102 protein-coding genes and 1 other RNA gene (2 of these 103 cut by a window edge) are annotated in these 113,971 nt (G+C 64.5%); 63 read left to right on the top strand and 40 right to left on the bottom strand.

Features of this window, described 5'->3' with window-relative positions:
- On the top strand, window positions 1-3,106 hold the 3' portion of the coding sequence (gene rpoC / locus A8950_RS19270; RefSeq protein WP_133615309.1) for a DNA-directed RNA polymerase subunit beta'. Its footprint begins 1,061 nt before the window's first position; 3,106 of the gene's 4,167 nt are visible here — the last part of the coding sequence; its start codon lies off the left edge, out of view; its stop codon occupies window positions 3,104-3,106.
- Window positions 3,107-3,229: 123 nt separating this feature from the next.
- Here rpoC and A8950_RS19265 read toward each other — a convergent pair whose 3' ends face one another.
- On the bottom strand, window positions 3,230-4,438 hold the full coding sequence (locus A8950_RS19265) for a PAS domain-containing sensor histidine kinase (protein WP_133615308.1): 1,209 nt from the start codon (window positions 4,436-4,438) through the stop codon (window positions 3,230-3,232).
- Between the two features lie 292 nt (window positions 4,439-4,730).
- Here A8950_RS19265 and A8950_RS19260 point away from each other — a divergent pair, with 292 nt between their 5' ends.
- The 5 genes from A8950_RS19260 to gabD all read left to right on the top strand — a co-directional run bounded on the left by A8950_RS19260 (window position 4,731) and on the right by gabD (window position 10,504).
- Entirely contained in the window at window positions 4,731-5,909 is a 1,179-nt protein-coding gene (locus tag A8950_RS19260) for a glycosyltransferase (protein ID WP_133615307.1), read from the top strand.
- Entirely contained in the window at window positions 5,906-6,757 is an 852-nt protein-coding gene (gene hpnC, locus A8950_RS19255) for a squalene synthase HpnC (protein ID WP_322090939.1), read from the top strand. Before A8950_RS19260 ends, hpnC begins: the two co-directional genes overlap by 4 nt.
- Window positions 6,754-7,590: a presqualene diphosphate synthase HpnD gene (hpnD, locus tag A8950_RS19250; protein ID WP_133615306.1), complete on the top strand. Its 837-nt coding sequence runs from the start codon at window positions 6,754-6,756 to the stop codon at window positions 7,588-7,590. The genes hpnC and hpnD overlap by 4 nt, the downstream gene beginning before the upstream one ends.
- 3 nt (window positions 7,591-7,593) lie before the next feature.
- Window positions 7,594-8,859 (top strand): hydroxysqualene dehydroxylase HpnE, encoded by a 1,266-nt coding sequence (gene hpnE, locus A8950_RS19245; RefSeq protein ID WP_133615305.1) that lies wholly within the window; start codon window positions 7,594-7,596, stop codon window positions 8,857-8,859.
- Between the two features lie 157 nt (window positions 8,860-9,016).
- A complete protein-coding gene (gabD, locus tag A8950_RS19240) occupies window positions 9,017-10,504 on the top strand; it encodes an NADP-dependent succinate-semialdehyde dehydrogenase (protein ID WP_279513073.1) in 1,488 nt (495 codons plus the stop codon).
- Between the two features lie 64 nt (window positions 10,505-10,568).
- Here the strand turns inward: gabD and A8950_RS19235 are convergent, their stop codons facing one another.
- The 3 genes from A8950_RS19235 to gltX form a co-directional block, all read right to left on the bottom strand.
- Window positions 10,569-11,264 carry a response regulator transcription factor gene (locus A8950_RS19235; RefSeq protein WP_133615304.1) on the bottom strand — a complete coding sequence of 232 codons (696 nt, stop codon included), beginning with the start codon at window positions 11,262-11,264 and terminating at the stop codon, window positions 10,569-10,571.
- On the bottom strand, window positions 11,261-12,835 hold the full coding sequence (locus A8950_RS19230; RefSeq protein ID WP_133615303.1) for an ATP-binding protein: 1,575 nt from the start codon (window positions 12,833-12,835) through the stop codon (window positions 11,261-11,263). The genes A8950_RS19235 and A8950_RS19230 overlap by 4 nt, the downstream gene beginning before the upstream one ends.
- Window positions 12,836-13,093: 258 nt before the next feature.
- Window positions 13,094-14,485, bottom strand: a complete 1,392-nt coding sequence (gltX, locus tag A8950_RS19225; RefSeq protein ID WP_133615302.1) for a glutamate--tRNA ligase — start codon at window positions 14,483-14,485, stop codon at window positions 13,094-13,096.
- A gap of 156 nt (window positions 14,486-14,641) precedes the next feature.
- Here gltX and A8950_RS19220 point away from each other — a divergent pair, with 156 nt between their 5' ends.
- Window positions 14,642-16,885 carry a ComEC/Rec2 family competence protein gene (locus A8950_RS19220; protein WP_133615301.1) on the top strand — a complete coding sequence of 748 codons (2,244 nt, stop codon included), beginning with the start codon at window positions 14,642-14,644 and terminating at the stop codon, window positions 16,883-16,885.
- Here A8950_RS19220 and lexA read toward each other — a convergent pair.
- From lexA to A8950_RS19190, 6 genes are all read right to left on the bottom strand, one after another.
- Window positions 16,860-17,597: a transcriptional repressor LexA gene (lexA, locus tag A8950_RS19215; protein WP_133615300.1), complete on the bottom strand. Its 738-nt coding sequence runs from the start codon at window positions 17,595-17,597 to the stop codon at window positions 16,860-16,862. The genes A8950_RS19220 and lexA overlap by 26 nt on opposite strands.
- A gap of 298 nt (window positions 17,598-17,895) precedes the next feature.
- A complete protein-coding gene (locus A8950_RS19210) occupies window positions 17,896-19,110 on the bottom strand; it encodes a molybdopterin molybdotransferase MoeA (RefSeq protein ID WP_133615299.1) in 1,215 nt (404 codons plus the stop codon).
- A complete protein-coding gene (gene moaC, locus A8950_RS19205; RefSeq protein WP_133615298.1) occupies window positions 19,110-19,586 on the bottom strand; it encodes a cyclic pyranopterin monophosphate synthase MoaC in 477 nt (158 codons plus the stop codon). Before moaC ends, A8950_RS19210 begins: the two co-directional genes overlap by 1 nt.
- 3 nt (window positions 19,587-19,589) lie before the next feature.
- On the bottom strand, window positions 19,590-20,414 hold the full coding sequence (trpC, locus tag A8950_RS19200) for an indole-3-glycerol phosphate synthase TrpC (protein WP_133615297.1): 825 nt from the start codon (window positions 20,412-20,414) through the stop codon (window positions 19,590-19,592).
- Window positions 20,411-21,469 carry an anthranilate phosphoribosyltransferase gene (gene trpD / locus A8950_RS19195; protein WP_133615296.1) on the bottom strand — a complete coding sequence of 353 codons (1,059 nt, stop codon included), beginning with the start codon at window positions 21,467-21,469 and terminating at the stop codon, window positions 20,411-20,413. Before trpD ends, trpC begins: the two co-directional genes overlap by 4 nt.
- Window positions 21,466-22,068 carry an anthranilate synthase component II gene (locus A8950_RS19190; RefSeq protein ID WP_133615295.1) on the bottom strand — a complete coding sequence of 201 codons (603 nt, stop codon included), beginning with the start codon at window positions 22,066-22,068 and terminating at the stop codon, window positions 21,466-21,468. Before A8950_RS19190 ends, trpD begins: the two co-directional genes overlap by 4 nt.
- A 74-nt stretch (window positions 22,069-22,142) precedes the next feature.
- On the opposite strand from A8950_RS19190, the gene A8950_RS19185 reads away from it, so the two are divergent.
- From A8950_RS19185 to A8950_RS19175, 3 genes are read left to right on the top strand one after another with little or no spacing between them, the layout of a single operon-like run.
- The gene (locus tag A8950_RS19185; RefSeq protein WP_133615294.1) at window positions 22,143-24,056 is read left to right on the top strand and encodes a cation-translocating P-type ATPase; all 1,914 of its coding nucleotides are present in this window, start codon (window positions 22,143-22,145) and stop codon (window positions 24,054-24,056) included.
- A 2-nt stretch (window positions 24,057-24,058) separates the two neighbouring features.
- Window positions 24,059-25,252, top strand: coding sequence for a divergent polysaccharide deacetylase family protein (locus tag A8950_RS19180; RefSeq protein WP_243735713.1), 1,194 nt, complete (start codon window positions 24,059-24,061; stop codon window positions 25,250-25,252).
- A 20-nt stretch (window positions 25,253-25,272) separates the two neighbouring features.
- Entirely contained in the window at window positions 25,273-25,779 is a 507-nt protein-coding gene (locus tag A8950_RS19175) for a GNAT family N-acetyltransferase (RefSeq protein ID WP_133615293.1), read from the top strand.
- Here A8950_RS19175 and trpE read toward each other — a convergent pair.
- The gene (trpE, locus tag A8950_RS19170; protein ID WP_133615292.1) at window positions 25,776-27,290 is read right to left on the bottom strand and encodes an anthranilate synthase component I; all 1,515 of its coding nucleotides are present in this window, start codon (window positions 27,288-27,290) and stop codon (window positions 25,776-25,778) included. The genes A8950_RS19175 and trpE overlap by 4 nt on opposite strands.
- A 56-nt stretch (window positions 27,291-27,346) precedes the next feature.
- A complete protein-coding gene (locus A8950_RS19165; RefSeq protein ID WP_166645285.1) occupies window positions 27,347-29,242 on the bottom strand; it encodes a peptidylprolyl isomerase in 1,896 nt (631 codons plus the stop codon).
- A gap of 238 nt (window positions 29,243-29,480) precedes the next feature.
- On the opposite strand from A8950_RS19165, the gene tpiA reads away from it, so the two are divergent.
- The 5 genes from tpiA to A8950_RS19140 all read left to right on the top strand — a co-directional run bounded on the left by tpiA (window position 29,481) and on the right by A8950_RS19140 (window position 34,232).
- A complete protein-coding gene (gene tpiA, locus A8950_RS19160; RefSeq protein ID WP_456073077.1) occupies window positions 29,481-30,221 on the top strand; it encodes a triose-phosphate isomerase in 741 nt (246 codons plus the stop codon).
- A 124-nt stretch (window positions 30,222-30,345) separates the two neighbouring features.
- On the top strand, window positions 30,346-30,723 hold the full coding sequence (secG, locus tag A8950_RS19155) for a preprotein translocase subunit SecG (protein ID WP_133615289.1): 378 nt from the start codon (window positions 30,346-30,348) through the stop codon (window positions 30,721-30,723).
- An 81-nt stretch (window positions 30,724-30,804) separates the two neighbouring features.
- Window positions 30,805-32,433: a CTP synthase gene (locus tag A8950_RS19150; RefSeq protein WP_133615288.1), complete on the top strand. Its 1,629-nt coding sequence runs from the start codon at window positions 30,805-30,807 to the stop codon at window positions 32,431-32,433.
- A 12-nt stretch (window positions 32,434-32,445) separates the two neighbouring features.
- Window positions 32,446-33,291 carry a 3-deoxy-8-phosphooctulonate synthase gene (kdsA, locus tag A8950_RS19145; RefSeq protein WP_133615287.1) on the top strand — a complete coding sequence of 282 codons (846 nt, stop codon included), beginning with the start codon at window positions 32,446-32,448 and terminating at the stop codon, window positions 33,289-33,291.
- Between the two features lie 245 nt (window positions 33,292-33,536).
- Window positions 33,537-34,232 (top strand): SEL1-like repeat protein, encoded by a 696-nt coding sequence (locus A8950_RS19140; RefSeq protein WP_133615286.1) that lies wholly within the window; start codon window positions 33,537-33,539, stop codon window positions 34,230-34,232.
- A 244-nt stretch (window positions 34,233-34,476) separates the two neighbouring features.
- Here A8950_RS19140 and A8950_RS19135 read toward each other — a convergent pair whose 3' ends face one another.
- From A8950_RS19135 to A8950_RS19125, 3 genes are all read right to left on the bottom strand, one after another.
- The gene (locus A8950_RS19135; RefSeq protein WP_133615285.1) at window positions 34,477-36,801 is read right to left on the bottom strand and encodes an aminotransferase class III-fold pyridoxal phosphate-dependent enzyme; all 2,325 of its coding nucleotides are present in this window, start codon (window positions 36,799-36,801) and stop codon (window positions 34,477-34,479) included.
- Between the two features lie 66 nt (window positions 36,802-36,867).
- Window positions 36,868-37,365 carry a hypothetical protein gene (locus tag A8950_RS19130; RefSeq protein ID WP_133615284.1) on the bottom strand — a complete coding sequence of 166 codons (498 nt, stop codon included), beginning with the start codon at window positions 37,363-37,365 and terminating at the stop codon, window positions 36,868-36,870.
- Entirely contained in the window at window positions 37,352-38,245 is an 894-nt protein-coding gene (locus tag A8950_RS19125; protein ID WP_133615283.1) for a LysR substrate-binding domain-containing protein, read from the bottom strand. The genes A8950_RS19130 and A8950_RS19125 overlap by 14 nt, the downstream gene beginning before the upstream one ends.
- 125 nt (window positions 38,246-38,370) lie before the next feature.
- Between A8950_RS19125 and A8950_RS19120 the strand changes: the two genes are divergently transcribed.
- The 3 genes from A8950_RS19120 to phnY are packed head-to-tail and all read left to right on the top strand — an operon-like array spanning window position 38,371 to window position 42,219.
- Window positions 38,371-39,516 carry a 2-aminoethylphosphonate--pyruvate transaminase gene (locus A8950_RS19120; RefSeq protein WP_133615282.1) on the top strand — a complete coding sequence of 382 codons (1,146 nt, stop codon included), beginning with the start codon at window positions 38,371-38,373 and terminating at the stop codon, window positions 39,514-39,516.
- A 10-nt stretch (window positions 39,517-39,526) separates the two neighbouring features.
- Window positions 39,527-40,780: a phosphonoacetate hydrolase gene (phnA, locus tag A8950_RS19115; protein WP_133615281.1), complete on the top strand. Its 1,254-nt coding sequence runs from the start codon at window positions 39,527-39,529 to the stop codon at window positions 40,778-40,780.
- 11 nt (window positions 40,781-40,791) lie between these two features.
- On the top strand, window positions 40,792-42,219 hold the full coding sequence (phnY, locus tag A8950_RS19110) for a phosphonoacetaldehyde dehydrogenase (protein ID WP_133615280.1): 1,428 nt from the start codon (window positions 40,792-40,794) through the stop codon (window positions 42,217-42,219).
- Here the strand turns inward: phnY and A8950_RS19105 are convergent.
- Window positions 42,185-43,105 (bottom strand): LysR substrate-binding domain-containing protein, encoded by a 921-nt coding sequence (locus A8950_RS19105; protein WP_133615279.1) that lies wholly within the window; start codon window positions 43,103-43,105, stop codon window positions 42,185-42,187. The two genes, phnY and A8950_RS19105, sit on opposite strands and share 35 nt — an antisense overlap.
- Window positions 43,106-43,226: 121 nt before the next feature.
- On the opposite strand from A8950_RS19105, the gene tmpA reads away from it, so the two are divergent.
- Both tmpA and A8950_RS19095 read left to right on the top strand, forming a co-directional pair.
- The gene (tmpA, locus tag A8950_RS19100) at window positions 43,227-44,384 is read left to right on the top strand and encodes a 2-trimethylaminoethylphosphonate dioxygenase (RefSeq protein ID WP_133615278.1); all 1,158 of its coding nucleotides are present in this window, start codon (window positions 43,227-43,229) and stop codon (window positions 44,382-44,384) included.
- A complete protein-coding gene (locus tag A8950_RS19095; RefSeq protein WP_133615277.1) occupies window positions 44,381-44,923 on the top strand; it encodes an HD domain-containing protein in 543 nt (180 codons plus the stop codon). Before tmpA ends, A8950_RS19095 begins: the two co-directional genes overlap by 4 nt.
- A 107-nt stretch (window positions 44,924-45,030) precedes the next feature.
- Here A8950_RS19095 and A8950_RS19090 read toward each other — a convergent pair whose 3' ends face one another.
- Entirely contained in the window at window positions 45,031-45,519 is a 489-nt protein-coding gene (locus tag A8950_RS19090) for a Fur family transcriptional regulator (protein WP_243735712.1), read from the bottom strand.
- 208 nt (window positions 45,520-45,727) lie between these two features.
- On the opposite strand from A8950_RS19090, the gene A8950_RS19085 reads away from it, so the two are divergent.
- Genes A8950_RS19085 through A8950_RS19070 form a run of 4 tightly spaced genes read left to right on the top strand, consistent with a single transcriptional unit; the run spans window position 45,728 to window position 49,125 of the window.
- Window positions 45,728-46,642: a siroheme synthase gene (locus tag A8950_RS19085; protein ID WP_133615276.1), complete on the top strand. Its 915-nt coding sequence runs from the start codon at window positions 45,728-45,730 to the stop codon at window positions 46,640-46,642.
- A 3-nt stretch (window positions 46,643-46,645) separates the two neighbouring features.
- Complete coding sequence (locus tag A8950_RS19080) at window positions 46,646-46,969, top strand: DUF2849 domain-containing protein (protein WP_133615275.1); 324 nt, start codon at window positions 46,646-46,648, stop codon at window positions 46,967-46,969.
- Between the two features lie 4 nt (window positions 46,970-46,973).
- Window positions 46,974-48,656, top strand: coding sequence for a nitrite/sulfite reductase (locus A8950_RS19075; RefSeq protein WP_133615274.1), 1,683 nt, complete (start codon window positions 46,974-46,976; stop codon window positions 48,654-48,656).
- Between the two features lie 10 nt (window positions 48,657-48,666).
- Window positions 48,667-49,125: a DUF934 domain-containing protein gene (locus A8950_RS19070; protein WP_243735711.1), complete on the top strand. Its 459-nt coding sequence runs from the start codon at window positions 48,667-48,669 to the stop codon at window positions 49,123-49,125.
- Window positions 49,126-49,196: 71 nt separating this feature from the next.
- Here the strand turns inward: A8950_RS19070 and A8950_RS19065 are convergent, their stop codons facing one another.
- Together A8950_RS19065 and A8950_RS19060 are read right to left on the bottom strand one after the other, a co-directional pair.
- The gene (locus A8950_RS19065; protein ID WP_133615272.1) at window positions 49,197-49,862 is read right to left on the bottom strand and encodes an OmpW/AlkL family protein; all 666 of its coding nucleotides are present in this window, start codon (window positions 49,860-49,862) and stop codon (window positions 49,197-49,199) included.
- A 171-nt stretch (window positions 49,863-50,033) separates the two neighbouring features.
- The gene (locus A8950_RS19060) at window positions 50,034-51,485 is read right to left on the bottom strand and encodes a cryptochrome/photolyase family protein (protein WP_133615271.1); all 1,452 of its coding nucleotides are present in this window, start codon (window positions 51,483-51,485) and stop codon (window positions 50,034-50,036) included.
- Between the two features lie 101 nt (window positions 51,486-51,586).
- Between A8950_RS19060 and A8950_RS19055 the strand changes: the two genes are divergently transcribed.
- The gene (locus A8950_RS19055) at window positions 51,587-52,378 is read left to right on the top strand and encodes a 5'-methylthioadenosine/adenosylhomocysteine nucleosidase (RefSeq protein ID WP_133615270.1); all 792 of its coding nucleotides are present in this window, start codon (window positions 51,587-51,589) and stop codon (window positions 52,376-52,378) included.
- A gap of 6 nt (window positions 52,379-52,384) precedes the next feature.
- Window positions 52,385-52,612, top strand: a complete 228-nt coding sequence (locus A8950_RS19050; RefSeq protein ID WP_133615269.1) for a hypothetical protein — start codon at window positions 52,385-52,387, stop codon at window positions 52,610-52,612.
- Here the strand turns inward: A8950_RS19050 and A8950_RS19045 are convergent.
- Window positions 52,606-53,025, bottom strand: a complete 420-nt coding sequence (locus A8950_RS19045) for an HIT domain-containing protein (protein WP_133615268.1) — start codon at window positions 53,023-53,025, stop codon at window positions 52,606-52,608. The two genes, A8950_RS19050 and A8950_RS19045, sit on opposite strands and share 7 nt — an antisense overlap.
- 84 nt (window positions 53,026-53,109) lie before the next feature.
- Here A8950_RS19045 and A8950_RS19040 point away from each other — a divergent pair, with 84 nt between their 5' ends.
- Complete coding sequence (locus A8950_RS19040; RefSeq protein WP_133615267.1) at window positions 53,110-53,985, top strand: EamA family transporter; 876 nt, start codon at window positions 53,110-53,112, stop codon at window positions 53,983-53,985.
- Complete coding sequence (locus A8950_RS19035; protein WP_133615266.1) at window positions 53,982-55,256, top strand: MFS transporter; 1,275 nt, start codon at window positions 53,982-53,984, stop codon at window positions 55,254-55,256. The genes A8950_RS19040 and A8950_RS19035 overlap by 4 nt, the downstream gene beginning before the upstream one ends.
- Before the next feature lie 64 nt (window positions 55,257-55,320).
- On the opposite strand, the gene betA is transcribed toward A8950_RS19035, so the two are convergent.
- Both betA and betI read right to left on the bottom strand, forming a co-directional pair.
- Window positions 55,321-56,988 carry a choline dehydrogenase gene (gene betA / locus A8950_RS19030; RefSeq protein WP_133615265.1) on the bottom strand — a complete coding sequence of 556 codons (1,668 nt, stop codon included), beginning with the start codon at window positions 56,986-56,988 and terminating at the stop codon, window positions 55,321-55,323.
- Between the two features lie 4 nt (window positions 56,989-56,992).
- The gene (gene betI, locus A8950_RS19025) at window positions 56,993-57,577 is read right to left on the bottom strand and encodes a choline-binding transcriptional repressor BetI (RefSeq protein WP_166645284.1); all 585 of its coding nucleotides are present in this window, start codon (window positions 57,575-57,577) and stop codon (window positions 56,993-56,995) included.
- 368 nt (window positions 57,578-57,945) lie between these two features.
- On the opposite strand from betI, the gene A8950_RS19020 reads away from it, so the two are divergent.
- From A8950_RS19020 to A8950_RS19005, 4 genes are all read left to right on the top strand, one after another.
- A complete protein-coding gene (locus A8950_RS19020; RefSeq protein WP_133615263.1) occupies window positions 57,946-58,890 on the top strand; it encodes a glycine betaine ABC transporter substrate-binding protein in 945 nt (314 codons plus the stop codon).
- Between the two features lie 122 nt (window positions 58,891-59,012).
- Window positions 59,013-59,891 carry a choline ABC transporter permease subunit gene (choW, locus tag A8950_RS19015; protein WP_133615262.1) on the top strand — a complete coding sequence of 293 codons (879 nt, stop codon included), beginning with the start codon at window positions 59,013-59,015 and terminating at the stop codon, window positions 59,889-59,891.
- Window positions 59,892-59,904: 13 nt separating this feature from the next.
- On the top strand, window positions 59,905-61,146 hold the full coding sequence (choV, locus tag A8950_RS19010) for a choline ABC transporter ATP-binding protein (protein ID WP_133615261.1): 1,242 nt from the start codon (window positions 59,905-59,907) through the stop codon (window positions 61,144-61,146).
- Between the two features lie 11 nt (window positions 61,147-61,157).
- The gene (locus A8950_RS19005) at window positions 61,158-61,865 is read left to right on the top strand and encodes an HAD family hydrolase (protein WP_133615260.1); all 708 of its coding nucleotides are present in this window, start codon (window positions 61,158-61,160) and stop codon (window positions 61,863-61,865) included.
- 10 nt (window positions 61,866-61,875) lie between these two features.
- On the opposite strand, the gene rnd is transcribed toward A8950_RS19005, so the two are convergent.
- Window positions 61,876-63,024 carry a ribonuclease D gene (rnd, locus tag A8950_RS19000; protein WP_133615331.1) on the bottom strand — a complete coding sequence of 383 codons (1,149 nt, stop codon included), beginning with the start codon at window positions 63,022-63,024 and terminating at the stop codon, window positions 61,876-61,878.
- A 202-nt stretch (window positions 63,025-63,226) separates the two neighbouring features.
- Between rnd and aspS the strand changes: the two genes are divergently transcribed.
- Both aspS and A8950_RS18990 read left to right on the top strand, forming a co-directional pair.
- Window positions 63,227-65,008, top strand: coding sequence for an aspartate--tRNA ligase (gene aspS / locus A8950_RS18995; protein ID WP_133615259.1), 1,782 nt, complete (start codon window positions 63,227-63,229; stop codon window positions 65,006-65,008).
- Between the two features lie 198 nt (window positions 65,009-65,206).
- Window positions 65,207-66,238 carry an agmatine deiminase family protein gene (locus A8950_RS18990; RefSeq protein ID WP_133615258.1) on the top strand — a complete coding sequence of 344 codons (1,032 nt, stop codon included), beginning with the start codon at window positions 65,207-65,209 and terminating at the stop codon, window positions 66,236-66,238.
- A 99-nt stretch (window positions 66,239-66,337) separates the two neighbouring features.
- On the opposite strand, the gene A8950_RS18985 is transcribed toward A8950_RS18990, so the two are convergent.
- The 6 genes from A8950_RS18985 to bmt form a co-directional block, all read right to left on the bottom strand.
- Window positions 66,338-67,474, bottom strand: coding sequence for an aminotransferase class I/II-fold pyridoxal phosphate-dependent enzyme (locus A8950_RS18985; RefSeq protein WP_133615257.1), 1,137 nt, complete (start codon window positions 67,472-67,474; stop codon window positions 66,338-66,340).
- A complete protein-coding gene (locus tag A8950_RS18980) occupies window positions 67,471-68,115 on the bottom strand; it encodes a helix-turn-helix transcriptional regulator (RefSeq protein WP_133615256.1) in 645 nt (214 codons plus the stop codon). The genes A8950_RS18985 and A8950_RS18980 overlap by 4 nt, the downstream gene beginning before the upstream one ends.
- 89 nt (window positions 68,116-68,204) lie before the next feature.
- Entirely contained in the window at window positions 68,205-69,323 is a 1,119-nt protein-coding gene (locus A8950_RS18975; protein ID WP_133615255.1) for a hypothetical protein, read from the bottom strand.
- A gap of 131 nt (window positions 69,324-69,454) precedes the next feature.
- On the bottom strand, window positions 69,455-69,997 hold the full coding sequence (locus A8950_RS18970) for a GNAT family N-acetyltransferase (RefSeq protein ID WP_133615254.1): 543 nt from the start codon (window positions 69,995-69,997) through the stop codon (window positions 69,455-69,457).
- 1 nt (window position 69,998) lies between these two features.
- On the bottom strand, window positions 69,999-71,762 hold the full coding sequence (argS, locus tag A8950_RS18965) for an arginine--tRNA ligase (RefSeq protein WP_133615253.1): 1,764 nt from the start codon (window positions 71,760-71,762) through the stop codon (window positions 69,999-70,001).
- A gap of 130 nt (window positions 71,763-71,892) precedes the next feature.
- Window positions 71,893-72,945, bottom strand: a complete 1,053-nt coding sequence (gene bmt / locus A8950_RS18960) for a betaine--homocysteine S-methyltransferase (RefSeq protein WP_133615252.1) — start codon at window positions 72,943-72,945, stop codon at window positions 71,893-71,895.
- Window positions 72,946-73,062: 117 nt separating this feature from the next.
- Here bmt and A8950_RS18955 point away from each other — a divergent pair, with 117 nt between their 5' ends.
- Entirely contained in the window at window positions 73,063-73,725 is a 663-nt protein-coding gene (locus A8950_RS18955; protein ID WP_133615251.1) for a gamma-glutamylcyclotransferase, read from the top strand.
- 49 nt (window positions 73,726-73,774) lie between these two features.
- Here A8950_RS18955 and A8950_RS18950 read toward each other — a convergent pair whose 3' ends face one another.
- Entirely contained in the window at window positions 73,775-76,093 is a 2,319-nt protein-coding gene (locus tag A8950_RS18950; protein WP_166645283.1) for an outer membrane protein assembly factor BamB family protein, read from the bottom strand.
- A gap of 98 nt (window positions 76,094-76,191) precedes the next feature.
- A complete protein-coding gene (locus tag A8950_RS18945) occupies window positions 76,192-77,142 on the bottom strand; it encodes an autotransporter outer membrane beta-barrel domain-containing protein (protein ID WP_166645282.1) in 951 nt (316 codons plus the stop codon).
- 285 nt (window positions 77,143-77,427) lie between these two features.
- Here A8950_RS18945 and A8950_RS18940 point away from each other — a divergent pair, with 285 nt between their 5' ends.
- From A8950_RS18940 to A8950_RS18930, 3 genes are read left to right on the top strand one after another with little or no spacing between them, the layout of a single operon-like run.
- Window positions 77,428-78,099, top strand: coding sequence for a hypothetical protein (locus A8950_RS18940; RefSeq protein WP_133615248.1), 672 nt, complete (start codon window positions 77,428-77,430; stop codon window positions 78,097-78,099).
- An 18-nt stretch (window positions 78,100-78,117) separates the two neighbouring features.
- Window positions 78,118-80,160: an adenylate/guanylate cyclase domain-containing protein gene (locus A8950_RS18935; RefSeq protein WP_133615247.1), complete on the top strand. Its 2,043-nt coding sequence runs from the start codon at window positions 78,118-78,120 to the stop codon at window positions 80,158-80,160.
- Window positions 80,161-80,922, top strand: a complete 762-nt coding sequence (locus tag A8950_RS18930) for an SDR family NAD(P)-dependent oxidoreductase (RefSeq protein ID WP_133615246.1) — start codon at window positions 80,161-80,163, stop codon at window positions 80,920-80,922.
- Here the strand turns inward: A8950_RS18930 and A8950_RS18925 are convergent.
- Genes A8950_RS18925 through A8950_RS18915 form a run of 3 tightly spaced genes read right to left on the bottom strand, consistent with a single transcriptional unit; the run spans window position 80,919 to window position 84,269 of the window.
- A complete protein-coding gene (locus A8950_RS18925) occupies window positions 80,919-82,100 on the bottom strand; it encodes a Gfo/Idh/MocA family protein (RefSeq protein ID WP_133615245.1) in 1,182 nt (393 codons plus the stop codon). The genes A8950_RS18930 and A8950_RS18925 overlap by 4 nt on opposite strands.
- Window positions 82,101-82,116: 16 nt before the next feature.
- On the bottom strand, window positions 82,117-83,175 hold the full coding sequence (locus tag A8950_RS18920; protein ID WP_133615244.1) for a sugar phosphate isomerase/epimerase family protein: 1,059 nt from the start codon (window positions 83,173-83,175) through the stop codon (window positions 82,117-82,119).
- Window positions 83,176-83,231: 56 nt separating this feature from the next.
- A complete protein-coding gene (locus A8950_RS18915; protein ID WP_133615243.1) occupies window positions 83,232-84,269 on the bottom strand; it encodes a LacI family DNA-binding transcriptional regulator in 1,038 nt (345 codons plus the stop codon).
- A 453-nt stretch (window positions 84,270-84,722) separates the two neighbouring features.
- Here A8950_RS18915 and A8950_RS18910 point away from each other — a divergent pair, with 453 nt between their 5' ends.
- From A8950_RS18910 to dhaK, 12 genes are all read left to right on the top strand, one after another.
- Entirely contained in the window at window positions 84,723-86,039 is a 1,317-nt protein-coding gene (locus A8950_RS18910) for an ABC transporter substrate-binding protein (protein WP_133615242.1), read from the top strand.
- 91 nt (window positions 86,040-86,130) lie between these two features.
- Window positions 86,131-87,084, top strand: coding sequence for a carbohydrate ABC transporter permease (locus A8950_RS18905; RefSeq protein WP_133615241.1), 954 nt, complete (start codon window positions 86,131-86,133; stop codon window positions 87,082-87,084).
- Entirely contained in the window at window positions 87,081-88,037 is a 957-nt protein-coding gene (locus A8950_RS18900; protein ID WP_133615240.1) for a carbohydrate ABC transporter permease, read from the top strand. Before A8950_RS18905 ends, A8950_RS18900 begins: the two co-directional genes overlap by 4 nt.
- Window positions 88,034-88,252: a hypothetical protein gene (locus A8950_RS18895; protein WP_133615239.1), complete on the top strand. Its 219-nt coding sequence runs from the start codon at window positions 88,034-88,036 to the stop codon at window positions 88,250-88,252. Before A8950_RS18900 ends, A8950_RS18895 begins: the two co-directional genes overlap by 4 nt.
- 3 nt (window positions 88,253-88,255) lie before the next feature.
- Window positions 88,256-89,353: an ABC transporter ATP-binding protein gene (locus tag A8950_RS18890; protein ID WP_133615238.1), complete on the top strand. Its 1,098-nt coding sequence runs from the start codon at window positions 88,256-88,258 to the stop codon at window positions 89,351-89,353.
- The gene (locus A8950_RS18885) at window positions 89,346-90,362 is read left to right on the top strand and encodes an ABC transporter ATP-binding protein (RefSeq protein WP_133615237.1); all 1,017 of its coding nucleotides are present in this window, start codon (window positions 89,346-89,348) and stop codon (window positions 90,360-90,362) included. The genes A8950_RS18890 and A8950_RS18885 overlap by 8 nt, the downstream gene beginning before the upstream one ends.
- A 33-nt stretch (window positions 90,363-90,395) precedes the next feature.
- A complete protein-coding gene (gene dhaL, locus A8950_RS18880) occupies window positions 90,396-91,007 on the top strand; it encodes a dihydroxyacetone kinase subunit DhaL (RefSeq protein WP_133615236.1) in 612 nt (203 codons plus the stop codon).
- Window positions 91,004-91,393, top strand: a complete 390-nt coding sequence (dhaM, locus tag A8950_RS18875) for a dihydroxyacetone kinase phosphoryl donor subunit DhaM (protein WP_166645281.1) — start codon at window positions 91,004-91,006, stop codon at window positions 91,391-91,393. Before dhaL ends, dhaM begins: the two co-directional genes overlap by 4 nt.
- A gap of 55 nt (window positions 91,394-91,448) precedes the next feature.
- The gene (locus A8950_RS18870; RefSeq protein ID WP_133615234.1) at window positions 91,449-91,775 is read left to right on the top strand and encodes an HPr family phosphocarrier protein; all 327 of its coding nucleotides are present in this window, start codon (window positions 91,449-91,451) and stop codon (window positions 91,773-91,775) included.
- On the top strand, window positions 91,765-93,381 hold the full coding sequence (gene ptsP / locus A8950_RS18865; RefSeq protein ID WP_133615233.1) for a phosphoenolpyruvate--protein phosphotransferase: 1,617 nt from the start codon (window positions 91,765-91,767) through the stop codon (window positions 93,379-93,381). Before A8950_RS18870 ends, ptsP begins: the two co-directional genes overlap by 11 nt.
- Window positions 93,378-93,803, top strand: a complete 426-nt coding sequence (locus A8950_RS18860) for a hypothetical protein (protein ID WP_133615232.1) — start codon at window positions 93,378-93,380, stop codon at window positions 93,801-93,803. The genes ptsP and A8950_RS18860 overlap by 4 nt, the downstream gene beginning before the upstream one ends.
- 36 nt (window positions 93,804-93,839) lie before the next feature.
- On the top strand, window positions 93,840-94,841 hold the full coding sequence (gene dhaK, locus A8950_RS18855) for a dihydroxyacetone kinase subunit DhaK (RefSeq protein WP_133615231.1): 1,002 nt from the start codon (window positions 93,840-93,842) through the stop codon (window positions 94,839-94,841).
- A 61-nt stretch (window positions 94,842-94,902) separates the two neighbouring features.
- Here dhaK and A8950_RS18850 read toward each other — a convergent pair whose 3' ends face one another.
- On the bottom strand, window positions 94,903-96,018 hold the full coding sequence (locus A8950_RS18850) for an ABC transporter substrate-binding protein (RefSeq protein ID WP_166645280.1): 1,116 nt from the start codon (window positions 96,016-96,018) through the stop codon (window positions 94,903-94,905).
- A gap of 444 nt (window positions 96,019-96,462) precedes the next feature.
- Between A8950_RS18850 and A8950_RS18845 the strand changes: the two genes are divergently transcribed.
- The 3 genes from A8950_RS18845 to A8950_RS18835 are packed head-to-tail and all read left to right on the top strand — an operon-like array spanning window position 96,463 to window position 99,253.
- Window positions 96,463-97,341, top strand: coding sequence for an ABC transporter permease (locus A8950_RS18845; RefSeq protein WP_243735710.1), 879 nt, complete (start codon window positions 96,463-96,465; stop codon window positions 97,339-97,341).
- A gap of 3 nt (window positions 97,342-97,344) precedes the next feature.
- Window positions 97,345-98,148, top strand: a complete 804-nt coding sequence (locus A8950_RS18840) for an ABC transporter permease (protein WP_133615229.1) — start codon at window positions 97,345-97,347, stop codon at window positions 98,146-98,148.
- 4 nt (window positions 98,149-98,152) lie between these two features.
- Complete coding sequence (locus tag A8950_RS18835) at window positions 98,153-99,253, top strand: ABC transporter ATP-binding protein (RefSeq protein WP_208109936.1); 1,101 nt, start codon at window positions 98,153-98,155, stop codon at window positions 99,251-99,253.
- A 4-nt stretch (window positions 99,254-99,257) separates the two neighbouring features.
- Here the strand turns inward: A8950_RS18835 and A8950_RS18830 are convergent, their stop codons facing one another.
- The 4 genes from A8950_RS18830 to tkt all read right to left on the bottom strand — a co-directional run bounded on the left by A8950_RS18830 (window position 99,258) and on the right by tkt (window position 106,133).
- Window positions 99,258-100,463: a serine hydrolase domain-containing protein gene (locus tag A8950_RS18830; protein ID WP_133615228.1), complete on the bottom strand. Its 1,206-nt coding sequence runs from the start codon at window positions 100,461-100,463 to the stop codon at window positions 99,258-99,260.
- Window positions 100,464-100,601: 138 nt separating this feature from the next.
- The gene (locus A8950_RS18825) at window positions 100,602-102,707 is read right to left on the bottom strand and encodes a TonB-dependent hemoglobin/transferrin/lactoferrin family receptor (protein WP_166645279.1); all 2,106 of its coding nucleotides are present in this window, start codon (window positions 102,705-102,707) and stop codon (window positions 100,602-100,604) included.
- A 395-nt stretch (window positions 102,708-103,102) separates the two neighbouring features.
- Window positions 103,103-104,110, bottom strand: a complete 1,008-nt coding sequence (gene gap, locus A8950_RS18820) for a type I glyceraldehyde-3-phosphate dehydrogenase (protein ID WP_133615226.1) — start codon at window positions 104,108-104,110, stop codon at window positions 103,103-103,105.
- A gap of 28 nt (window positions 104,111-104,138) precedes the next feature.
- Window positions 104,139-106,133 (bottom strand): transketolase, encoded by a 1,995-nt coding sequence (gene tkt / locus A8950_RS18815; RefSeq protein WP_133615328.1) that lies wholly within the window; start codon window positions 106,131-106,133, stop codon window positions 104,139-104,141.
- Window positions 106,134-106,522: 389 nt separating this feature from the next.
- Between tkt and A8950_RS18810 the strand changes: the two genes are divergently transcribed.
- The 6 genes from A8950_RS18810 to A8950_RS18785 all read left to right on the top strand — a co-directional run bounded on the left by A8950_RS18810 (window position 106,523) and on the right by A8950_RS18785 (window position 110,851).
- Window positions 106,523-106,750 (top strand): hypothetical protein, encoded by a 228-nt coding sequence (locus A8950_RS18810; RefSeq protein WP_133615225.1) that lies wholly within the window; start codon window positions 106,523-106,525, stop codon window positions 106,748-106,750.
- 2 nt (window positions 106,751-106,752) lie between these two features.
- Window positions 106,753-107,082, top strand: coding sequence for a cell division protein ZapA (locus tag A8950_RS18805; RefSeq protein ID WP_166645278.1), 330 nt, complete (start codon window positions 106,753-106,755; stop codon window positions 107,080-107,082).
- 14 nt (window positions 107,083-107,096) lie between these two features.
- Window positions 107,097-107,257, top strand: a non-coding RNA gene (ssrS, locus tag A8950_RS18800) — 6S RNA.
- 136 nt (window positions 107,258-107,393) lie between these two features.
- Window positions 107,394-107,984: a 5-formyltetrahydrofolate cyclo-ligase gene (locus tag A8950_RS18795; RefSeq protein WP_243735709.1), complete on the top strand. Its 591-nt coding sequence runs from the start codon at window positions 107,394-107,396 to the stop codon at window positions 107,982-107,984.
- Window positions 107,985-107,987: 3 nt separating this feature from the next.
- The gene (locus tag A8950_RS18790; RefSeq protein ID WP_133615222.1) at window positions 107,988-108,806 is read left to right on the top strand and encodes a TIGR00282 family metallophosphoesterase; all 819 of its coding nucleotides are present in this window, start codon (window positions 107,988-107,990) and stop codon (window positions 108,804-108,806) included.
- A gap of 80 nt (window positions 108,807-108,886) precedes the next feature.
- Window positions 108,887-110,851, top strand: coding sequence for a sensor histidine kinase (locus A8950_RS18785; protein WP_133615221.1), 1,965 nt, complete (start codon window positions 108,887-108,889; stop codon window positions 110,849-110,851).
- A 17-nt stretch (window positions 110,852-110,868) separates the two neighbouring features.
- On the opposite strand, the gene A8950_RS18780 is transcribed toward A8950_RS18785, so the two are convergent.
- Window positions 110,869-111,138: a hypothetical protein gene (locus A8950_RS18780; protein ID WP_133615220.1), complete on the bottom strand. Its 270-nt coding sequence runs from the start codon at window positions 111,136-111,138 to the stop codon at window positions 110,869-110,871.
- Between the two features lie 360 nt (window positions 111,139-111,498).
- Between A8950_RS18780 and A8950_RS18775 the strand changes: the two genes are divergently transcribed.
- The 4 genes in view from A8950_RS18775 to ruvB are tightly spaced (at most 44 nt apart) and all read left to right on the top strand, a layout consistent with a single transcriptional unit that may run on beyond the window.
- On the top strand, window positions 111,499-112,248 hold the full coding sequence (locus A8950_RS18775; RefSeq protein ID WP_133615219.1) for a YebC/PmpR family DNA-binding transcriptional regulator: 750 nt from the start codon (window positions 111,499-111,501) through the stop codon (window positions 112,246-112,248).
- Window positions 112,249-112,292: 44 nt separating this feature from the next.
- Complete coding sequence (ruvC, locus tag A8950_RS18770) at window positions 112,293-112,808, top strand: crossover junction endodeoxyribonuclease RuvC (RefSeq protein ID WP_133615218.1); 516 nt, start codon at window positions 112,293-112,295, stop codon at window positions 112,806-112,808.
- Window positions 112,805-113,413: a Holliday junction branch migration protein RuvA gene (gene ruvA / locus A8950_RS18765; protein ID WP_133615217.1), complete on the top strand. Its 609-nt coding sequence runs from the start codon at window positions 112,805-112,807 to the stop codon at window positions 113,411-113,413. The genes ruvC and ruvA overlap by 4 nt, the downstream gene beginning before the upstream one ends.
- Window positions 113,410-113,971 carry the 5' portion of a Holliday junction branch migration DNA helicase RuvB gene (ruvB, locus tag A8950_RS18760; RefSeq protein WP_208109935.1) on the top strand. The gene runs 503 nt beyond the window's last position, so only the first 562 of its 1,065 coding nucleotides appear in the window; it begins with the start codon at window positions 113,410-113,412; its stop codon lies beyond the right edge, outside the window. The genes ruvA and ruvB overlap by 4 nt, the downstream gene beginning before the upstream one ends.

Below are 113,971 nucleotides of genomic sequence, written 5' to 3'. Positions count from 1 at the left end.
CTCGGTCATCGTGGTCGGTCCCGAACTGAAGCTGCACCAGTGCGGCCTGCCGAAGAAGATGGCGCTCGAGCTGTTCAAGCCGTTCATCTATTCGAAGCTGGAACTCTATGGCATGGCGTCGACCATCAAGGCCGCCAAGCGCATGGTGGAGAAGGAGCGGCCCGAGGTCTGGGACATCCTGGAAGAGGTCATCCGCGAGCATCCGGTGATGCTAAATCGCGCGCCGACACTGCACCGCCTCGGCATCCAGGCCTTCGAACCGGTCCTCATCGAGGGCAAGGCGATCCAGCTGCATCCGCTCGTCTGCACCGCCTTCAACGCCGATTTCGACGGCGACCAGATGGCTGTCCACGTGCCGTTGTCGCTGGAAAGCCAGCTCGAAGCCCGCGTGCTGATGATGTCGACCAACAACATCCTCAGCCCGGCCAACGGCAAGCCAATCATCGTGCCCAGCCAGGACATCGTGCTCGGCCTCTACTACCTCACCATGGAAGGCAAGGGCGAGCCGGGCGAAGGCATGGCTTTCGCCAATATCGGCGAGATCCAGCACGCACTGGAAGCCAAGGTGATCACCCTGCACACGCCAATCAAGTCGCGCCTGAAGACGGTCGACGAGACCGGCCAGCCGGTGACCCGGATCGTGCAGACGACGCCCGGCCGCATGCTGCTGTCCGAGGTGCTGCCGCATCATCCGAACCTGCCCTTCGCCCTCATCAACCGCGTGTTGACCAAGAAGGAGATCACCAACGTCATCGACACCGTCTACCGCCATTGCGGCCAGAAGGAGACGGTGATCTTCGCCGACCGCATCATGGGCATGGGCTTCGCCCAGGCCTGCAAGGCGGGCATCTCGTTCGGCAAGGACGACATGATCATCCCGGAGGCGAAGAAGAACCTCGTCGCCGAGGCGCAGCAGAAGGTGAAGGAGTACGAGCAGCAGTATCTCGACGGCCTCATCACCCAGGGCGAAAAGTACAACAAGGTGGTCGACGTGTGGTCGAACTGCACCGAGCGGGTGGCCGAGGAGATGATGAAGGTCATGTCCAAGGAATCCACCGGCAAGGGCATCAACTCGGTCTTCATGATGGCCCATTCCGGCGCCCGTGGTTCCGCCGCCCAGATCAAGCAGCTGGCCGGCATGCGCGGCCTGATGGCCAAGCCGTCGGGTGAAATCATCGAGACGCCGATCATCTCGAACTTTAAGGAAGGTCTCTCGGTGCTCGAGTACTTCAACTCGACCCACGGCGCCCGCAAGGGTCTGGCCGACACCGCCTTGAAGACGGCGAATTCGGGCTATCTGACCCGCCGCCTGGTCGACGTGGCGCAGGATGCCATCATCACCGAGCTTGATTGCGGTACCGAGAACGGCCTCACCGTGAAGGCGGTGGTCGAGGGCGGCGAGGTGATTTCGGCCCTCTCCGAGCGTATCCTCGGCCGCACGGTTGCGGCCGACGTCAAGGATCCGCTCTCCGGCAAGATGATCGCCGCGCGCGGTGTCCTCATCGACGAGCCGCTGGCCGACGAGATCGAGCGCGCGGGCGTCGATACGGTGAAGATCCGCTCGGTCCTCACCTGCGAGACCAAGACCGGCGTCTGCGGTGCCTGCTATGGCCGCGACCTGGCGCGCGGTACGCCGGTGAATATCGGTGAGGCGATCGGCGTCATCGCGGCGCAGTCGATCGGCGAGCCGGGCACGCAGCTGACCATGCGTACCTTCCATATCGGCGGTGCGGCCCAGCGCGGTGCCGAGCAATCGGCCATCGAGGCGGCCTATGACGCCGAACTGCAGGTCAAGAACCGCAACGTGGTGCTCAACAGCGACGGCCTGCCGGTCGTCATGGGCCGCAATTGCGAGATCGTCCTGGTCGATGGCCAGGGCCGCGAGCGCGCCCGCCACCGCGTGCCCTACGGCGCCAAGCTGCTGCAGGACCACGGCGCCAAGGTGACCAAGGGCCAGAAGCTGGCCGAATGGGATCCCTATACCCTGCCGATCCTGACCGAGAAGGAAGGCATCGTGAACTACATCGACCTGGTCGAAGGCCTGTCGATGCGCGAGGTGGTCGACGAGACGACCGGCATCTCGAGCCGCGTCGTGGTCGACTGGAAACAGCAGCCGCGTGCTGCCGACCTGCGGCCCCGCATCACGCTGCGCGACGACAAGGGCAATGTCATCACGCTGCCGAACGGGGTCGAGGCGCGCTACTTCATGTCGGTCGACGCAATTCTCTCGGTCGAGAACGGTGCCCATGTCCGCGCCGGCGACGTGCTGGCGCGTATCCCGCGTGAAAGCTCGAAGACCCGCGACATTACCGGCGGTCTGCCGCGTGTCGCGGAACTGTTCGAGGCGCGCAAGCCGAAGGATTACGCGATCATCAGCGACATTGCCGGCCGGGTCGAGTTCGGCAAGGACTACAAGGCGAAGCGCCGCATCGTCGTGGTGCCGGAGGATGCCAGCGCCGAACCGATGGAGTACCTGATCCCGAAGGGCAAGCACATCTCGGTGCAGGAAGGCGATTACGTCCAGAAGGGCGATCTGCTGATGGACGGCAACCCGGTGCCGCACGACATCCTCAACGTGCTGGGCGTCGAGGCGCTGGCTTCCTATCTCATCAACGAGATCCAGGAGGTCTATCGCCTGCAGGGCGTGAAGATCAACGACAAGCACATCGAGGTGATCGTCCGCCAGATGCTGCAGAAGGTCGAGATCGCCGATCCGGGCGACACCACCTTCCTCAGCGGCGAACAGGTGGATCGTTCGGAACTGGAAACCGAGAACGAGAAGGTTCTGAAGGAAGGCGGTCGCCTGGCGTCGGCGCGTCCGGTGCTGCTCGGCATCACCAAGGCCAGCCTGCAGACCCGCTCGTTCATCTCGGCGGCGTCGTTCCAGGAGACCACCCGCGTGCTCACCGAGGCGGCCGTTTCCGGCCGTGTCGACAGCCTGATCGGTCTCAAGGAGAACGTGATCGTCGGCCGCCTGATTCCGGCCGGTACCGGCTCGGTCATGGCGCGCCTGAAGCAGCTTGCCGCCTCGCGCGATCGCGAATTGCAGGCTGGCGGCGAGAAGCCGGCGATTACCGACCAGTCGCCCTCGGCCGAAGTCGCCTGATCAGGCGATGGGCCGGGAAACCGGCCCGGGATGATTGGTGCTGTGACAGGAAACCCCGCTGCGTTGCGCAGCGGGGTTTTTTGTTGGCGGATATTGGCTCCTGCCGCTGCGTGGCTGCGGCTCTTAGGGCCGCCAGCGCCCGTCATGGCGGCGCGGAAACGTCATGGTCACCGTGGTGCCGAGATTCTGCGCGCTGCAGATATCGAGGCGGCCGCCGATCAGGTGCAGGAAGGCGGCGCAGATTTCCAGGCCGCCGCCGGCCTGGTTGGTCGTGCCGTCCAGCGTCCGCCGCAGGGTGTCGAGTGCATCCGGCGCCATGCCGGGACCGGTATCCGTGACCGTCAGTTGCACCGTGTGGCCGTCGCGGGCCGGTTCGGCGCCGGCCGAGATATCGACCCGGCCGCCGAAGCGATTGAACGCGATGGCGTTCTCGACCACATGGCAGATCATCTTCTGCAGTGTCTCGTCATCGATGACGACGGGCAGGCTGCCGCGTCGGATGTTGTTGCACAGCCGCACATTCTGCTTGCTGGCCTCGCTGGCAAGCCGCTCGACCACGCGTTCCACCATCTCGCCCAGATCCGCCGTGCGCGCATGTGCCGTGGCCATGCGCCCCTCAAGACGCGCCACGTCGATGATGCGCTCGACGACATCGGCCAGTTGCTGGCCGCTCTGGCAGATGTCGGCGGCATAGGTCTTGTAGAGCTTGACGCCGAGGGGCCCGAACATCTCGTCGCGCATCACCTCGCCGAAGCCGATAATGGCGGCGAGCGGCGTGCGCAATTCGTGCGAGAGTTGGCTGAGGAATTCGAGCTTGGCGACGTTGGCGCGCTCGGCGACCTCCTTTGCGGCAACGAGGGCGTCCTCGTTGTGCTTGCGATGGGATACATCGCGGAGCGCGCAGACGATCCTGGCCTGGTCGCCCTGGCCGTGACGGATGGCGGTGATCTCGACGGCGCGATTGTCGCCGGAAAGGGGATGGGCCACCGCATCGATCGGCGCTCCATTGCCGTCGGCAAGGCGGCCGAGCAAGTCATCGGCGCTGCCCGTCCGGCCTTCGCCGGCGACCTCACCGTCGAGCGTGACAAAGGCACCGATATGCGCACCGGTCATCAGCGAGGCGTGATAGCCGAACAGATCGACCGAGCGCTGGTTGACATCGCAGATGGCGCCGTCCGGCGTCAGGGTGATGAGGGGGTCCGGCGAGATCTCGAGCGCCAGATCCCTGGTCGCGGCGCCGGAATCGGCGACTGCCGCACCATCGGTGCGAATGGGCAACTCGGTCAGCCGCGCGATGCCGTCACCTGGCCGCAGCATGGGGTTGTTCGTCATCGATGACCTTCCCGATCACGACCCGTCAGGAAATCGGGCCATGGATTCCGTTGACCGTGCCGGCCGCGTCCCTCCTTGCGTGGCCTCATTCCCCCTCTCTCCATGATTGGCAGGTTGACCGATCGGCGCAAGTGTCCTTTGCGGATGGTCAGAAGATGGCCTAGGAATTTCAATGCAGGACGATAGGAAACAATGGGTTATGATGCGGCGGATTGGCGGCAGCCGGAACTGCCCGCCGCGCGCCGGATGGGGGGAGTGGCATCCCCCGCCCGTTCCGGCTATAGGAACCGTCATGTCCGAGATTCTCATCATCCTCAGCGGCGTTCCTGCCGGCATCTGGCTGTATCTGTTGATGTTTAGGGGGCGGTTCTGGCTGGAGCGGCCGGCGGTGCCGGTCGCCATCGGCGACGGCCGTCAGCCCGAAGTCGTTGCCGTCATTCCCGCCCGCAACGAAGCCGGTGTCGTCGGCGAGGTCGTGCGCGCCCTGATGGCGCAGGAATACAATGGCAGCTTCACCCTGGTCCTGGTGGACGACAACAGCGAGGACGGCACCGCGGACGAAGCGCGGGCGGCGGCGGATGCGGCCCGCACCGAAGGCTCGCCGCATCGCTTCCTCCTGGTTGCCGGGCGCAAGCTGGCGCCGGGCTGGACCGGCAAGCTCTGGGCGGTCAACCAGGGTCTCGGCGAGGCGCAACGCGCGGCACCCGGTGCCCGCTATGTGCTGCTGACCGATGCCGATATCCGCCATGGTTCCGGCAGCCTCCGGCAATTGGTGGCGCGGGCGGAAACCGGTGGCTTCAATCTGGTATCCATGATGGCGCAGCTCAAGACGGCGACCTTTGCCGAGAAGGCGCTGATCCCGGCCTATATCTTTTTCTTCCAGAAACTCTATCCCTTCGCCTGGGTGCGCGACCCGAAACACAATCTGGGCGCGGCCGCCGGCGGCTGCATGCTGGTGCGGTTGAAGGCGCTGAAGGCGGCGGGCGGCATCGCTGCCATTCGCGGCGCCCTGATCGACGATTGCGCGCTGGGCCGGGCGATCAAGCGGACCGGACCGACCTGGCTGGGCCTGGCCGGCGATGTGGAAAGCCTGCGCGGCTATCCGCGCTGGTCGGACATCTGGAACCTGATCGCGCGCTCGGCCTTCACGCAGCTCAAGCATTCCAGCCTGCTGCTGCTGGGCTCGGTGCTGGGCATGGCCTTCACCTATCTGCTGCCGCCCCTCATCACCATCAGCGCCGATCCCGGCATCCGGCCTCTGGGTATCATGGCCTGGGCGATGATGGCCTTCGCCTATCTGCCGATGCTGGCCAATTACCGGCGTTCGCCACTCTGGGCTCCCTTCCTGCCGCTGGTGGCACTTTTCTATACGGCGGCTACCATCGCCTCGGCCATCCGCTATTGGCGCGGCGCGGGCGGCCAGTGGAAGGGGCGCGCCCAGGCCGAGCATGTGCGAAGAGGCGCGTCGTGAGCGGGACGATGAGCATCGCGACACCCTCCGGAAAGTCGGCAAGTAATGAGAATTTTCCGGTCGGCTCCGTCCTGATCCGCGCCGATCTGCGGCCGCATGTCCACGCCTTCTATCGCTTCGCCCGCATGGGCGACGATATCGCCGACAACCCGAATCTGGCGCCGGCGGAAAAGGTGGCGCGCCTCGACCTGATGGAGGCGGTGCTGCGCGATCCCGCGCGGGAGGAGGTGGCAGAAGCGGCCGATCTGCGCCGGTCGCTTGCCGCCCGCGGCGTGCCGCCGGCCCATTCCTGCGAGCTCCTGATTGCCTTCCGTATGGACGCCACCAAGCAGCGTTACGCTGACTGGGACGAGCTCATGACCTATTGCCGCTATTCGGCCGCGCCGGTGGGGCGCCAGTTGCTCGACCTGCATGGCGAGCCGGAAGCGGCGCGGAGTGCCTCGGATGCGCTCTGCGTCGCCCTGCAGGTGATCAATCATCTGCAGGATTGCGGCGTCGACTATCGCGCGATGGACCGGGTCTATGTGCCCCTCGATCATCTGACGCGGCACGGGGTAGACGTTGCGCAGCTGCGCGGGGACAGGGCCGGCGCGGGCCTGCGCCATTGCCTCGACGACCTTCTCGACAAGACCGAGGAACTGATGGTCGAGGCACGCAAGCTGCCGGGCCGTCTCCATGACTTCCGGCTGCGCGCGGAATCGGCCACCATCGTGCGCCTCGCCGACAAGATGATCGCGCAGTTGCGGCGCCGCGATCCGCTGGCCGGCCGAGTCAAGCCGACCAAGCTGTTCTTCCTCGGCGCCACCCTGGAAGGCGTGGTCTGGGCCATGCTGGCGAGGCGGCGATGAGCGCCCAGACCGCAGCCATCGCCGAGAAGGTCAGGGCATCCGGCACGTCGTTCTACGCCGCCATGCGCCTGCTGCCGGAGGCGCGGCGCGCGGCCATGTTTGCGATCTATGCTTTCTGCCGTGAGGTCGACGACATCGCCGACGAGGAGGCGCCGCAGGCCGATAAGCAGGCCGGCCTCGCCGAATGGCGGCGCGAGATCGACCGCCTCTATGCGGGCAAGCCTGAGAATCCGATCGCCCAGGCCTTGCTGCAGCCGATGCGCGATTTCGCCCTGCGGCGCGAGGATTTCCTGGCCGTGATCGACGGCATGGAGATGGATGCGACGGCAGCGATCCAGGCACCGGACATGGCGACACTGGATCTCTATTGCGACCGCGTTGCCTCGGCCGTCGGGCGCCTGTCGGTCCGGGCCTTCGGCGCCACCGAGGCGGCGGCGGATGATGTCGCCTATCACCTCGGCCGGGCGCTGCAACTGACCAACATCCTGCGCGACGTGGCCGAGGATGCGAGCCGCGACCGTCTCTATCTGCCGCGCGATCTGCTGGTGAAGCACGGAATCGCCAGTACGGAACCTTCCGAGGTGCTGAAGCATGCGAATTTGGCGGCGGTGTGCCGCGATCTTTCCCTGGTGGCGCAGGACCATTTCGCCAAGGCGGATGCCGCCATGCGCCGCTGCGCCAAGGAACCAATGCGGCCGGCGCGCATCATGGGCGCCGTCTATGGTGCCATCCTGGAGAAACTGATCGCCTGGGACTGGCGCGATTTCACGACGCCGATCAAGGTGCCGAAATGGCGCAAGCTGTGGCTGGCTCTGCGCTACGGATTTTTCTGATCCATGACCGGGACGGCAGGAGCGAACGCCCGGACGGCGCATGTGGTGGGGGCGGGCCTCGCCGGCCTTGCAGCGGCAGTGCGTCTGGCACGCGGCGGTCGTCGTGTCCACCTCTATGAGGCGGCGCAGCAGGCGGGCGGCCGCTGCCGCTCCTATCTCGATGCCGAGCTTGGCTGCAGGGTCGACAACGGCAATCACCTGGTGGTGAGCGGCAACCTGGCTGCCATGGCCTATATCTCGGAGACTGGTGCGCAGGCGACCTTCGCCACCGCCGACAGGGCGGTTTATCCCTTTGTCGACCTCGCCACTGCCGAAAGGTGGTCGGTGCGCCCGACCGAGGGCCGCGTGCCGTGGTGGCTGTTCGTGCCGGCGCGGCGGGTGAAGGGCACCTCGCTGCTGGATTATCTCGATGCCGAGCGCCTGGCACGGGCGCCGGAGGAAGCGGTCGTTACCGACATCCTGGATACGCGCAAGATTGCCTATCGCCGGCTCTGGGCCCCGCTCTGTGCGGCGGCACTCAATACCGAGCCGGAGCGGGCCTCGGCCCGGCTGCTGGGGCGGCTGTTCCGCGACACCTTCGGCCAGGGCGGCGCCGCCTTGCATCCGCTGCTGCCGCTGGAAGGCTTGTCGGAAAGCCTGGTCGATCCGGCATTGCGTTGCCTCGATGCCAGTGGCGGCAGTATCCTTTTCGGCCATCGCCTGCGCGGACTGGAATTCGACGGGGCCCGCGTGACGGCGCTCGATTTCGGCAAGGCGCAGGTGGCGCTGGCGCCCGGTGACAGCGTCGTGCTGGCGGTGACGGCGCCGGTCGCATCCGATCTCGTCCCCGGGATCACCGTGCCGGATGCATTTCGCGGCATCGTCAACGCGCATTTCCGCTTCGACCCGCCGCCGGGTGCGGCACCCTTCACCGGCATCATCGGCGGCATGGCGGAATGGGTCTTCGCCAAGCCCGGCATTCTCTCCACCACCAGCAGTGCGGCAGAGGCGATCATCGACCGCCCGGCGGAGGAAATCGCCGCCGCCTTGTGGGGCGATGTCGTGCAGTCGCTCGACCTCGGCAGCGCGCCGCTGCCGCCCTGGCGCGTGGTGAAGGAAAAGCGCGCCACCTTTGCGGCGACACCGGCGCAATTGCGCCGCCGGCCCGGGGCACAGACGCGCTGGGAGAACCTGCTCCTCGCCGGGGACTGGACCGATACCGGCTGGCCATCGACCATCGAGGGTGCCATCCAGTCGGGCTTCACGGCCGCCGCCGCGTTGGCACGCTGACGCCCTTTTCCAACTGCGTCGACAGGCGTAACAATTTGAATTAATGAGGTAATTCGCCAGGCATCTACCGCCCTTGGGGTACTTTCATTGGCCTGAGGCGGGGTCTATACTCCGGCCACATTTTGCCCATCAACAGCGATCTTTTCGAGGAAACACCATGACTTCAGCTGCCATGAAGGCGCCCGGCGCCAGCCTGCCGATCAAGGACAAGGCCCTCCTGCGCCAGCAATGCTATATCGACGGCCAGTGGGTGAATGCGGATTCCGGCAAGACCATCGACGTCACCAATCCGGCGACGGGCGAGGTCCTGGCCACCATCCCGAACATGGGTGCCGCGGAAACCAAGCGCGCGATCGAGGCCGCCAATGCGGCCTGGCCAGCCTGGCGCAAGAAGACCGCCAAGGAGCGCGCCGTCCTGCTGCGCAAGTGGTACGAGTTGATGATGGCGGCGCAGGAAGATCTGGCGATCATCCTCACCGCCGAGCAGGGCAAGCCGCTGGCCGAGGCCAAGGGCGAGATCGCCTATGGCGCCAGCTATATCGAATGGTTTGCCGAGGAAGCGAAGCGCGTCTATGGCGATGTCATTCCGGGCCACCAGGCCGACAAGCGCATCGTCGTCACCAAGGAGCCGGTTGGAGTCGTCGCGGCGATCACGCCCTGGAACTTCCCCAATGCGATGATCACCCGCAAAATCGCCCCGGCGCTTGCCGCCGGCTGCACGGTCGTCGGCAAGCCGGCGACGCAGACACCGCTCTCGGCACTTGCCATCGTCGAACTGGCCGAACGCGCCGGCATCCCCAAGGGCGTCATCAACATGGTGACCGGTTCCGCCACCGCCATCGGCGGCGAGATGACCGGCAACCCGATCGTGCGCAAGCTGACCTTCACCGGCTCGACCGAGATCGGCAAGATCCTGATGGCGCAATGCGCCGCCACGGTGAAGAAGACCTCGATGGAGCTGGGCGGCAACGCGCCCTTCATCGTGTTCGACGACGCCGACCTCGACGCCGCGGTCGAGGGGGCGCTGATGTCGAAGTTCCGCAATACCGGCCAGACCTGCGTCTGCGCCAACCGCATCTATGTGCAGGACGGCGTCTATGATGCGTTCGCCGAGAAGCTGAAGGCAGCGGTCGCCAAGATGAAGATCGGCGACGGCCTGAAGGGCGAGACCCAGCAGGGCCCGCTCATCGACATGAAGGCGGTGGCCAAGGTCGAGGAGCATATCGCCGACGCAGTGTCGAAGGGCGCCAAGGTGGCCGCCGGCGGCAAGCGCCATGCGCTGGGCGGCAGCTTCTTCGAGCCCACCATCCTGACCGGCGTCACCCAGGACATGGCGGTGGCGAAGGAAGAAACTTTCGGTCCGCTGGCGCCGCTGTTCCGTTTCAAGACGGAAGAGGAGGTGATCAAGTTGGCGAACGACACCGAGTTTGGCCTCGCCTCCTATTTCTACGCCCGCGACATCGGCCGCGTCTGGCGCGTCGCCGAACAGGTGGAATACGGCATCGTCGGCATCAATACCGGCATCATCTCGAGCGAAGTGGCGCCCTTCGGCGGCGTCAAGGAATCCGGCAACGGTCGCGAGGGCTCGAAATACGGCATCGATGACTATGTCGAGATCAAGTACATGTGCATGGGCGGCATCTGAGCCCAGGCCTTGATTTCTGAACCCCGCCCCGGGTGACCGGGGCGGGGTTTTTTCTTTACCTGCCTCAGCCCTCGTCGTCGACCTTGAGGCGATAGCCGACGCCGGGTTCGGTCAGGATCAGCTTGGGGTTGCGGGGGCTGGCCTCGATCTTCTGCCGAAGCTGGGCCACCATGACGCGCAGCGTCTGGCTGTCGCGCAGATCGGCGCTGCCCCAGACGAAGGCCAGCAGCTGGTTGTGGGTCATCACCTGGCCGGCATGCTGGGCCAGCGCCCGCAGCAGGTCGTATTCCTTCGGTGTCAGCTTCACCTCCTGGCCGCGCACGGTGACGCTGCGGCTGGGGAAGTCGATGGCGAGGCCGGCGCCCTGGAAATTGGCGGCCGGCTTGTCGCGGCTCTGGCGCAGGCGGAGCGCCACGCGCAGCCGTGCCAGAAGCTCGCCGATGGCGAAGGGCTTGTTGATGTAGTCATTGGCGCCGAAATCGAGGGCGGCGATCTTTTCCTCCTCCATGTGCCGGGCGGAGAGCACGATGATCGGCACGTCAGACCATTCGCGCACGCGCTGGATCACCTCCTTGCCGTCGAGATCGGGGAGGCCGAGATCGAGGATCATGGCGTCCGGGTTGGTCGCCTGCAGCAGATCGAGCCCGCTTTCCGCATTCGCGGCGGAAACGACCTGGTAGCCTTCCGCTTCCAGCGAGGGCTGCAGGGCGCCGGTGATGTCGATCTCGTCATCGATGACGAGGACGCGAAGGGCAGTCATGCGCGCGGCGCCTCTCTCGCAATTTCCGGATCCTCGTCGTTCACCGCCGCGGACCGCAGTCCCGGGAAGACGAGGCGAAGGCGCGTGCCCATGCCATCGCTCACCGGGCTCTCGGCCCAGATGCGGCCCTGCATGGCCTCGGTGAGGCCGCGGCAGATGGAAAGGCCGAGGCCGGTCCCCCGCGGGTGCTGGCCGGCATTGTCGCCGCGATAGAACTTGCCGAAGACGGCGTCGAGATGCGCGGGCGGAATGCCGCGTCCGGCATCGGTGATGCTGATCTCGACCTGGTCGGCGCTACCGCCGATGGCCACGATGATGGCGCTGCCGTCGGGACTGTAGTTGATCGCGTTTTCGAGGAGGTTGACGAAGACCTGTTCGAGCAGCAGCGGGTCGGCCTGGATCAGCGTCACCTCGGGCGCGAAGTCGCAGTCAAGGCTGCGGTGGCCCAGCTGCGGCTTGACGCGCTCGATCGCCGCATTGGCGACATCGGCGGGGTCGGTCGGTTCCAGCCTGACGGCAAGTCCGCCGCTTTCGATGCGGATGATGTCGAGCAGGTTGCGGACATAGCGGTTGAGGCGGTCGGCCTGGTCCTTGATGCCGAGGATGAGGCGCTGCGAGGTCGCCTGGTCGAACTGCTCGCCATGGCGCAGCAGGCTGGTGGCCGAAGCGAGAATGGTGGCAAGCGGCGTGCGGAAGTCATGCGAGATGGAGGAGAGCAGGGCGGTCCGCAGTCGTTCCGTCTCGGCCAGGATCTTGGCCTCGGTCATCTCGCGCATGAGGTGCGCCCGCTCGAGCGCGATGCTGCCGAGGTCGGCGAGGACCGAGAGGGTCTGCTGGTCGGCGCCGGCACGGGGATCGAAGCGCGAGCGCTTGCGGCAGATGAGGAGGCCGAGCGGTCCGCGCACGGCATGCAGGACGAAGACGAAGAAGCGCTCGGAACTGGGTGGCTCCTCCTTTGCCGAGGAACTCGCCAGCAGGCGCGGCCAGAAGCCGTCGGCCAACTGGCTCGCATCCGCGGTTTGCGACTCGTCGTTGCGTGCGGCGGAATGCAGCGAGAGGCCCTGTTCGTCGCGCAGGTAGACGAAAGCGGCGCCGTTGGCTGCCTGGGCGGTCAGGGCGGCGAGCGATTCCGCCAGGATTTCCTGGTCGGAGGAGCGGGAGAGTTCCCGGCTGGCGTCGAACAGGTTCTGCGTGACGCGGGCCCGCCAGGCGACGGCCCGGGCCTGGTCGCGCACCCTTCCGGCGAGGCCGCCGGTCACCACCGCCACCGCCAGGAACACGCCGAGCGTCACCAGATTGTCGGCGGGCGCTATGGTGAAGCGCGGCTGCACCAGCAGGAAATTGTAAGCGAAGATCGCCATGAAGGCGGCGATGAGCGCCGCATTGCGACCGAAGAGGACGGCGGAGAGCAGGACCGAGGCCAGGAAGACCATCGGGAAACTCTCGCTCCCCAGGGTCCGTTCCAGGCCCCAGGCGAACAGGGCGGCCAGGGCCACCATGACGATGGCGGCGGCATAATCCAGGATCGGGCGCCGGACATTGCCGGTGATATGTCGGAGAATCTGCAGCATCGCCTGCCTTCATAGCACGGCAAGCGGGGCATGGGAGGCAGGTCGGGGATGGGGCGGCGCTGGCGACAGCCGGACAAGAAAAAAGCGCCTCGAGGGGTCTCGAAGCGCTTCGAAGGTTTGGGTTGCAACGCATCGCGTGAAGCAATGCGCTCGAAATCAACGACCCCTTTATAGCGCCCCTTATTGGGGCTGTCCATAAAAATCTTTTGTTTTCAACTACTTATAAGTTTCTTATATGGCTCACATTATTTTCCAGGATCACACCATCGTGTCACCGATCCTGCCCAGGGATTCAGCCTTTCCAAGGATTTCCATTACCTCAAATATCGGCGGCGATTGGGTCGAGCCGGTGAGAGCGGCGCGGAGCGGCTGGGCGACCGCCCCAAGCTTGAGCCCCTCGGTCTCGGCGAAGGCGCGGGCGCGCTCTTCCAGTTTCCCCGCCAGCCATTCGCCTTCCGCCTCATAGGCGGCCATGAGCCGCGGCAGCAAAGCCTTTGCCTCCGGCGCAGTCAGCATCGCCTGGGCCTTGTCGGTGAGGGCGAGGGGACGGGCCTGGATATAGAAGGCGGCATTCTCGGCCAGTTCCTTCAGGTTCTTGGCCCGGGTCTTCAGACCCGGCATGGCGCGGGCGAGGAGGGCAAGTGCCGCCGCATCGCCGGCCCGGCCAAGGCGCCGGGCCACCTCGCCGGCGAGATCGGCATCCGTTGCCTGGCGCAGATAATGGCCGTTCAGATTGTCGAGCTTGGCGAAATCGAAGCGCGAAGGCGAGCGGCCGATGCCGGGCAGGTCGAACCATTCGATGGCCTGGGCGGTCGAGATGATCTCGTCATCGCCATGGGCCCAGCCAAGGCGCAGGAGATAGTTGCGCAAGGCTTCCGGCAAGTAACCCATCTCGCGATAGGCCTCGACGCCGAGCGCCCCGTGGCGCTTGGAGAGCTTGGCGCCGTCGGGCCCGTGGATCAGCGGGATATGGCTGAAATGCGGCGCTTCCCAGCCCATGGCATCGTAGATCTGGCGCTGGCGGAAGGTGTTGGTCAGGTGGTCGTCACCGCGGATGACATGGGTGATGCCCATGTCGTGATCGTCGACCACCACGGACAGCATGTAGGTGGGCGTCCCGTCAGAGCGCAGCAGGACCATGTCGTCGAGTTGCTCGTTGGCGACGCGGACCTCGCCCTGGACGCCGTCCGCGACCACCGTTTCGCCGCTTTGCGGCGCCTTCAGGCGAATGACCGGCTTCACGCCCGCAGGGGCGTCGCCTGGATCGCGGTCGCGCCAGCGGCCGTCATATTTCATCGGCTTGCCGGCGGCCATGGCGGCCTTGCGCATCTCCTCCAGTTCCTCGACCGAGCAGTAGCAGGGATAGGCCTTGCCGGCGGCGAGCAGTTCCTGGACCACGGCGGCATGGCGCGGGGCGCGGGCGAACTGGAAGACGATCTCTCCGTCCCAACCGAGTTCGAGCCATTTCATGCCGTCGATGATCGCCTCGATTGCCGCCTCGGTCGAGCGGACGCGGTCGGTATCCTCGATCCGGAGATGGAAGATGCCGCCGTGATGGCGGGCGAACAGCCAGTTGAAGAGGGCGGTGCGGGCGCCGCCGATATGCAGGAAGCCGGTCGGCGAAGGCGCGAAACGGGTAACGACGGTCATGGGGCTGGGGTCCCGAATGTGTTCAATTGGCGGGCTTTCTAGCACGAATTGACGCCATTCGGGCAAGGGTGGCGTCATCTCGCGGCGGCGGCCACTTAACACAACCCGCGTGTCCTGCTATCAAAGTTGCTCAACCTTGTGTTGAAACGGGAATCCATGGCGGAAAGCTTGCTGGCCAGAGCCGAGGCGTTTATTGCCGCGCAGCGGCCGAACTGGCCTGGCTGGGCTGCCACCATGCTTGGCATCGGCGTCGCCCTCTATTTCGCCCTGCCGGTCGAGCCGCCGCTGTGGTGGGGGATTGCCGCCGCGGGTGTGTCGCTCATTCTGGCGGTTGCCTTGCGTCGCCGGGCGCTCGTCCTGCTGGTCCTTGCAGCCGTGACGGTGGCCGCGCTCGGCTTTGCAGCCGCAACCTTGCGGACGATCACGGTCGAGGCGCCGCAACTCTATCGAAGCCTCTATCGCGCCGAGGTGACCGGCCGGGTACTCGAAATCGAATTGCTGCCGCGCAGCCAGCGGGTGGTTTTCGACAGCCTTGCCATCAGCAGCGAAAAAACCGGGCTGCTGCCGCCGGGCGAGACGCCGGAACGGGTCCGCATCCGCCTCGCCAGGGTGGTGGAGCCCCTGCGCATCGGCGATTGGGTGAGGCTGACCGCCGATCTGCAGCCGCCGTCACCACCGGCAATTCCGGGCGGCTTCGATTTCCGCCGGCAGGCCTATTTCGAAGGGCTGGGCGGGGTCGGCTTTTCGCTGCAGCCGCCGCTGAAGATTCCGCCGCCGCCCGAAACCGGGTTCAGTCCGGTGGCGGCCGGCCTCGCCTGGTTCGACGCGCTGCGCCTTGCCATCGGCGAAAGGTTGCAGGCGCAGCTGCCGGGGCCGACGGCCGGCATGGCCATGGCGCTGATGGTGGGCAACCAGCGCGCCCTGACGGCGGCCGATGTCGCAGCGATGCGGGATTCGGGCCTCGCGCATCTCACCTCGATTTCCGGGCTGCATATCGGCCTTGCCGCCGGCATCTTCTTTTTCGGCCTGCGCGCCGCGCTGGCGCTGATCCCGCCGCTGGCTTTGCGCTACGACATCAAGAAGTGGGCGGCGGTCTTTGCATTGGCGGGCGCCGCCTTCTATGCCGGGCTTGCCGGCCTGCCGGTGCCGACGCAGCGCGCGCTGCTGATGAGCGCGGTTTTTTTCATCGCCATCCTGGTCGACCGTTCGCCGATCTCGCTGCGCGCCATCGCCGTCGCGGCCATCATCGTGCTGCTCTGGGCGCCGGAGGTTCTGGTCGGCGCAAGCTTCCAGATGTCCTTTGCCGCGGTGCTGGGCCTGATCTGCGCCTTCGAGGCGACGCGCGGATTGTTCACCCGCTGGCGCCAGGCGGGACAGGAGGCGCCGGATTTCCTCGGCCGCCTCGTCCGCGTGACGCAGCGCGGCAGCACCGGGCTGGCGGCGTTGATCCTCTCCAGCCTGGTGGCGACGGTGATGACGGCACCCTATGCCGCCTATCATTTCGACCGCCTCGCGGTCTATGGCATCGCCGCCAACATGCTGGCAGTGCCGCTGACCGGCTTCTGGGTGATGCCCTGGGCGGTGATCGTGCTGATCGCGATGCCGTTCGGCCTCGAAGCCTGGCCGCTCGTGGCGCTCGGCTGGGGCTGCGACGGAATCATCCGGATCGCGCATTTTTTCGCCGACCTGCCGGGGGCGACCCTGCTGGTCCCGGCGATGCCGGTCTGGGGGCTTCTTGCCATGAGCGCCGGCCTGATCTGGCTCTGCCTCGTGATCGGCCGGGGGCGCTGGCTGGGACTGGCGATATTGCTGGTTGGCGTCATGTCGCCGTTGACCCATGAGGCGCCAGATATCCTGGCCAGCGGCAACGGCAAGCTGGTGGCGGTGAAGGATGCGGAAGGGAACTATCGCTTTAATTCCGGGCGCGCCGCGCGCATTGCTGCCGAAACCTGGCTTCGGCGCAACGCGCAAACCGAGCGACTGCCCTTTCCGGTAACAGGCACAGGTTCGGCGGGGGGAGATTCCTGCGGTGGTGCGATGTGCCGCTTCGCTACGACGGTTGGCTATGTCACTGTAGCCCTCAACGAAACGGGGATCGCGCCGGCCTGCTGGTCGGGACGCCTTGTCATTGCCCTTGAGCCGGTCGATCGACCTTGTCCGTCGGCGGAACGGGTGATCGATTTCTTCGACCTCTGGCGCCACGGCACCCATGCCATCTGGATGAAGGCCGATGGCAGCTATCGTATCGAACGCGCCTTCGATACCGGCGAGCGCCCGTGGAAACTGCAGCGCTTTCCGAAGGGGCGATCGGAGCCGGAAACGGAAACGCCGGCGACCGCGGCCGCCGGCGCAATCGCGCAAGAAGACGGGCTGATCAGTACTGACGCATCAGGCCGATGAGGCGGCCCTGGATCTTGACCCGGTCGGGCCCGAAGATGCGCGTCTTGTGATTGGGGTTGGCGGGCTCGAGGGCGATGGAATCGCCCTTGCGGCGGAGGCGCTTCAGCGTCACCTCGTTGTTGTCGACGAGGGCCACGACGATGGTGCCGTTCTCGGCATTGTCGCAGCGCTCGATGAGCACGGTGTCGCCTTCATGGATGCCGGCATCGATCATGGAATCGCCCTCGACGCTGAGGGCGTAGTGTTCGCCGCGGCCAAGCATGCCGGCCGGCACGTCGACAGAGTTGCTGTGGTCGCGCAGCGCCTCGATCGGCGTGCCCGCGGCGATCTTGCCATAGAGGGGCAACTGCACCGTCTGACCGGTCTGTGCCACCATGGCGCCGGGGATGCTGGGCGTGAAATCGCCCTGGATGACGCTGGGCGTGAAGCCGCGGCGGCTGTCGGCGGCCGGCGACGGGGCCGGTGCGGCGGCGGGCGCCGCGCGGCCACCCACCTGGTCCTCGGCCAGGCGCATGACCTCGAGGGCGCGGGCGCGGTGCGGCAGGCGGCGGATGAAGCCGCGTTCCTCCAGCCCGGTGATCAGGCGATGGACGCCCGATTTCGACTTCAGCCCCAGCGCGTCCTTCATTTCGTCGAAGGAAGGCGACACGCCGGTCTCGGCTAGCCGGTCCTGGATGAATTGCAGCAATTCGCGCTGTTTTCTCGTCAGCATGCCCGTACCACCCCCGTGAAAATTGACCCAAAAAAGACCCGGTTCCGCCCGTTCCCCACCGGCAGCGGCCAGTCGGGCTGATCCGCAAGCCACCCGACGCGATCGGCCGGAACCGACATCTTGGGGTGGAACAAACGATCAACTCCTACATATGTTCTAGTTTGGTTCATGATAATGTCAAGGCTTATGTGGATAATTTTCACCGTATCCACACAAGCAAAAGCGGGTAATCGCGGCGCCCGGTATCAGAGCCAGGTATCAACCCACCGGTATCACTCCCCGGCGTCAGCCCCCGGTGTCAGAGGCTGTAGCAGCCGCCGGCAAGCGGCAGGATCTCGCTGAGATCGCCGGCACTGGCTGCCGGCGCGTGCGGCGGGCGGATGATGAGGCAATCGGCGCGGGCGATGAGGGAAAGCATGGCGCTGTCCTGCTGCGGGAAGGGCGTTGCGACCAGATGGCCGTCCGCGTTGTGGGCGAGGGCGGCACGCAGGTAGTCCTGGCGCTGGTCATTTGCCTTCATGGCGGCGCCCAGCCGGGCGAAGGCGGGCGTCGTTTCAGCGACAAGCCCCAGCATCCGTTCAATGGCGGGTTTCAGGAACAGGGTGGCCGTGACAAGGGCCGAGACCGGATTGCCGGGCAGGCCAAGCACCGGCATCGCGCCCAATTCGCCGAACATCACCGGCTTGCCGGGGCGCATGGCGATCTTCCAGAAATCCATGGCCGCGCCGCGGGCGATGAGGGCCTGCTGGATGAGGTCATGCTCGCCGACCGACGCGCCGCCGGTGGTGACCAGGAGATCGGTACCGGCGGCGGAAGCGAGGGCGCGGTCTAGGGCGCCGAGATCGTCGCGGGCGATGCCAAGGTAATGCGGCTCGCCACCGCAGGCTGTGACAATGGCGGCGAGGCCGAAACCATTGGAGGCGACGATCTGGGCCGGACCCAGGGCCTCGCCCGGATGCTGCAACTCGTCGCCGGTCGACAGGATGGCGACGCGCGGGCGCCTGGTCACGGCGAGGAAGGGCCAGTTCATCGCGGCGGCGAGCGCCACGTCGCGCGCGGTCAATCGCCGACCCGCTGCGACGCCGGTGCCGCCCAGGCGGAAATCATTGCCCTTCCTGCGCACATGCTGGCCCGGCACGTTGCTGCCCTCGCGCACGGTCACGACGTCGCCGTCGCGGTCGCAGTTTTCCTGGATGACGACTGTGTCGGCGCCCGCCGGCAGGAAGCCGCCGGTGAATATCCGCATCGCTTCGCCGGCATTGAGCGCCACTTGCGGAAAGGTGCCGGCGGCAATACTGCCGGCGACGCGCAATCGGGTCGGCAGCGTCGCGATATCTGCGGCGCGGACCGCATACCCGTCCATGGCGGTGACATCGGCCGGCGGCTGGTCAAGGCGGCCGGTGACCGGTTCCGCGAGGACGCGACCCAAAGCCCGGTCGAGCCCGACGATCTCGCTTGCCAGCGGACGGAAGGGGGCGAGGATGCGTTGCGTGGCCTCGGCGACGCTCAGCATCACGCGCTCTCGAAGGTGCCGGATTTGCCGCCGCTCTTGTGCACGAGGCGGATGTCGCCGATGCGCATCGTCTTGTCGGCCGCCTTCACCATGTCATAGACGGTAAGGGCCGCCACCGAGACGGCGGTCAGCGCCTCCATCTCGACGCCGGTCTGGCCCTTGAGCTTGCAGGTCGCCTCGATATCGACCGCATTGCGCGTGGCATCCAGAGAAAGCTGCACCTTGACCGAGGTGAGGGCGAGCGGGTGGCAGAGCGGGATCAGATCCGGCGTGCGCTTGGCACCCATGATGCCAGCCAATTGCGCGACGCTGAGAACGTCGCCCTTCTTGACGCCGCGTTCCTTGATAAGGGCAAGGGTCACGGGCGCCATATAGACCGAGCCCCTGGCGACCGCGATACGCTCTGTCTGCAGCTTGTCGGAGACGTCGACCATGCGGGCATTGCCGGCTTCGTCGAAATGCGTGAGGTCCGACATGATTCAAGCTGCCGAGGCGAGCGGCGAGCGACGGCCGAGCAATGCGCGTGTCGCCGCGGTCACATCGGCCTCGCGCATCAGGCTTTCGCCCACCAGGAAGATCGAGGCGCCGACCCGATGCATGCGCTCGAGGTCGGCCGTCGCATAGAGGCCGCTTTCGGCCACCAGCAGCCGGTCCTTCGGCACCATCGGCGCCAGTTGCTCGGTGGTGGCGAGATCGACGGCAAGCGTCTTCAGGTTGCGGTTGTTGACACCGATGAGGCGCGAACGGAGCCTGAGTGCGCGCTCCATCTCCGGCGCGTCATGCACTTCGACCAGCACATCCATGCCAAGCTCGAAGGCGATTGCCTCCAGTTCCGCCGCCTGTGCGTCCTCGAGGCAGGCCATGATGAGAAGGATGCAGTCGGCGCCGATCGCCCGTGCCTCGAACACCTGATAGGGTTCCAGCATGAAATCCTTGCGCAGGGCGGGCAGGTCGACAGCGCTTCGCGCCTCGCCGAGATAGGCGTCGCGACCCTGGAAATAGGGCGTGTCGGTCAGCACAGAGAGGCAGGTTGCGCCGCCGGTCTGATAGGCAGCGGCGAGGTCGGCCGGCGCGAAATCGGCGCGGATCAGGCCCTTCGACGGCGAAGCCTTCTTGATCTCGGCGATGAGGCCAAAATGGCCGGCCTTCACCACCGCCTCGAGGCGGGCGGCGAAACCGCGGGGTGGATCGCTGCGCCGGCTTTCCTCGGCCAGGCGGCGGATCTCGGACGGCGCCACCTCCGCCTGCCGCCGGGCGATGTGCTGGCGCTTGTCGGCGCAAATGCGGGCAAGGACGTCGCTCATTCCACGATGTCCCTTATGTCGGCCTGGTTGGTGACGCGGATGAGGGCATCGAGCTTTTCCCGCGCCTTGGCAAAATCAAGCGCCTCGGCGGCGAGCTTGATGCCGGCCGGAATGTCGGGCACGCGATCGGCCACCACCATTGCAGCCGCGGCATTCAGCAGCACGATGTCGCGATAGGGACCGAGGGCGCCGTCGAAAAGGGCGCGCAACGCCGCGGCGTTGTCCTCGGGCGAGCCACCCTTGAGCGCGGCCAGGGTGGCCCGCTTCAAGCCGAATTGCTCGGGCGTGATCTCGAACTCGCGGATCTGGCCACCGCGCAATTCGACCACATGGGTGGGGCCGGTGGTGGTGATCTCGTCCAGTCCGTCGCTGCCATGGACCAGCCAGGCATGTTCGGTGCCGAGCGAACGCAGCGCATCGGCCATGGGCTGCAGCCATTGCTTCGAGAACACGCCGATGAGCTGGCGCTTGACCCCGGCCGGGTTCGACATCGGACCCATCAGGTTGAAGATGGTGCGGGTGCCGAGTTCGACGCGGCTGGGACCGACATGGCGCATGGCGCTGTGATGCTTCTGCGCCCAGAGGAAGGAGGTGCCGACCTCGAAAAGCGCCTGTTCCAGCAGCTTGACATCGGCGTCGATATTGACGCCGAGGGCGGTCAGGATGTCGGCGGCGCCGCTCTTTGACGAGGCCGCCTTGTTGCCATGCTTTGCCACGGTGACGCCGCTCGCCGCACAGACGAAGGCGACGGCGGTGGAGATATTGAGCGTGCCGGCGCCGTCGCCGCCCGTGCCGCAGACATCGATGGCATCCGCCGGCGCGTTGATGCGGGTCATCCTGCTGCGCATGACGGAAACCGCGCCGGCGATCTCGTCCACGGTTTCGCCGCGTACACGCAGCGCCATCAGGAAGCCGCCGATCTGGGTCGGCGTCGCCTCGCCAGCCATAATGATGCCGAACGCGGATTCGGCCTGTTCGCGGGTCAGCGGTTTTCCCTGCGCGACGATGCCGATATGACCCTTGAGGTCGCTGGTGGAGAGGGTGGGGGCGTTCACTGCAGCACGCGCGTGTTGATCTTGTTGAGGCCGGCGGAGGTGAGGAAGTTCGCAAGCAGCTTGTGGCCGTGCTGCGAGGCGATGCTCTCGGGATGGAACTGGACGCCGGCGATGGGCAGGTTCCTGTGGCAGAGGCCCATGATGATGCCGTCATCGGTCTCGGCGGTCACTTCGAGAACCTGCGGGAAGGTCTCGCGCTCGACGATCAACGAATGATAGCGCGTGGCGTCGAAATTGTCGGGCAGGTCCAGGAACACGCTCTTGTTCCGGTGATGCACATGGGAGAGCTTGCCGTGCATCGGCTTGGGCGCCCGCACGACCTTGCCGCCGAAGGCCTGGCCGATCGCCTGGTGGCCGAGGCAGACGCCGAGCAGCGGAATCTTCTTCGCGGCTGCCGCCTTGATCAGGTCGAGGCAGATGCCGGCGCGGTCCGGGTCGCAGGGGCCCGGCGACAGGATGATGCCCTGCGGCGCCTTGGCAATGACCTCGTCAACCGTAATCTGGTCGTTGCGATAGACCTCGAGCTCTGCCCCCAGCTCACCCAGATAGTGGTAGAGGTTGTAGGTGAAGCTGTCGTAATTATCGATTAGTATGAACATCTTAGTTGTCCGCTGGCGGCGATTTGCGCGGAGTGTAGCAGGCACATCGCAGGAACGGAAGATTCGGGGCGCGCATGGCTTGGCAGGGTTTGCAATCGGGCATTAAACCGCGCGACGCGGCGCGCGTGGCGATCCTGCTGGTTCCGCTGGTCATCCTGGGGCTCAGCGGCGATTGGTGGGACCGCTCGCCGCTGCTGCCCGTTCTGCATGTCGGCTGGGCGCCGGTGCTGCTGGCGGCAATCATCCTGCTGGGCTTCGGCTGGCCGTTGCTGCGCCGCGCGATCAGCGCACTCCTGCAAGGGAAGGTGCGGGGCGAAACCCTGCTTGTCCTGGGTGCCGGTTGTGGCCTTGCCCTGGCCGTCTGGCAATTGTCGCGCCTCGGGCCCGAATCCAGCCATGCGGCGCAGCTTCTGCTCTGGCGCGATGCCGCCTTTGCCGCCAGTCTGGTGGCAGTCTCGCGCCTGGGCGATATTGCCGCGCGCGCCGACCCCATCGGCAGCCGGGCAGGCGCCAGGACGCGGCCACCATCGCTCACCATTGCCGCCGGCGATCTGATCCCCGTCGACGCGGTGGTGCGTGACGGCCGCAGCGAGATCCAGGATCCGCATGGCGCCGACGACATCTTCCCGACCGTGGTTGGGCCCGGTGACCGCGTGCATGCCGGATCGCGCAATGGTGATGCCGCGCTGGTCGTCGTGCCGTTGGCGGGCCACCGTGCCGATATGGCCGCTACCGCCCGTCCGCCGGCGGATGGGGGATTAGCGGCACTGATCGGCTGGGCATCGATCGGCGTAATGGTCCTCATCGTGCTGGCGCTGGTCTGGCGTCTCCTGGTCGGGCCGGCGTTGCGCGATCCGCCGGGCGACATCCTGCGCCTAGTGATGCTGTCGGCACCGCTCGGTCTCGGGCTCGCCATGACGGCGCCGGCTGCGGAATTGCTGCGGGTGATGCATCAGCTGGGCATCGAGGTTCACCGCATCGGCGTGTTCGAACACCTGCTGAAGGTCGGTGCCGTGGTCTTCGGCCATAGCGGCGTACTGATCCCGGACCGGCATCGCGTCGTCTCTGTGCAGACGCCCGATGGCGAGGGCGGCAGCGAACTTGTCGGGCGGGCCGCCTCGGTGGCACAGGCGGGGCATGATCCCTGGGGCCGCGCGCTGCTCGACCTTGCCGTCGGCTATCGCATGCGCCTCAAGAACGCCATCAATTACCGTGCCGAGATCGGCAAGGGGATCGCCGCCGAGGTGATGGAGCGGCGCACCCTGATCGGCAGCCGGGCCTATCTCGAGGAGCATGGCATAGATTGCCGCGCGCTTGATGGCCAGGCCGAGGCTGCCCTGGCGCAGGGCCGGCGCCTGCGCTGGGCGGGCGAAATCGGTCCGGGGCCAAAGAATGAGCCGCGCCTTCTCGGCTTCATCGCATTCGGTGCACCTTCCGTGGCCGGGGCTGCCATGGCGGTCAAGAACCTGGACCGCCTCGGGTTGAAAACCGGCTGGGTCGCGGACCAGGCCGATCCGGCGCACCAGGCTATGGCCAGGCATCTGAAACTGGGCGCCATGCTGCCGATGGCGCCGGCGGCTGCCGGCCCGGCACTGGCGGATCTGCGCCGCCATCATGGGCCGCTGCTCTATGTCACGTCGGAACCCGACGCCGATGATGTGATCGCCGCCCTGGCGCCCGGCGATATTGTCCTGCCATTCGGCCGGCGGGCAGCCACCCAGGCACCAATGGCGGATTTCGCCATCGCCCGCCAGGACCCGCGCCTGGTGGTCGATCTGCAGCGTTATGCGCAGCGCTATTGCCGCCTGGTAAAAATGAACATCGCTATTGTCTTTGCCGTCTCCCTGGTCGTCGCATTCTGGCCGTTCCTGCAGGGCAGCGCGCGCGACCTCGCCAGCTACGAGGCTGCCGTGATATTGCTGCTGGTCATGTCGTCGCTCAGCCTGCGGGCTCTGCCGAGCACCGCCAACGAGATCGACGAGGAATAGAGATGGGTGTCCGCAAGGCGATGAAACGGCCGCAGACGGAGAAACGCAAGCAGGCGCGGCGCAGCACATCGCGCGGTGGCGCCAGGGCGCGCGCTGTCAACTGGCGCAACTGGCTGCGATCGGGCCTGCTGGTGCCCGGTTTGCTGGCGACCGGCGTCCTCATCGGCATGACCATCGGTTTCGGCCTTGCCAGCCTGCCGCCGGCACCGGTGCTGCCACCCGCCGCCCTGGATCTGCCGGTGGAAACCGCGGCGCCGCTGAAGGTCGCGGAAGAGGCGGTGCCGCCGACAAGCAAGCTGTCATCCAACGCGGCGAAAACGACCAGCCAGCCGGCGCAACCGCCAGCGCTGCCGAGGACCACAGCGACACAGCCGGCATTCCCCCAGGGCCAGCCCGCGCTCCAACTTCAAGTCGAGCCCGAGGTACAGGCCGCGGCCCTGCCGAGTGCCGGCATTCCGGCGGAAGTCTTGCCATTGTGGCGGAGGAACGCCGCCGCGTATCGTGATCCGGGGGTGCGGCCCCTGCTGGCGATCGTGCTGGACGATGTCGGCGTCGCGCCGCAGCAGGCCCGGGCTGCCCTCGATTTGCCGGCGCCGCTGGTGCTGTCGATCATGACTTATGCCGACAAGGGCGGTGATCTTGCGCGCGAGGCGCGGCGCCGTGGCCACGAGGTCATGGTGCATATGCCGATGCAGCCGCTCAGCGGATCGGTCGATCCCGGCCCGGAGGCACTCAGCGTCGGGCTGCCGGCCGACGAGATTCGACGCCGCGTCGATTGGGGCCTGGCGCGATTTGACGGTTATGTCGGCTTCAACAATCACATGGGCAGCCGCTTCACCCAGAACACGGACGGCATGCGCATCGTGCTGGAGGAGGCGCGACAGCGCGGCCTGCTGTTCCTCGATTCGAAGACGATCTCGAACAGCGTCGGGGAGGAACTGGCGCGCGAAATGGGTGTTGCCCATATCGGCCGCGATGTCTTCCTGGACGATACCGTGAGCGAAGCGGCGGTAGAGCGGCAATTGGCGGCGGCCGAGTCAATCGCGCGCAAGCGCGGCTATGCTGTTGCGATCGGGCATCCGCATCCGGCCACGATCGCGGTTCTCAAGCGCAGCCTCCCGGAACTGGCAGCGCGCGGCATTGCCGTGGTGCCTCTGACGGCCATCGTCAAGCGGCGCGACGGTCTGGATGGCTGAGGTAAGGGCGAGGGGCGAAGATGCATTTCGAGGCAGCTTATTATCCCGGCGTACTGGGTGACATTGTCGGCGCCCATGCCAGATACTATGCCGGCGCCTGGTCGCTGGGCCGCGCCTTCGAGGCCAAGGTCGGGGCGGAACTGGCGGGCTTCCTCGTCAACATGCGGGAGGATCGCGACCTGCTGCTGACGGCGAGGCGGCCGGACGAACGCTTCCTGGGCGCGATCGTGATCGACGGGCGCGACGCGGCGGATCACGGGGCACATCTGCGCTGGTTCATCGTGGCGCCGGAGGCACAGCGCACCGGCCTCGGCAAGCAATTGCTCGACCGCGCCATCGGCTTCTGCCGCGAGCGCGACTACCGACACGTCTATCTCTATACCTTCGCCGGGCTGGACAGTGCCCGCCGCCTCTATGAACAAGCGGGTTTCAAGCTGACGCAGGAGCAGGAAGCGAACACCTGGGGCAGGGCGCTGCGCGAGCAGCGCTTCGATCTGGACTTGCCGCCGGAAGCGACCGCCGGCTAGCGGTTCCGTCCACCGCCCTGGGCGAAGAGGATCGCCTCCTGTGCCGCCCGGACGAGGGCGCGCGCCTTGTGCTGGCATTCCTGGAATTCGCTCTCCGGGACCGAATCCGCGACAATGCCGGCGCCGGCCTGCACATACATGGTGCCGTCCTTGATCACGGTCGTGCGCAAGGCGATGCAGGTATCCATCGAGCCGTCGGCGGCAAAATAGCCGACGGCGCCGCCATAGACGCCGCGCCGCTCGGGCTCCAGTTCCTCGATGATCTCCATCGCGCGCACCTTCGGCGCGCCGGAGACTGTCCCCGCCGGGAAGCCGGCCATCAGCGCGTCCATGGCATCATATCTGCCGTCGATCGTCCCCTCGACATTGGAGACGATATGCATGACGTGGCTGTAATTCTCGATGATGAATTTCTCGGTGACGCGGACCGAGCCAATTTTGGCCACGCGCCCGACATCATTGCGGCCGAGATCGAGCAGCATGAGGTGCTCGGACAATTCCTTCTGGTCGGCGAGCAGGTCGGCGGCGTTTGCCTTGTCCTCTTCCGGGGTCTTGCCGCGCGGCCTTGTCCCGGCGATCGGCCGGATGGTTACCTTGTCATCGCGCAGGCGGACGAGGATCTCGGGACTGGAGCCGATGATGCTGAAGCCGCCGAGTTCGAGGTAGAACAGGAAGGGCGAGGGGTTGAGCCGCCGGAGCGAGCGGTAGAGCGCCATCGGCGGCAGCTTGAAGGGCAGCGAGAAACGCTGCGACAGCACCACCTGGAAGATGTCGCCGGCGAGGATGTATTCCTTGGCCTTCGCGACCATGCCATGGAAATCCTCGCGGCTCATGTTCGAGGTGGGCTCGGGCAAGGTGGACTTGTCGATGCTGCCAACCTGTTGCGGCAGCGCCCGGTCGAGATCGGCGACCACGTCGTTGAGGCGTTCCAGCGCCTGGTTGTAGGCGGCGCGGGCGTTGAGTCCATCCTTGTTCCAGACCGGCGTCACGATGGTGAGCGAGTCCTCGACATTGTCGAAGATCACGATCAGTGTCGGGCGGATGAAGATGCTGTCATGGAGGCCAAGCTTGTCCGGCTTCAATTCGGGCAGCTTCTCGACCTGGCGCACCATGTCGTAGCCGAGATAACCGAACAGGCCGGAGGCCATCGGCGGCAGGCCGCGCGGCACCTCGATGCGGCTTTCCGTGATCAGCGACCGCAGGGATTGCAGGGCGGGCAGTTCCTCCGGCACGAATTTGTCGGGCTCGAAGCGGGCATTGCGGTTGATCTCGGCCTGCCGGCCCCGGCAGCGCCAGACAAGGTCGGGCTTCAGGCCGATGATCGAATAGCGGCCGCGCACGGCACCGCCCTCGACCGATTCCAGCAGGATCGAGTTGGCGCGGCCGTCGGCCAGTTTCAGCATCACCGAGATGGTGGTCTCGAGATCGGCGACCAGCCGCGTCCAGACCAGCTGGGCCGCGCCGCCGTCATGTTTTGCCGCGAATGCCTCGAAATCCGGTTCAACCTTCATGGGATGCGCGCCTTGTGCGAAGTCCTTTGGTGGTCACGGCCGCGGTTGCGACCATGTCAGTTTTCACTCTGGACGGCGCGTTGCCAGATTGCGTCATTGCGCTCGAGCGGCAGTTCCGTGCGCAGGGCGGCGATGAAGCTTTGCCTTATGTCGCTTGCCAGCGCCAGGGTCTCGCGGTCCGCGGCCTGCTTCAGGACATCGGCACCGGCATCGGCGCCAGCAGCGGCATCCGCGGTCTCGATCGCGGCAAGGCGGGCGACGACCGCGCCGTCGGAACTGTCGCCCACGGTCACCTCGCCCTGCTTCAACTGGAAGAGGGCACGCGCCAGGGCGCCGGTGACGCCGTTTGCCGCATCGCCTTCGTCACGCAGGAACAACTGGGTCGATTTTAGCTCGAAGCCGCGCGCGTCGGCCTCGGCCTTGAGCGCGCCGCCGTCCTTCACATTCTGGGCGATCTCGTCGGCGATCGCCCTGGCACGCTCGCGCTGTTGCGCCAGCGTCCAGTCGGCAATGGCCTGGTCGCGTACCTCGGCCAGCGGCCGCAGGGCCGGCGCGACGATCTCGTCGATCTGGGCCACGGCATAGGAGCCGTCATTGAGCGCCTTCACGTAACCAGGCTCGCCGGTCTGGGTCTCGAAGATGAGTGCCACGGCATCGGCGGACAGGCCCAGATTTGCCCCGTCGCGGTCCTGGCCGGCGGCATCGATGGCGGCGAATCCGGTTTGCGGCAGGCTGAGCTTCTCGGCCGCTTCAGCCAGCGGAATTCCTGCGGCCAGTTCGTCCTCCAGCTGCACACGGACGGATTCCATGGCATCGGCTGCGCGACCGATGGCCAGTGCATTGCGGATCTCGCCGCGGACGTCGGCCAGGGGCTTAGTGGCGGCGGGCGTTACCGCCGAGACAAAGACGACGTGGAGGCCGAAGGGGCTCTTTAGTGCCTCCGACACGCTGCCGGCAGGCAGGGCGAAGACGGCATCGGCAATGTCGGCGGGCAGCCGCTCGCGGGTCACCTGGCCCAGCGGCACGGGATCGGACTGGGCTGCATCGCGCACCGCCTGGGCGAAGGCGGTGCCGCCCTTGACTGCCGTGATGATTTTGTCGGCGATTGCCGGGTCCTGCACCACGACCTGCTCGACATTGCGCGTCTCCGGTGTCGAATACTCGGCAATCCGCGCTTGGTATTCCGCCTCGATCTCGGCATCCGAGACGGCGACATCCTGGATGAAATCCGAGGGCGCCATCTGCACGATAAGGCCGGCGCGATATTCCGGCGACTGGTAGCGCGCTGCCTGCTCTTCATGCCAGGCGGCGAGGGTGGCATCGTCCGGCGCCGCCACATCGGTGATCGAGCTAATCGGCACCAGCACGGTTTCGGCCTGGCGCTTCTCGGCATCGAAGGAGTGGACGTTGCGCACCAGGGGCGTCGGGGCAATGGCGGGCCCAGAAATCGCCGACATCAGATAGCTGGCGCGCAGCAGGCCCTGCTGCGCGGCGACATACTGTTCCTCGCTCTGGCCCAGCTGACGCAGGAAATACTCGAACCGGGCGCGGTCGAAGCGGTTGGTCGCGTTCAGGAACTGGGGGTCGCTTTCGACATACTGCACCGCCGCCTGCTGCGGCACCTCGAAGCCGAGGCGCTGGCCGTAGACCTGCAGCAGGCCCTTGCTCTCGGCCTGGTCGACCAGGCCCTGGGCGCCGCCGAACTGGGCGAAGAGTTCAGGGCTCACCGGCATGCCCTGGATCTGGGCAAGGCGCTGCAGGGCGAGCCGCATCTCGCGGTCGAAATCCGTCGCCGAGTAGGTGAAGTCGTCGCCGATGCGGACGATCGGCTCCGAGACCTGGGGCCGGTTGAAGATGTCACCGATGCCCCAGACCGCGAAGGCAACGATCAGAAGGCCGAACAGGAGCTTGGCGATCCAGGAACGGGCCTGGCTGCGAAGGGCGGTGAGCATCAAGGTCTTTCCAAAGCAAAGGCGGCGAACCCCGCCGCATGGGTAATCAATTTTAGGCGGCGCATCATAGGGATGGCCCCCAAGGCGGGCAAGGGGATGGGGCACCGGCGGGGCCAGGCCGGCCGTGCCCCCGGCCGGAAGCCAGGTGGCCGCGCGAATCCCTTGCCGCTGCGCCGCCGCCTGTGGTTCCTTGCCGGGAACAGCCAGTCCGGGAGGCAGGTAAGTGGGAACGCAGGGTATCCGGCCATTGGTCGCCGGCAATTGGAAGATGAATGGCAGTCGCGCCATGGCGGCATCGCTGGTGGCCGAGATCAGAACCCTCGCCGCCGCCGGGCCGGCCTCGGTCGATCTGCTGGTCTGCCCGCCCTTTCCCTATATCCCGGAGGTGGGCGGCGGGCTCGCCGGTTCGGCCATCGCGCTGGGCGGGCAGGATTGCCACATGGCCGCCGCGGGCGCCCATACTGGCGATGTCTCTGCCGCCATGCTGGCCGACCTTGGCTGCAGCCATGTCATCCTGGGGCATTCCGAGCGCCGGGCGGATCACGGCGAGAGCAGCTTGCTGGTCGCCGCCAAGGCCAAGGCCGCCATCGATGCCGGGCTTACCGCCATCGTCTGCGTTGGCGAAACCGAGGCGGAGCGGGATGCGGGAAAGGCCGAAAATATCGTTGAAAAACAGATCATTGAGTCGGTTCCGGCAGGGGCGAATTCAAGCAATCTGGTGATTGCCTACGAGCCTGTCTGGGCGATCGGGACCGGGCGGACGCCGAGTGTGGCGGATGTGGCGGCGATGCACCGGCATATCCGCAGCTTGGTCGCGGATCGCGGCCCCGTGCGCGTCCTCTATGGCGGCTCGGTCAAGCCGGCCAATGCGGCGGAATTGATGGCGGTAGCAGAGGTCAACGGCGCCCTGGTCGGCGGCGCCAGCCTGAAGGCGGCCGATTTCATGGCCATAGCTGCGGGTGCTGCCGTCTCGGCGTGAAGCCAGGGTTGAAGCCGGGGTTGAACGGGGGGCCGGCCGCGCCAATTTGGTACTGGTAATACCGGGCAAAAAAAGCTAGAACCCGCGCCGACTTACGACATTTCAAGAACTTGCGAGTGCGCTCATGTTGGGAGCCCTGGTCCCGGTCATCCTGGCCGTCCACGTCATCATTGCCGTCTTCCTGGTCGGCCTCATCCTGACCCAGAAGAACGAGGGCGGCCTCGGCGGGTTGGGCGGCGGTGCCTCGGGCGGCATGGCCGGCTTCCTCTCCGGCCGCGCCCAGGCCAATCTGCTGACCCGCGCCACCAAATGGCTGGCGGTCGCGTTCTTCTGCACCAGCCTCGCACTCGCCTATGCCGACAGCCACAGCGCCAAGCGCGAGCCGCTGGTCGGCGGCACCTCCACCAGTGCGCCGGCGGCCCCGGTCAGCACCGATTCGGTCCCGGTCGAGCAGCCGGCACCCGCCGCCCCGGCCGAACCGGTCGCCCCCTCCGGCCAGTAAATCTTGGTCCCTCAAGCCCTTCCCACCGGCAGCCACAGAGCGCTTGCCGGACTACCCCGACTCGTTCCATAAGGAACTCCCATGACGCGATTCATCTTTATCACCGGCGGCGTGGTCTCCTCTCTTGGCAAGGGTCTTTCGTCAGCGGCACTGGGTGCCCTGCTGCAGGCGCGCGGATTCAAGGTGCGCCTCAGGAAGCTCGACCCCTATATCAATGTCGATCCGGGCACGATGAGCCCCTATCAGCATGGCGAGGTCTATGTCACCGATGACGGGGCCGAGACCGATCTCGACCTCGGCCATTACGAGCGCTTCACCGGCATCTCCAGCCGCCGCTCGGACAGCGTCACCACCGGACGCATCTATTCCGACGTCATCGCCAAGGAACGGCGCGGCGACTATCTCGGCGCCACCATCCAGGTGATCCCGCATATCACCGATGCCATCAAGGACTGGATCAAGGCCGACATCCAGGATGAGGATTTCGTGCTGTGCGAGATCGGCGGCACGGTGGGCGACATCGAAAGCCTGCCCTTCCTGGAAGCCATCCGCCAGTTCGCCAACGAAGTCGGGCGCGAACGCGCCATGTTCGTGCACCTGACCCTGGTGCCCTGGATTCCGGCGGCGGGCGAGCTCAAGACCAAGCCGACGCAGCATTCGGTCAAGGAATTGCAATCGGTCGGTATCCAGCCCGACATCCTGCTCTGCCGCTGCGACCGCGAGGTGCCGGCGGATTCCAGGCGCAAGATCGCGCAATTCTGCAATGTCGCCCCCACCGCCGTCATCCAGGCCCTCGACGTCGATACCATCTACGCCGTACCGCAGGCCTATCACGCCGAAGGCTATGACGACGAGGTGCTGCGCCATTTCGGCCTGACCGCACCGGCCCCCGACCTCTCGAAATGGGACGAGGTGGTAAGCCGCATCCGCCAGCCGGAGGGCGAGGTGACCATTGCCATCGTCGGCAAGTACACCTCGCTGCTGGACGCCTACAAATCGTTGGCCGAGGCCCTGCGCCATGGCGGCATCGCCAACAACACCAAGGTCAATCTCGACTGGATCGACAGCGAGGTGTTCGAGCGCGAGGACGCGGTCCAGCACCTCGAAGGCGTGCACGGCATCCTGGTGCCCGGCGGCTTTGGCGAGCGCGGCGCCGAGGGCAAGATCCAGGCGGTGCGCTTTGCCCGCGAGCGCCAGATTCCCTATTTCGGCATCTGCTTCGGCATGCAGATGGCGGTGATCGAGGCGGCGCGGCATCTGGCCGGCATCGCCGGCGCCAGCTCGACCGAGTTCGGCCCGGCGGCCGAGCCCGTGGTCGGCCTGATGACCGAATGGGTGCGCGGCAACATGCTGGAGAAGCGCGGAAAGGACAGCGATCTCGGCGGCACCATGCGCCTTGGCGCCTATGAATGCGCGCTCACCCCGGGATCGCTGGTCAGCAGCATTTATGGCAACAAGGCGACGATCAGCGAGCGGCACCGCCACCGCTACGAGGTCAACCACAATTACAAGGAGCGGCTGGAGAAGGTCGGCCTCAAATTCTCCGGCATGTCGCCCGACGGCGTGCTGCCGGAGATCGTCGAGATCCCCGGCCATCCCTGGTTCGTCGGCGTGCAGTTCCATCCCGAACTGAAATCGCGCCTGTTCGAGCCGCACCCGCTGTTCACATCCTTCATCGGCGCGGCCGTCACCCAGTCGCGCCTCGTCTAGGGGGCGCCAGCAATGACAACGATCCGCGTCGGAAAGATCGACATCGCCAACGAAAAGCCGATGGTGATGATCGGCGGCATGAATGTGCTGGAGGACCGCGAGACGGCGCTCCGCGTCGCCGATGCCTTCGTGACGGCGACGGCGAAACTCGGCATCCCGTACATTTTCAAGGCCTCCTACGACAAGGCCAATCGCTCCTCGATCCATTCCTTCCGCGGACCCGGCATGGAGGAGGGGCTGAAGCTGCTCTCCGAGATCAAGGCCAAATTCGGCGTGCCGGTCCTGACCGACGTGCATGAGATCGAGCAGGCGGCACCGGTGGCCGGAGTCGCCGACATCATCCAGATCCCGGCCTTCCTCGCACGCCAGACCGACCTCGTCCATGCCATGGCGAAGACGGGGGCGGTCATCAACATCAAGAAGCCGCAATTCCTCTCGCCGCCGCAGATGAAGAACATCGTCGAGAAGATCCGGGAATGCGGCAACGAGAAGATCCTGCTTTGCGAGCGCGGCACCTGCTTCGGCTACGATAACCTGGTGGTCGACATGCTGGGCTTCCGCACCATGAAATCGGTCAGCGGCAATTTGCCTGTCATCTTCGACGCGACCCATGCCCTCCAGATGCGCGATCCGCTTGGGGCGGCGTCGGGCGGCCGCCGCGCCCAGGTCGCGGAGCTCGCCCGCGCCGGATTGGCTGTGGGCATCGCCGGCCTCTTCATCGAGGCACATCCCGACCCGGACAACGCCAAATGCGACGGCCCCTGTGCCCTGCCGCTCGACAAGCTGCCGGCGTTCCTTGGGCAGATGAAAGCCCTCGACGACCTCGTCAAAGGTTTCGAAGCCCTCGATATCCGGTGAGACGTTCCCTCACTGTGCCATCCCCCGCGCAGGCGGGGGATCCACGAGTTACTTTTTTCAGTCGCTGTTGAACTCGTGGATGCCCCGGCAAAGCCGGGGCATGACAATTCCGACCGACGTCTTTGCCAAGCTCGCTGCGGCTACCTCTTCCACAAGCAAAAATGGAGTGCTACGCTCTCGTTTGGATTGTGCTGGTTGAGTACCGCGGCGCTTGATGGTCTCTCCAGTCTGGGATGCCAGGCGTGATGGCCCGTGTCGTGATCAACTCCGGCACATACAAGAAAATCGAGTTCGGCCCCTCATCACTCACGCGCATGGGTGACGAGGCGGGTGAGGGAGAGATAGCTGCCATGTACGCATCTCAAAGTATGGACAGTCCAGTCCGTTGCTTTTTCAGCCTCGCCTGTTCGAACGTACTGAAAAGGGTGCGAGTATGCGTCCTGGGTGGACTTGGCCTTCTGTCACTGAGTTCTGATGCGACGGCGGAGTGCTTGCTGGAGTTCTCCCTGCCAATTCACGTAGCTGAGTGTATTGGAAACGAGACTTCGTGCGACCCTGAGCCGGAGCTTGTGGCGCTTAGCAAGGACGGCAATCTCGAAGCGAAATACTACCTTGCCGGTCTCATTGAGAGACAGATCAGGGAAGGCAAAGTCGAACAGACTTTATGGAACGATGTATTGGAATTGTACAAGGATGCGGCAGACGGAGGATTTGTATTGGCGCAACGGGACTTTGGTTTAATCCTGTATCGTGCCGAGCGATTCGATAGCGCCTTGGGCTATCTGCTTGAAGCAGCTTCGTGTGGCGTCCGCGGCGCAGCCCCGATGGCCTTGTCGGACATGTACAGGCTGGGTTTGGGCGTCCCGATAGACGAACGCAAATCTGCGTGCTGGGCCGAGTTCGCGGCCCGCATACCTTCGGATGCTGATTTGAGATGTTAGGTTGAGCATCAAGTCCCGACATCATCTAGATTCCGGCTTTCCTCGTGCAGATGAAGGCGCTCGATGATCTGGTGAAGAGTTTCGAAGCCCTCGATATTCGGTGAACGTGCGACCCTGAGCGGGTACCCACGCGCACCCCACCTGTCGTCATCCCCCGCGCAGGCGGGGGATCCACGAGTTACTATTGTCAATCTCCGGCAAACTCGTGGATGCCCCGGCCAAGCCGGGGCATGACAATCGAGGCTCAAACCTTCCCCAGGGCCCGGTCCAGTGCCGCCACCGCGGTATCCGCATTCTCCTTCGAGAACACGATCGGCGGACGGATCTTGATGACGTTGCCGAGGATGCCTTCGCTGCCGACCAGCACACCTTCGTCGCGCAGGAGGTTGAGGAGGCGCCTGGTTTCGTCCGGCGCGGGGGCCTGGGTCTTGCGGTCGGTGACCAGTTCGACGCCGAGGGCAAGGCCGGTGCCGCGCACGTCGCCGATGAGGTTGTGCTTCTTCATGAGGGCCTTGAGCCCGGCCTTCAGATGATCGCCGACCACGCGGGAGTTTTCGATGAGGCCCTCGCGCTCGATCACGTCGAGGACGGCGAGGCCGGCGGCACAGGAGACATTGTTGCCGCCGAAAGTGGAGAAGAAGGCGTATTCCGCCAGGAAAGCCTCCAGGATTTCCGGTCTGGTCACCACGACGCCGATGGGATGGCCGTTGCCGGCCGGCTTGCCGATGGTGACGATGTCGGGGATGATCCCGTGATGCTGGTGGCCCCACATGAAGGTGCCCATGCGGCCGAAGCCGGATTGCACTTCGTCGCCGATGACGAGGCCACCGGCGGCGCGCACCCTGGCCGCGACACCGGCGACATAGCCCGGCACCGGTTCCAGCACGCCATTGGTCATCAGCGCGGAGTCGATCATGAAGGCCGCAGTGCCATGGCCTGATTCCTGCAGCGAGGCGATGGCGCGGTCTGCATCGGCGGCATAGAGCGCGCCCATGTCGTTGGTGCCGTGGCGGTACTTGCCGCGATAGCCGTCGGGCGCCATGAGGGTCCGCATATAGGGCGGCACGCTGTTGGCATAATTGCCGCTGGGCGAGAAGGCGTCGGAGGCCTCGGTGATGCCGTGATAGGCGAAATCCATGGTGATGCCGCCGCTGGCCCGGGTAAAGACCTTGGCCATGCGGAAGGCGATGTCATTGGCCTCGGAGCCGGAATTGACGAAGGCGCAGACCTTGAGGCCGCCCGGCATGGTGGCGGTGAGGCGCTCGGCATATTCCAGCACCTGCTCGCCCAGATAGCGCGTATTGGTGTTGAGCGTCCGGATCTGGCGGGTGAGGGTCGCCACCACATGCGGATGGCAATGCCCGACATGGGGCACGTTGTTGTAGCAATCGAGATAGCGCCTGCCGTCGGCGGCGGTGAGCCAGACGCCTTCGCCCTTCACCATATGGAGGGGCGGGTCGTAGAAGACATAGAGCTTTGAGCCCATCAGGCGCTTGCGGCGCGCGATGAGGTTTTCCGTGCTGGGACGGGCGGCGGCGCGACGCGGCAATTCGCAGGCATCGCGCACGATGTCGCTGACCTTGTCCCGCCCCATTTGCTGGAAAGCCTCCAGCACGCGCAAGGGCGCGTCGCCATAGCCCGCCATGTAATTGGGCTCGTCCGGCGTCTGCGCGGCGCGGAAGGCATTGATGAGCGGGGTGAGGATCATGCGGGCGGAAGCAAGGTCGAAGACGAGATCGGCCTCGTCCTCCTCCAGCGGTGTCACCCTGTTATAGGCGCCGACCATGGCGCGCAGGGTGCCCTCGATGGTCCTGGCATCGGTCAGGAAGTCGCCCAGCGCATCGGCGATGTCGATCACCAGGGGTCCGTGGAACATGTCGCCGAAATCGATGATGCCGGAGATGTTGCCGTCGGGGCCGAGGACCAGATTGTGCTCGTGCACGTCGCCATGGATCAGCTGGGCGCGGAGTGCGCTCAGCTTTGGCCGCACTTCGGCGATGAAATGCGTGCCGATGCGGGTGACGAGGTCCTGCTGCCAGCCGGGGCCGAACAGTCTGGCATGGGGCAGCAGGCGGTCCAGCATGCGTACATCCCACAGCAATTCGCGGCTGCCGGCGGCGGGATGGAACAGCCCGCGCATGACGCGCCCCAGCCGTGCCAGCATGTCGCCGATGCGGCCATGCAGTGCGTGGTCGATATTGATGCGCTGTGCGATCTCGCCCTCGAGGAAGGAGAGCACGTAGAACACATGCTGCGTGCCGTCCGGTCCGGTGATGTGGCGCGTAGCGGCGCCGTCCCGGCCGAGGCGGACGCGCGGCACGGGGAGGGCGGGGTCGACCTGCTCGATATGCCGCATGGTCATCAGCTGGCAGTCGATGATGCCGGGATCCTCCTCGGCGCTCGCCACCTTCAGCACCCAGGCGGTGCCGTCCTTCTCGCGCAGGCGCAGATTCTGGTCGCGCTCGCTGTAGAGTTCGGTCAGTTCGCCGGTGAGGCCATAATGTTCGGATGCGAAGGCTTCGATCTCGGCGAGCGGCAGGCGCGGCGCGTTGGCACGCAGGAATTTCATGATGGGGCACTCCGGTAAACTGGCGCCGGAGCGTAGAGGGCTGCCCCCCGGATCGTCAATTGCGGGCTAGAGGCAATTGTCCATCAGTCCGGCGAGCACCGCGCCATTCTCGGCGTGGCGGTTTTCGCGCCAGCCAAGGCTCGAGATGGCGAAATCGATCCGCTGCGCATTCGGCAGGGTGTCGAAAAAGCGGGCAAGCGTGGTCTGCTGGTTGAGGTCCCTCGCCTCGAACCACAATTCGATATCGCGCGCTTCCATGTGGAAGTTCTCGCGTACGCCATCGACGACGATGATGAGCCCGTAATGCTGGCGGTTGATTACCAGGGTCTGGAACTGGGGGGCGAAGAGGGCGAGCCCGGCCACGGGCCCGGCCGAGGTCATGCGGCAGAAGGCGGTGAAGCGGCCCTTGCCGTCCAGCGGCAGGTCGGCGAACTCGACCTCGCCCGACTGGCTGCGTTCCCAGGCCGCGGTTTCCTGACCGCTCGACTCCTGCGCCGCGGCGCCAAACGGCAGAACGAGCAGCAGGGCGGCCAGTCCGGCTCGAATTGGTTCAAGACACGGCATTGCGTTCCCCCGGCGGTTCCTTGGCGATGTCGAGGAAAGCCTTCACCAGCGGATTGCTGCGGCGTTCCATCAGGCAGGCGACAAATTCGGTCGATTTGATGCGCGGGCCTTCGAATTCCAGGCCCTTCAGCTTGAGATGGTCGCCGAATTCGGAGCGCGCGACAATGCCGATGCCGAGCCCGGCTGCAACGGCCTCGCGGATCGCCTCGCGGCTGCCGATCTCGAGGATCTCGCCCACCTGGATGCCGGCCTTCGCCACGGCGGCGTCGAAGGCGCGCCTGGTGGTCGAGGCCGGTTCGCGCAGGACCAGGCGGTTTCCGGCAAGGTCTTCCAGGCGCAGTTTCCGCTTCCGCGCCCAGGGATGGGCCCGGTCGACGAAGGCGATCAGGTAATCCTCCTGGAAGGGGAAGGCATAGAGCTTGGGATCGCCGCCGATATCGGCGGCGATGATGACGTCGAAGCGCTGGTCGATGAGATCGGCCTTCAGGCCCAGCGAATTGCCGATCGACATGGAGAGGCGCACATTGGGATAACGCCGGTTGAAGGCGGCCAGGAACGGGATCGAGTGGTAGGGCGCGTCGGCCCCGATGCGCAGGTGGCCGCGCTTCAACCCCTTGGCGGCGGTCAGGACCTGTTCCGCCTCGGATTCGAGGCCGAACATGCGCCAGGTGATGTCGAGCAGGTTGCGGCCGATATCGGTCAGTTCGATCTTGCGCTTGCGGCGGTCGAACAGGCGCACACCGAACTGTTCCTCCAGCGCCTTGACCTGGCCGGAGAGGGTCGGCTGGGTGACATTGAGGGCGCGGGCGGCCTTGGTGAAGCTGCCCTCGGTGGCGACCGCGTGGAAGGCCCGGAGGGAGGAGTGATTTATCGAGACCATCTATATTTTGCATCGTATATAGCGATTGGACTTATGCTAAGCCGGGCTGGCATCATCCTGCAACAGAAATCGGGCTAGATTCCCGATCGGGCCATTCAACAGATTGTTCTGCAAAGGAAAATGCCATGGCTGATACGCGCGGGGCACAAGATCCCTGGCTGCTCACCCCCGGGCCGCTCACCACCTCCATGACCGTCAAGCAGGCCATGCTGCACGATTGGGGGTCGCGCGATGCCGGCTTCATCGCCATCAACGACCGCATGCGCCAGCGCCTGGTGACGATGATCGGCGGCGAGGGGGTGTTCACCACCGTGCCGATGCAGGGCAGCGGCACCTTCGCGGTCGAGGCCATGATCGGCACCTTTATCGGTGCCAACGAGAAGCTGCTGATCCTGATCAACGGCGCCTATGGCAAGCGCATGGCGCGGATCTGCGAGGTCTCGAAGCGCGCCTTTGCCACATTGGAATGGGCCGAAGACATGCCGGTCGATGCCAATCTGGTGAAGCTGGCGCTGGCCCGCGATCCCGCCATCACCCATGTCGCCGTGGTGCATTGCGAGACGACGTCGGGCGTCCTCAATCCCGTGGCCGAGGTGGCCAGGGTGGTGGCGGAAGCCGGCAAAAGGCTGCTGATCGACGCCATGTCGGCCTTCGGCGCCATCGAGCTCGACAGCCGCCAGGTGCCCTTCGATGCCGTGGCGGCCTCCTCCAACAAATGCATCGAGGGCGTGCCGGGCCTCGGCTTCGTGCTCTGCCGCATCGAAGCCCTGGAAAAGACCGCCGGCAACGCCCATGCCCTGGTCCTCGACCTCCACGACCAGTGGCAGGTGATCGAGAAGACCAAGCAGTACCGCTTTACCCCGCCCATCCATTGCATCGTCGCCTTCGATCAGGCGCTCAATGAGCACGAGGCGGAGGGCGGCGTCGCCGGTCGCGGCGGGCGCTATCGCAACAACTGCCGGATCCTGGTCGAAGGCATGCGGAGCCTCGGTTTCGAGACGCTGCTGCCGGACCATCTGCAGGCGCCGATCATCGTCACCTTCCGCATGCCGGTCGATGCCAATTTCAAGTTCCAGGAATTCTACGACAGGCTGAAGGACCGGAACTTCGTGATCTATCCGGGCAAGCTGACGGTTGCCGATTCCTTCCGCATCGGCTGCATCGGGCGCCTCGGCGAGACGGAGATGAAGGCCTTCCTGGCGGTGGTCGCCGAGGTCATGAAGGAAATGAAGGTCGCCAGCGGTGCCCCTGCGCGCAAGGCGGCCGAGTAAGGAGATCGAGATGCAATCCGTTACCGTCAACGGCATGAACTACGCCGCCCCCCAGGAGCCCATCGTCATCGTCTGCGTCGATGGCTGCGAGCCGGACTACCTGAAGGACGCGATCGCCGCCGGCGTCATGCCCTGGCTGAAGGCTGCCACCGGCAATGGTGCCGATCTGATCGGCGATTGCGTGGTGCCGAGCTTCACCAACCCCAACAACCTCTCCATCGTCACCGGCGCGCCGCCCTCGGTCCACGGCATCTGCGGCAACTACCTCTATGACCGCGAGAGCGGGCAGGAGGTGATGATGAACGACCCCAAATTCCTGCGCGCCGAAACCATCCTCGCCGCCTTCAGCAAGGTGGGCGCCAAGGTGGCGGTGGTGACGGCGAAGGACAAGCTCCGCAAGCTGCTCGGCAAGGGCATGGCGGGTGGCATCTGCTTCTCGGCCGAGAAGGCCAACGAGACCACCAAGGCGGAGAACGGCATCGACAACGCCCTTGGCTTTGTCGGCCTGCCTCTGCCCTCGGTCTACAGCGCCGATCTCTCCGAATTCGTCTTCGCCGCCGGCGTCAAGCTGATGCAGGCCGAGCGGCCGGACATCATGTATCTCTCTACCACAGACTATATCCAGCACAAGCACGCGCCGGGCACCGCCGTCGCCAACGATTTCTACAAGATGATGGACGGTTATCTCGGCCAGCTGGAAGCGATGGGCTGCACCATCGTGCTGACTGCGGATCACGGCATGAACGACAAGCACGGCGCCGACGGCAAGCCGCAGGTGATCTACCTGCAGGACGTGCTGGACCAGTGGATAGGGGCGGGGAAGGCGCGGGTCATCCTGCCGATCACCGACCCCTATGTCGTGCATCACGGGGCACTCGGTTCCTTCGCAACGATCTATCTGCCGGATGACACCGACCATGCCGAGCTCATTGCCCGCATGGGCAAGCTGCCTGGCATGGAGTTGGTGGTTGACCGTGTGGAGGGCTGCCGCCGCTTCGAGTTGCCGGAGGATCGCCTCGGCGACGTGATCGCCGTCTCGGCCAGGAACTTTGCCATCGGCACCTCGGTCGAGAAGCACGACCTTTCCGGCCTCACCGTGCCGCTGCGCAGCCATGGCGGCATGACCGAGCAGAAGGTGCCGGTGATCGTCAACCGTAAGCTCAAGGCCCTGCCTGCCGGCTATCGCCTGCGCAACTTCAGCGCCTTTGATCTGGCCTGCAACTACGCCATTCCCGCGGCCCAGCCGCAGAAGAAAGCAGTCTGAGGAAAAGCCCCATGGGTATCCTGCGCAAGGAAAAGATGCGGATCGTCAACAGTTCGACCGCCGGCGACCGCCATTTCGAGGTGTTCAACCCCTATTCCAACGAGGTGATCGGCACCTGCCCGAAGGCCAGCCTCGAGGATATCGCCAGCGCCTTCCGCACGGCGAAGAACTACAAGGCTAGCCTCTCCCGCGCCGAGCGCAGCCAGATCCTGCGCAAAACCGCGGAAATCCTGGTCAGCCGCAAACAGGAGATCGCGGAGCTGATCACGGCGGAGTCCGGTCTGTGCCTCAAGGATTCGACCTATGAAGTGGGGCGCGCCTATGACGTGTTCCATCTCGCCTCGACCATCGTCATCAAGGACGATGGCGAGATCTTCTCCTGCGATATCACGCCCCATGGCAAGAAGCGGCGCATCTATACGCAGCGCGATCCGCTGCTGAACGCCATCTCGGCGATCACGCCGTTCAACCACCCGCTCAATCAGGTGGCGCACAAGGTGGCGCCCTCGATCGCCACCAATAACCGCATGGTGCTGAAGCCCTCGGAAAAGACGCCGCTGACTGCCCTGATCCTGGCCGACATCCTCTATGAGGCCGGCTTGCCCAGGGAAATGTTCCAGGTCGTGACCGGCGATCCGCGCGAGATCGCCGATGCGCTCCTCACCGATCCCAATGTCGATCTCATCACCTTCACCGGTGGCGTCTCGGTCGGCAAGTATATCTCGACCCATATGGGTTATCGCCGCGCGGTCCTCGAACTCGGCGGCAACGACCCGCTGATCGTGATGGAGGATGCCGATCTCGAGGAGGCGGCGACGCTTGCGGTCGCGGGTTCCTACAAGAATTCCGGCCAGCGCTGCACGGCGGTGAAGCGCATGATCGTGGTCGAGAAGGTGGCCGACAAATTTGTCGAGTTGCTGCTCGAGAAAACAAAGAAGATCAAATACGGCGATCCGATGGATCCCGAGACCGATATGGGCACCGTGATCGATGAGGCCTCGGCCCGCTATTGCGAGGACAAGGTCAACGACGCCGTGGCGCATGGCGCCAAGCTGCTCTACGGCAATATCCGCAAGGGTGCGCTCTATTCGCCGACCGTGGTCGACCATGTGCCGTTCGATTGCGATCTGGTGCGTGTCGAGACCTTCGGTCCGGTCTCACCGGTCATTCGCGTCAAGGATATCGATGACGCGATCCGGGTGTCGAACTCGACCGCCTATGGACTGTCCTCGGGCATTTGCACCAACCGCCTCGACTACATCACCCGGTTCGTCAAGGAGCTGGAGGTCGGCACGGTGAATATCCGCGAGGTGCCGGGCTATCGCATCGAGATGTCGCCCTTCGGCGGCATCAAGGATTCCGGCCTCGGCTACAAGGAAGGTGTCATCGAGGCGATGAAGTGCTTCACGAATGTGAAGACCTACTCGCTGCCCTGGTAGTACCTGACATGTCGCGCGTCTGCGCCAGCAGCCAATCCTTGAAGGCCGCGATCTTGCGGGCTTCGGCGGGGCGCCTGCGGTGCAGGATCCAGTAGCCGCTGCCGGTTTCGAGCGTAAGCGGGAAGGGCGCCACGAGGCGGCCTTCCCGCAATTCCCGCTGGATGAGCGGCGAGCGGCCGAGGGCAATGCCCTTGCCGTCGAGCGCAAGCTGGATCGCCATCACGGACTGGTCGACGGCAAGGCGCCGCCGCATCCAGTCGATATCGACGCCGGCAGCGGCCAGCCAGTCGGACCAGCCCATCTCGTAGCCGGGAACGTCGATCAGGTCATGGCGGGCGAGGTCGCGCGGCTTCTTCAGCCTTGCCGCCAGTTGCGGCGTGCAGACCGGAAAGATCGCCTCGTCCAACAGCAGATCCGAGGCGAGGCCCGGCCAGTCGCCCTTGCCATAGCGGATTTCGATCTCGGCGCTGGCATTGTCGCGCTCAATCGGTTCTGCCGTCGCCGTTACCTGGACGCCGATCCGGGGATGGGCGGCGCGGAAGGAATCCAACCGGTGCATCAGCCACTGGCTGCCGAAAGAAGTGGTAACCCGGACCAGCAGGGCCTGACGTCGCTTCGCCGGCAGGGCGTCGTCGATCGCCTCGTGGATGAGGTCGAACCCGGCGCGGAGCTTGGGCGCGATGAGCGCGCCGCTTGCAGTGAGGGTCAGGCGCCGGTTGGCGCGGCGAAAAAGGGGTCGTCCGAGATACGCCTCCAGTGCCGTGATCTGCTGGCTGACGGCCGAGGCGCTGATGCGAAGTTCCGCAGCAGCGCGGGTCATGGAAAGATGCCGCGCCGTCGCCTCGAAGGCACGCAGCCAGGGGAAAGGGGGCGGGTTGGGGCGCAAGGGGTGGCTCGATCGATCCTTAAGTGCTACTTAACGATGAGCCAAGCTAGGCTCATTTGTGGGGCAGCGCAATCATGATCAGGATCAACCCATCAGTTCTCGGACAGCAGAGAGGCCAGCCATGATCCGCAGCATCGACGTCGCCGGTTCCAATCTGACCATCGCCTGGGAGAAGAGCGCTCCGGAGAATGGCGGGAGCGCCGTGTTTCCAGCGATCTGGCTGCGCGACAATTGCCGCTGCCCGGAATGCCGCCATGCCGGCAACGGCCAGCGTCTTTACGAGATCACCGACCTGCCCGAGGATTTGGCCATCGGGGCGGCTGTCCTGTCGGACGACAAGGCGGTGCGGATCACCTGGCAGCCGGGTGGCCATGTCTCGACCTTCACTCCCGCCTGGCTTGCCGATCACGATTTGTCGGCGGAGGCGCGACGCGGGCGCAAGCGACCGGTGAAATTGTGGTCCAAGGCGATCGGCACGGAAATGCCCATCGGTGACTGGCGCCAGATGGTCTCCGATCCGGCGGCCGAGCTTGCCTTCCTCGATACCTTTCACGCCCATGGCTTCGGCCTGATCCGCAATAGCCCGACGGTACCCGGCACGGTGCTGCAGATCGGCAACCACTTGGGCTTTGTGCGGGTCACCAATTACGGCGCCCTCTTCGACGTCAAATCCGTGGCGAACCCGACCAACCTGGCCTACACGCCGGTCGGCCTTGGCGTGCATTCCGATAATCCCTATCGCGATCCGACGCCGGGCGTTCAGTTACTGCATTGCCTGGAATCGACCGCCCCCGGCGGCGATACGCTGCTGGTCGATGGTTTCAATGCCGCCGAGATTCTGCGGCGCGAGGCGCCGGATGCCTTCGACCTGCTGACCCGGGTGCCGGTCAATTTCCGCTTCCGCTCGAATGACGCCGATCTGATGGCGCGGCAGACCCTGATTTCCGTGGATGAGGGCGGCAATGTGGTGGGGGTGCACTTCAACAACCGGTCGCTGGACTGGCTGGATGCTCCGGCGGCAATGGTGGTGCCCTGGTTTGCCGCCTATCGCAAATTTGCCGAGGTGCTGCACAGGCCGGAAGGCGAGTTGATCTTCCGCCTGGAGCCAGGCGATTGCGTGGTGATGCAGAACGACCGTGCCCTGCATGGCCGCACGGCCTTCGACCCGTCGAAGGGCAGCCGGCACCTGCAGGGTGCCTATGTCGACAAGGACGGATTGGAAAGCCGGGCGCGCGTGCTGCGCCGGCAGATTGCGGAAGACAAGGGAGTGGCGGCATGAAGGTGATGCGGGAAATCCGGCGCGCATTCGACAAGCGCGGTCTGGAGAGTTACGGCGAGGGGGTGAGCCAGTTGGAGCACGCCCTGCAATGCGCCTATTGCGCCGAGCGGGACGGGGCGACGCCGGCCCTCATCGTCGCCACCTTGCTGCACGATATCGGCCATATGCTGCACGACCTGCCGGAGGACATCGCAGATCACGGGGTCGATACCCAGCATGAAAGCCTCGGCTCGGCCTGGCTGTCGCAATATTTCGGACCGGAGGTGTCCGAGCCGGTGCGCCTGCATGTGCCGGCCAAGCGCTATCTCGCGACCCGGGAGAAGGGCTATTACGACCTGCTCTCCGAGGCATCCCTGCTGTCGCTCAAACTACAGGGCGGCCTGATGTCGGAAGACGAGATGAAGGCCTTCGAGCACGAGCCCTATCACCGCGACGGCATCCAGCTGCGCCGCTGGGACGACGAGGGCAAGATCCCCGGTTGGGAGGTCCCCGATCTCGGCCATTTCGAGAAATTCATTGAGGCCTGCGCGGCGCGATAAGGCTATACCATCGAAAATTCGTCATGGCCGGGCTTGACCCGGGAATCCGCTTTCTCGACCGCAACACTGGATCCCCGGGTCTTCGCCCGGGGATGACAAGTTTGGCTTTACGCCGCCCCGGCGCAATTGGGGCAGAGGCCCTGCAATTCGATGGTCAGGCGGCTCACCGTGAAGCCCGCCGAACTGGCGCTTTTCCTGACTGCGCTGGAGATGGCGGGGTCCTGAATCTCCACCGCCGAGCCGCATTTGGTGCAGATCAGGAACTGGCTGACATGGCGGTCTTCCGGGTGGTCGCAGCCGATGAAGGCGTTGAGGCTTTCCAGCTTGTGGATGAGCCCGTTCTCCAGCAGGAAATCGAGGGCGCGATAGACGGTGGGTGGTGCTGCCCCCCGATCCCCCTCGCGGAGGTGATCGAGGATGGCATAGGCGCCGACCGGCTTGTGGCTGTTCCAGATCAGTTCCAGAACCTTGCGCCGCAGCGGGGTCAGGCGGACGCCACGCTCGTCGCACAACGCCTCGGCCCGGGTCAGGGCCTCGCTCTGGCAGTGGCTATGATCGTGGGGTGCCGTCGCCCGGCTGGTGGATTTATCCATCATTTCAATGCTTCCGACCGAATTCTGTCAGCATTATAGCCAGTCCGGCCGGCCCGGTCCTGCTGTTAAATAATCTCATGCTGGTGTGAATAAACAAACAGTGGTGTAAATAAGCGTTGACTGTCTGGAGCAGGGGTATATATCAGCCCTTATCGGGCACTTATGTTGCTGGAATAAAACCCATTTCTTTGGTGTGAATAGGTCGCCAGGCATGCGAGCGTTTCCGCTTTTTGTTCGGCTGGAGAACCGGCCCGTCCTGCTCGTCGGTGGCGGTGCGATGGCGGCGGCGAAGCTGCGCCTGCTGCTGGCGGCCGATGCGCGGGTCGCGGTGGTGGCGCCGGTGCTCAGCCCCGATCTCCACGCGCTGTTGGATCACCGGGTAACCTGGCATGGCCGCGATTTTGCGGCCGAGGATGTCCGCGGCAAGGCATTGGTCTTCAGCGCCATCGGGGACGAGGCGCGCGATGCCGCCGTTTCGGCGGCGGCGCGCGAGGCCGGCATCCTGGTCAATGTCGTCGACCGGCCGGATCATTCCGACCTGGTCATGCCGGCCGTGGTCGATCGCGGCGATATCGTCGTCGCCATCTCGACAAATGGCGCCTCGCCGGTCCTGGCGCAGCGGGTGCGCGCTGCCGTCGAAGCCGCCATTCCGCACGGCATCGAGAAATTGGTCGCCTTCGCACGCCGCTTCCGCTCCGCCGTGCATCACCGCATCGTCGACCATGATGGCCGCCGTCGCTTCTGGTCGGGCTTCTTCGACGGCCCCATCGCCGCCGCCGTGCTGGCGGGCCGTGAGCGCGAGGGGGCGCGCGAGATCATCCGCGCCATCAACGGAACGGGCGCGTTAGGCCGTGAAGCCGCTCTGCTCACCGAGATCGAGGTCGATCCGATGCAGGCCGATTTGCTGACCCTGCGCGACCTGCGCGCGCTGCAGCGGGCAGACCTGGTTCTGTTCGATGCCGCCATTGCCGGCGAGATCGTCGATCTGGCCCGGCGCGATGCCCGACGCATCGGCTGGGACGCGCAGGGGCCGGCCATTCAGAAGGCGGCTCTGGCCGCCGGCGATCATGTGGTGCGCGTGAAGGCGCGCCGGCAAATGCCGCAAGCTGCGGCTGGAGCGAGATAGAAAATGGCGAATGTCGTGCCGCAGATGGTGACGGCCCAATGGCTACTGGGTGGTGAATCGATCTACTGGACCGGTGACGGCTGGTCCGAGAATTTCGCCGCGGGCGCCGTCTATGTCGAAAAGGAAGCGGCCGATGCGGCGCTGGAACAGGTCCAGTCCTTTGTCCGGGACCGGGTCGTCGTCGGCCCCTATCTGATCGAGGTCGAACTGGACGGGGCGTTGCCGCAGCCCACATCCGCACGCGAGCGGATCCGCGCCGCCCACAATGCCACCTTCGCGATCGACCACGGCTCCTGGACGAGCCGGGTCGCGGATCAGGGAAGCTGACCTCATGTACCGCTACGACCAGTTCGATGCCACCTTCGTGCGCGAGCGCACCGCCCAGTTCAAGGGCCAGGTGGCACGGCGCCTTGCCGGTGAGCTGACCGAGGAGGAGTTCCGGCCGCTGCGTCTGAAGAACGGCCTCTATCTGCAGCTTCATGCCTATATGCTGCGCGTCGCCATCCCCTATGGCGAGTTGTCGTCGAAGCAGATGCGCAAGCTGGCCTTTATCGCGCGGCGCTACGACAAGGGCTATGGCCATTTCACCACGCGCCAGAACATCCAGTACAACTGGCCGCGGCTTGATGACGTGCCGGCTATTCTCGAGCACCTCGCCGAGGTCGAGATGCATGCCATCCAGACCAGCGGCAATTGCATCCGCAACGTGACATCGGATCACTTTGCGGGGGTTGCGGCGGACGAGATCGAGGATCCGCGGGTTTGGGCGGAAGTGATCCGCCAGTGGTCGACCCTGCATCCCGAATTCAGCTATCTGCCGCGCAAGTTCAAGATCGCGATCATCGCGGCCGACAAGGATCGCGCGGCGATGCGCACCCATGATATCGGCCTCAAGATCGTCCGCAATGCGAAAGGCGAGCTTGGCTTCGCCTTCTATACCGGCGGCGGCCAGGGTCGCACGCCGATCATCGGGCCGCTGGTGAAGAGCTTTGTCGCGGCGGAGGACTTGCTGTCCTATCTCGATGCCACCTTGCGCGTCTACAACATGCATGGCCGGCGCGACAACATCTACAAGGCGCGCATCAAGATCCTGGTACAGGCCCTGGGTGCCGAGGAATTCGGCCGCCAGGTGGAAGAGGAATGGCTGCGCATCAAGGACAGCGTGCTGAAGCTGCCGGCAGAGGAAGTGGCGCGCATTCGCCAATACTTCGCGCCGCCGGCGCTGGAGAAGCTGCCGGCGCGGAATGAGGGCTTCGAGGCGAAGAAGGCCGCCGACCCGGATTTCGCGCGCTGGGTCCAGGCCAATACCGATGATCACAAGGTCGACGGCTATCGCATCGTTACCATCTCGTTGAAGCCGGTGGGTGGTGCACCGGGCGATGCCAGTGCCGACCAGATGGATCTGCTGGCCGATCTGGCCGATGCCTACAGCCTCGGCCAGATTCGTGTCACGCATCGCCAGAACCTGGTCCTGCCCTATGTGCGCCAGCAGGATCTCTTCGATCTGTGGGCGAAGCTGGGATCGGCCAAGCTGGCGGAAGCCAATGTCGAATTGGTGACCGACATCATCGCCTGCCCAGGCCTCGACTATTGCAACCTCGCCAATGCCCGCTCGATCCCGGTGGCGCAGCGCATCTCGCGGCGCTTTTCCGATCCGAAGCGCCTCGCCGAGATCGGCGAGTTGCGCCTCAACATCTCGGGCTGCATCAATGCCTGCGGCCACCATCATGTCGGCCATATCGGCATCCTCGGCGTCGACAAGAAGGGCGAGGAATTCTACCAGGTAACGCTGGGTGGCTCCTCTGCCGAGGACATTTCGCTCGGCAAGATCCTGGGCCCGGCCTTCTCGTTGGACCAGATCACAGATGCAATCGAAACGGTGGTCGACACCTATCTCGATCTGCGCGAGGGACCGCAGGAGCGCTTCATCGATACCTATCGCCGGCTCGGCATCGAGCCCTTCAAGGAGAAGGTCTATGACAGTCTTAAGGAACGGCGTTCCGCAGCCGAATGAGTGGGTTCGCGTGGCGGACGATGCGCCGCTGCCGGAAACCGATAAGGTGATCGTCTCGCTGGAACGCTGGCAGGCCGAGCGCGTCAACTTGCGCCAGCGCAACGCCGCCATTGGCGTCGCGCTGAAAAGCGAGCAGAGCCCGCTGCTGATCCAGGACGATCTCGACCGCCTGTCGCTGGTGGCGCTGGAATTCCCGAAATTCACCGATGGCCGGGCGTTCTCCCATGCCCGCGTGCTGCGCGATCGCCTGGGCTTCACCGGCGAGATCCGCGGCTTCGGTCAGGTGCTGCGCGACCAGTATCTCTTCATGCTGCGCTGCGGCTTCGACACGGTGGAACCGGCCGCCGGCAAGCGCGTCGAAGGATATGCCGAGGCGCTGAAGGAGTTCTCGGTATTCTACCAGCCGACCAATGACGACCGTGCGACGGCGCTGCAACTGCGCCACCGGAAGGAAGCCGTCGCGGCCTGACCGGAAGCGGCAAGATGAAAAGGCCCGCAATCTCCCGATTGCGGGCCTTTTGCCATTCCGGAACGGGGGCGTCAGAACTTGTAGCCGATGCCCATGCCGAAGATCCACGGGTCGACGTCGACATCGGCCTTCACGCCACCGTTGTTGACGCTGACATCGGTGTCCAGGAACAGCCGCTTCACATCGGCATTGATGTACCAGTTCTCGTCGAGACGATAGTCGACGCCGACCTGCAGGGCCCAGCCGATGCTGTTGTCGTAGTCGACATCCGTGGCAATGCTGTTCTTCGCCTCGTCCACGCCATAGAAGATGGTGTAGTTGATGCCGGCGCCGATATAGGGGCTGAAGCGCTCCTTGGTGAGGAAATGGTACTGCAGCAGCAGGGTGGGCGGCAGCAGCCAGACGTCGCCGAGGTCGATATCGCCGGCTGAGGTGTTGCGCGCGGACACCTCGTGATGCGTGGTGGCGGCGATCAGTTCCAGCGCGATGTTGTCGGTGATGAAATAGGTGAAATCGATTTCCGGCATGCCGGTGTTGGACAATTCGGTATCGCCGCCGATGGGGTCGATATCGGCATTGTCCGCCGGAATAACGCCGATGCCGCGCAGGCGGATCATGAAGTCGCCGGCATATTTGCCCGGCGGCGCTTCGGCATCCTGCGCCGATGCCGCGCCGGTCGCGGCAATCAGAAGCGCCGCCGCCAGTGCAGCGCTGCCCAAAGTCTTGATCTTGGTCATGGCCCATCCCCACGGTGAATGCAGAACCCACGCTTATTTGGGGGATTCGCCAGCGCCCTGTCAGTCCGGCACGTTGCCGCGTGGCATGAGCGCACAGGCGGCCCATCTTTGATTCAAGTCAATGCGGTTCCGCAAGTAAATGCCGGGATGAACAGCTGCCGGCAGGGGTACTCAGAAGAGGTCGCCCTGCCGCTGTGGCTTGCCGTTCTGATAGAGCGACAGGGCGCGAGTCCGAGCCATGGCATGATCCACCATGGGGCGGGGATAGTCCCGGCCCAACGTGACGCCCGCGCTTGACAGCATGGATGCCGGTGCCAAATCGGGAGCATGGATATGATGGCCGGGCAGTTTCGCCAGTTCCGGTACGAAGTGCCGGATGTAGTCACCGTCGGGGTCGAATTTTGCGCTCTGCGTGGTCGGATTGAAGATGCGGAAATAGGGGGCAGCATCGGCACCCGAACCAGCGACCCACTGCCAGTTGCCGGAGTTCTGGGCGAGGTCGGCATCGACCAGCGTGTCCCAGAACCAGCGTTCGCCCTCGCGCCAGTCGATCAGCAGATCCTTGATCAGGAACGAGGCCGTGATCATCCTGACCCGGTTGTGCATCCAGCCCGTCTGCCAGAGCTGGCGCATGCCGGCATCGACGATGGGATAGCCGGTCAGGCCCCGTTGCCATGAACGGAGGGCTTCCCCCGGCTGCGCCCAGGGGAAGCTATCGAAGCGGGAGTTCCAGTTGCGCTTCGGGAGATCCGGAAAGTGATAGAGGAGGTGGCTGTTGAAATCACGCCAGCCCAGCTCGCGCAGGAAGCCGTGTTCGGCCGGATTGCCAGCGGCGAACCGGCGCCAGATGGCATGGACGCTTATCTCTCCCCAGGCAAGATGGGGACTTAGGCGCGAGGTGCCGTCCCTGGCCGGCCGGTCGCGCGCGTCGCCATACTCGCCGATCTTGCCGTCGAGGCTCGCCAGCAGGCCAGCGGCGCCGGACTCGCCGGGCTGCCACTGCGCCGCCATGCCGGCGCTCCAATGGGCATGTTCAGCCGCCGCCTCCAGGGGAAGACTGGTCGGCCAGGCGGCCGGCGCTGCCAGTTGCTGCGGTTTCGGCCACGCCTGCGGCGACCGGTATTGTTCAGCCAGGCGGCGCCAGAAAGGGGTAAAGACCCGGAACGAATCGCCCTTCAGGGTCTTGAGCGCCCAGGGTTCGTGCAGGCGGTTGCCGGGATATTCATGAACCTCCAGGCCGATGCGGCGCGCCTCCGTGACGATCTCGGCATCGATCCTCAATCCCGCCGGCTCATAGCGGCGATTGAAGTGCAGATGGCTGGCGCCGGTCTCGGCGACAGCGCGCAAAATCTGGTCCAAGGAGCGGCCGGCGCGCAGGATCAGCCGCGATCCAATAGCGCGCAGCGAGGTGTCGAGGGCTGCGAGCGACTGCCCGCGCCACCAGCGGGATGCGCCGCCGATCTCCTCTGTCGGGTCGAGCACGAAAACCGGTATCACGGGCGCCCCGGAGGCCGCGGCGGCGTCGAGGGCCGGATTGTCGTCGAGGCGCAGGTCGCGCCGCAGCCAGACGATACGCGGCGCGGGGGTGTGGGCCGGCGAACCGGGATGCGGGGCAGGTGACATAGGGCGCTCTACGGTGGCGGTTGCGTTACGTCTGTCCGGCGAACGTGGATCACGCGGTACCTCGCTGGACAGGTGCCGGGAGCTTGACTAGGCTCCGCGCCATGATCGCCAAACCGGATTCCGCCGCGCCGCTCGCCGTCATCTGCGCCATGCAGGAGGAAAAGGCGGCGCTGCGTGCGCTCATGTCGGATCTCGAGACGCGGGACCTGCTCGGGCGGCGGGTGACCCTGGGCCGCCTCGACGGGCGCGACATTGTCGTTGCCGAAAGTGGAATCGGCAAGGTCGCATCTGCCGTCACCGCCGCTTTGCTGGCGCGCGAGTTCGGCTGCCGCGGCCTGGTGGTCAGCGGCGTTGCCGGCGGGCTCGACCCGGGCCTGCATATCGGCGACACCGTGATTGCCCATTCCCTGGTGCAGCACGATTACGGCCAGCTCCTCGATGGGGGTTTGACCTCTTTCCGGCCCGGCGTGCCGCCACTCGGTCCGGACCGCGGCGAGTACCATTTCACGCTGACAGCCGACCTCACGGAAAGGCTGGCGCAGCTCGCCGGTGCCATCGACCTGCCGGAATTGCCAGCAGATTTGCTGCCGGCAAGCGCCCCCCGGGCGTGGCGCAAGCGGCGCGTCGTGCTGGGCCGGATCGTGAGCGGCGACCAGTTCATCAATAGCGAGCGCGAGCGTGCGCGGCTACACCGCGATTTCGACGCGCAGGCGGTCGAGATGGAAGGGGCGGCGGTGGCGCAGGTGGGCGCGCTCCTCGGTCTGCCGGTCGTGGTGGTGCGCTGTCTCAGCGACCTTGCCGGCAGCGACAGCCATCTCGACTTCCCGCGCTTCGTCGCTGCCGTATCGCCGGGTGCCGCCTTGGTCCTGCGGCAGATCATCGGCATCCTGTAACCCGCCATGGCTGGCACGCCCTCGCTTACGACCACCGTCGGCATTCTGATTGCGGCCGCACTGGTCGCGGCCATCGCCAACTGGCAGCTGCGGCGCGATTTCCTCGACCGGATCAAATACGTGCCCTGGTTCGCCGTCCAGTTCTGTGCCGTTGCCATTTGCCTCGTCATGGCGGCGCATCTGGTCTCTTTGCTGACCGGCCAGCCACTGCATTCCAGTCGCGCCGGCTATTGATCCGGCTGCAGCGCCGCCCGCCATCTGGCTCGCTCGCTGTCGGCCGCGGCGCCGAGCGGGACCGGCGGTTGGACGCCCCAGATTGGCCGCGGCCAGGCGGGATCGTTGGTGAAGCGCGCGATCACATGGACATGCAATTGCGGGACGGCGTTGCCGAGGGCGGCGACGTTCAGCTTGTGGGCGCCGGTTTCGCGGCGGAGTGCCGCGCTCGCCAGGGCGATTTCTTCCATCAGGCGTATCTGGTCGGGCCTTGCGAGGTCGATGATCTCGCGGATGCCAGCCCGGCGCGGCACCAGGATCAGCCAGGGATAGGTGCGGTCGTTCATGCGCAGCAGCCGGCAGAGCGGCCAGTCGCCGATCTCAAGGCAATCCGCCGCCAATTGCGGGTGCAGGGTGAATTCCGTCTCGCTCATGAGGTGCTCCCGGCTTTGCGCCTTGTCCCCGAATCCAAATCCGGGGCATGGTAACGTATTCCTTGCCTGCCGGGTCCATTTCTCATGAAGCCAATCCATATCGCCCTCGCGCTGCTGGTCGCAGCTCTCTGGGGTGCGAATTTTGTCGCCATCAAGATCGGCCTCGGGGCGTTCCCGCCATTCCTGTTGTCGGCCCTTCGTTTCCTCGCCGTGATGCTGCCGATGATCTTCTTCGTCGGGCGGCCCTGCGTCGGCTGGGGCTGGATCCTGTCGATCGGGATCGTCTTCGGAATCGTCAAGTTCGGCCTGCTCTTCCTCGGCATGGATTGGGGCATGCCGGCGGGATTGTCGTCGCTGGTCTTGCAGGCGCAGGCCCCGTTCACGGTCCTGTTCGCCGTACTGCTGCTGAAGGAAAGGCTGAGCCGGGTCCAGGTCGCCGGCATGGTCCTGGCTGCCCTCGGGCTGGTCCTGATCGGCATCGAGCGGGCGCAGGCGACCAGCCTTGCCGGCCTGCTGCTGGTGATCGCCGCCGCAGCCGCCTGGGGTTACGCCAATATTCTCATGAAGCAGGCGCGCGCCCCCAACATGCTGAACCTGGTCGTATGGGTCGCGGTGGTGGTGCCGGTGCCGATGATCCTGCTTTCGCTCGTTTTCGAGGGTGGCGAGCGCATCCTTGCAACTCTGGCCGGAATGGACGGCCGTGGCGTGCTTGCGGTTCTCTATATCGCCTGGGCCTCGACCATCGTCGGCTTCTCGCTCTGGGTCTATCTGCTGCGCCATTATTCGGCCAGCATGGTGGCGCCATTTTCGCTGATGGTGCCGGTCTTCGGCATCGCCACCGCCGCCCTGGTACTGGGTGAGGCGCTTTCGGGACTTGAGATTGCGGCGGGAATACTTACCCTGATCGGGCTCCTGCTGGTGGTCCGCGGAGCCAAACAGAAAGTCGAGGTTGCTGCGTGACACTCGCCCTGCGCGCCGTCTTTTCGCTCCTCTTCGGTGCCGGCCTGCTGATCCTCGGCAACGGCCTCATCGGTATCCTGCTGCCCATCCGCATGGGTGTCGAGAACGTCTCGGCGGATCTGTCCGGCATCGTCATGTCGGCGTTCTATTTCGGCTTCATGGTGGGCAGTGTCGCCGGCCAGCCGATCATCCGGCGCGTCGGCCATATCCGGGCCTTCGCCGCCTTTGCTGCCCTGGCGACCGCGGTTTCCATGGCGCACGCCCTGGTCTTCGATGTCACCGTCTGGGCGATCCTGCGTGCCATATCCGGCTTCTGCATGGCCGCCCTCTACGCGACCATCGAGAGCTGGCTGAACGTCAAGAGCAGCAATGATCATCGCGGCCAGGTCCTCTCGATCTATCTGGTGACCTCCTACCTCGCCAGCCTGCTGGGCCAGCTCCTGGTCAATACCTATGAGATCGAGGGGCTGGGCCTTTTCTGCCTGGGCGGCCTCATGATGTCGCTCTCCCTGGTACCGGTGGTGCTGACGCGGGTCGCGGGGCCCGAAATCGGCGCGGTCAAGCGACTTGGCCTGCGCGTGCTGTACAAGGCCTCGCCACTGGGCGTGGTGGCGACCTGGGGTGCCGGCATGCTGTCCGGCGCCTTCTATGCGCTGGCAGCCATCTATGCCGACAGCCTCGATCTCAGCGTGTTCGAGATTTCCCTCTTCATCAGCGTGCCGATCTTCGGCGGCCTCGTCCTGCAATGGCCGATCGGCCGGCTGTCGGACCGCTATGACCGCAGGACCGTATTGCTGGGCGTTCTCGTCGTCTGTGTCGTGTCGAGTGTTGTGTTGAGTTTCTTCGGCTATACCGGCGCGGAACTGACCACGCTGCTGGTGGCGGCGGTATTCCTGGGCGGTGCGCTGGCGACCATCTATCCGATTGCCGTCGCCCAGGCCTACGACTATGTCGACCGCGCCGACATGGTGGGCGCTTCGGGCGGACTGCTGCTGGTCTGGGCAATCGGCGGGACGGTGGGACCGCTGATCGCCTCGTTCCTGATGGGGCATTTCGAAGCGCCGGCGCTGTTCGTCTATCTCGCCGTGGTGGCGTCGGCGTTGGTGATCTTCACGCTCTATCGCATGCTGCGACGCCAGGCGCTGCCGGCAGCCGAACAGACAAACTTCGTCGCCGTGCAGACGACCTCGGCGATCGCCAATGCCCTCGACCCGCGCACCGATCCGCTGCCCGAATTCTATTACAACGACGAGGATCCGGGGGATCGCTAGCTTCGATCTCGTTCACGCGTCACGCCCGGTCTTGACCCGGGCATGACGGTGATAAAGAGGTCTTCTACCTTTGTTTCGTCTGCCACTCCGGATGCACCCAGACCGGCGCATTGGCCGGCGGCAGCGGCTCACGCCCCAGGATCATGTCGCTGCATTTCTCGGCCATCATGATGGTGGGCGCGTTGAGATTGCCGCTGACGATCGAGGGCATGATCGAGGCATCGACCACGCGAAGATTGTCGATGCCGTGGACGCGGGCCTGCGGGTCGACCACCGCCATCTCGTCCGTCCCCATCTTGCAAGAGCAGGAGGGATGATAGGCGCTGTCGCCACGGCGGCGGATGAAGGCGTCGATCTCGGCATCCGTCTTCACATTGTCGCCCGGATTGATCTCGGGTCCGCGATAGGGATCGAAGGCCTTCTGGGCGAAGATCTCGCGCGTCAGCTTGACCGCGTCGCGGAACTCGCGCCGGTCGTTCTCGGTCTGCAGGTAGAAGGGCTGGATGCGCGGATGATCCTTCGGGTTGGCGGATTTCAGCTTGATCCAGCCGCGGGCCTCCTGCCGCATGTTGCCGATATGCACCTGGTAGGCGTGGCTGGTGCCATTGACGCGGCCATGATCGTTGACGGTCGAGGGCAGGAAATGGAACTGCAGGTTGGGATGCTCGATCCCGGCCGATGAGCGGATAAAGCCGCCGGCCTCGAGCTGGGCCGAGGCGCAGACGCCCTTCTTGTCCAGGAACCAGCGCATGCCGGCCAGGGCCATCGGGATGGGCTTGGTGTAGGTATAGAGTGTGATCGGCTGCCTGCATTGCTGCTGGATGTACATTTCGAGATGTTCCTGCAGGTTCTGGCCGACGCCGGGCAGATCGTGCTTCACCTCGATGCCGATCTCGCGCAGGTGATCGGCCGGGCCGATGCCGGAAAGCAGCAGGAGCTGCGGCGAATTGATGGCGCCGCCGGCCGAGATGACTTCTTTCTCGGCGCGGTAGCGCCGCAGTTGTCCGTTCTGCTCGAACTCGACACCGACGGCGCGCTTGCCTTCCAGCAGGATGCGGGTGGTCAGGGCGCGGGTTTCGACGGTCACATTGGGGCGTTTCTCCGCCGGGCGCAGGAAGGCCTGCGCCGCCGACCAGCGCCGGCCGTTCTTGATGGTCATGTCCATCCGCCCGAAGCCTTCCTGGCGATAGCCGTTCATGTCCTCGGTATAGGCATAGCCGGCCTGCTGGGCCGCTTCGATGAAGGCCTCGAAGAGCGGGTTCTGCTGATCGCCGGTATGGACGTTCAAGGGGCCGCTGTCGCCGTGATAGGCGTCGCCGCCCTTCTCGCGGTTCTCGGCACGTTTGAAATAGGGCAGGATCTCCTGGTACGACCAGCCCGGGCAATTCTCCTTGAAGGCCCAGCGATCATAGTCGAGCGCATGGCCGCGGATATAGACCATGGCATTCAGAGACGACGACCCGCCCAGCACGCGGCCGCGCGGCCAGTACATGACGCGGTTGTCCATATAGGGCTGCGGCTCGGTGTGATAGTACCAGTTGTAGCGATCGTGGCAGAGGTTGTACATCAGCGCCGCCGGCATATGGATCTGCCAGTTCCACCAGTGATCCTTCGGCCCCGCTTCCAGCACGCAGACCTTGCTGCTGCCATCCTCGCTGAGGCGGTTGGTGAGCACGCAGCCGGCCGATCCGGCGCCGACGATGATGTAGTCGAAGGTGGCATCGAACTTCATGGCGTCATCCCAGTTTCTGGTCGAGTTTGGCGTTGAGGTAGTCGAGCACGAGGCGGCGTGCCGCCTCGGAATTGGGACCGCTGCGCGACAGGGCGGCACGCAGCCACAACCCGTCGATCAGGGCAGAGATGGCGCGGGCCATCTCGCGGCCGTCCTTCCTTCCCATCAGCTTCAGCGCATGGACAAGATTGGCATCCAGGCGCGAGATGATGATGTGCTGCACCCGGGCGAGGCGATCATTGGTCGGCACCATGGCCCAGAAGGCAAGCCAGGCAGAGACGCCCTTCGGGGTGAACTGGTCGGTACCGATATTGCCGTCGATGACCGCAAGCAGGCGTTCACTTGGCGATCGCGCCTTCTCCAGGCGGCGGATCACGCTAAGCCGCAGACTGACGCCAAGCTGGCGCAGGGTCGCCTCCATGAGGTCGGCCTTGTTCCTGAAATAGTGATGGACGATGCCGGTGGAAACACCGGCCTTGCCCGCGATGCGCGAGAGGGATGACTCGGCAAAGCCGACCTCGTGGATCGAGGCGATCGTGGCCTCGATCAACTGGCGGCGCCTGATTTCCTCCATCCCGAGCTTTGGCAAAGGATTCCTCCCGACCCGCCTGCTGCAGCGCAGCATCGCGGAACTTTGATGCAACAGGCACTTGAGTGCCGGCTGGGATCGCCGCAGAGTGGAAATGCCCCGCCGGCGTCGGCCCATTCTTGGCGTGGGCAGGGAGAGCATCCTGAAGTTTTTATATTGGACGATCAATCAAAAAAAAGACTCGGTTTTGCCGCACGCCGGTCATATCATGGCGCTCTGGCGAAATTTTTTTGCCAATTTGCCCCTAGCTTTGAAGTCGCCCTCAAGCGCGGCACAAGATCGACCGAAAAGGTCAACCGGGCCAAGAAGAAGACGGTAAGAGTCCGGGGCAGGCGTACGGGATGGCAAACTTTACGGGAGATAACCAGATGTCTATGCGTAAACTTATCGCTGCTTCGGCTGTGTCCGTGGCGGCGCTGGTCGCGGCCAATTCTTCGGCCCAGGCGACCGATGGCGAGGCCTGCCACAACATCCGCGTGCCGAGCGTCGGCTGGACCGACAATGACGCGATCAATGGTCTGTTCGCAACCGTGGTGAAGCCGCTTGGCTACTCGGTCCAGATGGACGTGCTCGGATTCCCGATCATCCTTGAGGGCATGAAGAACAAGGACGTCGACGTCTTCCTCGACAACTGGATGCCAAGCCAGTCGGCCGAAATCACGCCGTTCCTGGAGGATGGTTCGGTGGTTACCGTTCGTGCCAATCTTCAGGGTGCCGGTTATGGCCCCGTGGTGCCGACCTATGTCGCCGATGCCGGCGTCAAGGATCTGAAGGATCTCGGCGGCGAGAACACCGACAAGTTCGAGGGCAAGTTCTACGGCATCGAACCCGGCAATGACGGCAACCGCATCGTCCAGTCGAAGATCGATGATCCTGCCAACGGCCTGGATGGCTGGGAACTGGTGGAATCCTCGGAGCAGGGCATGCTGGTTCAGGCCGAAAAGGCCATCAAGAACAATGAATGGGTGGCCTTCCTCGCCTGGACCCCGCACCCGATCATGGGCAAGATGCCGCTGCATTACCTGACCGGCTTCGAAGCCGATGGTTTCGGCCCGGCCACGATCTACACCGTGACCCGCACCGGCTATTCGGACGAGTGCCCGAATGTGGGCGCGCTGCTGAAGAACCTGGAGTTCACGCTGGAGCAGGAAGGCGCCATCATGCAGGCAATCCTCGACGGCCAGGACGGCGAGACGGCTGCCACCGAGTGGCTGAAGGCCAATCCGGGTGTCCTCGATGGCTGGCTCGCCGGCGTCAAGACGCTCGATGGCCAGGATGGACTGCCGGCGGTGAAGGCGGCGCTCGGCCTCTAAGCTTCGCGTCCGACGATCGAATGGGGCGGCCTTGGCACTGGGGAACTTGCTAAGGCCGCCCTTTTTATAGAAGCTTGCCGATGCAGGCTTCCCTTACGCCAAACATAGCCGGGGGATTGGGCATGGAGTGGCTGAACGCGCTCGCCGACTGGATTTCCGCGAAAGCTAACCGCATTCCGATCGGTGAACTGAGCAAGACCTTTGTCGATTGGCTCACGAATAACTTCGAAGGTTTTTTTCGCGGCGTCACAGTCGGCCTGAACTTTGTGCTGGAAGGCACGGTCAATGCGTTGCTTGCCATTCCCGATGTCATTCTTCTGCTGCTGATTACCGCTCTCTCGTATCTTTTGCAGCGGTCCTGGAAGCTGGCGCTTTTCACGGCTGTAGGCCTGCTGTTGGTGATGAATTTCGACCTCTGGAAAGCGATGGTCGAGACACTGGTGCTGGTCATTTACATCACCATCGCGTCGCTCATCATCGGTGTCACCATCGGCATTATCTGCGCGCGTCGCCCGGTACTCTATCAGATGCTGAGCCCCGTGCTCGATCTGATGCAGACCTTGCCGACCTTCGTTTACCTCGTTCCCGTGCTGGTGTTTTTCGGGCTCGGGCTGGCGCCGGCCTTGATCGCCAGTATCATCTTTGTGGTGCCAGCGCCAATCAGGCTGACCTATCTCGGCATCAGCCAGGTGCAGAAGCCGCTGGTGGAAGCAGGCGAAAGCTTCGGCTGCACGCGATGGCAGCTTCTCGTGAAGGTCAAGCTTCCGGCTGCCATGCCGACGATCATGGCAGGTGTAAACCAGACCATCATGCTTGCTCTCTCGATGGCGGTCATTGCGGCACTGGTCGGTGCCCGAGGATTGGGCGCGCCGGTTGTCCGCGCCCTGAACCAGCGCAATGTGCCGCTCAGCGTCGAGGCAGGCCTCGCCATCGTCGTGCTGGCGATCGTGCTCGACCGCATGCTGAAGCAGCGGCGCGCGGCCAGATCGTCGAAGCAATAGGACGGTGATCGACATGACAAACGTAAACGCTGTCCGCTTTGAAAGCGTCGATGTGGTCTTTGGTCAACGGGCGGGCGAAGCCATTGCGCTCATGGATCAGGGCGAGGGACGCGATTCCATTCTGGAAAAGACTGGCTCGCTGGTCGCCGTCCACGACGCCTCGCTTTTCGTGAATGAGGGCGAGATCCTGGTGCTGATGGGGCTTTCCGGCTCCGGCAAGTCCTCGTTGCTTCGCTGCGTCAACGGCCTCAACAAGGTGAGCCGCGGCCGTGTCATGGTGAAGGCCGGGGAGAAGGAGGTCGATGTCGCCTCCTGCGCCGAGGATGTGTTGCGCGAGGTGCGTCGCAACCGCATCTCCATGGTCTTCCAGCAATTTGCCCTGATGCCCTGGCTGACCGTGCGCGACAATGTCGGCTTCGGCCTTGATATTCGCGGTACGCCCAAGGCCGAGCGCGATCGCCTGGTGCAGGAGAAGATCGACCTGGTCCGCCTCGGCCAGTTCGCCGAGAAATTTCCACATGAACTCTCCGGCGGCATGCAGCAGCGCGTCGGCCTCGCGCGCTCCTTCGCTACCGAGGCCGAGATCCTGCTGATGGACGAGCCGTTCTCGGCCCTCGACCCGCTCATCCGCGAGCATTTGCAGGATGAACTCATCGAGCTCCAGCGCAATCTCAAGAAGACCATCATCTTCGTCAGCCACGACCTCGACGAGGCGCTGAAGATCGGCACCCGCATCGCCATCATGGAGGCGGGAAGGGTGGTGCAGTTCGCCGTGCCGGAGGAGATCATTCTCAACCCGGTCAACGATTACGTGCGCCAGTTCGTGGCCTCGATGAACCCGCTTACCGTGCTCAAGGGCGGCACGCTGATGCGACCCGCCGATGATCTGGTGCGCGAACCCGGCTCCAGCTTCATTCAGCTGGATCGGGCGGGCCGCTGCCGATGCCAGCTGGATTCCGCCGGCCGCCCGAACAATCTGATGGTGAACGGCCGACCGGGACAGTTCGTCCAGTATTCGACCGAGCTCGACCTTGCTGCAGCCGCGGATGATGCCGTGATGATCACCGGTTCCGACCGCACGCCGATGCGCGCCGCCGTGACCGTGCGTCAGTTGACCAAGCGACCACTGGTGCTGCTGGGCGACGACGGCGCCTTGTTGGGTGTCGTCGGCGAGCACGAGCTTTATCGCGGCATGCTGCGCCAGACCGAAGCAGCCAAGGTCAATGTCTCCGGGCCCAATAAGGCGGTGGTCTGACAATCGTGACAATGCCGGCTGACGATGTGCGCGCGATCCTGTTCGACAAGGACGGGACGCTGTTCGATTTCTACGAAACCTGGGGCCCGGTCACCGAAGCAGCGGCGCTGGCCGTCGCCGGCGGCGACGCCGAAAAGGCTGCTCATCTGATGCGCGAGAGCGGCAAGGACCCGGAGACCGGCCGCTATATACCGGGCTCGCCGATCGCCTCGGGCAGCAATCGCGAGATCGCGGAATTGTGGGCGCGGCTGGCCGGCAGGTCGGATCTCGACGTTGTCTATGGCGAGGTGCATGCGCTGTTCCTCGCGCATCAGGCCAATGCCGCCATTCCCGTGACCGATCTCGACGCGTTCTTCGCTGTCCTCAGGGGCCGCGGCTTTGCCCTCGGCATCGCAACCATGGACAGCGAAGAATCGGCCCGCGCCGCCATGGCGCGTCTGGGCGTGCACGGCTCGCTGGATTTCATTTGCGGCTTCGACACCGGCCACGGCGTCAAGCCGGGCGGCGGCATGGTCGAAGCCTTCTGCCGACATGTGAACCTGCGCCCGCACACGATTGCGGTCGTCGGCGATTCACCGCATGACATGGAAATGGCGCGGGCCGGCGGCGCCGGACGTATTATCGGCGTGCTGACAGGCGTGAGTTCGCGCGAGATCCTGATCGATCACGGTGCCGATACGGTGATCGACAGCATCGTCGACCTCAACGACGTGATATGAGGGGCGTGATCTAGAGCTCGATCAGCTTCACGCGCTTGCCGGCGGCGGTGAGGGCCAGCCTGCCGTGCTTCAGCTTCAGCGCGTCGTCACCGAAGATTTCCCGGCGCCAGCCGCGCAGGGCAGGGATATCCGCATTGTCGTCGGCGGCGATGGTTTCCAGGTCGCCGGCATTGGCGATCAGCTTCTGGGCCACCTCGTTCTCGTCGCAGCGCAGCTTGAGGAGGACGCGCAGCAACTCGATGATCGGGCCGAGACCCTGGGGGATATCGGCCTTGGCGGCCAGTCGTGGAATGTCGGCCTCAGGCATGTCAAGCCCGCGCTTGACCGCGGCCAGGATGCCATCGCCCATCTTGCCGTCGGCAAAGCCGCGCGAGAGGCCGCGGCAGCGCGACAGCGCCTCGGCGTCCCGGGGCGGGTGGGCGGCAATCTCCAGGATGGTCTCGTCCTTGATGACGCGGTTCCGCGGCAGGTCGCGCGACTGCGCCTCGCGCTCGCGCCAGGCGGCCACTTCCTTGAGCACCGCCAGGAAGCGCGGCTTGTCGCTGCGCGCCTTGAGGCGGATCCAGGCATTCTCCGGATCGACCCGGTATGTCCGGGGATCGGTCAGGATCGCGATCTCGTCCTCGACCCAATGCGACCGGCCGGACTTTTCCACCCTTTGCTGCAGCTTCTCATAGACCGTCCGCAGGTGGGTCACGTCAGAGAGGGCATAGGCGAGTTGCTTGTCGGTCAGCGGCCGGTGGGACCAGTCGGTAAAGCGGGAGGATTTGTCGATCCGGGCCCCCGCCAGCTTGCTGGCCAGCGTCTCGTAGGATGCCGAATCGCCAAAGCCGCAGACCATGGCAACTACTTGGGTGTCGACGATGGGGCTCGGCACCTTGCCGGTCAGGCGCACGAAGATTTCCACATCCTGGCGCGCCGCATGGAACACCTTGACCACCTGGGGGTTTTCCAGGAGCTCAAAAAGCGGTGTCAGATCAAGGCCTTCGGCCAGGGCGTCGATGGCGGCGGCCTCGTTCGGACCGGCCAGCTGGACCAGGCAGAGGATCGGCCAGTAGGTCTTGTCGCGCAGGAATTCTGTATCGATGGTGACAAAAGGCGCATCGGCCAGCCGGCTGCAGAAATCGGCCAGGGTGGCGCTGTCGGCGATCAGATGCACCGGGTGCTTCGGGGTAACCATGTTCATCAGTATGACGTATAGCGATCGGGCCCGAGTCAGGGGAAGGGCCAGCTTTGCATGGCGGCTACCCGCCGACACCCCGCCGCCGGGCGGATTAACACCTTGACATTCCGCTCCTTTCCGCGTCATTTGCCGGGCAAATTTCGCGACAAAATTCGGTTCTTTTCAAGGGCTTCCCAACATGCACGCCTATCGCACGCATACCTGCGGCCAGCTGCGCGCCGCCAGCGCCGGTGAGACCGTCCGCCTGTCCGGCTGGATCCACCGCAAGCGCGACCACGGCAACCTGGTCTTCATCGACCTCCGGGACCATTACGGCCTGACCCAATGCGTGCTCGACATTTCCAGCCCGATCTTCGCCCAGGTCGAACAGACCCGTCTGGAAAGCGTCGTCACCGTGACCGGCAAGGTGGTGGCCCGCACGGCCGAGACCGTCAATCCGCGCCTGCCCACCGGCGAGATCGAGGTCGCGATCCAGGAATTCGCCGTCCAGGGGACGGCCGACACGCTGCCGCTGCAGGTCAACAGCGAGGAGGATTACGGCGAGGAAATCCGCCTCAAGCATCGCTTCCTGGACCTTCGCCGCGACAAGGTCCACCGCAACATCATGCTGCGCGCCAATGTCATCGCCAGCCTGCGCCGGCGCATGATCGCCCAGGGCTTCACCGAATTCCAGACGCCGATCCTGACCTCGTCCTCGCCGGAAGGGGCACGCGATTTCCTGGTGCCGTCCCGCCTCCATCCCGGCAAGTTCTATGCGCTGCCCCAGGCGCCGCAGCAGTTCAAGCAGCTCCTCATGGTGGCCGGTTTCGACCGCTATTTCCAGATCGCGCCCTGCTTCCGCGACGAGGATAGCCGCGCCGACCGCTCGCCCGGCGAGTTCTACCAGCTCGATTTCGAGATGTCCTTCGTGACCCAGGAGGACGTGTTCCAGGCGATCGAGCCGGTGCTGCACGGGGTGTTCGAGGAATTCGCGGGCGAGCGCGTCGTCTCGGGGATGCCGTTCCCGCGCATCCCGTTCGAAGAGGCGATGCTGCGCTATGGCTCGGACAAGCCGGATCTCAGGAACCCGATCCGCATTGCCGACGTGACCGAGACCTTCCGCGGCTCCGGCTTCGGCATCTTCGCAAAGGCCGTCGAGATGGGGTCGGTTGTGCGGGCCATCCCGGCGCCGGGTGCCGCGTCTCGCCCGCGCTCCTTCTTCGACAAGCTCAACGAATGGGCGCGCGCCAACGGTGCCGCGGGTCTCGGCTACATCGTCTACGAGGCGGCCGGCGCCAAGGGGCCGATCGCCAAGAACCTCGACGAGGAGCGCCTCGCGAAACTTAAGGCGGAAGCCGGCCTGAAGGACGGCGATGCGGTGTTCTTCGCCTGCGACAAGAAGCTGGCGGCGGCCAAGTTCGCCGGCACCGTGCGCACGCGCCTTGGCGAGGAACTGGAACTGATCGACCAGAAGAGGTTCGAGTTCTGCTGGATCGTCGACTTCCCGATGTACGAGCTCAACGAAGACACGGGCCAGGTCGAGTTCAGCCACAACCCGTTCTCGATGCCGCAGGGTGGGCTGGAGGCGCTGCTCAACCAGGATCCGCTTACCATCAAGGCATTCCAGTACGATATTGTCTGCAATGGCATCGAACTGTCATCGGGTGCCATCCGGAACCATCGCCCGGAGATCATGTACAAGGCCTTCGAGATTGCGGGTTATCCCAACTCGGTGGTCGAGGAGAAATTCGGTGGCATGCTCAACGCGTTCAAGTTCGGCGCCCCGCCCCATGGCGGCTCGGCCCCCGGCATCGACCGTATCGTGATGCTCTTGGCCGAAGAGAAGAACATCCGCGAAGTGATTGCTTTTCCGCTCAACCAGCGCGCCGAGGACCTGCTGATGCAGGCACCGACCGAGGTGCCGCCAGCGCGGTTGAAGGAACTCAGCATCCGCCTCGATTTGCCTTTGACTAAAAAGTAGGCCAGTATCCCGCCCGAATGACGACCCAGCCACGGCGCTGCCGGATCCCGCGACCGGTGCGTCGGCTGCCAGAGCGATTGCCAGGCGCAATCGTCGGGAGCAGTCGCCGGGGCGGTTGCCGCATCGGGTGGCCGTATCGTTCGGCATCAACCGGCCGCCAGGGATCGTCTCACAAGGATCAACCGCCCAGGGGAACGGATGTCCTCACCCTTCGATGACGGCTTTGCGGTGACCGCCGAGTGGGCGCTTCATGCGCGCTGCTGGATGGCTTGGCCGACCCGCGCCGAGAGCTGGGGCGAGCATCTAGACGCGGCGCGCGAGGCGGTGGCGGAGTTTGCCAACACGGTCGCGCAGTTCGAACCTGTCTCGATGATCACCAAGCCGAAGAACGTGGCCGAGGTGTCGCTGATGACCGGCAGCGGTGTCAGCCAGATCTCGCTGGCCCATGACGATTGCTGGGTGCGCGACATGGGGCCGAGCTTCCTCGCCAACAATGCCGGGGAGATCGCCGGTGTCGCCTGGGGCTGGAATGCCTGGGGCCACAGGTTCGAGGATTTCGACCGTGATGCGGCGGTTGCCGAGACATTGCTCGAGCGCCTCGAGATGCGACGCTATCAATGCTCACTGGTTCTCGAGGGCGGGGCCATCCATGTCGACGGGGAAGGAACGCTGATCACCAGTGAAAGCGTTCTTCTCAACCAGAATCGCAATCCCGACCTCACCAAAGAACAGGTCGAAGAGCAGCTGATCCAGATGCTGGGGGTCCGACACGTCATCTGGCTGGGCGACGGATTGCAGGACGACCCGCGCGGGGGCCATGTCGAGAACCTGGCGCGCTTCGTGCGGCCGGGCGTCGTGCTGGCTTTGACCTGCACCGATCCGGCCGACCCGCATTTCAAGATCTGCGCCGACAATCTGGAGCGCCTCCGCGCGACCCGCGACGCCGCCGGCCGCGAACTGGAAATTGTCGAAATCGAGCAGCCGCGACCCCAGTTCGATGCCGATGGCCGGCGCCTCGCCATGTCCTATGTGAACTACTATCTGCCGAACGGCGCCGTCATCCTGCCGGCCTTCGAGGACGGCGCTGCCGACAAGCGTGCCTTCGATACCATGACGCGCCTTTATCCGAAGCGCGAGATAGTCCAACTGCCTGCGATCGAACTCGCCTATGGCGGTGGCGGCTTCCATTCGATCTGCCTGCCACAGCCGGGTGGCAATCCGGCGAAGTAGCAAGCCGCTCGTGGCGCCCCGCCAGAGGGGTGCGGGGCTGGCAATCAAGCCCTAACGAAATTCGCTGACCGCGTTTGCAGGTAGAGGGGCAGGGGGCGTTTACGCCGCATTCTTCCGAAGATGCGCCCGCATCGCGGCAAGGCCCTCCGGCACATAGCTGCGGCCAAAGCCGATGCGGAACCGATCCGCCGGAGTCTCGGTGAGTGACGAGGCATAGAGGCTCGCCGGGAGGAGTACGATGCCTGATTTTTCGACCAGGCTGCGGCAGAAACTCTCGACGCCATCCCGACCCTTGTAGCGCGGAAAGGCGATGCAGCCGCCGTCGCTGGGCTGCCAGTCGAAAAGATCCGGGAACTCGGCGAAGAACGCGTCGGTCACCTTCAGATTGGCGGCGATCAGGGCGCGATTGCGCGCCATGATCTGTTCGCCGGCCTTGAGCGCTATCACCGCCAGGTGCTCGCTGGGCCCCGCATTGCAGATCGAGAGGTAATGCTTGATCCGCTCCATGCGGTAGAGAAGGTCGCGATCGCGCGCGGCGATCCAGCCGACGCGCAGGCCCGGCAGGCCATAGGCTTTTGACATGACCCCCAGCGACAGGCCGCGCTCATAGGACTCGACGGCCGCCGGCAGGCGGAGCTCCGGCTGGCGCTCAAGGCCGCGATAGACCTCGTCGGAAAACAGCCAGATGCCATGTTCACGGCAAATTGCCACGAGACCGTCAAAGGTGGCGCGGTCCAGCACCTTGCCGGTCGGGTTGTGCGGAAAGTTGATGCTGACGAGCTTCGTGTTCGGCCGGATCGCGGCGCGCAGCTTGTCGAGATCCAAAGCCCAGCCATTGTCGGGATCCAGGGCGACGCCGCTGACGGCGCAAATGGCACGTGGCAATTCCTCGGCTGATTGATAGTTCGGCGTCAAAACGACGGCATGGTCATCCTTCTCCAGGATGGCATGCATTGCACAGAAAATGCCCTCCTCTGCGCCGGCAAAGGCGAGGACATCCTCGGGCGCAAGGCCCGGATAGCTTGCGGCAATGGCCTGGCGCAGGGCTGGCGTTCCGGTGGGCTCGATATAGTGCAGCGGCAGTTCCTCCCAGGCGGCACGATCGGCATCTTCGGCGAGGGAAAGCAGTTCCTTCAGCGAAAGCGTCTGCATGTCGGATGCCGTCATATGATAGCGACAAGCGAATTCCCATTTGCCGAGATAGGTCTCGAGGCGGAAGTCGGGCAACATGGTCATAGGCGTCTTTCCTGCCTTTCGCGGGCGTCGTTCAGCAAATTGTAGATGGTGGCACGCGACAGGCCGAGGGCGTCGGCCACGTGCTGTACCGCATTGCGAGTCGCGAACAGACCTTGCCTGTCGAGTGTGGCGATCATTGCCACGCGATCGGCGCGGTCGAGCGCCTTCAGCGCCAGCCCCCGCTCCTGCAGGAATGCCCGGATGCCGAGATTGATCTGCTCGCGCCAATCCTGGGCAAAGATGGGCTCGGGCCTTGGCCGGTCCGCGACGGCGAAGGCACGCAGCAGATCGACGGCCTGGTCGAAGATGACGACATCGAAATTGATGCAGAGCAGGCCGACACGCCGCCCGCTTTCGTCCCGCAGCGCGGCGCTCACCGATTTGAGGCGGCCGCCATCGCTGCCGGCCTTTTCATAGGGGCCATAGATGTCGCTGTCGCCGATCAGTTCCGGATCGTCCCCCAGCAGCGATGGATCGCCCGGGCGGCGCCTCGAGAAAGCGTTCCAGATGCCGGCAATGCGGTCACGCTTCAGATCGTGAATCACCACTTCCGCCCACGGTGCCAGCAGGGCGGCAATGGCGGCGGCAGTCGGAAAGTGGAGCGCAAGGGCGCCCGGTGGCTTCGGCAGCTTGCGGGTCATGGGTATGAGAAATATCCAAAATAGACAAATTGTCAATACCCGGGCCGCGCTCAACCGAGGCGAAGATTGCACTGGCCACCGAGAATTTCTCAGCGCGTGTTGATCGTAACGACGGGGGTGTTGGACCGGGTGCCCTGGTCTGAGATCGAGAACAGCAGCATGACCGAAGCGAAGGTGGTCTTGGAGCGCAGATCGGTATCCGGGATCCAGAACCAGTGGCCGCGATAGGGTACCGCGACATAGGCATCGACGGGCGGCTGCGGACCGCTCATGATGTGAAGCATCGGCGCGGCGGCATCGACCGCCCCCTGCAGATCGCCTGAAGGCAGGGCGCGTCCCTCGGCGACATCCTGTGATGGCACCTCGGCCTGGATTCCCAGCTCCATCATGATCTGCAGCATCGAGCGCGTGGTCATGGCGATCTCGTCGTCGCGTCCGGAATAGCCGCCATAGAGGACCTTGATCTCCTGTGGCGTCGGCTGAATTCCGAGGATGCGGGCGATCTCCTCTCGCTTTTCCTCCAGTTCGGCGCCCTTCCGGCTGGGCTGGAATATGATGGCGGTGGCCTCCTTGCCGTCCGGCGAGCGCAGGATGCGGACCTCGAGTCCGCTGGCATTCTGCACGTCGCTGATGAGTTCCCCGAGGCGGATGAAATCGGCATCCGGCTGCCGGCCGCCGTCACCCCGGCGCATCGACGCATTGTTGAGGCCGTTGACGGAATCCAGGGTCAGCGGCAGGACCCGATCCGCGCGATATCCGGCCTGCAACAGGAAGAGAACCGCACTGGGCGGAATTGGCGTCATCAGTCGCGTGATGAATTCGGACCCCGTCGCGGGGGCGTAGATGACAGTCGGCTGGTCCTTGTAGCCGCCCTGCAGCAGCACGCTGCCGCCCAGCGTCAGGAAGGAAGGCGCCGGGTTTTCCTGGTTGGTGGCAGAGGCGTTGACGCCCGCCGTCACCGAGGAGTTGAACTCGTATCCGGCGACAACCTGGTTGATGTCGAGGAATACGGGAAAGTCCGCGTAACGCAGCTTCACGATGTTGAGCAGGGTCTGCTGCTTCCAGGAATCGCCGATGGCACCGGCATAGTCGATGCGGTCGCGCGGCAGGGCCTCTGGCCCGATATTGCTGCAGGCGCTGCAGGCGGCGAGGATGAGCGTCGCAGCCAGCTTGCGGATGCGCCGGTTCCTTCTAGCTTTGATCGACATGACTTTCCCCGCTTCAGATTTTTTCAATCCTGTCGCCGTTCTCGCAGGCGATCATTGATCAAGATCAATTTAATTGCCTGGGAGAAAAATCATTGCGACGCGATGAGGTGGCCGATTGTACCTGACATGCCTCAAGGCAGGCGGCGTCGCGTCCGGTAAAGCACATGCGGGCGAAGGGGATGATCGGTGCCGAGGCGTGGATGGTCGAAATCGTCAGCGGGGTCGCGGGCGAGGCCGATCCGCTCTATCACCGCGCGCGAGCGAAGGTTTCCGGTCGTCGTGAAGGAGACGATTTCGGCCAGTCGCAGCGTGTCGAAGGCAAAAGCCTTGACCGCCAGCGCTGCCTCGGTCGCGTAGCCATGGCTCCAATGCGGAAAGGCGAGGCGCCAGCCGATCTCGACACAAGGCGTGAAGGGCGCTTCGAAGCTTGGTCGCGAGAGGCCGGCATAACCGATGAAAGGTGACTTGTCCCTTACCTCGATCGCCCATAGGCCCCAGCCATGTTCATCGATATGGGCCGCGATGCGGTCGGCAAAGGCGTCGCTTTCTTCCCGCGTCAGGCTGCCGGCCAGGGTTGCCGTCACCCGGGGGTCGGCGTTGAGTTCGGCGAAGGGCGCCTTGTCGCTCTCGCGCCACGGCCGCAACAACAAGCGTGCCGTGGCGAGCGAGGTCATCTCACATCCGTTCCGGCGTCGCGATGCCAAGGAGGTCGAGGCAAAGCTCCAACTCCTTCAGCACCAGTTCGGCAAGCGCCAGGCGCGAGGCGCGAATGGCGGCATCCTTTTCAGAGAGGATGTGGAAGGCGTTGTAATAGGTGCTGAACACCTGGGCGAGGTTGAAGGCGAAATCGGCGATGCGATTGGGCGCCAGTTCGCCATAGGCATCGTTGATGGCGTTGGGCATCTGTCCCAGCATCAGCATCAAATCGCGCTCGCCTTCTTCCGGCGCCAGTATGCTGCCCGGCTTGTCGCCCTGCGCCGCGGCCTTCCGCAACAGCGATTTCACGCGCACGGCGGCATAGAGCAGATAGGGGCCGGTCTTGCCCTCGAAGCGCGAGAAGCGGTCGAGGTCGAAGACATAATTGGCAATCGGGTTGTTGGAGAGGTCGGCGAATTTGAGCGCGGCGACGCCAACCTTCCTGGCGATGTCGGCGCGTTCGGCTTCGCTGTAGTCGCCACCGAGGCCGTGTTCGGTGAGTTTCTTCAGGGCCTCGCCCGAAATCATCTGGATGAGATCGTCGAGCCGCATGACGCCGCCGGCCCGGGTCTTGAACGGCTTGCCGTCGGTGCCGTTCATGGTGCCGTAGCCAAGATGGAACAGGGTTCCCTTGCCGTTGATGCCGGCCTTGATCGCGGCCCGGAATACCTGCACGAAATGCAAGCCCTGGCGATGATCGACCACATAGATCGAGCGGTCCGGGTTCTGGCAGTTGACCCGGTCGACGATGGTGGCAAGGTCGGTGGTGCCGTACATCGCCGCGCCATCCGACTTGATGAGGATGAGGGGCGGGATGTCCATCTTGTCGCTCTCCTCCTTCACCGGAATGATGAGAGCGCCCTTGTCCTCGATGGCGATGCCGCGCTTCTTCATGTCCTCGACCATGGGCGGGATCAGGTCGTTGACGCAGGCCTCGCCCTTCCACAGGTCGAAATGCACACCGAGATTGCCGTAATCGCGCTTCATCGCCTCGACCGAGATGTCGAAGAAGTGCTGCCACACGGCGCGGTAGCCGGGCCGGCCCTCCTGCAACTCCGCCGTTGCCAGGCGGGCGCGCTCAAGACGGGCCGGGTCCGCCTTGCAATCTCCGGAAGCCTTCGGATACATCTCCTCGAGCTCGGCCAGGGTCACCGGGCTTTCGGCAGGATAGGGGCCGGCGAAGCCGGCGTCGAAATACGGGAGGTCGGGTCGCCGGATCTCCAGTTCCGAGATCAGCATGCCCATCTGAAGGCCCCAATCGCCCATATGGACATCGCCCACGGTCTCGTCGCCGACGAACTTGAAAATGCGCCGCAGCGCATCGCCGATGATGGCGGCGCGCAGATGGCCGACATGCATCGGCTTGGCGATGTTGGGGCCGCCGTAATCCAGCACCACCATTTCCGGCTTCGCCTTGACCGGCTGGCCCAGGCGGGGATCGCCGGCAATGCGGTTCATCGCGCCGGCAAGAAACGCGTCGGTTACCGAGAGGTTGATGAAGCCGGGGCCGGCCAGCGAGATGTCGCGGAAGACCGGATTGCCGCGCAAGGCCTCGGCCACCTTTTCGGCTATGGCGCGCGGATTCTGCTTCGCCGCCTTGGCAGCGGCGAGCGCGCCGTTGCACTGGAACTGGGCGAGGTCCGGGCGGCCGGAGATGATCACCTGACCGAAAGCGGGATCGAGGCCCTGGGCCTGGAACGCCTCGGCGGCGATGGCGGTGAGTTGCTGGGTGAGCGAGGTCATGACGGAACTGGTTTCTATTGCTGCAGGGGCCCCGGGAACCGGCCCCGTAGATTCAGTGCCTAAAGGCAGGAACTGGCTGGCCGGGTCAAGCCCGGGCTTGTGGAAATTGAGCCGAAAGCGGTTAACGCCCTCAGAATGCCACGTCGCCGGTTCGCTCCCGGCGTCGTTCACGCCGGCCCCCGGAACTGGGTTTCTCCCCGGACAGTGCCCCGGCGGCACCGGCCGTGAGCGGCCCGAGCCGGGCGGTGATGCTCTCGACGCTGGGCGGCGAGCCGGGTTGGTGCGCATCCAGCGCGGCGCGCATGGCGACCAGGTGCTGGGGCGAGGTGCCGCAACAGCCGCCGATGATGGCGGCACCCGCATCGCGGGCGAGGCGCACATAATCCGCCATCAATTCCGGCGTGCCGTTGTACTTGATCTTGTCGTCCTCGAAATAGGGGATGCCGGCATTGCCCTTGGCGACGATCCTGTCATCGCCCCAGCCGCCGGCAATCGCGGCTGCATGCAGCTGCACGATGGTCGCAGTGAGGTCCGAGGCGCCGACGCCGCAATTGGCGCCATAGGCCACGGGCTGCGGGTCGAGCGTATGGACAAAGGCGACGAAATCGGCCGGGGTCAGCCCCATCATGGTGCGGCCGTTGGTGTCGAAACTCATCGTGGTGACGATCGGCAGATTCGCGGCGGCGGCGCCCTTGACCGCGGCGGCGACTTCCTCCTTCGCCGACATCGTCTCGATCCAGATCACGTCGACGCCGCCGGCCTTGAGGGCCAGCGCCTGTTCGCGGAAGGCCGCAATACCATCGTCCACCGAGAGGGCGCCGAGGGGCTGGAACAACTCGCCGGTGGGGCCCATGGAGCCCGCAACCACGACCTCGCGGCCGCTGCGGTCGGCGACACGGCGCGCAATCTCGGCCGCGCGCTGGTTGATCTCGGCGACGCGGCCTTCGGCATGATGCAGTTTCAGGCGATAGCGCGTGCCGCCGAAGGAATTGGTCAGGATAATGTCGGAACCGGCATCCACAAAGCTCTGGTGCAGGGCCTCGATCCGGTCGACATGGTCGAAATTCCAAAGTTCCGGCGCATCGCCAGCCTGCAGCCCGACCTGGAACAGATTGGTGCCGGTGGCACCATCCGCCATCAGGAACGGCTTTTCCGCCAGAAGCTTCAGGAATCTGTTAACCATTTGAATTTCCTCAATTATCTTTACGGACCTTCATATAAAGGTTCCTATATATGATGCGCCAATCTACGGCTTTATCGCCGCTGCTTCAAGCTGCCAGATTGGCTAATATCCGGCCTTATGTCCGACCGCCACAACCTCCCGCAGACCGAACCTGACCCGGCCGCATACTGGCCGGATACGCCGGCGCCCGGCTGGCTCAGCGATGCCGAGCGCGAGGCCTCGCTGCGGGCCATCCTGGCCGAACGGGAGCCAGGCCAGCCGATCTGGGTGTTCGGCTATGGCTCGCTGCTCTGGCGGCCGGCCTTCGTCGCGGCGGAGCAGAAGCTCGCCACGCTGGTCGGCTATCACCGCCGCTTCTGCCTGGTGATGAAGCGCTTTCGCGGTACCGAGGAATGCCCCGGCCTGATGCTGGCCCTTGACCGCGGCGGGCTCTGCCGCGGCATGGTCTATCGCCTTCATGACACGACGATGGGGGATGACCTCAGAGGGCTGTGGCGGCGCGAGATGGTGACGGGCGGCTATCGTCCGCGCTGGTCGCGGGTGAAGACACCGGACGGCAGCCTGCGCGCCATCGCCTTCGTCGCCAACCGCGCCAACGAGCGCTATCTGAGGCCGCATTCCATGGAATTCGCCGCCGAGATGATCGCCCGTGCCTGCGGTCCGGTGGGCAGCAACGCGGAATACCTGCATGCGACCCACGAACATCTGCTGGGCCTCGGCATCAGCGACAAGGGGCTGGCCCAACTCGACCGGCTGGTGCGGGCCAAGGTCGGGCTGTGACCGTCGCGGCCAGGTCGATCGAACCCGGCCAATGAGATGACCAAGGTCGCTATTGTCCTGTCTGGGCGATGAGGAGGTCGGCGCCGATCGTATAGACGTCCGGCTCCTGAACGTCGGCGCCATAGACGTCACGGAAGGCCTTCGGGTTCTTCTCGCGCTGTGTCAGGAACAACTCGGGCAATGCCTGATAGGCGAACTTGGCCACTTCCTGCGACGAGATCCAGCCATCGCGGGGGTCGGCATCGGCCCTGCCGGCGATGGCCTGGTCGACCAGATAGGTGAGGAAGCCGGCGCCCAGTTCGGCGCTCTCCGGTGCCAGCTGGTCGCGGCGGGTCGCCGTCAACACCTGGATGCCGGAACTGCGCAGGCCGTTGGTGAGGAAGCGCTTCTGGAACGAGGTGACGGCATAGAAATTCTCGACCGTACCGCCGGAATAGCAGGCATCGATGATGACGAAGACGCGCTGGGCGCCGGATTTTTCCAGTGCGGCACGGATATCGGTGGCCGAAAGCCATGTGCCGGGATCATCCGCCGTCGCGTCATGGGGCAGGAAATACCATTCCTCGCCATCGGTGACGCCGTGGCCTGACAGGAAAAGGATGACGGAATCCTCCGGCTTGGCAGTTTTCAGGCTGTCCAAGGCGCCGATGATCTGCTGACGCGTCGCCCGGGCATCGGTGAGTTCGCTGCCGGCGATCTCGGTGAACAGGCTGCGCGCATGCTGTGATACCGCCGTGGCGACACGCTGTGCGTCATTGGCGGCGACCTGCAGCTGGTATTGCTGTGGCAGCCTGCCATATTTCGAAACGCCCACGGCGATGAGGTTGAGGCGTCCGCGCCGCGGCTCGCCGGAGAAGGTCTCGTGCAACTCGGCGGCGTCGCCCGTATTGTCATAGGCGCCGGTCGCGACCGCCTGGAAGACGTTGGGCCCGGGTACCGGCCAGACATTGTAACCGACGACGCGGATGCGCTTGCCGCCGGCCTCGGCGTCCTTCTGTTCCAGGATGGCGCCAACATCGACGATCTTGCCGTTGTGATAGAGGCGCACATCCTTGATCCCGCCGCCCTGGTCTTCGGCGATGACCAGCAGCTGGTAGGGCTTGTCGCCGGTCTTCTCGGCGGTCAGCGATTCGATCTCGACCTTCGGCGGCAGCGGGAATTGCTCCACCGGACTGCCCGGCACGGCGCGCAGATCGCGCTGGTCATTCTGGAGGACGGCCGACAGCATGCCGGGATCGGCAAATGCCTCAGTTAACGAGGTGATCGGAAAATTGGATTTCTTCACCGCCCATTCGATGCCGCGCAAGCCGCTGCTGGAGCCGTCAAAGCGGCCCTGTCGGTCGATGAGCGCCCAGCCCTGGGTGGAGATGAAGATCGAGAGGACCAGTTCCCGCGTGACGGTATCGAAGACCTCCAGCGTGCCGTCGGCGGCGACCACGATCGCCTTGGCGGCGGCTTCATCGTAGATGAGGCCGATCTTGCTGCCCTTCGTGCCGGCGATCTTGTGGATCTTTTTGCCGGTCCGGGCGTCCACCAGCTCGACCGTGCCGTCCTGCCGCAACACGACGGCATTGGCGCCGCTGAAACCGATATCGGCCCGGGCCACGGGGCCGATATCGAGGCTGCCTTCGTTGCGGGCCAGGCGGCCGCTTGAGGCGAGGGCGATGACGCCGCCCTTGTCATTGACATGCAGCGCGCTGGCGGGACTGCCAAGTGTGCCGGCAGTCGCCGCGGTGCCGCCCACCGCATCCAGGCGTGCCAGATTGCCGGCGGCATCGGCAATAGCGAGATGGCGATTGTCGGGCGAGACCGCGATGTGCTGCACGGCACCGGAGAGCGCCGTTGACTGCCAGGCGATCCTGCCGTCGTCGACGTTCCAGGCAATTACGCCGCCCTTGGCGGTGCCGGCATAGACCAAAGCATCGTCGCTGCTGCCGGCGAGTGCCGTGACGGCGCCATCTGCACCTGCCAGCGTGGCGAAGGCCTTGCCGCTCGGCGGGTCGATCAGGCGCACACCGCCGTCGCTGCCGCCGACCAGCAGGGTCGTGCCGCTGGCGCTGGGCGCAAATGCCGTTCCGGCGCCGGGTTTCAGCGTGGCGCGCTGGCTGCCGGCCTGCAGGTTCCACAGGCGATAGGCGCCGTCACTGCCAAGCAGAACGAAGCTGTCGCCGCCGGTTCCCACCGAAAGGCCGGTCAGTTGCATCAACGGTGCGGTTACCCGCAACTGTGCCTGGGCATAGACGACGTTCTCGAGGATGTGGCTGCCGATCGCATCGAAGACCGCGTTCTGGGGGTAGGCCGGCGTGCTTGCCGGGACCGTCATGCCAAGGCAGGCGAGGATCGCCAGATAACGCATGTGCCGCATCATGCATGCTCCCATCGATCGCGTAAGCTCGGAAATGAAAAGGGAGCGTACCCGCCGAAGCGGGCAACGCCCCCCATCATATCATCCCGTGACCTTGTCGGTCAGAAGCGGGCCTTGAACTCCAGCTGGCCGCCGATCTGGTTGGTCTCGTCATTGATGACCTCGGCGCGGAAGCCGGCACCAACCGAGAACCAGTCGTTGACGGCGCTGCGCACGCCAGCCGAGACATAGAGGAAATCCTGGTCACCCTCCGGCGCATCCGGCACGTTCTCCGGCCAGGCATGCTCGTATTGCAGGCCGACATAGGGAATGATCGGGTCGAAATTGTACCCGACCTCTGCGGACACGACGGCCGTGTGAACGTCGCTGTCGTCATCGGCCTCCGGCGTGCTGTTCTCCAGCAACTCGGTATAGGCATAGCGCCAGCCGGCCTTGCCCTTGAGAATGAAGTCGCCGACCGGGGCGGCGGCGTTCAGCGCCAGTTCACCGGAATAGGCCTGGGCGTCGGCGTCCTCATCCGGCATGTCATCCATGGTCGACTTGCCGTCGGTATAGGCGTAGGAGAACATGCCGCTGACGAAGAAATAGTCGGCAAAGCGATAGGCCGCATAGGGGGCGACCGTATAGGTATCGGCGTAGAAATCGGAATCGATGTTGCTGCCATCGATATCAATGTCGGTCGACGACGTGGCATAGGCCAGAGACAGGCCGAGGAAGAAATTGTCGCCGAAACGGTGATCGACGCCGAAGGGCACCGTCCAGAGATCCGAATCAAAGCTGCTGCCAGCCGCCTCGATCAGGCTGTCGCTGTCGCTGGTGATGTTGGTATAGCTGGGTGTCACCCAGGCGGAATTGCTGTAGCCGGTCTCCGGCATGCCGTCGATATCCGAGGTCACGTCGTCGCCGATGCGCTTGGTGATGGCGTCGTTGACGCGGCGGCTGACCTCGTCACGGATCTTCTTCTCGATCTCGTCATTGGCGAGTGCCAGCGTGCTGACGGCACCGGTGAATACGGCCGTCGCCAGCGCAACCCGGAATGTTCTTGCCCACATGCTCATCATCGTCCCTCAAAAAGCTATTCGGTCAGAATGTCGTTAGCCGAACGGTTGGCTGCGGCCAATTCAGACGGGAATCCCGGAAACCGGAATCGGCCTAGTCGAATCCGCCTTGGCAAAACTTTGATCGGCCGGTCGAATAGCTTATTCCTGAGCCCTTGCATAGGGATGGCTTGCTAAAACAATGCTAAGCGTGATCGAGCGCACAAAACCGTGGTATCGGTCTGGCGACCAATCAGCCTCGCTTCATATACTGTGCGCAAAGGCCCAAGAGGCGAAATCATGAAACGTGTGCGTATTAAGAAATCTCGTGAAAGTGCCGGCTGTGCCGCCGCCATCGCCATTGTCCTCGCATTGGCTGTGGCATCGGAGGCACAGGCCGCCGGCAAGCGCGTGGCGCTGGTGGAGGAAGGTAGCGCGGCAAAGGCCGGGATCGGCGAATTCTCGCTCCTCGCCGCAGGGACGACCTTCGAACTCGGCACCGGCGAGACCATCGTCATCGGCTATATGACGTCCTGCCGGCGCGAAACCATCACCGGCGGCCAGGTCACCATCGGTGAGAAGCAATCCGAGGTTGCCGGCGGCAAGGTCACCAGCGAAACGGTGCAATGCGGTGAGCCACGGCTTGCCTTGAGTGCGGCGGAATCCCAGCAGAGCGCCACGATTGCCTTTCGGCCGGCGGATTCGCTCAAGCACGTCTACTCGCGCAGCCTCCTCCTGGTCGGGCGTGGCGGCCAAACCATCTTCCTGGAGATCGTCGAAGCCGATTCCGGCAAGTCGGTCAAAAAGCTGCAGACCGAGACCGGCCGCTTCGACCTGGCTGAGGAAAAGGTCGATCTCAAGCCCGGCAAGACCTATCATCTGAAGACTGCGCGCAACACCGTCATGGTCGAGATCGACCCGGCGGCAAAGACCGGTGGTTCGCGCCTCGAACGGGTTGTCCTCATCGATTGAGAACGGAGCAGGCGGGGGGTGCGGGGGCGGAACATTATTCTGGCGGCGGTTATCGCCGCCCTGGTCGGTGGCCTCCTGATCTGGCGGGGCGGCAGTCTCGACCGCTTGTCGATCGACTTTCTCCACCTTGTTCACGCGCGCCTTTGGGGACCACCGCCGATCAGCCGGGATATAGCGATCGTCGCGGTGGACGAGGCGACCTATCGCGATCCGTATTTCCATGAACTGCCGCAGGCACTGTGGACGCCCCATATGGGCGCTATCCTGGACCGGGTGCTGGAAGCCGATCCCAAGGTCGTCGGCATCGACATCATCATCGGCACCACGGCCGACAGCATCGCGCCGGGTTACGATCTGCCCTGGCTCCGGGCACTGCGGCGCGGTGCCGACGAGAACAAGGTCGTTCTGGGCTTCACGCAGCATCAGACCAAGCCGATCATACCGACGGCTCAGCAACGCAGCGCCGTTCGCGCGAACATCGATGGCCGCAACGAGCATCCCGTGAACCTTCCGCCGGATCCTGACGGGATTGCGCGCGCCTACCCCCTGAAATTCCTGAATGTCACGGGCAAATCCGTCGCCAGCTTTGGTGCCGAACTTGCCAACCGGGCCGGCACGCCCGCAACGGGCGACGCCGTATTTCTCAATTTCGCGTCTGCGCCACGGCCGCAGATCCATTCGATGGCTGATCTGCGCGCCTGCGCCGAGGCCGGGGAAGCCAGTTACTTTGAGCAGCATTTTGCCGGCAAGATTGTGCTCTTCGGTGGCGTCCTGGATATCGAAGATCGCAGGCTGACTTCAGGTCGCTTTGCGACATTGCCGGAAGGTCAAAATCTCGCCGCGCCGTGCCGCGTGCCCACGCAGCCCGAAGATTTTTCCGGCGTTGCTCGCTATGACATGCCGGGAATCCTGGTTCACGCCGCCGCGATCGAGAATCTGCTGGGTGGCTCAGGGCTGCACGTGCCGGGTGAGGCCCAGCGCGCCGCCCTGCTGATTCTGTTGTCGATTCTGGCGGCCATGGCCTTTCTGGCGCTGCGTCCCGGGCGTGCTGTCGCCGTTTGGCTTGTCCTCGCCATAGCCTGGTCAGCACTGTCGGTCGCTCTGTTCACGACATACTGGGCGCTGCCCTGGCTGACGGGCCTCGCGGCGCTGATCCTGGCAGGGCCCGCCGGCATCGCCTTGCGCCTCACGGTCATGGACCGGGCAAGGCGGCAGTTGCGCAACGCCTTTTCGCTATATCTGCCAAAAAGCGAGGTCGACCGCCTGGTGCGCGAGGAAAAGCTGCCGGCTCTGGGCGGCGAGCTGCGCGAGATCACCATCCTCTTTTCCGACATCGCAGCCTATTCGACCTTGTCGGAACGGGTGGCGCCCGGGCCGCTGGTCGATGACCTCAATCGCTATTTCAGCCGCATGACCGAGATCGTCCAGGCGCATGGCGGGTTCGTCGACAAATTCCTGGGCGACGGCATCCTGGCGATCTTCGGTGCGCCGCTGTCGCGCGAGAACCATGCGCTGGACGCGGTCGCGGCCAGCCTTGCGATGATCGAGAGTCTCAAGGCCGAACCGCTTTTCATCGGTGGCAAAGGGCGGATCGCCATTCGTATCGGCCTGCACAGCGGCGAGGCGATCGTCGGCAATATCGGGTCGCCGCAGCGCTTCAATTACACCGTGATGGGCGATGCCGTGAACGTGGCGTCGCGGCTTGAAGGCGTCGGCAAGCATTACGGCATCCCGATCGTGGTCAGCGAACAGGTCCGGGAAAAGGTAGGCGACGCCTGCCGGTTCCGTGAACTGGATTTCATCCGCGTCATCGGCCGCGACCAGCCGGTCAGGCTCTATCAACCGCTGACGGCAGCCGATGCGGCAGAGATTGATTTTCCTGCCTTTTCCGCGGCCCTCCAGCTGTGGCGGCGAGGTGACTTCGCGGCAGCGGCGAAGGCCTTTGCGGTCCTGGCCGAATCAGGCGACGATCTGGCGGCGCGCTATGTCGGCTGGGCCAAAACCTACGCGGCGACGCCGATGTCGGATTGGGAAGGCATCATCCAGCAGGGATCGAAATAGATGAAGGACATTGCCGGCCGCACCGTCCTGATCACCGGTGGCGCCACGGGGATTGGCGCCGCCATCTCGCGCGCTTTTGCCGATGCCGGCGCAAAGGTAGCCGTCCACTTTCATTCCGGCGGCCCCGCCGCGGCGGCATTGCTACAGGAGATTCAGGCGTCGGGTGGCCAGGCGGTCGGTATCGGCAGCGACCTCACCAAACGCGGCAACCCTGAACATCTGGTCGCGCAATGCGTCTCGGCCCTGGGCGGCCTGGATATCCTCGTCAATAATGCGGGCGGTATGGTGGCCAGGCGCGAACTTGCCGAGATCGACGACGCCTTCATCGACCAGGTCTTCGATCTCAATGTCCGCTCGACCATCCATTGCTGCCAGGCCGCGTTGCCGCATCTTGCCAGAGCCAAGGGCGGGGTCATCGTTAACGTCAGTTCCGTTTCCGCCCGCACCGGCGGCTCGCCGGGGTCCAGCATATATAGCGGCACCAAGGGCTTCATCGCGACCTTCACGCGCTCACTCGCGCGTGAACTGGCACCGAAGGATATCCGCGTCAATGCCGTGTCGCCGGGCACGATTGCGACCGATTTCCATGTGCGCCATTCGACGCCGGAAAAGCTCGAGGCGACGCGGAAGTCGATACCGCAGGCGCGCCTCGGCGCGGCGAGGGACTGCGCGGGAACGGTGCTTTACTTGGCCTCCAACGATCTCGCCGGTTATATCACCGGCCAGATCATCGAGGTCAATGGCGGCCAGCTGATGGCCTAGGTCTTCGCGAGTTTCACCCAGGCGGCGTTGCGCCGGGACGACTTCACCGCAGCCTCAATGAAAGCGACCCCGCGCGCGCCGTCATCGACGGTCGGGAAAGTGACAGCCGGATCGGCGCGTCGGCGCTGGCGGGCGGCGCGGATCGCCGCCGCAACTTCCGAATAGATGTTGGCGAAGCCCTCCAGATAGCCTTCCGGATGCCCGGGCGGAACGCGGGTCAAGCGCGCGGCGGCGGCATTTGCAGCCCCGGTCCCCCGCGAGATGATCCGCGTCGGCTCGCCGAAGGGCGACCAGCGCAGTTGGTTGGGATGTTCCTGGTGCCATTCCAGCCCGCCTTTCTCGCCATAGACGCGCAGCTTCAGATTGTTCTCGTTGCCCGGGCTGACCTGGCTGGCCCAGAGCATGCCGCGCGCACCACCCCGGAACCGCAGCAGTATATTGGCGTTGTCGTCCAGCTTGCGGCCCGGCACGAAGGAGGAAAGGTCCGCAGCCAGCGCCTCGAGCTGCAGTCCGCTCACGAAAGTGGCCAGATCATAGGCATGGGTGCCGATATCGCCGATGGCGCCGCCGGCGCCCGATTGCCTGGGGTCCGAGCGCCACGCCGCCTGCTTCTGCCCCGTCGCCTCCAGCCGCTCGGTCAGCCAGTCCTGCGGGTATTCGACCTGCACCACGCGCAACTTGCCGAGGGCCCCTTCCTGTACCATCTGCCGCGCATGCCGCACCATGGGATAGCCCGTATAGTTATAGGTAACGGCCAGGATGCGGCGATGTTTCCGGGCGCGCTTCTTGATGTCGAGCGCTTCCTTCAGCGTGACGGTCAGCGGCTTGTCGCAGATGACATGGATGCCGGCATCGAGAAAGGCGCGGGCGATCGGCGCATGCATGTGATTTGGTGTCACGATGGCAACCGCCTCGATGCCATCGGCGCGGGCGGCCTCCCTGGCGGCCATCACCTCGAAATCCGTATAGGCGCGGTCGCTGGAAAGGCCGAGCGCCTTCGCCGAGCGTTTCGCCCTGGCGGGTGTTGCGGAGAGTGCCCCGGCGACGAAGTCGTACTGGTCGTCCATGCGGGCGGCGAGGCGATGCACCGCGCCGATGAAGGCGCCTTCGCCGCCGCCCACCATGCCGAGGCGGATGCGATTGCTGCCGCCCTTGTCCTGCCTGCCTTCGATGGCCATGTCGCTCCTCCCAGTATCAGATGCCGAGCATGCGGCGATTGGCGGCCCGGTCGGTGCCGGCACCGGCAAAGTCGTCGAACGCCTTCTCGGTGACGCGGATGATATGGTCTCGAATGAAGACGGCACCTTCGCGGGCACCTTCCTCCGGATGCTTCAGGCAGCATTCCCACTCCAGCACGGCCCAGCCCTTGAAGCCGTATTGCGCGAATTTGGAGAAGATCGCCTTGAAATCAACCTGGCCGTCGCCCAGCGAGCGGAAGCGCCCGGCTCGGTTGACCCAGCTCTGGTAGCCGCCATAGACGCCCTGCCGGCCGGTCGGGTTGAACTCCGCATCCTTCACATGGAACATCTTGATGCGCTCGTGGTAGATGTCGATGTAATCGAGATAGTCGAGGCACTGCAGGATGAAGTGCGACGGGTCGTAGAGGATGTTGCAGCGCGGGTGGTTCTTCACGCGCTCAAGGAACATCTCGAAGGTGACGCCGTCATGCAGATCCTCGCCGGGATGGATCTCGTAGCAGACATCGACACCGGCCTTGTCAAAGGCATTGAGGATTGGCAGCCAGCGTTTGGCCAACTCCTCGAAGGCCGTGTCGGTGAGGCCCTTGGGCCGCTGCGGCCAGGGATAGATGAACGGCCATTCGAGGGCACCCGAGAATGTGACATGCGCGTCGAGGCCGAGATTGCGCGAGGCCTTGGCCGCCAGCATCATCTGGTCGACCGCCCATTTCTGCCGCGCCTTGGGATTGCCGCGCACCTTTGGCGGGGCGAAGCCGTCGAAGGCCTGGTCATAGGCCGGATGGACCGCGACCAGCTGGCCCTGGAGATGGGTCGAGAGCTCGGTGATGGTAATGCCGTGGCTCTTGGCGATGCCCTTGAGCTCGTCGCAATAGGTTTTCGACTTGGCCGCCTTTTCGAGGTCGATCATGCGGCCGTCCCAGCTTGGCACCTGGACGCCCTTGAAACCCAGGGAGGCCGCCCATTTGCAGATGGACGAGAAGGAATTGAAGGGTGCCTTGTCGCCGGCGAACTGGGCCAGGAAAATGGCCGGTCCCTTGATCGTGGTGAGTGCCATGGTCGTTTCTCCCTAGATGCGGCGCCTGTCGCCGGCGCCTTTCGTTGATGGCTCGCCTACGGCAGATTGTCGCGCAGGAAAATATCGATCCGGATGCGCTCCTGGTCGTCGATCACCTGCTGGCCGCTGCAAAAGGCCAGGAGAACGCGCGCAGCGGACCGCGCCTCGTGCCCGGAATCCTGGTTGATCACGGCATGCATGATGCCCTGCATCAGGTAGCGTCGGGAGAATTCCGTCAGCTCATGCCCGATGAAGACGATATCGTGGCTGCGGCCGGATTCGATCAGGGCCTCGGCGATGCCGCGATTGCCGGCGCCGATGCTGTAAATGCCGACGAGATCCGGGTTCTCCCTGACTAGTTGTCGGGTGATCTCGCGGCAGCTCTCGGCGCTGTCCTGGCCCTGTTGCGGCGGCAGCAGGACCAGGCCCGGATATTCGCTGCCGATCACCTGCTGGAATCCGAACAGGCGCTCGGCATGATCGCGCAGCGCCAGGCTGCCAGCGATGACCCCGATCCGCCCGTTTTTCGCGGAGAGGAATCGGCCCATGAGGGTTGCCGCCGTGCGCCCTGCCGCGCTGTTGTCGATACCTATGAAGCGATGGCGCCGGGAAGAGGGCACATCCGAGACCAGGGTGACGACGTGGGCGCCGCCTTCGACCAGCGCGTCAATGGCGTCGCGCACGACCGGATGATCCAGCGCGACGACGCCGATGCCATGGTAGCGGCCCTGCAACTGGCGCAATTCAACCGCCAACTCCTGGGCGTCGAAAACATTGACGCGCTTCAGGTCGCAGAACACGTTCTGGTCCCGCAGCCAGTCGATCGAGCGTTCGATATGGCCGGCCAATTGCGACATGAAGGTGTTGCCGCCGGTCGGCAGCAGAAAGCAGAAATTGTAGTGGATGCCGCGGGCGAGGCGCAGCGCCGCCGCGTCGGGGCGGTAGCCGAGCTTTACCAGCGCGGCCTCGACGCGCTCGACCGTGCGTGGGCTGACGCCGGGGCGGCGGTTGAAGACCCGGTCGACCGTGGCAAGGCTCACCCGCGCATAGTCGGCCACGTCGACGAGGGTAGGGCGGCGGGTTCGGTCATGCATGCGCGAGAACCTGCCAGAAATGTTGAGGGATGCAACTCAAAAAATGAGGTGAAATGGCTAAAAATTTGCCAAGTGTGCAATGCGACCATGTTTAAGGTGTTTAGTTTGTTCGCTTGATCAAGGTCATGCTATGCGGAGTGAGGCGAACAGTATGAAACAAACTGACGCTATGTTGCGATGCGACATAATTTTACTGTCACCGAAGCCCGGAAAATTCGGCCATATGCGCCAGATTGACGCATTCTTTGCTTGCGATGTTTAGTGAATTGCCATAGTACTTAACATCACGTCCAGCCTTGCAAACACCTCAAACGCGGGCGAAGGCGGAATCCAGAATTAGAAGAGCCCGGGCCGCGCGGGGAGCGCGCTTCGGGCCCCTCCACAAAGACACCAGGCCGGCATAGGCGCGGTGGCGGCGGCGGGGGAACGGATGCAACATTGGGAGGAAATCGCATGAAGAAGCTTTTGGCGGGCGCGAGCGCGCTGGCGGCAGCCATCGCCCTCACCCCGATATCGGACGCCCAGGCAGACGAACTGACTCTGTGCTGGGCGGCCTGGGATCCGGCCAATGCGCTGGTCGAATTGTCCAAGGATTTTACCGCGCAGACCGGCACCCAGATGAAATTCGAGTTCGTGCCCTGGCCGAATTTCGCCGACCGCATGCTGAACGAGCTCAATTCCGGCGGCAAACTCTGCGACCTGCTCATCGGCGACAGCCAGTGGATCGGCGGCTCGGCGGAGAACGGCTATTACGTGAAGCTCAATGATTTCTTCGACAAGGAAGGAATCTCCATGGACGATTTCGCGCCGGCGACCGTCTATGCCTATTCAACCTGGCCGAAGGGCACGCCGAACTACTGGGCGCTGCCGGCCATGGGCGACGCCAATGGCTGGTTCTATCGCAAGGACTGGTTCGAAAACCCCGACCTGATGGCGGAGTACAAGTCCAAATACGGCCGCGATTTGGCGCCGCCCAAGACCTGGGCCGAGTTGAAGGACACGGCGGAGTTCTTCCAGGGGCGGCAGATCGACGGCAAGACGGTCTACGGTGCCGCCATCTTCACCGAGCGCGCGTCCGAGGGCATAACCATGGGTGCCACCTCGGCGCTCTACCCCTATGGCTTCAAATACGAGAACACGCCCGGGAAGTATGACATGGAGGGGGCCGTCAACTCGGCCGACGCGGTGGCCGGCCTCGAGATGTACAAGGAGATCTACAAGTGCTGTACCCCTCCGGGCTATACCGACAGCTACATGGGTGAGGGCCTTGATGCGTTCAAGTCGGGCCAGGTCGCCATGATGATGAACTGGTTCGCTTTCATGCCGGGCATGGCCAAGGACGAGAATGTCGGTTCCAAGACCGGCTTCTTCGTCAACCCGGGCGCCAAGATCGAGGCATCGACGCTTGGTGGCCAGGGCATCTCGGTTGTCGCCAACACCGACAACATGGACGGCGCGCTGGCCTACATCAAATGGTTCGCCCAGCCGGACGTGCAGAAGAAATGGTGGTCGCTCGGCGGCTATGCCTGCCACAATGCCGTGCTGAACGACCCGGGCTTCAAGGACTCGCAGCCGTTTGCCGCGCAGTTCCTGGAGGCCATGAACGGGGTTCAGGATTTCTGGCAGGAACCGGCTTATGCGCAGCTCCTGCAGGCGATGCAGAAGCGGCTGCATGACTACGTCGTGGCGGACACGGGAACCGCGAAGGAAGCGCTGGACGGCCTGATCCAGGATTGGACGGCGATCTTCGAGGAAGAGGGCAAGCTCTGACGACTTCGCTTCACTGCCTCTAGGCCTGCAACTTGCGAAATCGGCGTCTCCGACCTGACCGCCGGAGACGCCGCTCTTTCGAGAGAGAGCCATGTCCGACTTCAATTCAATCGCCGATCGCGCCGCCGCCGCGACGCCGCCGGCCATCGCCAGAAAGGTCCGGGGCTTGTCCGACCGGGCGATCGCCTGGCTGTTCATCGCGCCGACGATCGTGCTGTTGCTGGCGATCAACATCTTCCCGCTGATCTGGACGGTCTACCTGTCCTTCACCAACTATGCGTCCAACCGGCCCAACCGACCGGTCGTGAACGTCGGCCTCAAATGGTATCAGGATATCCTGGGGTCGCCGGAGATATGGGCCTCCATGCAGGCGACGGCGCATTTCGTCTTCTGGACCATCCTGCTGCAGACGGTGATCGGCTTCGGCCTCGCCTATCTGATCGACCGCAAGTTCCGCGGCCATGCGTTCTGGACGACCGTCATCCTCATTCCGATGATGCTGTCGCCGGCTGTGGTCGGCAATTTCTGGAAGTTCCTCTATCAGCCGCAGATCGGACTGTTCAACTACATCGTCTCGTTCTTCACCGGCATTCCGCCGTCATCGTTCGAGATGCTGGGTTCGGTCACCCTGGCGCCCTGGGCGATCATCATCGTCGACACCTGGATGTGGACGCCCTATGTCATGCTGATCTGCCTTGCCGGCCTGCGCTCGATCCCGGACTACATTCACGAGGCGGCCGAAGTCGATCGCGCCTCGCGCTGGCGGCAGTTCTGGTCGATCACGTTGCCCATGGCGCTGCCCTTCATCATGCTCGCGGTCCTCTTCCGCGGCATCGAAAACTTCAAGATGTTCGACATGGTGATGCTGCTGACCGGCGGTGGCCCGGGCTCGACCACCGAACTGGCGTCGATCGCCCTCAAGCGACAGGCCTTCGAGGCCTACCGGACGGGCTATTCCTCGGCTTTCGCCATCATCCTGTTCGTGGTCGTCTTCGGCCTCGCCAATGTCTATGTGAAGGCCCTCAACAAGGTGAAGCAGCGATGAGCAGCGCATCGACAACGGCGCATTCGGTCGTCGAACCGTCGGCCAATTCAAAGCGCCTCGCCGGTTTCCTGGTGATCCTCTATGCGGTGATCTCGATGATCCCGCTGGCCTGGATCTTCGCCACCGGCTGGAAGACGCCGCCGGATTCGATCTCCTACCCACCCAAGGTCGTGTTCGATCCGTCGCTCGAGGGTTACTGCAACCTCTTCACGACGCGGACCCGGCAGACGCAGGACTATATCGAGGCCCAGGGGCCGCCCCAGGGCGCCTGCGACGAAGTCACCCGCAAGCGCGAAATGGTGATCGCCGGACCGTCGAACTATGTGCCCCGCTTCATCAATTCGCTGATCATCGCGTTCGGCTCGACCTTCCTTGCGGTAGCGCTGGGAGTGCTCTCGGCCTATGCCTTCTCGCGCTTCAAGATTCCGCTGGCGGACGACCTGCTGTTCTTCATCCTGTCGACCCGCATGATGCCGCCGATCGCCGTGGCGATTCCCATCTATCTGATGTATCGCGAACTCGGGCTATCGGATTCCGCCCTCGGCATGATCCTCCTCTATACTGCGGTCAATGTGTCGCTCGCGGTCTGGCTGCTCAAGGGTTTCATCGACGAAATTCCGCGTGAATACGAGGAAGCGGCGATGATCGACGGCTATACGCGGCTGCACGCCTTCTTCAAGGTGGTGCTGCCGCAGGCAGCGACCGGCATCGCCGCGACTGCGATCTTCTGCCTGATCTTCGCCTGGAACGAGTATGCCTTTGCCGTGCTGCTGACCTCGGGCAGGGCGCAGACCGCGCCACCCTTCATTCCGACCATCATCGGCGAAGGCGGGATGGATTGGCCAGCGGTCGGCGCGGGGACGACTCTGTTCCTGATCCCGATCGTCGTGTTCACGGTGCTGCTTCGCAAGCATCTGCTGCGCGGCATCACCTTTGGCGCGGTGAGGAAATGAAATTGGAACCCGTCGTCAAGAACCAGTCGGCACCCAGGAAGACCTGGCCTCGCTGGGCACGCCGTGGCATCCAGGAGAACCTTGCGGTCGCGCTCATCCTGCTTGGCGTCGTCATGCTGGTGCAACCGTTCTCGATCGTCCTTTACGGCTATTCCTTCGTGACGGTTCTGGTCGGTGTCGTCATGTTCATCATCGTGAGCAAGTTTCCGGAGTAGGGCATGGCGGAGATTAGGGTAGAGGACCTGCAGAAGCGCTTCGGCGAGTTCGTGGCGGTGAAGAGGTCCAGCTTCACCGTTGCGGATGGCGAATTCGTCGTGCTGCTGGGTCCGTCCGGCTGCGGCAAGACGACAACGCTCCGCATGATCGCGGGTCTGGAACTGCCCACGTCGGGGCGCATCCTGCTGGGCGGCGACGATGTGACCTTCCATCGGGCGGGCGAGCGGGACATCGCCTTCGTGTTCCAGCTGTTCGCGCTCTACCCGCATATGAACGTGCGGCAGAACATCGCCTTTCCGCTGAAGTGCCAGGGCATGTCGCGCTCCGAGGTGGCCCGGCGGGTGGCCGAGGCCGGGCGCATCCTGCGGATCGAACACATTCTTGACAAGCCCGTCTCCGGCCTGTCGGGCGGCGACCGCCAGCGCGTGGCACTCGGCCGGGCCATTGTGCGCGAACCCAAATGCTTCCTGATGGACGAGCCTTTGGGCGCCCTCGATTCCGAGTTCCGGCATGTCATGTGCGGGGAGCTGCGCGGCCTCCATGACCGGCTGAAGGCAACCACGGTCTATGTCACCCATGACCAGCTGGAGGCCATGTCGATGGCCGACAAGATCGCGGTCATGAACAAGGGCGTGATCGAGCAATATGCCACGCCGCAGGAGATCTATCAGCGCCCGGTCAGCATGTTCGTGGCCGATTTCATCGGGTCACCATCCATGAACTTCCTGCGCTTCCAGTCGGCACTGGCGCCCGGCGACGATGTGGTCAGCCTCGGCGAGGCGCGGATTGGCATACCGGCCATCCGCGAGGCGGTGCCGGCGGCCGAGCTGGCGCTGGGCGTTCGTCCCGAGCACATCCGCTTCGACGACGGCTCGTCGCTGCGGGGCGAGGTCTATGGCACGGAATACCTCGGCACGACCCAGATCGTGACCGTCGATACGGCCTTTGGCCAGGTGAAGGCGCGCACCGGTTCGGACATCCGGGTTGCGGATGGCAGCCATGTCGGCCTCAGCTTCGACGCTGCACGTCTGTCGTTGTTCCGTGCCAGTGATGGTGGCTGTATCCGCTCAGCGCTTTACGAGGGTAGCACCCATGGCTGAAATCCACCTGGAATCCGTCACCAAGCGCTTCGGCGACGTGGCCGCGGTGCAGGACATTGATCTGGTCGTCCAGGACGGAGAGTTCGTGGTTTTGCTGGGCCCGACCGGTGCCGGCAAGACGACGACGTTGCGCCTGATCGCGGGTCTGGAAAAGCCGACCGAGGGGCGGGTCCTGATCGGCGGGCACGATGCGGCGCCCCGGTCGCCGGCAGAGCGCGATGTCGCCTTTGTCTTCCAGCAGTATTCGCTCTATCCGCATCTCAGCGTCTACGACAACCTTGCCTTCCCGCTGCGGGCGCCGGTGCGGCGGCAGAGCCGCGAGGACATCCACAAGGCGGTCGAGCGAGTCGCCCGGATGTTGCGGATCGATCACAAGCTGGAGAACAGGGCGACGCGCCTGTCGGGCGGCGAAATGCAGCGCGTCGCCATCGGACGGGCGCTGGTGCGGCAACCCTCGGTCTATCTGATGGATGAACCGCTGTCCTCGCTCGACGCCAAGCTGCGCTCCGAGTTGCGCCTGGAACTGCAGCATATCCAGCGCGACCTTGGTGCCACCATGCTGTACGTCACCCATGACCAGATCGAGGCGATGACCATGGCGACGCGGATCGGTGTCCTGGACCACGGCCGGCTGGTCCAGATCGGCACCCCGCGCGAGATCTACGAATCGCCCAGGAACACCTATGTGGCGACGCGGCTCGGCATGCCGGCGATCAACCTGCTCCCGGCCGGTGCCTTCGCGGGTGCGGCGATGCCTCCGGGGACGACGCTGATCGGCGCGCGGACTGAACATATCGTGGTGGATCGCGGGCAGGGCGGCGGCCCAAGGGCGCGGGTCGAATGGATCGAGCACCTGGGCGACCAGAACCACCTGCATTTGGTGATGGGAGACCACCGGCTGGTGACGCTGGTCGGGGCGGATACCAACCTGTCGGTGGGTGACGAATTGCAGGTTAGCCTGCGACGGCCGCTGTTCTTCGCCGCCGATGGCGAGCGCATTGCGGCATGACGGCGTATGGGAAGGGTAATGGAGTTGCGGGCCATGAGTAGCGAAAAGGAACTACGGCTGGCAATGCTGACGGCGGTTGCGCAGACCATTTCGCGCCATGCCGAGGAATTGACCCAACTCGATCAGGCGATCGGCGACGGCGATCATGGGATCAACATGAAGCGCGGTTTCGATGCGGTCATGGCCGATAGCGCTGGACTGGTCGAGAAACCATGGCCGGAATTCCTCAAGGGAGTCGGCATGACGCTGGTGATGAAGGTTGGCGGTGCGTCGGGTCCGTTGTTCGGCACCCTCTTCATGACGCTGGGCAAGGAGCTGCCGGGGAACCCGTGTGCCGGCGATGTTGCCGGTGCGCTGGAGGCTGCCATCCAGGCGGTGCAGGCGCGCGGCAAGTCCGAGGCCGGGCAAAAGACCATGCTGGACGTGCTCGTGCCGGTGGCGGCGCAGCTGCGCAAGGACGCGCTGGCGCTCACCGATCTGGTGACGGTGGCCGCCGCAGCGGCAGAGGCAACCGGGCCGATGAAGGCCATTCGCGGCCGTGCCTCCTTCCTGGGCGATCGGTCAATCGGCCATGTCGATCCGGGCGCGCGTTCTTCGGCATTGATGGTTGCAGCGGTGGTTGGTGCAGTGAAGGGTGAATCATGAGTTCGGTCGGTATCGTCATCGTTTCGCATTCCCCCAAGGTTGCCGAGGGCGCCGCGGACATGGTGCGGCAGATGGTGGGAGATGAGGTCAAGGTAGCCTGGTGCGGCGGCGATCCGACCGGCGGCCTTGGGACATCGGTCGAGAAGATCATGCAGGCAATCGACAGTGCCTGGTCGGCGGGTGGTGTTGCCATCCTGGTCGATCTGGGCGGCGCCGAGACGAACTCGGAAATGGCGATCGAGATGCTGCCCCCGGAGCGCCAGGGCAGGGCGGTCGTCTGCAATGCGCCAATCGTCGAGGGTGCAGTGATAGCTGCAACCGAGGCGGCCGGCGGTTCGCCCCTCGAGGTCGTCAAGCGCACGGCGGAGGAATTGTCGCCGCAATGAATCCAGTCTTGCATCTTGGCGCCTATCGCGCCCATCGGGACAAGGGGAAGCCGGCATGAGTGACGCCCGCGTGACCGGAATGGCCGAGATCACCAATCCGACGGGCCTTCATGCCCGGCCGGCGGTGAAACTGACCAAACTTGCCAAGGCATTTGGCGCCAGAATCGAACTGGCATTCGCGGTGGAAGGTCCATGGATCGACGCCAAAAGTGTGGTGAAAGTCATGGCTCTTAAAGCCCCCCGGGGCGCCGTCCTGCATTTCACGGCCGAGGGTGGCGATGCCGCTGCTGCCATAGCTGCGTTGCTGGATCTGGTGCGGCGCGATTTCGACGAGGCACCGCACGAACCCGTCGCCCTTCCGGAGCAGGGGCATGCCGGCTGATACCTGGCATAGCGGTCGCGCCGCGGCGCCCGGACTTGCTGCCGGGCCGTTGTTCGAAATGCCGGAGGCGAGCGCCGGCAGGCGAATGCAGGGCAGCGCGGAGCAGGAGTCCGAGGCCCTGCGCGCGGCATTGGGGCGCGCGATCGATGACATCACGATCCTGCAGCAGGCGACCAGCACCGACGCGGCCGAGATCCTCGAATTCCAGGTGGCGATGCTATCCGACGACGCCCTGGCCGAGCCCGCCATGGAACAGATTGCCCATGGCATGGCGGCCGAGGCTGCCTGGCGCGAGGCCATGGATGCCCAGATAGCGGGTTATGCTTCCTCGTCGGATGAATATTTCCGCGCCAGGGCCGGCGACCTTGCCGACATGCGCGACCGGGTGCTCGATCACCTTCTCGGAACGGCGGATGTGGTGCCGCCGCCTGGCGCCATCGTACTGGCAACCGATCTGGCGCCGTCGCGCTTTCTCGCCTGGGACTGGAGCGCGGGCGGCGGCGTCGCGCTGAAGGGCGGGAGCCCGACCAGCCATGTTGCCATGCTGGCCCGGGCGCGCCGCGTGCCCATGGTGGTTGGACTGACCTTGCCGGCCCGATTGCCGGAAAAGGCGGGCGCCGCCACTGTCCTGCTGGATGGTGCGCAGGGGCGCGTCAACCTGGCCCCGGAAGCAGCCGAGATCGCCGAGTTCGAACGCCGCCGCGCCGGTGAACTGGCCGCCGCAGCCCATTGGGAGTCCTTTCTTCACCGGCCTGCATCTACCGGCTCGGGCGAGCGGGTGCTGACGCAGGTCAATGTCGCGGACCCGGCAGAACTCGACCACCTCGATCCCGGGATATGCGACGGCATCGGGCTGGTGCGAACGGAATTCCTGTTCCACGACCGGGCCGGGCTGCCGGACGAGGACAGCCAATTTGCCGTCTATCGCCGCATCCTGGATTGGGCTGCCGGGCGACCGGTCACCATCCGGACGCTCGATGCCGGTGGTGACAAGCCGATCAGGGGATTGACCGGTGAGTCAGAATCGAATCCATTCCTCGGTGTGCGGGGCATCCGCCTGTCGCTCGCCAGGACCGAGGTCTTCCGCATCCAGTTGCGTGCCTTGGCGCGGGCTGCCGCATTGGGGCCGCTCAAGGTGATGCTGCCGATGGTAACGATTCCCGAGGAAGTGTCTGATACCGCGTTGCTGTTGCGCGACGAGATCGCCGCCCTTGGCAAGGCCGGTATCGACTGCCGCGAACCGGATTTAGGTATCATGGTCGAGGTGCCGGCGGCGGCACTGGCGGTGGAGCGCTTTCCTGCCGCCTTCTTCTCGATCGGCTCGAACGACCTTACCCAGTATGTGACGGCGGCGGCACGCGACATCACCGCCGTGGCGGCCCTCAATGATAGCGCCAATCCCGCAGTGCTTGAGCTGATCGAGCGTGTGGCACGCTTTGGGCGCCACACCGGCCGCGAGGTCAGCCTGTGCGGCGACGCGGGCGGCGATCCGGCCATGATCCCGCTGCTCCTCGAACGCGGCGTTCGCAATCTGTCCATGGCGCCCGCCATGTTGGCGCGGGCCAAGGCGGTCATCGCCGGCTGGTCGGGTCCGCTCCCGTCATGAACACCGTAGCGGAAATCGCCGGCGCCGAAGCCTCGGCCATGGCCGAGTACAAGGGTATCCTGCAGCGCCTGCTTGACAACCGCCCGTCGGGCACACGCCAGCGCCTCGCCCTCGCCCTCGGCAAGAACCGCAGCTTCGTCTCGCAGATCACCAATGCCAGCTACGCGGTGCCGATCCCGGCACCGCATATCGAGACCATCTTCGAGATCGTGCACTTTCCGCCGCTGGAGAGGCAGGCATTCCTGGCCGCCTACGACCGGGCCCATCCAGGTCGCTTGCAGCGCAGCCAGACGGGGCGGCGCATCCGTACGGCGACCCTGCATGTGCCGGATCTGGGCAGCGAAGAGCGCAATCGGCGCCTCGACCAGATGCTGACCGATGTCGCCGTGCAGATGGCGCGCATCATCGAAGACGAGAAGTGATTCCGGAAAGCGCCCGGAAACCCCTGGGAGGTGAATATGAAGAAGCTGATCAATGCCGTGGAGAATGTGCTGAGCGAAAGCCTGGACGGGTTCGCCGCCGCGCATGCCGATATCGTGACCCTGGGTGACGAACGCAAATTCGTGCAGCGGCGCAGCCTGAAGAAGGGCAAGGTGGCGCTGGTCTCGGGCGGCGGTTCGGGCCACGAGCCGCTACATGCAGGCTTTGTCGGCCATGGCATGCTGGATGCCGCTTGTCCGGGCCAGGTCTTCACCTCGCCGACCCCGGACCAGATGGTGGCGGCGGCGCAGGCGGTCGATACCGGCGGCGGCGTCCTCTTCATCGTGAAGAACTACGAGGGCGATGTGATGAACTTCGCCATGGGAGCCGAGATGGCGGCCGATATGGGTGTCGCCAAAGTGGCGACCGTCATCACCGATGACGACGTCGCGGTGGAGAAGTCGACCTACTCCATCGGGCGGCGCGGGGTCGCCGGGACCATGATCGTCGAGCGCCTCGTCGGGGCGGCGGCCGAGCAGGGCCGGGATCTTGCCGCACTCGAGTCCTATGGCAAGGACGTCAACGCCCGCACCCGTTCGATGGGCGTGGCGCTGACCTCCTGCACCGTACCGGCCGCAGGCAAGCCGACCTTCACCCTGGGCGAGGACGAGATGGAGATGGGCGTCGGCATTCATGGCGAGCCCGGGCGTCGCCGGGTGAAATTGGCCGAGGCCGATGCCATCGCCGCGGAGATGATGGGGGCCATCCTGGACGATCTGGCGCCGAAGGCGGGCCAGCAGGTGCTCCTTCTGGTCAATGGCTTCGGCGGCACGCCGGCCATGGAACTCTACCTGATGTGCAATGCGGCGCGGCGCATTCTCGCCGGTCGCAAGCTGTTGGCGGCGCGCTGCCTGGTCGGCTCCTATGTCACCTCGCTTGAAATGGCCGGCTGCTCCCTTACCGTCAGCCTGGTCGAGGATGCTGATCTCGCGCTGTGGGACCAGCCGGTGCATACGGCCGCCCTGCGCTGGGGCATGTGATATCCCAAGAAAAAGGGCCGGTTCTTGCGAACCGGCCCCGTGCAAGTGGTGTGGCGAAGGCCTATTGCTTCAGGGCCTTCAGTTCTTCCCACATCTTGATCATCTTCTGCTGGCGCGTGCTCTCGATCGGCTGAAACAGGATGCCATCCTGAAGATAGGCGACAGGATCGGTGATACCGAGTGCCTCGACCGCCGCCGGGTCCGACATCTCGAACGCCTTCCGGTTGCTGTGGCCATAGCCATACTGCTCGATCATGAACTTGCCGGTCTCCGGCGACAGCCAGGCGTCCAGGAAGTCATAGGCCTGTCCCTCGTCACCCTTGCCGGTGTTGAGGAGAGTGAGGCCACAGAGCCAGGTGAAGCGACCTTCCTTCGGATAGGCATACTTGACCGGTAGACCCTGCTCGGCCAGCGTCTTCACGGTTTCGTTCCAGGCATAGGCGGCGACGATCTCGCCCGAGGCGAGGGCCTGCGCAATCTCGGTATTGTCGGTCCAGAGGAAGCGGCTGTATTCAACCATCTTGGCTGCCAGCGGCCGGGTCGCTTCCAGTTCCTCATCCGACATCTGGTGGATCTTGTCGCGCGAATAGCCGAGAAGAAGGCCGGCGATCTGCAGCGCCGCGTCGGTGTCCGACATCGACAACCGGCCGGCATAGCGTTCGTCGGTGAAAATGCCCCAGGTCTCGTTCTCCAGGAAGTCGGGCTCGACGAGATCGGTCCGATAGGCGATCGACGAGATGCCCCAATCCGCCGGTACCATGACGACATTGCCGTCAACCACCGTACCGGTGGTCTTCAGCGGCTCGAAAATGTCGGCCCAGTTGCTGAGCCTCGAAGTGTCGATCGGTTTGGAGAGGCCGGCCTCGACGAAGGGCGTCACCGAATAGGTGCAGGGATGCACGATGTCGGCATTGAAGCCGCCGCGCACCTTCTGCAGGGCCTCATCCTCGTTAGCGAAGATCGAGAAGTTCGGCGCTGCGCCATGCTTGTCGACGAAGGACTGGAAGAGTTCCGGGATTTCGTAGCCGCTCCACTCCATGATCGTCAGGGGTTCGGCAGCCAGTGACCGGCGCGGCATCATCGCCATGCCGACACCAAAGGCGGTGGCGGCACGCATCGCATCGCGGCGCGATATCCGCCCCTGCGACAGACGATCAATGAATTTAACCTTGTTCATACCCTTAGCCCCCTGTTGTGGTTGCGGTTCGCAGTTCCGTCGGTGATTTTCCGCATTCGCGAAGCGTGCCGCGCTGCTCATCAAATCCCGGGCAAATTTGACGTCCTTCGGCAACTTGCTGTCAACGTCAAATTCCCCGCTTTTGCGCCAATCACGAAAGCATGATTGGGTCCGCATCGTTCATGAAACCTTTGCATGAAGTCAGGTCGCGCATTCATGATTCCTTGAGCCTTGACAGCGCAGTAACGGTCGGCCGACACTCCCGCCAATGCACTGCAGCAACGCAAGTGCGACAGGGCTGGCAGAAAATTGGGGGACTTTCCCGGAATGAGTGACATCGCCGAACCCGGCGGCGCGGCCATGCGAGAGCCATCATCGCCCCCCGCGAAACCGTTAAGAACGCGAATTCTACAGCGATTCCCCTGGCTGCGCGGCTATCTGCTGATGTCGCCAACTATCGCCGTGATGCTGGCGATGCTGATCGTGCCGGTGGTGGCGCTGTTCGTGCGCAGCTTCTGGACCCAGAACGTTTTCGAGATCGACACCACCTTCACGCTGCGCAATTACGCCTATATTTTCGAGCTTTCGGACCGCATTACCTATTGGTTCGGGATACCGTTTCCCCTCGCCAATCCGGTTTATGTCATCCTGTTGGTCAAATCGATTGCCATGTCGCTGGCGGTCACCGTCGTGGTCATCCTCCTGGCCTATCCGATGGCCTATTTCATGGCTTTCCGCGTCAAGCGCCACAAGATGCTCTGGCTGATCCTGATCACCATTCCGATCTGGACCAGTTATCTGCTGCGCGTCTTTGCCTGGAAGATCATGCTGGGCTTCAACGGCGTCATCAATTCGGGCCTGATGAATCTCGGGATCATCGACAAGCCGCTCGAATTTCTTCTCTACAACCCCATCGCGGTCATCATTACGCTGGCCCACGCCTGGGTCGCCTTCGCCATCCTGCCCATCTATGTCAGCCTGGAAAAGATCGACCGCTCGCTGCTGGAGGCGGCAACCGATCTGGGCGACAAGCCGTGGGAGCGCTTCTGGCATGTGACCTTGCCCCTGTCGGCACCCGGCACCATCGCCACGATATTGCTGGTATTCATTCCCACCGTCGGCGATTACGTGACACCGGCTCTGGTCGGCGGCTCCGGCGGTTCCATGATCGGCAATTCCATACAGCTGCTGTTCGGTCGCCAGAACGATGCACCGCTGGGTTCGGCGGTGTCGGTGGTGATGATGGCAACCATCACGGCGATCGTCTGCCTTTTCCTGTGGCTGGTCGACTACCGCAAGATTCGCGCGCGGGGAATGAACTGAGCCATGAGCAAGCGATTCGATCTCCTCACCATCTACGGCATCGTGTTTCTGGTCTTCCTCTATGCGCCGGTCCTGCTGCTGCCGGTTTTCTCGGTCAATGACGCGACCGTCGCGATCTTTCCGCTCAAGGGCTTCACGCTGAAGGCATACGGGCAGATGGTCAACAATCCGGCCCTGCTGGCGGCGCTCAAGAACAGCCTCGTCGTTGCCGTCGGCGTCTCGGTGGTCAGCACTGCCTTTGGCCTGCTCGCGGCCATGGGCGTAACGCGCTACAAGCTGCCCGGCCAGGGCCCGGTCATGAGCGTAATCATGCTGCCTCTGGTGGTGCCGAGCATCATCCTCGCGGTGGCGCTGCTGGTCCTGGTCCGGCAAGTGTTCGACATTCCACTGACGCTGTGGACCGTTGCGGCCGGGCACATCCTCATCTGCGTGCCTTTCTCGATGATGGTGCTGATGTCGCGCCTCGAGGGCTTCGACCGCAGCCTCGAGGAAGCTTCGGCCGATCTCGGCGAGAGCGGCTGGATGACTTTCTGGCGCGTGACGTTCCCGATCGCGATGCCCGGCATTGTTGCCAGCCTGCTGATGTGCTTCACGATTTCGCTCGACGAGTATGTGCTGGCCTTCTTCCTGAGCGGTCTCGACCAGACCTTGCCGATCTTTCTCTATGGTCAGCTGCGCTTTCCGCAGCGCCTGCCGATGACGCTGGCGCTCGGTACCACCATCCTGATCGTGTCCACGATCATCGTGATCTTCTCCGAGATCCTGCGCCGTCGCGGCGTCCAGTCAACCAAACCAACCGGGCTTTGACATCATGAGCACAGGCGAATCCATCATCTCGCTGCGAAGCGTCGCCAAGCATTTCGGCAGCGTGCGGGCGGTTGACGACGTTTCCTTCGACATCCGCCGGGGAGAGTTCTTCTCGCTGCTGGGCCCGTCGGGCTGCGGCAAGACCACGCTGCTGCGCATGCTTGCCGGTTTCGAGGTGCCGACTTCGGGAGCCATCCTGATCGACGGACAGGATGTTTCCACCGTGCCGCCACATGCACGCCCCACCAACATGGTGTTCCAGAACTACGCCATTTTCCCGCATCTCAGCGTGCGCGAGAACATCGCCTATGGCCTGCGCAAGAAAGGGCTCTCGAAGCAGGAATTGGCGCAGACGGTGGAGGATGCGTTGGCCCTCATCAAGATGACGGGCTATGGCGACAGGGCAAGCCACCAATTGTCGGGTGGCCAGCGGCAGCGTGTTGCCCTGGCCCGCGCGCTTGTCTGCAAGCCGAAGGTGCTGCTGCTGGACGAGCCGCTGGGCGCGCTTGACAAGAAGCTGCGCGAGGAAATGCAGCTGGAACTGCGCCAGATTCAGCGTACCGTGGGCGTGACCTTCGTATTCGTGACGCATGACCAGGAGGAGGCGCTGGCGCTATCCGACCGCATCGCCGTCATGTCGCGCGGCAAGGCGCTGCAGATCGACGCCGCAAACCGCCTCTACGAGGCGCCAAACTGCAAGGAGGTCGCGGCCTTCATCGGCTCGATGAACTTCTTCCAGGGCAGCTTGCGCGAGACCAGCGGTGGGACCGCCCTGGTCGATGCGGGGCCGCTCGGCCAGTTGAGCGCGTCAGCCGCCGAGAACGCGCCAGGCCCTGGCAGCCAGGTGTCGATCGCCGTCAGGCCCGAAAAACTGCGCCTTGCCTGGGACAAGCCGGCCGCCGGCCAGAATGCCATTGCCGGTCGCATCGCGACGGAAGCCTATTTCGGCGACCGCAGCCATTACCACGTCGCGGTAGAAGGGTTGGCCGAGCCGATCGCCGTCGCGATGCAGAAATCGGACCGCCTGCTGGATGATGCCAGTTCCATCGGGCGCCCGGTCTGGATCAGCTGGGCGCCCGAAGCGGCTGTCCTGCTGACGGAATAGCAACTCAGCCCAGTGCGGCGGCGATTGCCTTGAGGCCGGCGAGGATCAGCCGGTCCATGGCTTCGTCAACCGGCAAGGGCTGAGAGGAAACTTTGACAATCACCGTCTCCGATTGCCGGTCGATGAAGATCCACTGGCCGTGGATGCCGACGGCACAGAATTGCTGCCGCGCATCGTCGAGGATGTACCATTTGCTGCGATAGCTGCCGCCTGGATTGAAGTGATCCATGTCGCCCCTGGCCCAGGCGGCCTTGTCGCCGCGGGTCAGGATGTCGTCGATCCAGGCGGCCGGCACCAATTGCCGCCCTTGGGCGGCGCCATCCTGGCGCATCAGTTCTCCGAATCGCGCCAGGTCGCGCAGTCCGGCGCTGATGCCCCCGGCGGTGCGCGGTGCGCCCAGCCGGTCGACGGTGATCTGGGCCGGCATCTCGGCCCCCATGGGCGACCAGATCCGCTCGCCGAGGAGGTCGGCGAAGGTCTGCTGGGCAGCGCGCTCCAGAATCCAGCCCAGCAGATCGGAATTCACCGATACATAGTGAAACTGGCGACCATGATCGCCGGCGCCGCGCTTCAGTCCGGCGAGAAAGCTCCTGAGGTCGCCGGGCGTCTCGCCCGGTAGTGGCGGGTTCCAGTTGGTCGCCCGGCGATAGCGCATGAAGTCGCTTTCCGGGTTCAGATATTCCTCGGCAAAGTCTATGGCGACGGTCATGTCCAGCACGTGGCGCACGCTCGCATCGCCATAGGCCGACTTTGCCACTTCCGGCAGATAGGTGACGATCGGCGCATCGGGATCGAGCTCGCCGCGTTCCACCAGCGTGCCGGCCAGCGTGCCGGTGATCGATTTGCTCACGGAAAAGACGATATGCGGCCGGAAGCGGGTGAGGGCGCCGGCATAGCTTTCGGCTGCGATGCGGCCTTTGTGCAGCACCAGGAAGCCGTCGGTATAGGTGGTGGCCAGCATCTCCGCTACGGTGCTGCTTCGCCCGTCGGCTGTCCTGATGTCGATCCGCCCGAAATCGGCCGGGGCGGCGGCAAGCGGCGTGATCAGATCGGGGTTGTTCGGAATCTGCGCGCTGGGCACGATCTCCGAGACATGGGAGTAGGACCACCGATTGAAGGGTTCCACCCGCCAATTGGCAAGTGTCACCTGGTGTTCGGGCGCAGGCGGCGCGCCCCGCATCAGTCGGCTTTTGCCACGCATCTCATCCATGATCAGCACCAATCCCTGCATTCAAGAAGGTGCCGGCAATCTAGCCGTCCCGTGGCGCGGATGCCAAGGCGGATAAAGAACGCCCCGTCGCGGCGGCTGGCCGCGACGGGGCAGGTGCTCAACCCAGGGAATGTCTGCTCAGAACGAGAAGCCGTAGCTGACCGCGACGCGGTAGTCGCGGCCGGGCCCCTCCTCGGTCGCAAGGAAGCGGGTGTACTCCTCGTCGGTCAGGTTCTCGATGCCGGCATCCAGGCGGAATCCCCGGAGCATGCCCTCGCTCGGCTCCCAGCTGGCGAACAGGCCGACCAGATTGACGCCGTCGGTGCGTAGTTCCTCGTCCGCGGCGCGATTCTGGGACCAGATATATTCATTGGTCACGCCGAAGGTGACATCGATATCGGGAACGCGGGCGCCGACCGTCAGGACCAGCTTGTCTGCCGGGATCGAATTCAGGTACTCGTCATCGGTCTCGTTCCAGCCGCGAACGCGCGAATAACCGCCGCTGAAGAAGAAGTAGTCCGAATCGTAGTCGAGGCCTACCTCGATGCCGTCGATTTCCGCCCGCGGCACGTTGACGGGGGTTGTGGTAAGGTTGAAAGGAAAGTTCATCACGACATCGCCCTCAATGAAATTCCTTGCCTTGGTCGTGTGGTAGGCAAAGTTGAAGCCGATGGCATCATCGTCCAGCACGACGTCGCCGAAACTTAGCTTGACGCCACCTTCCCATGTCTTTGCCGTCTCTGGCTTGAGGTCGGGGTTGGGGACAAAGACGTTGCTCAACGCGCCGACGCGGAAATGCGTCCCGCCAATATAGAGTTCCGAGACGGATGGCGCCCGATAACCCTCCGCATAGCTTGCATAGAGGTTGATCCATTCGAAGGGTTCCCAGCTGACGCCGATCTTGGGCGAGACCCGGTCATGGGACTGGCTGCCGAATTCGTCGCTTTCGGGGTTGTTCTTGTAGTAGTCCCAGCGCACGCCTGGCGTCAGTGACAGCTGATCGAAGAGCTTGATCTCGTGCTGCAGATAGACACCGACCACGTCCTGCGTCGCATCGGGAAACTGCGCCCGCACATCGCCGTTCAGGCGCCCTTCGCCTGAATCATGATAGTACTCTGTGCCGAATGTCGTCGCGTGCGTCGCCCACCCGGTATCGAACTCGAACGTATTGTTGACATCGATGCCGGTGGTCGTCAGGCGGGTTTCCATCACCCGGTCAATGTCGTTGCCCGTATCCTTCGTGTCGGTGTCGTCGCGATAGGCGGTGGCCTTCAGGTTGATCAGGTCGGTGTCCGGGCTGTCGAACGAATAGCTGAGCGTGGCTGTGCTCTTGCTGATGGCGTGCACGCCGTCATAATCGGGGTTGTTTGCGACATCGACGTTGGCGAAGGTATCGTCCTCGTCATTCTCGTAGATCAGCCCCGCAAGTTCGATGCGATGACCCTCGGCCGGCTCGATCCCCAACTTCATCAGGCCGGAAAGGATGTCCACCTCTGTGTTGTCGATGCGGTCGCCGTCATCGCCGCCCTTGTAGTTGATGCTGTCGCGCCAGACGATGCTGCCAAGGAAGTCGATTTCATCCAGCGGCTTTACGGCGAAGGTGCCGGAGAGGACCGGCTCCTTGTTGACCGAGTGGAAGCCGACCTTGCCACGCAGGCCAAAGGTGTCGCCATCGGCGATGTAATCCTCTGCATCCTTTGTCTCGATCGCGATGACGCCACCGATGGCGCCTGAGCCGTAGAGGGTCGAGCCGGGCCCCTTCATGACCTCGATCTGCTTCACCATATCGGGATCGATGAACATCATGCCGCCATGGCCGGATCCGACATTCTGCCTTGCACCGTCGATTGAGGTGACGACGCGGTTGCTGCCCCAGCCGGTCGAGCCCATGCCGCGGATATTGGGCTGGCTGCCGGAGCCCTTGTTGCCACCCTCCATTTCCACGCCGGGCAGGTCATTGAGAAGATCGCCGACCGTCTGGGGCTGTTTGCGTTCGATCTGTTCCTGATCGATCACGTCGATCGTCGCCGGTACCTCGCTGCGACTGCGCGGCGTCTTGGTGCCGGTCACGGTGATCGGGTCGAGCGGCGTGATAGCCGGCGGCGCCGGCTGGTCCGCCCCGGCCGGCGGCAGTAATTCCTCGGCGGGAGGTGTGGCCTCCTGCGCGATAGCCGGCCAGGAGGGCCACATCATAAGGGCGAAAAGGGCGCTCGACGCCATCAGGCGCGGGCGAAATTGAATCATGGTTGCAGGCATGCCGGTCGTCCCCAAGCACTGTCAGGTTTGCGATATTTCCTGGCGTGGCTCTGGCAGTGCCGGCAGCGCGGGCAATGCCTGGCGCTTGCGGTAGCTGGCTGGCTAGGTGAGCGAACCGGATACCCCATCATCCGGTAGGCGAATGAAACAAGTGCGATGCCACTCAAAGGGAAAAGCAACTAAGAACCATTCGCAATTTCTTTCTACCAACCTCGCTCCTTGGAAGGCAAGAACAATATGTCGGGTTTGAGGCCAGTCGGGCCGGGTAGGGCCGGGCCGGGCCGGGCCAATCGGGCCGGGTGATCGCCGATGAAATCTGCGCTTAAAAGAAAACCCCCGCCCGAGCGCCCGGACGGGGGTTTATACCAAACGAGACCGGAGCGCTAACCGAGCTTGCCGAGGGCAACGGCGGTGTCGCACATGCGGTTCGAGAAGCCCCACTCGTTGTCATACCAGGAGAGCACGCGCACGAAGGTGCCGTCGATCACCTGGGTCTGGGTCAGGTCGAAGGTCGAGCTGTTGGCATTGTGGTTGAAGTCGATCGAGACCAGCGGCTGGTCATTGGTGCCAAGGACGCCCTTCAGCGGGCCGCCTGCGGCCTTGATGATCGCCGCGTTGACCTTCTCCTTGGTGGTCGGCTTCTTGGCGACGAATTTGAAATCGACGACCGAGACATTGGGTGTCGGCACGCGGATCGACGACCCGTCCAGCTTGCCGGCCAGTTCCGGCAGCACGAGGCCGACGGCCTTCGCCGCACCGGTCGTGGTCGGGATCATGTTGAGGGCCGCGGCGCGGGCGCGGTAGAGGTCCTTGTGCATGGTGTCGAGTGTCGGCTGATCCCCGGTATAGGAATGGATCGTGGTCATGTAACCATGCTCGATGCCGACCGCCTTGTGCAGGACGGCGGCGACCGGCGCCAGGCAATTGGTGGTGCAGGACGCGTTCGAGACGATGGTATGCACCTTCTTCAGCTTGGCGTGGTTGACGCCATAGACCACGGTAAGGTCGGCATTGGTTGCCGGTGCCGAGATCAGTACGCGCTTGGCGCCAGCCGCGAGATGCAGCTTGGCCTTCTCGCGATCGGTGAAGAGGCCGGTGCATTCGGCAACCACGTCGACCTTCAAATCCTTCCACGGCAACTTGGCCGGATCGCGCTCGGCCGTAACGCTGATCCAGCCGCGCCCAACATCCATGGCGCCCGTCTTGGTCTTCACATTGCCGGGGAAGGGGCCGTGGATAGAATCCCGGCGGAAGAGGTGGGCGTTGGTCTCGACCGGGCCGAGATCGTTGATGGCGACGACTTCCAGATCCTTGCGGCCGGACTCCATCATCGCCCGCAAGACCAGACGGCCGATGCGGCCAAACCCGTTGATCGCTACCCGAACTGCCATGATTGCTGCCTTTCCTGATCCCTGATTGTCAAAGTTTCGCCGTGACGGCCTGGACAATGGCCGCCGGCGTGATGCCGAAATTCTTGTAGAGGTCGGCAATCGGGGCCGAAGCGCCGAAGCCCTTCATGCCGATGAAGATGCCGTCGCTGCCGATATAGCGCTCCCAGCCGAAGCTCGCGGCGGCTTCGACCGCAACTCGAAGGCCCGAACCCAGGACTTCCTGCATGTAGGCGGCAGATTGCTCCTCGAACAATTCCCAGCTGGGCATAGAGACAACGGCGGTGCCGATGCCCTTTTCCTCGAGCTGCTTCTGCGCCTCGACCGCGATCTCGACCTCGGAGCCGGTCGCCAGCAGTGTCACCTTCCGCTCCTTCTGGGTCGGGCGGATGACATAGGCGCCGCGGGCACAATGGTTGGCACTGGCCGCATCGGCACGCAGCAGCGGCAACGCCTGGCGGGTGAGGGCAAGGACCGACGGCCGCTCCTTGTTGCTGAGCGCAAGGGCCCAGCATTCGGCCGTTTCCATCGTGTCGCAGGGACGGAACACCAGCAGGTTGGGAATGGCACGCAAGGCGGCCAGATGCTCGACCGGCTGGTGCGTCGGCCCGTCCTCGCCGAGGCCGATGGAATCGTGCGTCATCACATAGACGACTCGCTGTTTCATCAGCGCCGAGAGGCGGATGGCGGGACGGCAGTAATCGGTGAACACCAGGAAGGTTCCGCCGAACGGAATGATGCCGCCATGCAGCGCCATGCCGTTCATTGCCGCCGCCATGCCGTGCTCGCGGATGCCGTAATAGATGTAGCTGCCGCCATAGGCGCCGGCCTGGACCGGCTTTGCCGTCTTGGCCTTGGTGTTGTTGGAGCCGGTGAGGTCGGCCGAGCCACCGATCAGCTCTGGCATCGCCGGCACCAGGGAATCGAGTGCCAGCTGCGAGGACTGGCGGGTGGCGATCTTGGGGGCGTCCTTGGCGATCGCCGATTTGAGGTCGCCCACGACCTCGGCGAAATTCGCCGGCAACTCGCCGGCCATGACCCGGGTGAATTCGGCCTTCTGGGCATTGCTCTCCAGCCGCTTGGCCCAGGCGGCGGCGGCGCTGGTGCCGCGTCGGCCGATCTCGGCCCAGGCAGCGCGGATCGGCGCCGGGATGTCGAACGGGGCATGGCTCCAGCCCAGCTTCTCGCGGGCGCCGGCGATCTCGTCCTTGCCCAGCGGCGAGCCGTGACTTGACGAGGAACCGGCCTTATTCGGCGCGCCGTAGCCGATCACGGTCCTGCAGGCGATGAGCGAAGGCCGGTCGGACTTCTTGGCGGCCTCGATCGCTGCGGAGACGGCTTCCGGATCATGGCCGTCCACCCGCGCCGTCGCCCAGCCGCTGGCGGCAAAGCGCGCCAGCTGGTCGTCGGAACAGGAGAGCGAGACGGCGCCGTCGATCGAGATGCCGTTGTCATCGAAGAGGACGATCAGCTTGTTGAGCTTGAGATGGCCGGCAAGTGATATCGCCTCGTGGCTGATGCCTTCCATCAGGCAGCCATCGCCCGCGATGACATAGGTGTGGTGATCGACCAGGTCGTCGCCGAAGCGGGCGTTCAGGATGCGCTCGGCCAGCGCCATGCCGACCGCGTTGGCGAGACCCTGGCCGAGCGGGCCGGTTGTGGTTTCGATGCCGGGGGCATGGCCGAATTCCGGGTGACCGGCTGTCTTCGAGCCCCATTGGCGGAAATTCTTCAACTCCTCCAGCGTCATCTCCGGATAGCCGGTAAGGTGGAGAAGCGCATAGATCAGCATCGAGCCGTGGCCGGCCGAGAGAACGAAACGGTCGCGGTCGGGCCAGTCGGGTTGGGCCGCGTCGAATTTCAGATGCCGCTGGAACAGCACAGTGGCGACATCGGCCATGCCCATTGGCATGCCGGGATGGCCGGACTTCGCCGCTTCGACGGCATCCATCGCCAGCGCCCGGATGGCGTTGGCAAGATCACGTTGCGGGATTGATTGGGTGGCGGGGGCCGATTTAGCGTCCATCATCATTCCTTGGCCGCGGACTCCATCTGGCGGCACGCAGGGCCCTGGAATCGCGAAAAATGGTGGCCGACCGATCCGGCCACCGGATCGCGGCGGAAGATGCCCGCGTGGGGGCGTCAGGTCAACTGCGGAATCCGGTGGAAAATCCGGTCGAGAATGCGGCCTGACTCGGCCTGTAGACTTGGGTCGGCGACGGGACGGCTCCGGCTGCATTTGAGGCGATTGATGAGCAAGTGCAGGGTTTGCGACGTGGTGCGGTCGCGGCTTGCTGGCGGGGGTGCCATTTGCATCGGTTGACGTCGCTTGAACAGGTCGAGTAAACCGATGGAAACAGGCGACCCACGCCGCACAAGAATTTGACGACAGTCTGGGGGCCGGAACCGAACCTCATGTCCAGGTTGGAAGCAGCGATCGACCGTCTCGACGCGGCCATGGCACGACTTGATGCAGCCGTTGCGGACAGTTCCACCCGTGGTTTTCACGACCGTGAAATCCTGCAGACGGAGCTCGCCGTCCTGCGGCAGACCTATTCCCTGCTGCAATCCGAGGCGCGGCTGGTATCCGACCGGCTCGACCAGGTCATCGGCCGCATGCATGCCGTGGCGGAAGGAGCCTGACCTTGCCGACCGTCACCATTGCCCTCAATGGCCGGAATTACGACATCGCCTGCGGCGAGGGCGAAGAGGCGCGGGTGCAGGAACTGGCGGGCGAAGTGCGCCGCCGCATGGAAGGACTGGTCAAGCATTCCGGCCCGGTGGCCGAGAATCTGCTGTTCGCCCTGACCGCGCTGTTGCTCAGCGACGAACTCGACCAGAAGAATCGTGCCATAGAGGGCCTGCAGGCCGAACAGAGCGAGATGATGCAGCGGCGCGAAGTAGCCCTAGCGGACACGATCGAGCGCCTTGCCGTCAAGATCGAGGCTATTGCGGCCCGGCTGGAAGCAGCCTAAGTACTCTCCCGGGCGGAGAGCTGCTTGGTGCGATCCGGTCGTGAAATCCCTGGGGCCAATACTTAAACCTCTAGGGAGCTGTCCCTGCCTGGATCGTGGTCCCGGTACACGGCGCCCACCTGCTTAAGCAGGCCACAGAGGATTCAGACGTGCCGCCGGCCTATGTGGCGCCGCCCACCCAATTCTCGAGCTAACAGCGCTCAGGCATCTCCCGCGCAATCAGGTAACCTTGTTCGCCATGGCTGCCGTGGTCCTGGCAAGTCACCTGAACTTTGGCCTCTAATATCATGGAAAGTAAGTATATAGCGGACTTGAAATCCGAGTGCCGGGCACTGGCGACAGCGCAGCGCGCCGCAGCCTTCGCGGCCGATCCGGAGGCCGGCGCCGCCCTTGCCCAGCAGTTCCAGCGGGCCATCGCAATTGCCCCGAGCCTGTCTGTCTCCGGCTATTGGCCATTGCCGGGCGAACTGGATGTCCGTCCGTTGTTGGACTTGCTGCGTGACCAGGGGCACCCGATCGGCTTGCCGGTCGTCGTCCGGCGCCACGAACCGCTGGTCTTCCGGCAGTGGCGCCCGCAGGATGCCCTCCAAACCGGGAAGTTCAATGTCATGACGCCGCCGCCCGAGGCGCCCGAGGTCGTTCCCGATGTCCTGCTGGTGCCGATGCTGGCCTATGACCCGGACGGCTACCGCTTGGGCTATGGCGGCGGCTTTTATGACCGTACACTGGACCAGCTGCGCCGGCGGGCGCAGCGGGAAGGGCGCCCGGTACCCCTTGCCATCGGCATCGCCTATGCCGCACAGGAGATGCCGATGGTGCCGCACGGGCCCCATGACCAGCCCCTCGATTGGGTCGTTACCGAGCGATCCGCTTTTGAATTTGCTGCAAGATCAGAGAATTGATTGATGAATCTGCTGTTTCTGGGTGATTTGGTGGGGCGTGCGGGCCGCGATGTCGTCGTGGCGAATCTGCCGGCATTGCGACGCGACCTCGGCCTCGATTTCGTCGTTGCCAATGTCGAGAATGCGGCGGGCGGGTTCGGCATTACGCAGAAGCTGCTGGGTGAACTCTTCGCCGCCGGAGTCGATTGCGCGACGACGGGGAACCATGTCTGGGACCAGAAGGAAACGGTGGGCTTCATCGGCAACGAGGCGCGGCTGCTGCGCCCGATCAACTTTCCGGCTGGGACGCCCGGTCGCGGCGCCCATGTCTACCAGACCCAGCGCGGGAAAAAGGTCCTGGTGGCCAATCTGATGGGCCGGCTTTTCATGGATCCCCTCGATGATCCCTTTGCCGCGGCGGAGGCATTGCTAAAGACCTACCGGCTTGGCGGCAATGTCGATGCGATCATGTTCGATATTCACGCAGAGGCGACGAGCGAGAAGATGGCATTCGGCCATTTCGTTGACGGCCGCGCCAGTTTTGTCGTGGGCACCCATACCCATGTACCGACGGCCGATGCCATGATCCTCGCCAATGGCACCGCCTATCAGACCGATGCGGGCATGTGCGGCGATTATGATTCTGTCATCGGGATGGAAAAAACCATCCCCATCCAGCGCTTTACCCGAAAGCTGCCGACCGAGCGGCTGAGCCCCGCCAATGGCGACGGAACCCTCTGCGGGGTGGTGGTCGAGATCGACGAAGGCAGCGGGCTTGCCCGACGCATCAGCCCGGTTCGTCTGGGTGGTCGACTGGCGCCGGCCATGCCCGTACCGGCTTGAGGGACTTTCTCTGAATATCAATACCTTAATGTTAGCTTAAGGGCCCGGCGATAGAATGCGGGCGGAATTTTCATCCGCCATTGGAACTGCGCCCGGACCCCAAGGTGACCTATCTCAGCACCAGCCATGACCCGCTGATCGTCCTGCTTTCGATCCTCGTCGCGGTTGTCGCGTCCTTCGTCTCGCTGGATGTCGCCGAGCGCCTGCGCGGCGCCGCGGGCCGGAACTGGTGGCTCTGGCTGTCGGCGGCGGGCGTGACCCTGGGCGGCGGCATCTGGTCGATGCATTTCATCGCCATGCTGGCCTATGGGGCGCCGGTTCACTTCACCTACGACACCTTCCTCACCCTGTTGTCGCTGCTGCTGGCGATCGCCTCGACCATGGTGGGCTATTTCGTCGCCGCCTATCGGCGCGGAGATGCCCCGCCGCACCGCGGTGGCGGCCTTGCCTCGGGCATCAACGGGCTGCGTCTGTTGCTCGCCGGCGGCATCACCGGCGCCGGTGTCGCCGGCATGCATTATACCGGCATGGCGGCCCTCGTCGTTCAGGCACGCATCGAATATGACCCGGTGCTGGTCAGTGCCTCGGTCGTGGTGGCCGTGGTGGCAGCCACCGCTGCCTTCTGGCTCAGCCTCAAGCTCGACAGAGCCTGGCACAAGGCTGCCGCCGCGCTGGTCATGGGCGCGGCCATCACCGGCATGCATTACACCGGCATGGCAGCCGTGCGCCTCGTTAGCGCAATGCGCAACTATCCGTCGGCCTTCGAGGAGGGGACACCGGCGACCCTGATGGCCGGCAGCCTGGCCGTCGTCACGATGCTGATCCTTGCCATCGGCTTCATCTCGGCGATCGGCGATCGGCGCATGGACCGCCAGTCGCAAAGGGCCGCCGTGCATCATGCGCGCAGCGAAAGCCGCTTCGAGGCCATCGTCACCAGCATGACGGACATCATCCTGCTGCTGGATCGAGGCGGGCGCATCATCTATGTCTCTCCGGCGCTGGGGCGGATCCTCGGTCTTGCGCCGGACGAGGTTGTTGGGCGGCCTTTTACGCAACTGGCGCCGCCCGAATCCCGCAACCGAGTGGCCGGGTTGCTGTCGGCCTGCCTCGAGCATGGTTCCGAACCGCAGGCCGCGAATGAACTGCCGATGCGCAATGCCGCCGGCGACCGCTGCTTCATGGACATGACGATCAGGAATCTGCTGGACGACCCGCATCTCAATGCGCTGGTCGTGAAACTGCATGACGTCACCGACAAGAAGCGGATCGCCGAGGAATTGCTGGCGGCCAAGGAGCGTGCCGAAGCGGCCAGCCGGGCGAAATCCACCTTTCTGGCCAATGTCAGCCATGAATTGCGAACACCACTCAATTCCATCATCGGCTTCTCGGATCTGCTGCTGGCGCAACCAAACGGGCCGATCCAGGAGAGCTACGTCGATTTCGCCCGCGACATCAATGTCAGCGGCAAGCAATTGCTGACCGTCATCAACAGCATCCTGGAATACTCCCGCGCCGAATCGGGCAGCCTGGAACTGGACAGCATCCTGGTGGAACCGATGGCGGAGGCGGAGGCATGCCGTCGCCTGCACCAGGAACAGATCCAGGCAAAGGCCCTGCAGGTTGTGGTCGAGCCTTTCCAAGGCCGATGTCTGTTGCTGGCCGACCGCAGCAAGCTGCGCCAGATCCTGATCCATCTGATTTCGAACGCGGTGAAATTCACGCCGGAAGGCGGGCGCATCCGCATTGCCGGCGAGGTCGATTCCGGCGGCTGCTGCATCTTGTCGGTGCAGGATTCGGGCATCGGCATGAGCGATGACGAGATTGCCCAGGCGCTGCAACCCTTCCACCAGGCGCAAGGCGGTCTCAGCCGGTCATTCGAGGGAACCGGATTGGGGCTGCCGCTGACCAGGGCGCTGATATCCCTGCACCAGGGCGAATTGTCGATTGAAAGTGCGCGCGGCGTCGGCACCCTGGTCCAGGTACGTTTCCCCCGGGACCGCGTCAAATTCGTCGAGTTGAGCCAGGGCGGCGCCGCCGCTTCCTAGGCAGCCGAAGGGTTGGCTCAGGCGCTGCGCCGGCCGCCGGCCACGGCGCGGAAGCGGGCAACTTCGTCTTCCATTTGCACTGTCCGCTCCCGGAACTGGCGCGCCATTTCATGAACACGGTCACTGGCGCTGGGCGTTTCGTCGGCGACGATCTTGATCGCGCCGGCAATGCCTTCCAGGCCCATCTGGCGTGCGACCTGGGTCACGAACTCCGCCATGCGGCGAATCTCGGCCTCGAGATCGACCGATTGCGAGGCATTGCTGGCCTCTGAGATCGTACGCGACATGCGGCACCTAACGACGGGATGGCGGACGGTTTCATCTTTCCCGAATTCTTGGGCTTTTCGTGGGTTTTTGCCCCGAATCGGAAGGAATTGCTAAACTTTATACGTTGCGGAGCGTAAAGAAGAAGTGAATTTCCGACCGACGCTTCAGAATTATCTTCAAGCAATACAGCCGAGTGTAGCTTGCGGGCCGGGACAAGTCGGTCAGGCGGCGGGCTTGGCAGCGCGGGAAGATGTGCTAAAAGGCGTCAAAATCCTGCCATATTCGCGGTCTAGGGTCCGCCGTTGGACGCCATCGGCCCCAATATATGGTAAGGATTGGCCGTTAGATTCTACTAGGTTTTGCGTTCAGGAACAGACCCGATGGCTGGCCATTCCCAATTCAAGAATATCATGTACCGCAAGGGTGCGCAGGATGCGAAGCGCGCCAAGGTCTTTACCAAGATCATCCGCGAGTTGACCGTGGCGGCAAAAATGGGCTCGGCAGACCCGGATGCCAATCCGCGCCTGCGCGCCGCCATGATCGCCGCACGCGAAGCCAACATGCCGAAGGACACGATGGAACGCGCCATCAAGCGCGGCGCCGGCGGCGAGGACAACACGGCTTATGAGGAAGTGCGCTACGAGGGTTACGGCCCCGGCGGCGTTGCCATCATCGTCGAGGCCCTGACCGACAATCGCAATCGTACGGCGTCCGAAGTGCGAGCTGCCTTCGGCAAGGCGGGTGGCAATCTGGGCGAGACCAACTCGGTCGCCTTCATGTTCGAGCGCAAGGGTGTCATCCGTTACGAAACCAAGGCGGCCGGCGCCGATGCCATGTTCGAGGCGGCGCTGGAAGCCGGTGCGGACAACGTCGAATCCGATGCCGAGGCCCATGAGGTCACCTGTGCCCCGGGCGATTTCTCGGCAGTGCGCGACGTGCTCGAGGGGAAATTCGGTGCGGCGCGGGAATCGCGGCTGCAGTGGCGCCCCGTGACCACGGCGCCGGTGGATGCCGACACCGCGGAGAGCCTGTTCAAGCTGATCGACGTGCTGGAGGATAATGACGACGTCCAGACCGTCAGCACCAATGTCGAAGTGTCGGACGAAATACTGGCCAAGTTGACGGCCTGACAGCCGCCACCGGAAGGAGCCCAGCCATTACGACCATTGGCGGCATGCGAATTCTCGGACTGGATCCCGGTCTGCAGCATACCGGTTGGGGCGTCATTGATGCCGTCGGTTCGCGCCTGACTTTTGTCGCGGCCGGCGTGGTGCATTCCAATGCCAAACTCGACCTCGCCATGCGCCTGGTGGAGATCCATGACGGATTGCGCGACGTGATCGACGCCCACCAGCCGGACGAAGCCGCGGTCGAAGAGACCTTCGTCAACAAGAACCCGAGTTCGACCCTGAAACTGGGCCTCGCCCGCGGCGTATCCCTGCTGGTGCCGGCGCTCTACAAGCTGCGTGTGGCGGAGTATCCCACCAACCTCGTCAAGAAATCCGTGGTGGGGGCCGGGCACGCCGACAAGGAGCAGATCAAGATGATGGTCGGCATGCTGCTGCCGCCGGCGCGCGACCAGAAGAGCAGCGACGCCGCCGACGCGCTGGCGGTTGCCATCTGCCATGCCCATCACATGGGCACGCTCGGCAAATGGGGCGCCCGGGATTTCCGCGAGGTCGCCCGGTGATTGGGAAGCTTACCGGCCAGGTCGACAGCATTGCCGGCGACCATGCGATTATCGATGTGGGCGGTGTCGGCTATGTCGTCTTTGCGAGCGGCAAGACCCTGGCACGCCTCGGCAATCGCGGCAGTGCGGCCAGCCTGCTGATCGACACCCATGTGCGCGAGGATGCGATCTCGCTCTATGGTTTCGCCGATGCGACCGAGCGTGACTGGTTCCGCGCGCTGCTCAATGTCCAGGGTGTCGGTGCCAGGGTGGCGCTGAGCATCCTCTCGGTGCTGGCGCCGGATGAACTTGCCCGTGCGGTCGCTGCCCAGGACAAGGCGGCGGTGGCGCGCGCCAATGGCGTTGGCCCCAAACTTGCGCAGCGCGTCGTTGCCGAAATGAAGGACAAGGTGGGCGGCATCTCGCTCGGCATCTCGGCCCCTGTCGCGGGCGCCGCACCGGCGGCGGCAGACGGGCCGATGAATGACGCGGTGTCGGCGCTGGTCAATCTGGGCTATCGCCGCGCCGAGGCCTATGGTGCCGTCACCCGAGTGATGCAGAAGCAGGGTGCCGATGCGGCGCTCAATGACCTCATCGTGCACGGGCTCAAGGAACTGGCGCAATGAGCTCGCCCGAAAGCATGACCGGACCGCGCATGATCGCCGCCGAACAGGCGCCGGAGGACAGTGGCGAGCAGAGCCTGCGGCCGCTGGCCCTCACCGAATTCATCGGCCAGGCGAAGCTGCGCGAGAATCTCGGCGTCTTCATCGAGGCGGCGAAGGCGCGCGGCGAGGCCCTCGACCATGTCCTGTTCTATGGCCCGCCCGGCCTCGGCAAGACGACCCTGTCGCAGATCGTGGCGCGCGAGCTTGGCGTCGGCTTCCGGGCGACCTCCGGTCCGGTCATCGCGCGGGCTGGCGATCTTGCCGCCCTGCTGACCAACCTGCAGCCGCGCGACGTGCTTTTTATCGACGAGATCCACCGCCTGTCGCCGGCGGTCGAGGAGATCCTTTATCCGGCAATGGAGGATTTCCACCTCGACCTCATCATCGGCGAGGGGCCGGCGGCGCGCTCGGTGCGGATCGACCTGCCGCGCTTTACCCTGGTCGGCGCCACCACCCGCCTCGGCATGATCACGACGCCGCTGCGCGAGCGTTTCGGCATTCCGCAGCGGCTCAATTTCT

Origin of the sequence: Dongia mobilis, assembly GCF_004363235.1 — a bacterium.
Taxonomy (GTDB): domain Bacteria; phylum Pseudomonadota; class Alphaproteobacteria; order Dongiales; family Dongiaceae; genus Dongia; species Dongia mobilis.
The sequence above is the reverse complement of the archived record's forward strand: the minus strand, read 5'-3'. Positions and strand labels throughout refer to the sequence as shown.

Excerpts from the sequence above, each read along its gene's own strand:
- A8950_RS19265 (WP_133615308.1), bottom strand. The coding sequence starts at position 4,438 with ATGACGAACAACCCCATGCTGCGGCCAGGTGACGGCATCGCGCGGCTG.
- A8950_RS19260 (WP_133615307.1), top strand. The coding sequence starts at position 4,731 with ATGTCCGAGATTCTCATCATCCTCAGCGGCGTTCCTGCCGGCATCTGG.
- hpnD (WP_133615306.1), top strand. The coding sequence starts at position 6,754 with ATGAGCGCCCAGACCGCAGCCATCGCCGAGAAGGTCAGGGCATCCGGC.
- hpnE (WP_133615305.1), top strand. The coding sequence starts at position 7,594 with ATGACCGGGACGGCAGGAGCGAACGCCCGGACGGCGCATGTGGTGGGG.
- gabD (WP_279513073.1), top strand. The coding sequence starts at position 9,017 with ATGACTTCAGCTGCCATGAAGGCGCCCGGCGCCAGCCTGCCGATCAAG.
- A8950_RS19235 (WP_133615304.1), bottom strand. The coding sequence starts at position 11,264 with ATGACTGCCCTTCGCGTCCTCGTCATCGATGACGAGATCGACATCACC.
- A8950_RS19230 (WP_133615303.1), bottom strand. The coding sequence starts at position 12,835 with ATGCTGCAGATTCTCCGACATATCACCGGCAATGTCCGGCGCCCGATC.
- gltX (WP_133615302.1), bottom strand. The coding sequence starts at position 14,485 with ATGACCGTCGTTACCCGTTTCGCGCCTTCGCCGACCGGCTTCCTGCAT.
- A8950_RS19220 (WP_133615301.1), top strand. The coding sequence starts at position 14,642 with ATGGCGGAAAGCTTGCTGGCCAGAGCCGAGGCGTTTATTGCCGCGCAG.
- lexA (WP_133615300.1), bottom strand. The coding sequence starts at position 17,597 with ATGCTGACGAGAAAACAGCGCGAATTGCTGCAATTCATCCAGGACCGG.
- A8950_RS19210 (WP_133615299.1), bottom strand. The coding sequence starts at position 19,110 with ATGCTGAGCGTCGCCGAGGCCACGCAACGCATCCTCGCCCCCTTCCGT.
- moaC (WP_133615298.1), bottom strand. The coding sequence starts at position 19,586 with ATGTCGGACCTCACGCATTTCGACGAAGCCGGCAATGCCCGCATGGTC.
- trpC (WP_133615297.1), bottom strand. The coding sequence starts at position 20,414 with ATGAGCGACGTCCTTGCCCGCATTTGCGCCGACAAGCGCCAGCACATC.
- A8950_RS19190 (WP_133615295.1), bottom strand. The coding sequence starts at position 22,068 with ATGTTCATACTAATCGATAATTACGACAGCTTCACCTACAACCTCTAC.
- A8950_RS19185 (WP_133615294.1), top strand. The coding sequence starts at position 22,143 with ATGGCTTGGCAGGGTTTGCAATCGGGCATTAAACCGCGCGACGCGGCG.
- A8950_RS19180 (WP_243735713.1), top strand. The coding sequence starts at position 24,059 with ATGGGTGTCCGCAAGGCGATGAAACGGCCGCAGACGGAGAAACGCAAG.
- A8950_RS19175 (WP_133615293.1), top strand. The coding sequence starts at position 25,273 with ATGCATTTCGAGGCAGCTTATTATCCCGGCGTACTGGGTGACATTGTC.
- trpE (WP_133615292.1), bottom strand. The coding sequence starts at position 27,290 with ATGAAGGTTGAACCGGATTTCGAGGCATTCGCGGCAAAACATGACGGC.
- A8950_RS19165 (WP_166645285.1), bottom strand. The coding sequence starts at position 29,242 with ATGCTCACCGCCCTTCGCAGCCAGGCCCGTTCCTGGATCGCCAAGCTC.
- secG (WP_133615289.1), top strand. The coding sequence starts at position 30,346 with ATGTTGGGAGCCCTGGTCCCGGTCATCCTGGCCGTCCACGTCATCATT.
- A8950_RS19150 (WP_133615288.1), top strand. The coding sequence starts at position 30,805 with ATGACGCGATTCATCTTTATCACCGGCGGCGTGGTCTCCTCTCTTGGC.
- kdsA (WP_133615287.1), top strand. The coding sequence starts at position 32,446 with ATGACAACGATCCGCGTCGGAAAGATCGACATCGCCAACGAAAAGCCG.
- A8950_RS19140 (WP_133615286.1), top strand. The coding sequence starts at position 33,537 with ATGGCCCGTGTCGTGATCAACTCCGGCACATACAAGAAAATCGAGTTC.
- A8950_RS19135 (WP_133615285.1), bottom strand. The coding sequence starts at position 36,801 with ATGAAATTCCTGCGTGCCAACGCGCCGCGCCTGCCGCTCGCCGAGATC.
- A8950_RS19130 (WP_133615284.1), bottom strand. The coding sequence starts at position 37,365 with ATGCCGTGTCTTGAACCAATTCGAGCCGGACTGGCCGCCCTGCTGCTC.
- A8950_RS19125 (WP_133615283.1), bottom strand. The coding sequence starts at position 38,245 with ATGGTCTCGATAAATCACTCCTCCCTCCGGGCCTTCCACGCGGTCGCC.
- A8950_RS19120 (WP_133615282.1), top strand. The coding sequence starts at position 38,371 with ATGGCTGATACGCGCGGGGCACAAGATCCCTGGCTGCTCACCCCCGGG.
- phnA (WP_133615281.1), top strand. The coding sequence starts at position 39,527 with ATGCAATCCGTTACCGTCAACGGCATGAACTACGCCGCCCCCCAGGAG.
- phnY (WP_133615280.1), top strand. The coding sequence starts at position 40,792 with ATGGGTATCCTGCGCAAGGAAAAGATGCGGATCGTCAACAGTTCGACC.
- tmpA (WP_133615278.1), top strand. The coding sequence starts at position 43,227 with ATGATCCGCAGCATCGACGTCGCCGGTTCCAATCTGACCATCGCCTGG.
- A8950_RS19095 (WP_133615277.1), top strand. The coding sequence starts at position 44,381 with ATGAAGGTGATGCGGGAAATCCGGCGCGCATTCGACAAGCGCGGTCTG.
- A8950_RS19090 (WP_243735712.1), bottom strand. The coding sequence starts at position 45,519 with ATGATGGATAAATCCACCAGCCGGGCGACGGCACCCCACGATCATAGC.
- A8950_RS19085 (WP_133615276.1), top strand. The coding sequence starts at position 45,728 with ATGCGAGCGTTTCCGCTTTTTGTTCGGCTGGAGAACCGGCCCGTCCTG.
- A8950_RS19080 (WP_133615275.1), top strand. The coding sequence starts at position 46,646 with ATGGCGAATGTCGTGCCGCAGATGGTGACGGCCCAATGGCTACTGGGT.
- A8950_RS19075 (WP_133615274.1), top strand. The coding sequence starts at position 46,974 with ATGTACCGCTACGACCAGTTCGATGCCACCTTCGTGCGCGAGCGCACC.
- A8950_RS19065 (WP_133615272.1), bottom strand. The coding sequence starts at position 49,862 with ATGACCAAGATCAAGACTTTGGGCAGCGCTGCACTGGCGGCGGCGCTT.
- A8950_RS19060 (WP_133615271.1), bottom strand. The coding sequence starts at position 51,485 with ATGTCACCTGCCCCGCATCCCGGTTCGCCGGCCCACACCCCCGCGCCG.
- A8950_RS19055 (WP_133615270.1), top strand. The coding sequence starts at position 51,587 with ATGATCGCCAAACCGGATTCCGCCGCGCCGCTCGCCGTCATCTGCGCC.
- A8950_RS19050 (WP_133615269.1), top strand. The coding sequence starts at position 52,385 with ATGGCTGGCACGCCCTCGCTTACGACCACCGTCGGCATTCTGATTGCG.
- A8950_RS19045 (WP_133615268.1), bottom strand. The coding sequence starts at position 53,025 with ATGAGCGAGACGGAATTCACCCTGCACCCGCAATTGGCGGCGGATTGC.
- A8950_RS19040 (WP_133615267.1), top strand. The coding sequence starts at position 53,110 with ATGAAGCCAATCCATATCGCCCTCGCGCTGCTGGTCGCAGCTCTCTGG.
- betA (WP_133615265.1), bottom strand. The coding sequence starts at position 56,988 with ATGAAGTTCGATGCCACCTTCGACTACATCATCGTCGGCGCCGGATCG.
- A8950_RS19020 (WP_133615263.1), top strand. The coding sequence starts at position 57,946 with ATGTCTATGCGTAAACTTATCGCTGCTTCGGCTGTGTCCGTGGCGGCG.
- choW (WP_133615262.1), top strand. The coding sequence starts at position 59,013 with ATGGAGTGGCTGAACGCGCTCGCCGACTGGATTTCCGCGAAAGCTAAC.
- choV (WP_133615261.1), top strand. The coding sequence starts at position 59,905 with ATGACAAACGTAAACGCTGTCCGCTTTGAAAGCGTCGATGTGGTCTTT.
- A8950_RS19005 (WP_133615260.1), top strand. The coding sequence starts at position 61,158 with ATGCCGGCTGACGATGTGCGCGCGATCCTGTTCGACAAGGACGGGACG.
- aspS (WP_133615259.1), top strand. The coding sequence starts at position 63,227 with ATGCACGCCTATCGCACGCATACCTGCGGCCAGCTGCGCGCCGCCAGC.
- A8950_RS18990 (WP_133615258.1), top strand. The coding sequence starts at position 65,207 with ATGTCCTCACCCTTCGATGACGGCTTTGCGGTGACCGCCGAGTGGGCG.
- A8950_RS18985 (WP_133615257.1), bottom strand. The coding sequence starts at position 67,474 with ATGACCATGTTGCCCGACTTCCGCCTCGAGACCTATCTCGGCAAATGG.
- A8950_RS18980 (WP_133615256.1), bottom strand. The coding sequence starts at position 68,115 with ATGACCCGCAAGCTGCCGAAGCCACCGGGCGCCCTTGCGCTCCACTTT.
- A8950_RS18975 (WP_133615255.1), bottom strand. The coding sequence starts at position 69,323 with ATGTCGATCAAAGCTAGAAGGAACCGGCGCATCCGCAAGCTGGCTGCG.
- A8950_RS18970 (WP_133615254.1), bottom strand. The coding sequence starts at position 69,997 with ATGACCTCGCTCGCCACGGCACGCTTGTTGTTGCGGCCGTGGCGCGAG.
- argS (WP_133615253.1), bottom strand. The coding sequence starts at position 71,762 with ATGACCTCGCTCACCCAGCAACTCACCGCCATCGCCGCCGAGGCGTTC.
- bmt (WP_133615252.1), bottom strand. The coding sequence starts at position 72,945 with ATGGTTAACAGATTCCTGAAGCTTCTGGCGGAAAAGCCGTTCCTGATG.
- A8950_RS18955 (WP_133615251.1), top strand. The coding sequence starts at position 73,063 with ATGTCCGACCGCCACAACCTCCCGCAGACCGAACCTGACCCGGCCGCA.
- A8950_RS18950 (WP_166645283.1), bottom strand. The coding sequence starts at position 76,093 with ATGATGCGGCACATGCGTTATCTGGCGATCCTCGCCTGCCTTGGCATG.
- A8950_RS18945 (WP_166645282.1), bottom strand. The coding sequence starts at position 77,142 with ATGTGGGCAAGAACATTCCGGGTTGCGCTGGCGACGGCCGTATTCACC.
- A8950_RS18940 (WP_133615248.1), top strand. The coding sequence starts at position 77,428 with ATGAAACGTGTGCGTATTAAGAAATCTCGTGAAAGTGCCGGCTGTGCC.
- A8950_RS18930 (WP_133615246.1), top strand. The coding sequence starts at position 80,161 with ATGAAGGACATTGCCGGCCGCACCGTCCTGATCACCGGTGGCGCCACG.
- A8950_RS18925 (WP_133615245.1), bottom strand. The coding sequence starts at position 82,100 with ATGGCCATCGAAGGCAGGCAGGACAAGGGCGGCAGCAATCGCATCCGC.
- A8950_RS18920 (WP_133615244.1), bottom strand. The coding sequence starts at position 83,175 with ATGGCACTCACCACGATCAAGGGACCGGCCATTTTCCTGGCCCAGTTC.
- A8950_RS18915 (WP_133615243.1), bottom strand. The coding sequence starts at position 84,269 with ATGCATGACCGAACCCGCCGCCCTACCCTCGTCGACGTGGCCGACTAT.
- A8950_RS18910 (WP_133615242.1), top strand. The coding sequence starts at position 84,723 with ATGAAGAAGCTTTTGGCGGGCGCGAGCGCGCTGGCGGCAGCCATCGCC.
- A8950_RS18905 (WP_133615241.1), top strand. The coding sequence starts at position 86,131 with ATGTCCGACTTCAATTCAATCGCCGATCGCGCCGCCGCCGCGACGCCG.
- A8950_RS18900 (WP_133615240.1), top strand. The coding sequence starts at position 87,081 with ATGAGCAGCGCATCGACAACGGCGCATTCGGTCGTCGAACCGTCGGCC.
- A8950_RS18895 (WP_133615239.1), top strand. The coding sequence starts at position 88,034 with ATGAAATTGGAACCCGTCGTCAAGAACCAGTCGGCACCCAGGAAGACC.
- A8950_RS18890 (WP_133615238.1), top strand. The coding sequence starts at position 88,256 with ATGGCGGAGATTAGGGTAGAGGACCTGCAGAAGCGCTTCGGCGAGTTC.
- A8950_RS18885 (WP_133615237.1), top strand. The coding sequence starts at position 89,346 with ATGGCTGAAATCCACCTGGAATCCGTCACCAAGCGCTTCGGCGACGTG.
- dhaL (WP_133615236.1), top strand. The coding sequence starts at position 90,396 with ATGAGTAGCGAAAAGGAACTACGGCTGGCAATGCTGACGGCGGTTGCG.
- dhaM (WP_166645281.1), top strand. The coding sequence starts at position 91,004 with ATGAGTTCGGTCGGTATCGTCATCGTTTCGCATTCCCCCAAGGTTGCC.
- A8950_RS18870 (WP_133615234.1), top strand. The coding sequence starts at position 91,449 with ATGAGTGACGCCCGCGTGACCGGAATGGCCGAGATCACCAATCCGACG.
- ptsP (WP_133615233.1), top strand. The coding sequence starts at position 91,765 with ATGCCGGCTGATACCTGGCATAGCGGTCGCGCCGCGGCGCCCGGACTT.
- A8950_RS18860 (WP_133615232.1), top strand. The coding sequence starts at position 93,378 with ATGAACACCGTAGCGGAAATCGCCGGCGCCGAAGCCTCGGCCATGGCC.
- dhaK (WP_133615231.1), top strand. The coding sequence starts at position 93,840 with ATGAAGAAGCTGATCAATGCCGTGGAGAATGTGCTGAGCGAAAGCCTG.
- A8950_RS18850 (WP_166645280.1), bottom strand. The coding sequence starts at position 96,018 with ATGAACAAGGTTAAATTCATTGATCGTCTGTCGCAGGGGCGGATATCG.
- A8950_RS18845 (WP_243735710.1), top strand. The coding sequence starts at position 96,463 with ATGTCGCCAACTATCGCCGTGATGCTGGCGATGCTGATCGTGCCGGTG.
- A8950_RS18840 (WP_133615229.1), top strand. The coding sequence starts at position 97,345 with ATGAGCAAGCGATTCGATCTCCTCACCATCTACGGCATCGTGTTTCTG.
- A8950_RS18835 (WP_208109936.1), top strand. The coding sequence starts at position 98,153 with ATGAGCACAGGCGAATCCATCATCTCGCTGCGAAGCGTCGCCAAGCAT.
- A8950_RS18830 (WP_133615228.1), bottom strand. The coding sequence starts at position 100,463 with ATGGATGAGATGCGTGGCAAAAGCCGACTGATGCGGGGCGCGCCGCCT.
- A8950_RS18825 (WP_166645279.1), bottom strand. The coding sequence starts at position 102,707 with ATGATTCAATTTCGCCCGCGCCTGATGGCGTCGAGCGCCCTTTTCGCC.
- gap (WP_133615226.1), bottom strand. The coding sequence starts at position 104,110 with ATGGCAGTTCGGGTAGCGATCAACGGGTTTGGCCGCATCGGCCGTCTG.
- tkt (WP_133615328.1), bottom strand. The coding sequence starts at position 106,133 with ATGGACGCTAAATCGGCCCCCGCCACCCAATCAATCCCGCAACGTGAT.
- A8950_RS18810 (WP_133615225.1), top strand. The coding sequence starts at position 106,523 with ATGTCCAGGTTGGAAGCAGCGATCGACCGTCTCGACGCGGCCATGGCA.
- A8950_RS18790 (WP_133615222.1), top strand. The coding sequence starts at position 107,988 with ATGAATCTGCTGTTTCTGGGTGATTTGGTGGGGCGTGCGGGCCGCGAT.
- A8950_RS18780 (WP_133615220.1), bottom strand. The coding sequence starts at position 111,138 with ATGTCGCGTACGATCTCAGAGGCCAGCAATGCCTCGCAATCGGTCGAT.
- A8950_RS18775 (WP_133615219.1), top strand. The coding sequence starts at position 111,499 with ATGGCTGGCCATTCCCAATTCAAGAATATCATGTACCGCAAGGGTGCG.
- ruvC (WP_133615218.1), top strand. The coding sequence starts at position 112,293 with ATGCGAATTCTCGGACTGGATCCCGGTCTGCAGCATACCGGTTGGGGC.